Annotated in this window: 72 protein-coding genes, 29 pseudogenes and 1 riboswitch (2 of these 102 only partly in view); of the genes and pseudogenes, 61 read left to right on the top strand and 40 right to left on the bottom strand. The window is 59.3% G+C overall.

The annotated features are described in order from the left end of the window. Nucleotides 1-470, top strand: the final stretch of a protein-coding gene (locus tag AC0NIH_RS31875) for a DUF418 domain-containing protein (RefSeq protein WP_473467614.1). The gene continues 643 nt to the left of window position 1, outside the view; 470 of the gene's 1113 nt are visible here — the last part of the coding sequence; the start codon falls outside the window, past its left edge; the stop codon is at nucleotides 468-470. Between the two features lie 826 nt (nucleotides 471-1296). On the opposite strand, the gene AC0NIH_RS31870 is transcribed toward AC0NIH_RS31875, so the two are convergent. Continuing rightward, entirely contained in the window at nucleotides 1297-2514 is a 1218-nt protein-coding gene (locus tag AC0NIH_RS31870; protein ID WP_473467615.1) for an MFS transporter, read from the bottom strand. A 629-nt stretch (nucleotides 2515-3143) separates the two neighbouring features. Between AC0NIH_RS31870 and nifH the strand changes: the two genes are divergently transcribed. From nifH to AC0NIH_RS31820, 10 genes are all read left to right on the top strand, one after another. Further along, nucleotides 3144-4037, top strand: coding sequence for a nitrogenase iron protein (gene nifH / locus AC0NIH_RS31865; RefSeq protein WP_404926324.1), 894 nt, complete (start codon nucleotides 3144-3146; stop codon nucleotides 4035-4037). A 90-nt stretch (nucleotides 4038-4127) separates the two neighbouring features. After that, complete coding sequence (gene nifD, locus AC0NIH_RS31860) at nucleotides 4128-5630, top strand: nitrogenase molybdenum-iron protein alpha chain (protein ID WP_473467618.1); 1503 nt, start codon at nucleotides 4128-4130, stop codon at nucleotides 5628-5630. A gap of 131 nt (nucleotides 5631-5761) precedes the next feature. After that, the gene (nifK, locus tag AC0NIH_RS31855; protein ID WP_473467620.1) at nucleotides 5762-7303 is read left to right on the top strand and encodes a nitrogenase molybdenum-iron protein subunit beta; all 1542 of its coding nucleotides are present in this window, start codon (nucleotides 5762-5764) and stop codon (nucleotides 7301-7303) included. 63 nt (nucleotides 7304-7366) lie between these two features. Further along, nucleotides 7367-8869, top strand: coding sequence for a nitrogenase iron-molybdenum cofactor biosynthesis protein NifE (nifE, locus tag AC0NIH_RS31850; protein WP_473467623.1), 1503 nt, complete (start codon nucleotides 7367-7369; stop codon nucleotides 8867-8869). Next, a complete protein-coding gene (gene nifN / locus AC0NIH_RS31845) occupies nucleotides 8866-10272 on the top strand; it encodes a nitrogenase iron-molybdenum cofactor biosynthesis protein NifN (protein WP_473467624.1) in 1407 nt (468 codons plus the stop codon). Before nifE ends, nifN begins: the two co-directional genes overlap by 4 nt. Next, the gene (gene nifX / locus AC0NIH_RS31840; protein WP_473467626.1) at nucleotides 10214-10711 is read left to right on the top strand and encodes a nitrogen fixation protein NifX; all 498 of its coding nucleotides are present in this window, start codon (nucleotides 10214-10216) and stop codon (nucleotides 10709-10711) included. Before nifN ends, nifX begins: the two co-directional genes overlap by 59 nt. Before the next feature lie 14 nt (nucleotides 10712-10725). After that, on the top strand, nucleotides 10726-11205 hold the full coding sequence (locus AC0NIH_RS31835; protein WP_473467628.1) for a NifX-associated nitrogen fixation protein: 480 nt from the start codon (nucleotides 10726-10728) through the stop codon (nucleotides 11203-11205). 104 nt (nucleotides 11206-11309) lie between these two features. Continuing rightward, nucleotides 11310-12014, top strand: a complete 705-nt coding sequence (locus AC0NIH_RS31830) for a response regulator transcription factor (RefSeq protein WP_473467630.1) — start codon at nucleotides 11310-11312, stop codon at nucleotides 12012-12014. 96 nt (nucleotides 12015-12110) lie between these two features. Next, nucleotides 12111-12998 carry a universal stress protein gene (locus AC0NIH_RS31825; RefSeq protein WP_473467633.1) on the top strand — a complete coding sequence of 296 codons (888 nt, stop codon included), beginning with the start codon at nucleotides 12111-12113 and terminating at the stop codon, nucleotides 12996-12998. 537 nt (nucleotides 12999-13535) lie between these two features. Continuing rightward, complete coding sequence (locus tag AC0NIH_RS31820; protein ID WP_473467635.1) at nucleotides 13536-14378, top strand: radical SAM/SPASM domain-containing protein; 843 nt, start codon at nucleotides 13536-13538, stop codon at nucleotides 14376-14378. Between the two features lie 423 nt (nucleotides 14379-14801). Here AC0NIH_RS31820 and AC0NIH_RS31815 read toward each other — a convergent pair. Continuing rightward, nucleotides 14802-15019: pseudogene (locus AC0NIH_RS31815) on the bottom strand (transposase); the annotation flags it as partial. Nucleotides 15020-15281: 262 nt separating this feature from the next. On the opposite strand from AC0NIH_RS31815, the pseudogene AC0NIH_RS31810 reads away from it, so the two are divergent. The 6 genes and pseudogenes from AC0NIH_RS31810 to AC0NIH_RS31785 all read left to right on the top strand — a co-directional run bounded on the left by AC0NIH_RS31810 (nucleotide 15282) and on the right by AC0NIH_RS31785 (nucleotide 22253). Further along, a pseudogene (locus AC0NIH_RS31810) lies at nucleotides 15282-16494 on the top strand (IS110 family RNA-guided transposase). Nucleotides 16495-17202: 708 nt separating this feature from the next. Next, nucleotides 17203-17793 (top strand): hypothetical protein, encoded by a 591-nt coding sequence (locus AC0NIH_RS31805; RefSeq protein ID WP_473467668.1) that lies wholly within the window; start codon nucleotides 17203-17205, stop codon nucleotides 17791-17793. A gap of 2 nt (nucleotides 17794-17795) precedes the next feature. Further along, on the top strand, nucleotides 17796-18812 hold the full coding sequence (locus AC0NIH_RS31800) for a S8/S53 family peptidase (RefSeq protein WP_473467637.1): 1017 nt from the start codon (nucleotides 17796-17798) through the stop codon (nucleotides 18810-18812). A gap of 220 nt (nucleotides 18813-19032) precedes the next feature. Further along, nucleotides 19033-19992, top strand: a complete 960-nt coding sequence (locus tag AC0NIH_RS31795; RefSeq protein ID WP_473467639.1) for a S8/S53 family peptidase — start codon at nucleotides 19033-19035, stop codon at nucleotides 19990-19992. A gap of 327 nt (nucleotides 19993-20319) precedes the next feature. Continuing rightward, entirely contained in the window at nucleotides 20320-21333 is a 1014-nt protein-coding gene (locus AC0NIH_RS31790) for a 1-aminocyclopropane-1-carboxylate deaminase (protein WP_473467641.1), read from the top strand. Between the two features lie 632 nt (nucleotides 21334-21965). Then, nucleotides 21966-22253, top strand: coding sequence for a hypothetical protein (locus AC0NIH_RS31785; RefSeq protein WP_473467643.1), 288 nt, complete (start codon nucleotides 21966-21968; stop codon nucleotides 22251-22253). On the opposite strand, the gene AC0NIH_RS31780 is transcribed toward AC0NIH_RS31785, so the two are convergent. Next, nucleotides 22232-22510, bottom strand: a complete 279-nt coding sequence (locus AC0NIH_RS31780; RefSeq protein WP_474025123.1) for a GDP-mannose 4,6-dehydratase — start codon at nucleotides 22508-22510, stop codon at nucleotides 22232-22234. The two genes, AC0NIH_RS31785 and AC0NIH_RS31780, sit on opposite strands and share 22 nt — an antisense overlap. 579 nt (nucleotides 22511-23089) lie before the next feature. Between AC0NIH_RS31780 and AC0NIH_RS31775 the strand changes: the two genes are divergently transcribed. From AC0NIH_RS31775 to AC0NIH_RS31710, 14 genes and pseudogenes are all read left to right on the top strand, one after another. After that, a complete protein-coding gene (locus tag AC0NIH_RS31775) occupies nucleotides 23090-24391 on the top strand; it encodes a lysine N(6)-hydroxylase/L-ornithine N(5)-oxygenase family protein (RefSeq protein WP_473467670.1) in 1302 nt (433 codons plus the stop codon). Between the two features lie 526 nt (nucleotides 24392-24917). Further along, a complete protein-coding gene (locus AC0NIH_RS31770) occupies nucleotides 24918-25697 on the top strand; it encodes a phytanoyl-CoA dioxygenase family protein (RefSeq protein WP_473467646.1) in 780 nt (259 codons plus the stop codon). 325 nt (nucleotides 25698-26022) lie between these two features. Next, the gene (locus AC0NIH_RS31765) at nucleotides 26023-28005 is read left to right on the top strand and encodes a class I tRNA ligase family protein (protein ID WP_473467648.1); all 1983 of its coding nucleotides are present in this window, start codon (nucleotides 26023-26025) and stop codon (nucleotides 28003-28005) included. Between the two features lie 706 nt (nucleotides 28006-28711). After that, nucleotides 28712-29866 carry a TlpA disulfide reductase family protein gene (locus AC0NIH_RS31760; protein WP_473467650.1) on the top strand — a complete coding sequence of 385 codons (1155 nt, stop codon included), beginning with the start codon at nucleotides 28712-28714 and terminating at the stop codon, nucleotides 29864-29866. 672 nt (nucleotides 29867-30538) lie between these two features. Continuing rightward, nucleotides 30539-30844 (top strand): CCE_0567 family metalloprotein, encoded by a 306-nt coding sequence (locus AC0NIH_RS31755; RefSeq protein ID WP_473467652.1) that lies wholly within the window; start codon nucleotides 30539-30541, stop codon nucleotides 30842-30844. Next, nucleotides 30841-31158, top strand: coding sequence for a ferredoxin III, nif-specific (fdxB, locus tag AC0NIH_RS31750; protein ID WP_473467654.1), 318 nt, complete (start codon nucleotides 30841-30843; stop codon nucleotides 31156-31158). Before AC0NIH_RS31755 ends, fdxB begins: the two co-directional genes overlap by 4 nt. Nucleotides 31159-31205: 47 nt before the next feature. Then, entirely contained in the window at nucleotides 31206-31517 is a 312-nt protein-coding gene (locus tag AC0NIH_RS31745; protein ID WP_473467672.1) for an exopolysaccharide production repressor protein, read from the top strand. Between the two features lie 93 nt (nucleotides 31518-31610). Continuing rightward, a pseudogene (locus tag AC0NIH_RS31740) lies at nucleotides 31611-31724 on the top strand (1-aminocyclopropane-1-carboxylate deaminase); the annotation flags it as partial. 369 nt (nucleotides 31725-32093) lie between these two features. Continuing rightward, nucleotides 32094-33680: an ABC transporter substrate-binding protein gene (locus AC0NIH_RS31735; RefSeq protein WP_473467656.1), complete on the top strand. Its 1587-nt coding sequence runs from the start codon at nucleotides 32094-32096 to the stop codon at nucleotides 33678-33680. A 25-nt stretch (nucleotides 33681-33705) separates the two neighbouring features. Beyond that, nucleotides 33706-34653: an ABC transporter permease gene (locus tag AC0NIH_RS31730; RefSeq protein WP_474025280.1), complete on the top strand. Its 948-nt coding sequence runs from the start codon at nucleotides 33706-33708 to the stop codon at nucleotides 34651-34653. A gap of 51 nt (nucleotides 34654-34704) precedes the next feature. After that, nucleotides 34705-35307, top strand: a pseudogene (locus AC0NIH_RS31725) (ATP-binding cassette domain-containing protein); the annotation flags it as partial. Between the two features lie 15 nt (nucleotides 35308-35322). Next, entirely contained in the window at nucleotides 35323-35976 is a 654-nt protein-coding gene (locus AC0NIH_RS31720; protein ID WP_473469641.1) for an aspartate/glutamate racemase family protein, read from the top strand. 199 nt (nucleotides 35977-36175) lie between these two features. Continuing rightward, nucleotides 36176-36376, top strand: a complete 201-nt coding sequence (locus tag AC0NIH_RS31715; protein WP_473469637.1) for a hypothetical protein — start codon at nucleotides 36176-36178, stop codon at nucleotides 36374-36376. Further along, on the top strand, nucleotides 36369-37049 hold the full coding sequence (locus tag AC0NIH_RS31710) for a M24 family metallopeptidase (RefSeq protein ID WP_473469635.1): 681 nt from the start codon (nucleotides 36369-36371) through the stop codon (nucleotides 37047-37049). The genes AC0NIH_RS31715 and AC0NIH_RS31710 overlap by 8 nt, the downstream gene beginning before the upstream one ends. 143 nt (nucleotides 37050-37192) lie before the next feature. On the opposite strand, the gene AC0NIH_RS31705 is transcribed toward AC0NIH_RS31710, so the two are convergent. Continuing rightward, the gene (locus AC0NIH_RS31705; protein WP_473469633.1) at nucleotides 37193-37438 is read right to left on the bottom strand and encodes a hypothetical protein; all 246 of its coding nucleotides are present in this window, start codon (nucleotides 37436-37438) and stop codon (nucleotides 37193-37195) included. 676 nt (nucleotides 37439-38114) lie between these two features. Between AC0NIH_RS31705 and AC0NIH_RS31700 the strand changes: the two genes are divergently transcribed. The 7 genes from AC0NIH_RS31700 to AC0NIH_RS31670 all read left to right on the top strand — a co-directional run bounded on the left by AC0NIH_RS31700 (nucleotide 38115) and on the right by AC0NIH_RS31670 (nucleotide 46516). Then, on the top strand, nucleotides 38115-39782 hold the full coding sequence (locus AC0NIH_RS31700; protein ID WP_473469631.1) for a hydantoinase/oxoprolinase family protein: 1668 nt from the start codon (nucleotides 38115-38117) through the stop codon (nucleotides 39780-39782). After that, the gene (locus AC0NIH_RS31695) at nucleotides 39671-40159 is read left to right on the top strand and encodes a hypothetical protein (protein ID WP_473469629.1); all 489 of its coding nucleotides are present in this window, start codon (nucleotides 39671-39673) and stop codon (nucleotides 40157-40159) included. Before AC0NIH_RS31700 ends, AC0NIH_RS31695 begins: the two co-directional genes overlap by 112 nt. Then, a complete protein-coding gene (locus AC0NIH_RS31690) occupies nucleotides 40159-42135 on the top strand; it encodes a hydantoinase B/oxoprolinase family protein (protein WP_473469627.1) in 1977 nt (658 codons plus the stop codon). Before AC0NIH_RS31695 ends, AC0NIH_RS31690 begins: the two co-directional genes overlap by 1 nt. Nucleotides 42136-42372: 237 nt before the next feature. Beyond that, nucleotides 42373-42717: a cupin domain-containing protein gene (locus tag AC0NIH_RS31685; RefSeq protein WP_473469625.1), complete on the top strand. Its 345-nt coding sequence runs from the start codon at nucleotides 42373-42375 to the stop codon at nucleotides 42715-42717. Further along, the gene (locus AC0NIH_RS31680) at nucleotides 42701-43090 is read left to right on the top strand and encodes a cupin domain-containing protein (RefSeq protein WP_473469623.1); all 390 of its coding nucleotides are present in this window, start codon (nucleotides 42701-42703) and stop codon (nucleotides 43088-43090) included. Before AC0NIH_RS31685 ends, AC0NIH_RS31680 begins: the two co-directional genes overlap by 17 nt. Before the next feature lie 94 nt (nucleotides 43091-43184). Next, nucleotides 43185-44495: an NAD(P)/FAD-dependent oxidoreductase gene (locus AC0NIH_RS31675; RefSeq protein WP_473469621.1), complete on the top strand. Its 1311-nt coding sequence runs from the start codon at nucleotides 43185-43187 to the stop codon at nucleotides 44493-44495. A gap of 584 nt (nucleotides 44496-45079) precedes the next feature. Then, nucleotides 45080-46516, top strand: coding sequence for an IS701 family transposase (locus tag AC0NIH_RS31670; protein WP_473469619.1), 1437 nt, complete (start codon nucleotides 45080-45082; stop codon nucleotides 46514-46516). 18 nt (nucleotides 46517-46534) lie between these two features. Here the strand turns inward: AC0NIH_RS31670 and AC0NIH_RS31665 are convergent. From AC0NIH_RS31665 to AC0NIH_RS31625, 9 genes and pseudogenes are all read right to left on the bottom strand, one after another. Continuing rightward, nucleotides 46535-47023 (bottom strand): annotated as a pseudogene (locus tag AC0NIH_RS31665) (IS630 family transposase); the annotation flags it as partial. Between the two features lie 80 nt (nucleotides 47024-47103). Beyond that, nucleotides 47104-48370 (bottom strand): annotated as a pseudogene (gene ltrA, locus AC0NIH_RS31660) (group II intron reverse transcriptase/maturase). A 369-nt stretch (nucleotides 48371-48739) separates the two neighbouring features. Further along, a pseudogene (locus AC0NIH_RS31655) lies at nucleotides 48740-49206 on the bottom strand (helix-turn-helix domain-containing protein); the annotation flags it as partial. A 172-nt stretch (nucleotides 49207-49378) separates the two neighbouring features. Continuing rightward, a pseudogene (locus tag AC0NIH_RS31650) lies at nucleotides 49379-50032 on the bottom strand (IS110 family transposase); the annotation flags it as partial. 82 nt (nucleotides 50033-50114) lie between these two features. Further along, nucleotides 50115-50589 (bottom strand): annotated as a pseudogene (locus AC0NIH_RS31645) (ISNCY family transposase); the annotation flags it as partial. A gap of 219 nt (nucleotides 50590-50808) precedes the next feature. Then, nucleotides 50809-51210, bottom strand: coding sequence for a transposase (locus AC0NIH_RS31640; protein WP_473562756.1), 402 nt, complete (start codon nucleotides 51208-51210; stop codon nucleotides 50809-50811). A gap of 134 nt (nucleotides 51211-51344) precedes the next feature. Further along, nucleotides 51345-51976: pseudogene (locus AC0NIH_RS31635) on the bottom strand (transposase); the annotation flags it as partial. A gap of 90 nt (nucleotides 51977-52066) precedes the next feature. Next, nucleotides 52067-52234, bottom strand: a pseudogene (locus tag AC0NIH_RS31630) (ISNCY family transposase); the annotation flags it as partial. A gap of 237 nt (nucleotides 52235-52471) precedes the next feature. Then, entirely contained in the window at nucleotides 52472-53704 is a 1233-nt protein-coding gene (locus tag AC0NIH_RS31625) for an ATP-grasp domain-containing protein (protein WP_473469547.1), read from the bottom strand. A 393-nt stretch (nucleotides 53705-54097) separates the two neighbouring features. On the opposite strand from AC0NIH_RS31625, the pseudogene AC0NIH_RS31620 reads away from it, so the two are divergent. From AC0NIH_RS31620 to AC0NIH_RS31610, 3 genes and pseudogenes are all read left to right on the top strand, one after another. Then, a pseudogene (locus AC0NIH_RS31620) lies at nucleotides 54098-54296 on the top strand (helix-turn-helix transcriptional regulator); the annotation flags it as partial. A gap of 849 nt (nucleotides 54297-55145) precedes the next feature. Beyond that, nucleotides 55146-55256, top strand: a pseudogene (gene purU, locus AC0NIH_RS31615) (formyltetrahydrofolate deformylase); the annotation flags it as partial. Between the two features lie 245 nt (nucleotides 55257-55501). After that, a complete protein-coding gene (locus AC0NIH_RS31610; RefSeq protein ID WP_473469549.1) occupies nucleotides 55502-56230 on the top strand; it encodes a LuxR family transcriptional regulator in 729 nt (242 codons plus the stop codon). Nucleotides 56231-56533: 303 nt separating this feature from the next. Here AC0NIH_RS31610 and AC0NIH_RS31605 read toward each other — a convergent pair whose 3' ends face one another. Continuing rightward, nucleotides 56534-56815, bottom strand: coding sequence for a DNA -binding domain-containing protein (locus tag AC0NIH_RS31605; protein WP_473469559.1), 282 nt, complete (start codon nucleotides 56813-56815; stop codon nucleotides 56534-56536). Between the two features lie 117 nt (nucleotides 56816-56932). Here AC0NIH_RS31605 and AC0NIH_RS31600 point away from each other — a divergent pair, with 117 nt between their 5' ends. Further along, complete coding sequence (locus AC0NIH_RS31600) at nucleotides 56933-57166, top strand: helix-turn-helix domain-containing protein (protein WP_473469551.1); 234 nt, start codon at nucleotides 56933-56935, stop codon at nucleotides 57164-57166. A gap of 562 nt (nucleotides 57167-57728) precedes the next feature. On the opposite strand, the gene AC0NIH_RS31595 is transcribed toward AC0NIH_RS31600, so the two are convergent. Both AC0NIH_RS31595 and AC0NIH_RS31590 read right to left on the bottom strand, forming a co-directional pair. Next, the gene (locus AC0NIH_RS31595) at nucleotides 57729-58367 is read right to left on the bottom strand and encodes an OmpW/AlkL family protein (protein WP_473469561.1); all 639 of its coding nucleotides are present in this window, start codon (nucleotides 58365-58367) and stop codon (nucleotides 57729-57731) included. A gap of 196 nt (nucleotides 58368-58563) precedes the next feature. Next, the gene (locus AC0NIH_RS31590) at nucleotides 58564-60654 is read right to left on the bottom strand and encodes a prolyl oligopeptidase family serine peptidase (RefSeq protein WP_473469553.1); all 2091 of its coding nucleotides are present in this window, start codon (nucleotides 60652-60654) and stop codon (nucleotides 58564-58566) included. A gap of 1047 nt (nucleotides 60655-61701) precedes the next feature. On the opposite strand from AC0NIH_RS31590, the gene AC0NIH_RS31585 reads away from it, so the two are divergent. Then, nucleotides 61702-62193, top strand: a complete 492-nt coding sequence (locus tag AC0NIH_RS31585) for a transcriptional regulator domain-containing protein (RefSeq protein WP_473562754.1) — start codon at nucleotides 61702-61704, stop codon at nucleotides 62191-62193. Beyond that, nucleotides 62150-62512 (top strand): DUF2285 domain-containing protein, encoded by a 363-nt coding sequence (locus tag AC0NIH_RS31580; RefSeq protein ID WP_473469555.1) that lies wholly within the window; start codon nucleotides 62150-62152, stop codon nucleotides 62510-62512. The genes AC0NIH_RS31585 and AC0NIH_RS31580 overlap by 44 nt, the downstream gene beginning before the upstream one ends. 1394 nt (nucleotides 62513-63906) lie before the next feature. Here AC0NIH_RS31580 and AC0NIH_RS31575 read toward each other — a convergent pair. Further along, nucleotides 63907-64680, bottom strand: coding sequence for an HAD-IIA family hydrolase (locus AC0NIH_RS31575; RefSeq protein ID WP_473469557.1), 774 nt, complete (start codon nucleotides 64678-64680; stop codon nucleotides 63907-63909). A 346-nt stretch (nucleotides 64681-65026) separates the two neighbouring features. Here AC0NIH_RS31575 and AC0NIH_RS31570 point away from each other — a divergent pair. Continuing rightward, nucleotides 65027-66118 (top strand): annotated as a pseudogene (locus AC0NIH_RS31570) (IS3 family transposase). A 254-nt stretch (nucleotides 66119-66372) separates the two neighbouring features. On the opposite strand, the gene AC0NIH_RS31565 reads toward AC0NIH_RS31570, so the two are convergent. The 3 genes from AC0NIH_RS31565 to AC0NIH_RS31555 form a co-directional block, all read right to left on the bottom strand. Beyond that, a complete protein-coding gene (locus tag AC0NIH_RS31565; protein ID WP_473469543.1) occupies nucleotides 66373-67830 on the bottom strand; it encodes an NAD-dependent succinate-semialdehyde dehydrogenase in 1458 nt (485 codons plus the stop codon). Nucleotides 67831-68809: 979 nt separating this feature from the next. Continuing rightward, entirely contained in the window at nucleotides 68810-70195 is a 1386-nt protein-coding gene (locus tag AC0NIH_RS31560) for a M16 family metallopeptidase (RefSeq protein WP_473469542.1), read from the bottom strand. 4 nt (nucleotides 70196-70199) lie between these two features. Next, on the bottom strand, nucleotides 70200-71588 hold the full coding sequence (locus AC0NIH_RS31555) for a M16 family metallopeptidase (RefSeq protein ID WP_473469545.1): 1389 nt from the start codon (nucleotides 71586-71588) through the stop codon (nucleotides 70200-70202). Nucleotides 71589-72272: 684 nt separating this feature from the next. Between AC0NIH_RS31555 and AC0NIH_RS31550 the strand changes: the two genes are divergently transcribed. Further along, the gene (locus tag AC0NIH_RS31550) at nucleotides 72273-72485 is read left to right on the top strand and encodes a cold-shock protein (RefSeq protein WP_008874821.1); all 213 of its coding nucleotides are present in this window, start codon (nucleotides 72273-72275) and stop codon (nucleotides 72483-72485) included. 277 nt (nucleotides 72486-72762) lie between these two features. On the opposite strand, the gene AC0NIH_RS31545 is transcribed toward AC0NIH_RS31550, so the two are convergent. After that, nucleotides 72763-73146: a hypothetical protein gene (locus AC0NIH_RS31545; RefSeq protein ID WP_473469540.1), complete on the bottom strand. Its 384-nt coding sequence runs from the start codon at nucleotides 73144-73146 to the stop codon at nucleotides 72763-72765. A gap of 66 nt (nucleotides 73147-73212) precedes the next feature. Between AC0NIH_RS31545 and AC0NIH_RS31540 the strand changes: the two are divergent. Both AC0NIH_RS31540 and AC0NIH_RS31535 read left to right on the top strand, forming a co-directional pair. Beyond that, nucleotides 73213-73701: pseudogene (locus AC0NIH_RS31540) on the top strand (prephenate dehydratase domain-containing protein); the annotation flags it as partial. Nucleotides 73702-73846: 145 nt separating this feature from the next. Further along, a protein-coding gene (locus tag AC0NIH_RS31535) for an IS630 family transposase (protein WP_473469538.1) occupies nucleotides 73847-74916 on the top strand; the annotation gives its coding sequence in 2 pieces (ribosomal slippage) (nucleotides 73847-74333 and nucleotides 74333-74916; 1071 coding nt in all). A gap of 344 nt (nucleotides 74917-75260) precedes the next feature. On the opposite strand, the gene AC0NIH_RS31530 is transcribed toward AC0NIH_RS31535, so the two are convergent. From AC0NIH_RS31530 to AC0NIH_RS31515, 4 genes and pseudogenes are all read right to left on the bottom strand, one after another. Further along, entirely contained in the window at nucleotides 75261-75476 is a 216-nt protein-coding gene (locus AC0NIH_RS31530; protein ID WP_473469536.1) for a hypothetical protein, read from the bottom strand. A 63-nt stretch (nucleotides 75477-75539) separates the two neighbouring features. Further along, nucleotides 75540-77875 (bottom strand): annotated as a pseudogene (locus AC0NIH_RS31525) (S9 family peptidase). 1090 nt (nucleotides 77876-78965) lie between these two features. After that, nucleotides 78966-80242 (bottom strand): annotated as a pseudogene (locus AC0NIH_RS31520) (radical SAM protein); the annotation flags it as partial. A gap of 199 nt (nucleotides 80243-80441) precedes the next feature. Continuing rightward, nucleotides 80442-80909 (bottom strand): Ros/MucR family transcriptional regulator, encoded by a 468-nt coding sequence (locus AC0NIH_RS31515; RefSeq protein ID WP_473469534.1) that lies wholly within the window; start codon nucleotides 80907-80909, stop codon nucleotides 80442-80444. Between the two features lie 522 nt (nucleotides 80910-81431). Here AC0NIH_RS31515 and AC0NIH_RS31510 point away from each other — a divergent pair. Next, the gene (locus AC0NIH_RS31510; RefSeq protein WP_473469532.1) at nucleotides 81432-82469 is read left to right on the top strand and encodes a cytochrome-c peroxidase; all 1038 of its coding nucleotides are present in this window, start codon (nucleotides 81432-81434) and stop codon (nucleotides 82467-82469) included. A 216-nt stretch (nucleotides 82470-82685) separates the two neighbouring features. Here AC0NIH_RS31510 and tdh read toward each other — a convergent pair whose 3' ends face one another. The 4 genes and pseudogenes from tdh to AC0NIH_RS31490 form a co-directional block, all read right to left on the bottom strand. Next, nucleotides 82686-83720 (bottom strand): L-threonine 3-dehydrogenase, encoded by a 1035-nt coding sequence (tdh, locus tag AC0NIH_RS31505; protein ID WP_474025120.1) that lies wholly within the window; start codon nucleotides 83718-83720, stop codon nucleotides 82686-82688. Nucleotides 83721-84233: 513 nt separating this feature from the next. Beyond that, nucleotides 84234-86389 (bottom strand): annotated as a pseudogene (locus tag AC0NIH_RS31500) (peptidase domain-containing ABC transporter). A 24-nt stretch (nucleotides 86390-86413) separates the two neighbouring features. Next, the gene (locus tag AC0NIH_RS31495) at nucleotides 86414-87502 is read right to left on the bottom strand and encodes an HlyD family secretion protein (protein ID WP_473469456.1); all 1089 of its coding nucleotides are present in this window, start codon (nucleotides 87500-87502) and stop codon (nucleotides 86414-86416) included. Between the two features lie 1498 nt (nucleotides 87503-89000). Then, nucleotides 89001-89204: pseudogene (locus AC0NIH_RS31490) on the bottom strand (DUF6650 family protein); the annotation flags it as partial. 851 nt (nucleotides 89205-90055) lie between these two features. On the opposite strand from AC0NIH_RS31490, the gene AC0NIH_RS31485 reads away from it, so the two are divergent. Continuing rightward, complete coding sequence (locus AC0NIH_RS31485; RefSeq protein WP_473469439.1) at nucleotides 90056-91915, top strand: ABC transporter ATP-binding protein; 1860 nt, start codon at nucleotides 90056-90058, stop codon at nucleotides 91913-91915. A gap of 876 nt (nucleotides 91916-92791) precedes the next feature. On the opposite strand, the pseudogene AC0NIH_RS31480 reads toward AC0NIH_RS31485, so the two are convergent. Next, a pseudogene (locus AC0NIH_RS31480) lies at nucleotides 92792-93574 on the bottom strand (DUF4158 domain-containing protein); the annotation flags it as partial. A 221-nt stretch (nucleotides 93575-93795) separates the two neighbouring features. On the opposite strand from AC0NIH_RS31480, the gene AC0NIH_RS31475 reads away from it, so the two are divergent. From AC0NIH_RS31475 to AC0NIH_RS31465, 3 genes are all read left to right on the top strand, one after another. Then, nucleotides 93796-94227, top strand: a complete 432-nt coding sequence (locus AC0NIH_RS31475) for an antitoxin Xre-like helix-turn-helix domain-containing protein (protein ID WP_292425998.1) — start codon at nucleotides 93796-93798, stop codon at nucleotides 94225-94227. After that, entirely contained in the window at nucleotides 94224-94706 is a 483-nt protein-coding gene (locus AC0NIH_RS31470; RefSeq protein WP_473469441.1) for an RES family NAD+ phosphorylase, read from the top strand. Before AC0NIH_RS31475 ends, AC0NIH_RS31470 begins: the two co-directional genes overlap by 4 nt. A gap of 173 nt (nucleotides 94707-94879) precedes the next feature. Beyond that, nucleotides 94880-96334 carry a hypothetical protein gene (locus AC0NIH_RS31465; protein WP_473469443.1) on the top strand — a complete coding sequence of 485 codons (1455 nt, stop codon included), beginning with the start codon at nucleotides 94880-94882 and terminating at the stop codon, nucleotides 96332-96334. A gap of 369 nt (nucleotides 96335-96703) precedes the next feature. Here the strand turns inward: AC0NIH_RS31465 and AC0NIH_RS31460 are convergent, their stop codons facing one another. Then, nucleotides 96704-96916 (bottom strand): hypothetical protein, encoded by a 213-nt coding sequence (locus AC0NIH_RS31460; protein WP_473469445.1) that lies wholly within the window; start codon nucleotides 96914-96916, stop codon nucleotides 96704-96706. A gap of 296 nt (nucleotides 96917-97212) precedes the next feature. Between AC0NIH_RS31460 and istA the strand changes: the two genes are divergently transcribed. Further along, on the top strand, nucleotides 97213-98763 hold the full coding sequence (istA, locus tag AC0NIH_RS31455) for an IS21 family transposase (protein WP_473469447.1): 1551 nt from the start codon (nucleotides 97213-97215) through the stop codon (nucleotides 98761-98763). A 16-nt stretch (nucleotides 98764-98779) separates the two neighbouring features. Continuing rightward, nucleotides 98780-99121 carry an ATP-binding protein gene (locus AC0NIH_RS31450; RefSeq protein ID WP_473469449.1) on the top strand — a complete coding sequence of 114 codons (342 nt, stop codon included), beginning with the start codon at nucleotides 98780-98782 and terminating at the stop codon, nucleotides 99119-99121. Nucleotides 99122-99261: 140 nt separating this feature from the next. On the opposite strand, the pseudogene AC0NIH_RS31445 reads toward AC0NIH_RS31450, so the two are convergent. Beyond that, nucleotides 99262-101187 (bottom strand): annotated as a pseudogene (locus AC0NIH_RS31445) (recombinase family protein); the annotation flags it as partial. A 472-nt stretch (nucleotides 101188-101659) separates the two neighbouring features. On the opposite strand from AC0NIH_RS31445, the pseudogene AC0NIH_RS31440 reads away from it, so the two are divergent. After that, a pseudogene (locus tag AC0NIH_RS31440) lies at nucleotides 101660-102112 on the top strand (ATP-binding protein); the annotation flags it as partial. 501 nt (nucleotides 102113-102613) lie between these two features. Here the strand turns inward: AC0NIH_RS31440 and AC0NIH_RS31435 are convergent. Continuing rightward, a pseudogene (locus tag AC0NIH_RS31435) lies at nucleotides 102614-102797 on the bottom strand (IS110 family transposase); the annotation flags it as partial. Between the two features lie 18 nt (nucleotides 102798-102815). Here AC0NIH_RS31435 and AC0NIH_RS31430 point away from each other — a divergent pair. The 3 genes and pseudogenes from AC0NIH_RS31430 to AC0NIH_RS31420 all read left to right on the top strand — a co-directional run. Beyond that, complete coding sequence (locus tag AC0NIH_RS31430) at nucleotides 102816-102965, top strand: hypothetical protein (RefSeq protein ID WP_473469460.1); 150 nt, start codon at nucleotides 102816-102818, stop codon at nucleotides 102963-102965. After that, nucleotides 102966-103191: pseudogene (locus AC0NIH_RS31425) on the top strand (IS110 family RNA-guided transposase); the annotation flags it as partial. A gap of 343 nt (nucleotides 103192-103534) precedes the next feature. Continuing rightward, a pseudogene (locus AC0NIH_RS31420) lies at nucleotides 103535-103865 on the top strand (type 2 periplasmic-binding domain-containing protein); the annotation flags it as partial. Between the two features lie 14 nt (nucleotides 103866-103879). On the opposite strand, the gene AC0NIH_RS31415 reads toward AC0NIH_RS31420, so the two are convergent. Beyond that, on the bottom strand, nucleotides 103880-104692 hold the full coding sequence (locus AC0NIH_RS31415; protein WP_473469451.1) for a TIM barrel protein: 813 nt from the start codon (nucleotides 104690-104692) through the stop codon (nucleotides 103880-103882). A gap of 109 nt (nucleotides 104693-104801) precedes the next feature. On the opposite strand from AC0NIH_RS31415, the gene AC0NIH_RS31410 reads away from it, so the two are divergent. Next, entirely contained in the window at nucleotides 104802-105728 is a 927-nt protein-coding gene (locus AC0NIH_RS31410; RefSeq protein ID WP_473469452.1) for a LysR family transcriptional regulator, read from the top strand. A gap of 695 nt (nucleotides 105729-106423) precedes the next feature. Here the strand turns inward: AC0NIH_RS31410 and AC0NIH_RS31405 are convergent. The 4 genes and pseudogenes from AC0NIH_RS31405 to AC0NIH_RS31390 all read right to left on the bottom strand — a co-directional run. Then, a pseudogene (locus tag AC0NIH_RS31405) lies at nucleotides 106424-107308 on the bottom strand (ATP-binding cassette domain-containing protein); the annotation flags it as partial. A gap of 573 nt (nucleotides 107309-107881) precedes the next feature. After that, complete coding sequence (locus AC0NIH_RS31400; protein ID WP_473469454.1) at nucleotides 107882-108850, bottom strand: IS66 family transposase; 969 nt, start codon at nucleotides 108848-108850, stop codon at nucleotides 107882-107884. An 82-nt stretch (nucleotides 108851-108932) separates the two neighbouring features. Continuing rightward, nucleotides 108933-109234, bottom strand: a pseudogene (tnpB, locus tag AC0NIH_RS31395) (IS66 family insertion sequence element accessory protein TnpB). Nucleotides 109235-109284: 50 nt separating this feature from the next. Beyond that, nucleotides 109285-109791, bottom strand: coding sequence for a transposase (locus AC0NIH_RS31390; protein ID WP_473469904.1), 507 nt, complete (start codon nucleotides 109789-109791; stop codon nucleotides 109285-109287). Between the two features lie 340 nt (nucleotides 109792-110131). Between AC0NIH_RS31390 and AC0NIH_RS31385 the strand changes: the two genes are divergently transcribed. After that, nucleotides 110132-111319 (top strand): IS481 family transposase, encoded by a 1188-nt coding sequence (locus AC0NIH_RS31385; RefSeq protein ID WP_474025119.1) that lies wholly within the window; start codon nucleotides 110132-110134, stop codon nucleotides 111317-111319. A gap of 106 nt (nucleotides 111320-111425) precedes the next feature. Here AC0NIH_RS31385 and metE read toward each other — a convergent pair. Together metE and AC0NIH_RS31375 are read right to left on the bottom strand one after the other, a co-directional pair. Further along, a pseudogene (metE, locus tag AC0NIH_RS31380) lies at nucleotides 111426-113796 on the bottom strand (5-methyltetrahydropteroyltriglutamate--homocysteine S-methyltransferase). 90 nt (nucleotides 113797-113886) lie between these two features. Next, a riboswitch (cobalamin riboswitch) is annotated at nucleotides 113887-114085 on the bottom strand. 385 nt (nucleotides 114086-114470) lie between these two features. Beyond that, nucleotides 114471-115343: pseudogene (locus AC0NIH_RS31375) on the bottom strand (adenosine kinase) (it continues 119 nt past the right edge of the window).

The following is a 115343-nucleotide window of genomic DNA, read 5'->3' as shown; positions in this document are numbered from 1 at the left end:
GGGTGGCCGTGTTGGGCTTTGGGGGATCCTCGCTCGCGCTGAATTTGATGCCAGGCGTAAGCGCGGAGTTGGCTAACCTAACTCCCGAGTTCTGGTGGTCGCTGGATTTGGATCTCACAGCGAATTGGCTATGGCTTGCCTCACCTCATACCGAGACGACGTTCTGGATCTTTGGCAGCGCCGGTTGCGCAATGATCGTCGTGGCAGCTTGCTCGCTTGCCATGGATGCGCTTCCGCTTGTGCGAAAGCTGGTCTCGCCAATAATATCGGTGGGCTCGATGCCTTTGACGGCCTATCTTCTGCACATTCAGGGAATATATATGCTTGGTGAACCTCACTCGCTGTCCGCGCTGTTTGGCTTTATCGTGGTTGTAAGCGTTTTCGCGGTGCTTTGGCTGCGCTTCTTCCAGCGAGGACCGGTGGAAGCGCTGATGGGTTGGATCGCAGATCGGCAACGCGACGTCCGCTAACATCACATCGCCCCGACTTTCGGATCGACGGTGATGCGCTCGTCAAACAAAACGAACCTGATCGATGGGCCGGACATAGCTGACAACTAAAATATTGCGCCTGCTCGGTACATCGTGGGGCAACGCCGAGCCCTGCAACCATTGCCCTGGGCGAGGCTTTGACGAGACGAAATTCGAGTATGCTGGCGCTTGTGCGCGATGCGCTTGATGCATCTGCGCAAAGTCCGTAATTTCGGACCTAAGGAGCCCTGTCGATTTGCACGGAGGTTGTTAAACCAGCGAATAGGCCCGTTCCGGCGCTGAGGACGAACTCGCATTGCGATCAGGCGCGCCATGCGCGCAAGTGCTTGCCAAAGCTGTCGCCGTCGGTTGATCATACCGTGTCGTTGGCTTGGCGGGGCTTGCTGATGGGCGACCGATGAACCATACATCGCTTTCGCTTGCCTTCGACAGCAGGCTTGTCAGGTCGCTCTCAAAGAGAGGTGGTGCAACGAGCCGACAGTAAGTTGACGCTCCCTGTCTCGTTCCAGCGAGCGCCGCGCATCCTGCGTGCGCCTTTCTCTTTGGCCGGCACTCGCGCATCCCATCGTGGGTTGGAATCGACTTTCGGATCATGCATGCGTGCTGTCGGGAATACCGCTCTCGCAGCGATCGTTGCGCACGATGAAGCGGGGCGCAACAGTTGAGCTACGGGCCGGCCTGGCGTTTCCTGCGGCGGATTTCCTTGGCGAGACCAGGCCTGACAGACAACTGGTCGTGGGCGGTATCGCGCCGGGCGGCTGGTGCGGCTGCATCGCAAGCGCGGCTGAAGGTCTCGCCCGTCAGACTAGGTTGCGCGTTTCGGGCCGAATAGGAACACTGTGAGGGCAGCGAGGAAAGTGGCAACCGCGCTGTAGGCGAACACACTGGCGACGCCCGCATTATTCACAAGCACTCCGCCGAAGATCGCGCCGGCCGCGATGGCAATTTGGAACGTTGAGGTCATCAGCACACCGGCGCTTTCGGCCTGCTCGGGAACGGCGCGCAGCACCATCCAAGTCTGTACCCCCACCGGCACCGCACCGAAGCCAAAGCTCCATACAGCAACCGCAATGGCCGAGGCGGAGGCCGATGCTCCAGGCATCAGCAACGAGACAGCGGCTATCGCCATGAGCAGCGGCGGCAGCGCCGCGACTGCCTTGAGGCTGTGTTTGGCCAGGTATGCGCCGGCTAAATTGCCGAAGAATCCGCATACCCCCGAAACGAGCAACAGCAGCGAGATCGTCTCGATATCGAGCGCGGGAATCTTCTCGAGATAAGCCCGGACATAGGTGAAGCTGGCGAAGTGCCCAGAAGCGACCAGCAGCACCACCAAAAGCGCGACCTTGATGGTTGGCTTCTTGACCACATTCAGCAGACCGCGGAATCCAGCCATTTCGACAGGCGGCAACGTCGGAATGGCTACGAGTTGCACCAGCAACGTAACGGCATTGACGGCTGCGGCGATCATGAAGGTGGCTCGCCATCCCCAGATATCGCCGACATAGGCGCCGATCGGAGGCGCGCAAACGATCGCGACCGAAACGCCGGTGAGGATAATGGATAGCGCCCGCGGCAGAAGGTGATTTGGAACCAGCCGCATCGCCAGCGACGCCGAAATTGACCAGAAGCCTCCAAGCGCAATGCCGAGCACGACGCGCGCCGCCAGGAAAACCGGCAGCGACCAGGCCACCCCCGCCAGAACGTTGGACAGGATCTGAAGCAGCATCATCGCCCACAGGACGACTCTGCGGTCCAGACGCTTTGTTATGAAAGCGATGGTCGGCGCCGAAATCGCCGCGGCAATCGCCGTCGCTGTCATCGTCTGTCCAGCCGCACCCTCTGTGATATACAGATCATGCGCGAGCGGCGTCAGCACGCTGGCAGGCAAAAGCTCTGCCGCCACAAGCCCGAAGGTGCCCAGGCCAAGCGATATGACCGCGCCCCACGCGGGACGAGACCGTCGATCCGGCTTTTCTGGGCCGTGCAGAAAAGTCTCCATGAAGCCTGTCGCGGATTGGGTCATGAATAAGCTCGCCAGCTTGCGTGCAACTGCAACATGGGTTGGCTGCATTGACCCATTCATGCCAGAAGCACGCCGTTGCCGGGGCGTCGCACGAAGGGAATGTTCATCGCTGCCCGACATGTTGTGACAGCGCCTGCAATATCAGTGCCGGTTCTCCGAGCCGGACGAGGATGCGATCGTTGGAAAGCGCCGCATCACGCAGGTTCCCTGCCGACTTCGCGGGTCAGTCTCGAACCAGCCATGCGCAACCAGCGACCTGCACGCACGTCGGATGTCCCGCGACGGGCGGCACGGAAAGCCGGTCGATTTGCCGCCGCCTGTAGGCGTGCCAAAACTCGGGTCTTAGCTCGAAGACCCAGCCTTTCCGCGAGTGGTCTCGAAGGTGACGTCTTGTGTCGGGCATTGTCGGGTCCGCTACATGGCTCGTTCCGACAATCAACTTGCTTGGCAGCAAACACTTGTTGGAGATCAGGCTAACTCGCGAGGCACAAAAGAAAAATCCCTGTTGGTTATAACCCAGTCTACTTGGCACGAGTCTTGAGACCCTTTCGGTGTGAGGCTGCAAAAGCTGCCCATCGGTATTCATATTGCGGGCAGCCGCGACGGATGAAAAAGGAAGGAAATCTATAATGTCAGGTCTGCGTCAGATCGCCTTTTACGGAAAGGGCGGCATCGGCAAGTCCACCACCTCCCAAAACACGCTCGCCGCCCTGGTCGACCTCGGCCAGAGAATCCTCATCGTCGGCTGCGACCCCAAAGCCGACTCCACCCGCCTGATCCTGAACTCGAAGGCTCAGGATACTGTCCTGCATCTGGCGGCACAGGAAGGTTCGGTGGAAGATCTCGAGCTGCAGGACGTGCTCAAGATCGGCTACAGAGGCATCAAGTGCGTGGAGTCCGGCGGCCCGGAGCCGGGTGTTGGCTGCGCCGGCCGAGGCGTCATCACATCAATCAACTTCCTCGAGGAGAACGGCGCCTATGACGATGTCGACTATGTCTCCTACGACGTGCTCGGAGATGTGGTTTGCGGCGGTTTCGCGATGCCAATCCGCGAGGGCAAGGCGCAGGAAATCTACATCGTCATGTCCGGGGAGATGATGGCGCTCTATGCCGCCAACAACATCGCCAAGGGCATCCTGAAATACGCCCATTCGGGGGGCGTGCGGCTCGGAGGCCTGATCTGCAACGAACGTCAGACCGACCGTGAGCTCGACCTCGCTGAAGCCCTGGCTTCCAGGCTCAATTCCAAGCTCATCCATTTCGTGCCGCGCGACAACATCGTTCAGCACGCCGAGCTCAGGAAGATGTCAGTTATCCAGTATGCGCCAGATTCCAAGCAGGCCGGGGAGTACCGCGCGCTGGCCGAGAAGATCCATGCCAATTCTGGCCAGGGCACCATCCCGACGCCGATCACCATGGAGGAACTCGAGGACATGCTGCTCGACTTCGGCATCATGAAAACCGACGAGCAGATGCTTGCCGAGCTTCAGGCCAAGGAAGCGGCCAAAACGGCCGCCCAGTAACGACCGGTTGGTCGCCTCTCGAGTTGGGGCGTCCTGCCAAGAACGGCGCCTCGTCGGTGAGGCGTTATCAGACACCTTGAAAGGGGTCCCATGAGCCTGGAATACGAGAATGATGGTGCTCTCCATGCAAAGCTCATCGAGGAGGTGCTATCGCAATATCCCGATAAAGCGGCGAAGCGCCGCAAAAAACACCTGAACATCGCAAAGAGCGGGGATGAGGCTAGCGGGGAAAGTGAGATCCTTTCCGAATGCGACGTCAAATCGAACATCAAGTCCATCCCCGGGGTGATGACAATCCGTGGCTGCGCCTATGCCGGCTCAAAGGGCGTGGTCTGGGGTCCAGTCAAGGATATGGTTCATATCTCGCACGGACCCGTCGGCTGTGGCCAATATTCCTGGTCACAGCGCCGCAATTACTATGTGGGCACAACGGGCATCGACACGTTCGGGACGATGCAGTTCACCTCCGATTTCCAGGAGAAAGACATTGTCTTCGGCGGTGACAAGAAACTTGAACAGATCATCGACGAGATCGAGGTGCTGTTTCCGTTGAACAACGGCATCACCGTGCAATCCGAATGCCCGATCGGTCTCATTGGTGATGACACCGAGGCAGTTTCTCGCAAGAAGGCCAAGGAGCACGAAAAGACCATCGTGCCGGTCCGCTGCGAGGGCTTCCGCGGCGTTTCGCAATCACTCGGACACCACATCGCCAATGACGCGATCCGCGACTGGGTCTTCGACAAGAAGGACATCGACTTCGAGGCCGGTGCTTATGATGTCAACGTGATCGGCGACTACAATATTGGCGGCGATGCCTGGGCCTCGCGCATCTTGCTTGAGGAGATAGGATTGCGCGTGGTCGGCAACTGGTCGGGCGACGCAACACTGGCCGAGATCGAACGCGCGCCAAAGGCCAAGCTCAATCTCATCCACTGCTACCGCTCGATGAACTACATCTGCCGGCATATGGAGGAAAGGTATGGCGTTGCCTGGATGGAGTACAATTTCTTCGGACCGTCCCAGATCGAAACCTCCCTGCGCAACGTAGCCAAGCATTTCGGGCCGGAAATCGAGGAAAAAACCGAGAAGGTGATCGCCAAGTACAGACCGCTTGTCGACGCCGTCCTCTCCAAGTACCGGCCGCGCCTCGAAGGCAATACCGTCATGCTCTACGTCGGTGGCCTGCGCCCCCGCCACGTAATCACCGCCTACGAGGACCTCGGCATGGTCATCGTCGGCACCGGCTACGAGTTCGGCCACAACGATGATTACCAGCGCACCGGTCATTACGTAAAGAACGGCACGCTGATCTATGACGACGTTACCGGCTACGAGTTGGAGAAGTTCATCGAGGGAGTTCGCCCCAACCTCGTGGGCTCTGGCATCAAGGAAAAATACCCGGTGCAGAAGATGGGCATTCCGTTCCGTCAGATGCACTCCTGGGACTATTCGGGGCCTTATCACGGCTATGACGGCTTTGCCATTTTCGCACGTGACGTGGATCTTGCCATCAACAATCCCGTCTGGGACCTCTACCACGCGCCTTGGAAAGAACGCCCGCGCAGTGGGCAGGCGATAGCTGCCGAATAGACGCCTTGTCCTGGCCGGGTCTCCCCAGAGAGACCGTGAACCCCGCGGTCTGTGAGCCTCGGGATTATCGGAAACGTTTCGACTATCTGAGCTGCCGAATGGCCGGGGCCAGATTAAAAAGAGGAATACCAATGCCGCAGTCGGCCGAAAAGATTCTCGACCACGCTCCCCTGTTCCGCGAGCCGGAATACAGGCAAATGCTCGCCGAGAAGAAGCTGAATTTCGAATGTCCGCACCCGGATCAGATCGTTACCGATCAAGGCGAATTTACCAAGACCTGGGAATACCGCGACAAGAACCTCGCCCGGGAAGCGCTTGTGATCAATCCCGCCAAGGCCTGCCAGCCGCTTGGTGCCGTGTTCGCGGCCGCGGGCTTCGAGCGGACCATGTCCTTCGTCCACGGCAGCCAGGGCTGCGTGGCCTATTACCGCTCGCACCTGTCACGCCATTTCAAGGAACCTGCTTCGGCGGTTTCCTCCTCGATGACCGAGGACGCGGCAGTGTTCGGCGGCCTGAAGAACCTGATCGATGGGCTTGCCAACACATACCAGCTTTACGACCCGAAGATGATCGCAGTGTCGACGACATGTATGGCCGAGGTCATAGGCGACGACCTGCACAGCTTCATCCAGAACGCCAAAGACGAAAACTCGGTCCCGCCGGACTTTGACGTGCCCTTTGCCCACACGCCAGCCTTCGTCGGTAGCCATGTCGATGGCTATGACGGCATGCTCAAAGGTATCCTGGAGCACTTCTGGAAAGGCCAGCGGCGAACGGTGGCCAGGGGGAGCATCAACTTCATTCCCGGCTTCGACGGTTTCTGCGTTGGCAACAACCGGGAGCTCAAACGTCTGCTTGATGTGATGGGTGTGTCCTACACCTTCATCCAGGACGCGTCTGACCAGTTCGACACGCCGTCGGACGGGGAATACCGCATGTACGATGGGGGCACGAAGATCGAAGAGGTGAGGGGGGCACTCGACGCCGAGGCGACGCTTTCGTTGCAACACTACAACACCCGGAAAACGCTGGACTATTGCGGGCAGGTTGGGCAGGCCACGGCTTCCTTCCATTATCCGCTCGGCGTCCAGGCGACTGACGAATTGCTGATGAAGGTCTCGGCGCTTTCCGGCAAGGAAATCCCCGAGGCAATCCGGCTGGAGCGCGGCCGACTGGTTGATGCCATGGCGGACAGCCAGTCTTGGCTGCACGGCAAGAAATACGCGATCTATGGCGATCCGGACTTCGTGTACGCCATGGCCCGCTTCGTCATGGAAACGGGCGGCGAGCCGACCCATTGCCTGGCCACCAACGGCTCCTCGGCCTGGCAAGCCGAGTTGCAGGAACTGCTTGCATCCTCGCCCTTCGGCAAGGATGCTCAGGTCTGGGCGGGCAAGGACCTTTGGGCGATGCGGTCGCTGCTCTTCACCGAGCCGGTCGACCTGCTGATCGGCAATTCCTATGGCAAGTATCTGGAGCGCGACACCGGCACGCCGCTGATCCGGCTGGCGTTTCCGATCTTCGACCGGCACCACCACCATCGCTTTGCGCTCATGGGCTATCAGGGCGGATTGCGCGTTCTGACCACGATCCTCGACAAGATCTTCGACAAGCTCGATCGCGAGACGAGCCAGACGGGCGTGACGGACTATTCCTATGACCTCACGCGCTAGAAGACACCGACCGGCTTTTCGCCCCAGGCGGTTCATTGCGGTATTGGCTTGGGGACTGACGTGATGAGCTCGCTCAGTACCAAGATCCAGGACGTTTTCGACGAGCCCGCCTGTGACAAGAACGGTGGCAAGGATGCCAAGGCGCGCAAGCAGGGCTGCACAAGGCCGCTGACGCCAGGAGCGGCAGCGGGCGGCTGCGCCTTTGATGGGGCCAAGATCGTCCTGCAGCCGATCACCGACGTTGCGCATTTGGTTCATGCGCCGCTCGCCTGCGAGGGCAATTCCTGGGACAACCGCGGTGCAGCTTCGTCCGGGCCAAGCTTGTGGCGCACCAGCTTCACGACCGACCTTACCGAACTCGAGGTGGTGATGGGGCAGGGCGAGCGGAAGCTCTTCAAGGCGATCCGAGAAATCAAGGAAGCGTATGCGCCACCGGCAGTCTTTGTCTATTCGACCTGCGTGACGGCAATCATCGGCGACGATATCGAAGCTGTCTGCAAACGCGCCGCCGAAAAATTCGGCTTGGCCGTGGTTCCGATCAATGCGCCGGGCCTGGCCGGCTCCAAGAACCTCGGCAACAAGCTCGCCGCCGAGGCGCTGCTCGACCATGTCATCGGCACGGTGGAACCCGATGACGCCGGGCCGTATGACATCAACGTCCTTGGCGAATTCAACCTCTCCGGCGAATTCTGGCTGATAAAGCCGCTCCTCGATCGGCTCGGAATCCGGGTTCGCGCCTGCATTCCGGGCGACGCGCGCTATCTCGACATCGCTTCCGCGCACTGCGCCCGCGCGGCCATGGTCGTGTGTTCGACGGCCCTCATCAATCTAGCCCGCAAGATGGACGAGCGCTGGGACATCCCTTTCTTCGAAGGCTCCTTCTACGGGATTTCGGACACTTCGGAAGCACTCCGCAAAATCGCTGAGCTGCTGGTGAGGAAGGGGGCCGATCCGGAGATCCTGGACCGCACAGAGACGCTGATTGCCGAGCAGGAGGCGATTGCATGGAAGAAGCTCGAGACCTACCGAGCCCGCCTTCAAGGCAAGCGCGTGCTGCTCAACACGGGTGGTGTCAAGTCCTGGTCGGTGGTCCACGCGCTGGTGGAGATCGGGATCGAGATCGTCGGCACCTCGGTCAAGAAATCGACTGTCGAAGACAAGGAGCGCATCAAGCAGCTCCTCAAGGACGACAAGCACACATTCGAGCAGATGCCAGCGCGCGACCTTTACGCCATGCTCTCTGCAGGCAAGGCCGATATCATGCTGTCGGGCGGACGCACGCAGTTCGTCGCGCTCAAGGCCAAGATGCCCTGGCTCGACATCAACCAGGAGCGCCAGCACCCTTATGCCGGTTATGACGGCATGGTGGAGCTCGTACGGCAGATCGACCTCGCCATCCACAACCCGATCTGGCCGCAGGTGCGCGAGCCCGCTCCGTGGGATTGCCCACCCTACGTGAAGGACGAACCGCCGGGCACAAGCAACGACACCGAGAGCCTGCACGCCGTCCGGGAATCCGCCGGCAAGGCGCCTCCGAATTGGGTGGACCTTGAGGAGATGCGATGACCCGTATCCTTCCCCAGACCAAATCAGCCGCGGTCAACCCGCTGAAATCGTCACAGCCGCTGGGTGCAGCCTTGGCCTTTCTCGGCATCGACGGCGCAGTGCCGCTGTTCCACGGCGCCCAGGGCTGCACCAGCTTCGCCCTCGTGCTGCTTGTGCGGCATTTCAAGGAAACGATCCCCCTACAGACCACCGCGCTGGATGAAGTAACAACCATCCTCGGCGGGTCGGACAATCTGGAAGAGGCGATCCTCAATCTCAAGACCCGCACGAAGCCAAAGCTGATCGGGGTCTGCACCACGGCCCTGGTGGAAACCCGTGGCGAAGATTGCGCAGGCGACCTCGCCGACATCCGGCTGAAACGGGCGGGTGAACTCGCGGGTACGGAGATCGTCCTGGCCAACACGCCGGATCTCGCCGGCGCCTTCGAAGAGGGCTGGGCCAAGGCTGTTGGCGCGATGATCGAAGGCATTACGCGACCTGGCGAACGGGCGCGCCAGTCAAAGAAGATCGCAATCCTGCCCGGCTGGAACCTCACCGTGGCTGACATCGAGCACTTGCGCGAGATGATCGAAAGCTTTGGGCTGCGGCCGGTGATTTTGCCAGACCTCTCAAGCTCGCTCGACGGTACCGTGCCAGACCACTGGGTCTCCACCACCTATGGCGGTACGAGGATCGAGGATATCCGCGAGCTCGGCACGGCTGGGCACTGCATCGCCATCGGCGAGCATATGCGCCGCCCGGCCGAGGTTCTGTATAGGGCGACCGGCGTGCCTTACGTGCTGTTTCAGTCGCTGACCGGATTGAAGGGCGCCGATCAGCTCGTTTCCCTGCTGTCCTCTATTTCTGGCCAGCCTGCACCGGCAAGTGTCCGCCGCCGGCGGGCGCAATTGCAGGATGCGTTGCTCGACGGACATTTCCATTTCGGAGGCAAGAAAATTGCGATCGCTGCTGAACCAGACCAACTCTACCAATTGGCAACCTTCTTCGTCGACCTGGGCTCGGATATCACGGCGGCGGTCACGACGACCGATATGTCGCAAATTCTGGAAAATGTACCGGCGGAGTCGATTCAGGTCGGCGATCTCGGTGATCTGGAAGCGCATGCTGGCGGCGCTGATCTTCTGGTCACCCATTCGCATGGACGCCAGGCATCACAACGCCTTGGCATTCCGCTCATGCGCATCGGCTTCCCCGTCTTCGACCGGCTCGGCAGCCAGCACAAACTCTCGATCCTCTATCGAGGGACGCGTGATCTGGTTTTCGAGGTCGCCAACATTTTCCAAGCCGACCAGCACGCGCCGACGCCTGAGGAGCTTGGTCCATTCCGCAAGCGGGAAACGCCAGGTGCGCTCAATTCGTCGCCTCTCACTCGTCACCGACGAGGTTCACGGTCCGATGGGTAAACGACAAGCAGGCGCCTTGCGGGTGGCAATCGCTACTCAGGACGTCAAGCATCTCAATGCCCATTTCGGGTCGGCCAAGCGCTTTGTCATCTACGATATCACGCGCGAGGAGTGGGAGCTCGTGGAAGTCATCGAGTTCGACGACGTCTCCGACGAAAAAGGGAGACATCGGGCCGAGAGGGACGACCGCATCACACCGAAGGTAGAGGCGCTGAAGGGTTGCCACCTCCTGTTTTGCCTAGCGATCGGCGGACCTTCGGCAGCCAAACTTGTTTCGGCAAAAATCCATCCGATCAAGGTTCGGCAGCCTCAAAGCATTCAAGAGGTGCTGTTTCGGACGCAGACCATGCTCAGGACCTGCCCTCCACCTTGGCTGCGCAAGGTCCTGGCTGAAGCCGGCGTCGCGAAACGGAAACCGTCCTTTGAGGACGACGACTGAAATAAGGAGGCGAAATGTCCGACCCTTCGGTTACCCCTGCTGTCGCCGGCGACGAGGTGGCGCTTGCCAGCCCGTTTCTCAAATGCCTCGTGCGGCTAATCCGTGCTCAGGACTCCCACGGGTCATGGGACGGCAAAGCGGACGCTGAGTTGCTGGCCGACTTCATCGTCAGCAAGGAGCAGCGCCGTACGATTCCAATAATTGGCAATCCCGATCCCGACGTGCTGTGGAGACTCGACAAGTTCTACACTGCCGTCGCCCTTGCAATCGAGGAGCGCTGCGGCCTGATGGCATCGCCTATGATCGAAATGAGCCATGAGGGCTTCGGGCGCGTGCTTTTCACCGCCGGGCGGCTGGTCGTTTTGTCCAAGACCCTGCGTGACGTCCATCGGTTCGGCTCCGAGACGTTTTGCAAACTCGCCGCAGCCGGTACGAAACTGGTCGACGAGGCAATCGCGGCCATCGACACCTATCCCGAGGTGGCGCGTGCGTAATGGAAACGGGTTTTGAGCAAAGGGCTCATGACAGGTCTTGAGCGGCGCGAAGGCCTCTACTCAGCCGCTACGGTCCTGGCCGATGGGCTCTTGAGGCAGCGACGATGAAGCCACTCGTCCTGATCTGTTCGCAAGATGCCGAGCTCTATATGTTCCTTAGCCACATACTGGAGGCGGACGGCTTCGACAGTGAGCCGGCAGGCGGCGCAAAGGAAGCGCTTGCACTGGCGGACGAACGGGAATTTCAGGCCGTGGTGCTGGACTGCGGGCCAGCGAGCATATCCGGCTCCCCAATTTGCTCCCGGCTCAAACAGCAACCCCGGACCGGCGGGCTGCCCGTTATCGCCCTGATCGCGCCCGGCGCCGAGAACCAGCACCTCAGCCTCCTCAAGGCCGGCATCGACGAGAGCTTTGTGCGGCCGATCGCGCCGGCCAAGCTGCTGGACTGTCTGCGGGCGAAGCTGGCGCTGCCGCTACGGGGCGAAAATGGTCTTGAAAACGGCGGCTGGCTCTCCTGTGGCGGCCTCGAGATGAAGCTCGACGCCCACCGGGTTCGCGGCAACGGCCACGACATTCATCTCGGACCCATCGAGTTCAACGTGCTGCGGCTCTTGATCAAAGCCCCCGGGAAGGTCTTCAGCCGGGACGAACTTATCCGGGCGGCCTGGCCGCCCAACATCCATGTCGGTGCACGCACCGTCGATGTCCATATCAGCCGGATCAGAAAAGCCCTTCAAGCGGCTTCGCCCGGCAGCGTCATTCGAACCGTCAGGTCGGCCGGCTACTCGCTCGATAATCCGGACGGCTAAATTACCTGCCAGGTCTGGTCCCACAGCCCTTTCCTCGCTGTGAGTCGGTTCGCGGCTTGAACACCCCTAAACGAATACTCGGGAAGAAGCAGGCAAATGGGTTTCAAAAGCGTACTCTGTGTGACCGGCGCAGACGGTTCCGATCAGGACGTCAGAACTGCCGCCGGCTTGTGTGCCGAAGTCGGTGCGCACCTTTCCGTGCTGATCCTACCGCCTCCGATGCTCCTCATGTCGTATTATCCGTCGATCGGAGATGGTGTCCCCGAGTGGCCTGTGGGACGTGGACTGGCAATTGCCCGATTGAACGATCGTTTTCGGGAAATCGACCGATTTAGTCACGACATGGCGAGACTGGAAAGACGCTCCAAAGATCTCCAGAAGCTGCTGGGATCCATGTCGCTCTCATTTGACCTCGACACCGACTACTGCGATCCGGCTAGCCTGGGTGAATTGGTACGACAGCGGGCGCGCTGTTCCGACCTCACGATCATCGGACCGGGGCTTCTCAACGACGAGACTCTCGGACCTCCTGTAGTCAACGGCTGCTTGTTCGATACGGGAAAGCCTGTGCTCGTTGTGCCGAAGGGGGCTGAGGCGACCCTGTGGCCACGGTGTGTCCTGGTCGGTTGGGATTCGCGCCTCGAGGCTTCCCGTGCGGTTCGGGAAGCGCTGGGTCTCCTCTGCGTTGCTGAGGACGTTCGTGTCGCCCTGGTTGATCCGGCGAACTACAACGGGACGGGCGCTGAGCCTGGAGCCGACATCGCTGCCTATCTCACTCGACATGGTGTTCGGGTGTCGCTTGACGTATTGCCAAGTGCCGGCAAATCGGCTGCCACGGTGCTTGCGCAGCACGCAATCGACACGTCTGCCGAAATGATCGTCATGGGCGCTTATGGCAGCCGTGGATTACGTGAGCGGCTCTTTGGCGGTGTGACGCGATGGATATTCGAGAAGCCGACATTGCCGCTGTTTTTGGCGCGCTGACTGGTTTCGGAAGTTCCCGTCTCGGACCGAACGAGTCCAATGCTGCGGCAATCTGTTTGAAGACCCGCAGAATTTCCGCCGGGACTGCGGATCCCACCGGCCTGGCCGGGGAATATTCATATCGGTGTATGCACCGAGCTTCGTGAAATTGTGACGGTGGCCGCGACCCGCCGGCTACTCGCAGGAGCTGCAAGGCGGCTGAATTTGCGGCGCTATTCGCCATCCGGCTGGTACGGAACGTTTCGTGCGTCGGCTGCGGCGGCATGTTCAAATCGCGTCCGCTGTGACGAACTTAAACATGATGTGGAAAACCATCTTTAATTAATAATATTGTCCTTGTCACTTAACCGACGAATTTTAACAATAATGTTATGCATAGCTGACCCTCGAGATGCTAAGATTTGTAGAAATGTTGTAATGTTTTAGGGAAGCGGCTGCTGAGGCCGCCACTTTCCGTCAGTGAGTCAACAGGCGATCTCACGAAAGGCAATCACACAACTGTGGGCGTTTCGTTGGACGTAAGAAGGGTCATTACCGATGATTTTGCCGGAACTTCGCTCAGCAATCCCAGCCGGCCGGGTCTTGGAGATCACGACCACCACGGGATGCGTCGTGGGATGTTCATATTGTCCGCAGGACAAGTTCGCGGACCGGCAAACAAAAATATCTCATGCGAAACACCTCAGTCTTGAAAACTTCAAGCGGTGCCTGGCGCGCGTACCAACCTCTGTCGACATTGGTTTTGCGGGGTACTCCGAGCCTTGGCTCAATCCGGACTGTACCGAAATGGTGGAGCACGCTTTCGCCAAAGGCCACGGCATCAGGATTTTTACCACCTTAGTGGGAATGAACAGGCACGATCTGCAACGGCTGCAAGCGTTGCGCTTGGGCGTATTCGTGGTCCATGTTTTCGATGACGGCACCTACATGAACAGCCGCCTTGTCGGAGACAAGTATCGCGATCTGGTTCGGCAACTCGTCCACGCGGGCATTCCTTCGATCCGATTCGTGGTTTTGGGCGAGCCCCATCCAGATGTAGCCGAGATTATTCCTGCCGAACTACTCATTCGCGCGCGACCCGTGAGCAGCAGGGGTGGAAGCGTCGACCCCAAGATCGTTGAACCACGGCAGCCAATCGTCGGAGCGCTGACCTGCGTGGACCAACGACAGTATCGGAATGTTCTTCTTCCAAACGGCGACGTTACCCTCTGCTCCATGGATTTTGAGCGACGTCACGCATTGGGGAACCTTCTATCGGGTGGTTACTCGGACCTATTTGAGAGCCCAGCTTTTTGCGAAATCGTCGATCGCATGAATGGAGCGGCTGGTTTTCTGCTTTGCAGGATGTGTGAATTTGCCGATCCAAACGACAGGACCTGACCGATGGCGGCTGAGCGCGGCGGGGCGTGAAATGCGGACGGCCCTGGAACGGCAAAATGCACATGCCCCCGAAGTCATCATGTTTTCACAATCACGCTGACACAGCCCCGATGCGCGGCAGCAATCCTCGACCGTTTCCGAGACGAACTCATCGAAGCGGTCTTGGGCGTCCAACGGAGTTTGTAGGCTGTAGTTTGTAGGCTGTCTTGGAGGCGTCGCCGATCAGCAGGTCAACCTCGGGCGCTCGGAAATAGCGTTGTCAATCCGGATCAGCGGGCTTGATTACTCATCTGTTCACGCCCCAACTCGTCAACGCCTTCGCCCTCCCAGACGATCCCCTCTTCGACCTCCTGAGATCGTGCCCCAGGGAGTGGTGTAACTGACGGCTTGGTCGCCGTGCTCTCCGGCATGGGGCCGGGCTGATCAGCGTGCCACTGCTGGCAGGCTGATGAGCGGATCATCGCTCATCTGGCGGATCGTTTCCAGAGTCATATATCTGGCCCGCTGCACTGCCCATTCATCGTTCTGTTCGAGCAGGATTGCGTCGAGACCAGACGCACGATCGCATCGTCGTTCGGGAAGATTCCGACGACCTCGGTGCGCCGCTTGATCTCGCCGTTGAGACGCTCGATCGGATTGGTAACCGGTATGATCATGACGGTGCCATCCGATCCCCGCTGGAGATGATCGATTTTCGGCGTATGGTGCGACCATCCGGGACAGGGGCACCGGGAGCACGCCAAGTGCGGGCAGGCCGATGTATTCGATGAGCTGTGAGCTCGCGTTAGTAGCTGGCCGCCCCTGCGACCTGCCCGGTTGCGCCGAGAGCGCGGATCCGTAGGTGTCGCGTCGCCCGCCGGCTCCCGACTGTTTGAGGAGGAGCCGATGAGACGCGTGATTGGAATGGACATCCACCGCACCTTTGCGGAGGTGGTGGTTTGGGAAGGTGGCCAACTGCGCCATCACGGACGGGTCGAGATGACCCGGTCGGGACTGGAAGGGTTCGGCCGCAGTTTGCGAAGGACGGATGAGATTGTCGTCGAGCTACGGGCAACGCCATGGCGGGTGGTGCGGGTTCTGTCGCCCTATGTCGGCCGGGTGATTGTCGCCAACCCGATGCAGGTGAAGGCGATCGCCCATGCCAGGATCAAGACCGACAAGATCGATGCCGGGGTTCTGGCGCAGCTCCATGCCAGCGGCTTTCTGCCGGAGGTCTGGGTTCCGATGAGCGGACTGAGTGGCTTCGCCGCCTCGTCGCGCGGCGCAACCAGGTCGTGCGGCATCGCACGCGCGTGAAGAACGAGGTGCATGGCATCCTGCAGGCGCATCTCGTGCCGAAGTGCCCGCATGCCGATCTGTTCAACCGTCGGGGTCGCGCCTGGCTCGAGCGGCAGGTGCTTCCCGACGACGAGCGGGCCGCTATCGCTCGCCACATCCGCGTCGACCGCCTGGCCGAGGATCTGGCTGACCTCGATCGGGAGATCGCCCGGGAAGCGGTTGATGATGTGCAAGTCCGGCGGCTTCAGACGATCGCCGGCGTGAACGCCATCGTCGCGAGTGGTATCATCGCCGCCGTCGGCGACATCCGGCGTTCCGCGAACCGCAGAAGCTGGTGAGCTACTTCGGCCTCAATCCTCGTGTGCGTCAATCCGGTCTTGGCTTGGCGCAATATGGCCGGATCAGCAAACATGGGCGTTCCCGTGCCCGCGCCATGCTGGTCGAGGCCGCCTGGGCGGCGGCGAAGGCGCCCGGACCGCTCAGGGCTTTCTTCCTGCGCATCCGCAACAAGCGCGGCCATCAGGTCGCAGCCGTGGCGCTCGCCCGCAAGCTCGCCGTGTTGATCTGGCATCTGCTGACAAAGGAGCAGGACTACTTCTGGGCTCGCCCGGCGCTGGTGGCGGCAAAGCAGAGGCAGCTCGCTCTCAAGGCTGGCGCGCCAGGCGAGCGCGGTGTCGGTCGCCGCGGTTCGGCTTACGCCTACAACGTGAAGGAGTTGCGAAACAGCGAGAAAGCCGCGGCCGAGAACGCCGAACGTGCCTACGAGCTGATGGTTCGGCATTGGCGGTCACGAGGGCCGAAGCGGCGCACGTACGCCACAAACGAGGAACGACTATAACGGCTGCGTGGCGGCACTCTCATCCTCTCGCACCACTCTTTGCCACGTGGTCGTCCGTGCCGGACAAATATAGCACAAGGAAATGTGGCGGCACGACCGACGCCTCGGTCCGCTCCAGCATGGCGCCGTGCTCGACACCGTCAAGGCGTGGCCTGGAAACCTCGCAGCCGGCCGTGGCGCCAATCGCACCGGCCAGCCTTTTTTTCAGGCGACTCGCGTTCAGAACTTCAAAATGGGCGGCGCAATCCCCGCCTGAAGAGGATTGCGTTGAATAGGAATGGAGGCCGTTTCGAGGGTTCTCCGATGTAATGGCCGGAGCGCGAAGGGAGTGTTCCTGTGCCCATGCGGGTGGGTCCACGCTCAGGGTGTTCGTCGACATCCGTCAAATTGTGTCGGCTTTGTCGGTTTGAGGACATAGCCTTGGTTGGCCGGCATCTTGGGCGCGTTTATATAAGCCATTGAAACCAAAATACAATTGCCTTCTCCTGCACCGATATCTAGATTGGCATGAATTTTGCTAAATTTCGCAGATGGGGCGGGCGCAGCTTGCCAGCGAAGAGCGAAGAGAGGGCTCGACAAAATTGAAGGACGGGGGATCACAGATTTGTTGCGAATGAATACGTTGCCCGCTGGCGGCCCTGCGTCTCGGCTAAAGCCTCCGTGCGGTTTGAAGATGCGGCGTGGGGCTGCAATGCGCGTGTCAATTACATGATTTGCTGGCGGGACCGGGCGCTGCAGATGTGCATACGGTTTGCGAGCTACGTCCTGTTCGTGATGACATTCTTCGTCAGCGCTATGACAGCGAACGGACAGGAGACCAGCCTTGTTGGCATTTACCAGGGTTCGGAGCTAACCGCGGCCGCCAACCATCTGGGACAAGGCGGATACGAGCTGTCGGGTGGTGCCAAAGTGTCTTTCGACAAGTGGTACCACAGCAAATGGATCGACATGCGATTTGAAATGTTGACGCAGCTGTCGGAGGACTTCGGTCTCCTGTGGGGCGCGAGCACCGGTCAACGCGCCGAAAAGGTTCGAATCGACCCAAGTGTGAAACTCGGCTTCATTCTGCAAAAGCGACCGACGCCGTCCACGACGCTTTCTTTCACCGTCAGTTCGATTTTGGGCGGGAACCTGACGGAACGACCTTGCACGGCTGACTATGGCGCCGTCGGCGGCTTTCACGCAGTGAATTGCCGTCTGGCCGCCTCGCAACTGCGGCCCTCGGACACGTTGAAACACATGATAAACCTCGAGCCAAGCCGATGGAAACTCGACCTACGGTTCAGGGGTGAATTTTAGCGATGGTGAAAGGCAAAGCCGTAAATTTCGTTGATGAAGAACAATCAGACAGGAAGTTGATTATGCACAAAACACAGTTGTTCCCGGCAGGTTTCGTTGTCGGTCTTATAGCGTGCCTATTGGGTGCACCCGGTTTCGCGGATGATCTTGATGCCGGTGTCAACGGCAAAGGAACGACCGGTACTCCAGCCGCGGAAAGCAGTAGCTCGGGCTGTCCACAAAATGCCGACGGCACATTCTGCTGGATGAGCGGGGATATTGGTGAAGCATGGACATCAGGCTTTATCGGTTCCGGCGTATCGATAAATGTCATAGATGACTTCAAGGAACAGCCATTTGATGCAGACCTCGGTCGCGGTACGCAGAGGCAGCGACATGGAGACTGGGTCGCTGAAATTGCCGGCATGGTCGCCCCTGGCGCAAACATATTCAAGTATGACTATCTCGAGGGGTCTTCGATCAGGCTGCAGGACGGCCTCAATATCATCAATGCGAGCTATCGCATCATAGAGCCACTGAGCCAGCATCCGCGCGAGCAGGCGATTGTCAATGCCGCCTGGGCGGGCACTGCCATCGTCACAAAGAGTGCCGACAACCGCAGCAAAGAGGTAGGTTTGCCGCACGAAGGGGATTTCGATGAGCTAACCTTCGGGCTGATCGGGGCGCCATCGGCAATCTTCGTGGGTGCGCTCGACCATAATGGCACTCCCGGGAACGAGACGCGGCTGGCCCGATACTCGAATTATCCCGGCTCAAACCTCGAGGTGCGGAACCAGTTCCTGGCCGTGGGTGTCGAGGGTGACAAGACTGGCCTATACGGCACGTCTCATGCGGCACCTGTGGTTGCAGGCTATGCCGCCATCCTGGGCAGCAAGTTCACGTCCGCAACGCCGACACAGATTACCAATCAGCTGCTGGATACAGCCAGGACCGATACGCTCGTCAACTACAATCCGGCGACTTACGGCCGCGGCGAAGCCAGCCTTTCGAGGGCGCTGGCACCCGTTTCGATTCACTAGACTGCCATCCTACCGTCATGCGTCCGAACGTGGGTGGATCGCGGCGCCCAGGCTGTGAATTGCCGTCTGTGGCGTCGCTGCTCCGGCTGGCGGACACGTTGAAATACTGGCAAAAGCTCATCTGAATCCGCTGAACATCGGTCTCTGGTTCAGAGGTCCTTCTAGCCAGGGTGAAATGCTTCGTCTTGTTGATGAAGAACAGGTCAAACAGGAGAGTTGAATGCAGATAAAGCGATTATTGCCGGTGACGTACCTTGCCAGTCTTGTCCTATGGACGTCGGCACCACCCGGTTTCGCCGATGACCTCCAATCCAGGCTCGCCGGCGATGGAGTGGCTGCAAGGCCAGCCATGGAGGGCAGCAGCTCGCGTTGCCCACAAAATGCCGATGGCACCTATTGCTGGATGAGCCCGGACGTCGGCGCAGCATGGGCTTCGGGCTATAATGGGTCTGGCGTGTCGGTAACTGTCATAGATGACTTCACAAGTAACATGGGACAGGAGGGGGATCTCGGCCATGGCTCCCAATGGCGGCAACATGGGCAGTGGGTCGCTCAAGCAGCCGGCATGGTGGCGCCTGGCGCAAACATAATCGAGCTTGACTATTCGCAACAAGTTCCACTCACGCTGAAGCAGGGCCTCAATGTCATTAATCTGAGCTATGGCCTTGAGGAACCAGTGAGCGGGTACCGGCTTGAGCAGTCGATTGTCGATGCGGCTCGGGCGGGTGCTGCGGTCTTCACAAAGGCAGCCGGCAACGGGTCCGTAGCGGTAGATACCCTTGCCGATGGGGATATTGATTTCCTTGCTCTCGACCTGATTGGGAAGCAATCGGCAATCTTTGTGGGTGCGCTAGAGCGCAATGGCACTCCCGAAAACAAGGCAAAGCTCGCCTCCTATTCGAATTACGCCGGTTCAGATTCGGAGGTGCAGAACCACTTCCTGACGGTGGGGGTCGAGAGGGACAAGACTCGCCTATCCGGAACGTCAATCGCGGCATCTGTGGTTGCAGGCTATGCCGCTATCCTTGGCAGCAAGTTCACGTCCGCAACACCGACGCAGATTAGCAATCAGCTGCTGGATACAGCCAGGACCGATACGCTCGTCAACTACGATGCGGTGACTTATGGTCACGGGGAGGCTAGTCTTTCGAGGGCACTGGCACCCGTTTCGATCAGGTAGACGTGCATGCGATTGAGCAGCTAAACTTTCTGTGAGGCGTCAGAGCCACAAAATCGCTTCACAGAATTCGCCCCAGAAACCACGCGGTCCAATCGCAAGCCCGACAAAACGCAGATGTCGATCGGGTGCGTCGTACGTTTCCGAGGCGATGGTCGCCTCATCGCAGCATGCCGACATGTGGATCGCTTCGTCTCAATCGCAAGGAAAGCGCTGGAAATCCCCAAGGCTCTGACAGGTGGTCGGAGAGCGCGGCCGACCAATTCAAGCAGCGCTTATGGAACGAGTATTGCGTGGCTAACTCAGCTGAATGACATCGCGGGAGAGAGTATGCTGGAAAAATTCGAGCGTTACCCGCTCACCTTCGGACCCACCCCTGTCGAGAAGCTCGACCGGCTCGGCCAGCATCTGGGCGGCAAGGTGGAAATCTACGCCAAGCGCGAGGACTGCAACTCTGGTCTCGCATTCGGCGGAAACAAGCTGCGTAAGCTTGAATACATCATCCCCGATGCCATCGCGTCAGATGCCGACACGCTCGTCACCGTCGGCGGCGTGCAGTCCAACCACACCCGCATGGTAGCAGCCGTCGCCGCCAAAGTCGGCATGAAATGTTTTCTGGTTCAGGAGAGCTGGGTCCCGCATGACGATGCCGTCTACGACCGGGTCGGCAATATTCTCTTGAGCCGCATCATGGGGGCAGAGGTGCGCCTGGTCGACGAGGGCTTTGACATCGGCATCCGCCAAAGTTGGGAAAAAGCTCTCTCTGATGTCAAGGCAAGGGGCGGCAGACCTTATGCGATACCAGCCGGGGCTTCTGTCCACAAATACGGCGGCCTCGGCTATGTCGGGTTCGCCGAGGAGGTGCGCGCACAGGAGAAACAGCTTGGGTTTGCCTTCGACTACATTGTCGTTTGCACGGTTACCGGTTCAACGCATGCCGGCATGCTCGTGGGATTCGCCGCGGACGGTCGACAGCGCAACGTGATTGGTATCGATGCCTCCGCCACTCCCGCCAAGACAAAGGCGCAGGTGCTTGGCATTGCGCAGCATACAGCGCAGCTTGTCGGGCTCGGAACGGAAATCGTCGAAGATGACGTGGTGTTACTCGAGGAGTACGCGTATCCGCGTTATGGCATTCCATCCGATAGAACCAAGGAGGCGATCCGCCTGTGTGCGCGGCTTGAAGGCATGATCACCGATCCCGTCTATGAGGGCAAATCGATGCAAGGGATGATCGACCTCATCCAGAGAGGCTTCTTTCCGGCCGGATCAAGGGTGCTGTACGCGCATCTCGGCGGCGCCCCGGCGATCAACGCCTATGGCTGCATGTTTCGAGATGGCTGATGCAAGACAGAGCGATGCGCCGTTGCGGCATGCGCTCGCTTTGTGAAGCGACGGCTCGGAAATTAGCGGGCGCCCGACTGCTTAGGCACCAAGGTAGATGGCCAGCGGGGTCCGACATATGGTGTCAAGAGAGCCAAAGCACACCACGCCGCCGCTTGCAGGAGGAAGAAAGGGCGGAGTCATGACTTCGCGGGAACGTCGCTCAGCACTCCCTGCCGGCAGGATATTCGAGGATAGCGACGACCACGAATGCACGTTGGATATTCATATTGTCCGCAGGACAAGTTTGCGGATCGGCAAAGACAAGTATCTCATGCATGCATCTCAGCCTTGAGCCGAGCCTTGGCTCAACTCGGACTGCACCGAAATGGTGGAACAGCCGCCTTGTCGCAGATCGGCATCGCGGTTTGCTTACGCGGACGTCCTTCGCTCCTGTTCGTGGTCTTGGGCGAGCCGCACCCGGATGTGGCTGACAGCATCGCTGCCGAAAGGCTCATTCACGCGCGGCCCGCGAGCAGCAGGGGTGGAAGCGTGGACCCTGACAGCGTGCACTACGCCGGCCGGTGGTTGGAGCGCTGACCTGCGTGGATCAACGACAATATCGGAGTTCTCTGCCAAACGGCGACGTTACCATGTGCTCCGTGGATTTTGAACGCCGCCACGTCCTGGGCAACCTTCTACGCGATGGCTACGCCGACCTGTTAGAAAAGCCGGCTTTTCGCGAAATCGTTGACCGCATGAATGAGTCGATGGCTTTCTGCTTTGCAGGAGGTGTGAGTTTGCGGATCCAATCGACCGCGCCTGATCGGGCCGGCCGATCGCTTGAAAGGGCGTGCCTGCGAGTGCGGGTCGCATGCTGCGAGATGGACATGCCCCGCGAAGTCATCCGCATTTCACGTCACGAAAGCATGATCCCGTAGGCGCGGACCACGACCATTTCCGAAACAATCTCGTTGAAAGTGGTCTTCGGCTTCCAGCCGAGCTTGTCGGCTGCCTTGGAAACCCCACTCAGCAGGTCAACCTCGGTTGGACGGAAGTAGCTTTTATCGAGGCGGATCAGCGCTTGGCTGCTCATCCGTTCACGGTCCACCTCGTCCACGCATTCGCCCTCCCAGACGATCTCCTTTTCGATGCGCCTGAAGGCAGCCTCGACAATTCCTCGACCAGCACAATCCATCTTGGAAGCACCCGGCTGGGACTCGATGAGGTATAAGTACGACCACGTGCAAAATCCGGTGCAAAGTTTCGGACAAAGTGTCGAATGCCCGACAGGCCGCAAAGCTGCTGCCCGGTGCATTGCTGCTGTTTACTCTGGCACGTTCGATGCGGGGGACCTCCCAAACACAGCAGCGGATCTTGCAATGATGACATCCACCGAAAAATGCTGTCGCCCAATTCATGACCGCCGCCTCGCAGGTCGTCAGGCGGATCGAAGGGCGGCTCACCGAACCGGGCGGGCCACCGCCCCCAATTGCAAGAGGGATAGGCCGCGAAACTGCCTCGCTAGCCACACCGGGGTCGTCGAGGCGGGTGGATCCTCCACGCCAGCTACGTGCCACATGGCGCTGGCATGAGTGCCGACTTCACCGCAGAGCCGCGGTCAGCGTGGATCACACCTGACAACACAAACGGGCGGACAAACTGTTGCAGATCGGGCGGCGCCGACCAACCCTGCGGGACGGATAAGACCAACGGCCATGGGCGATATTCGCGGCGCGCAGCGTCCGATCAGGAAACCTCACTAGGAGCAGGACCACTGGAGCTCTCCTGCATTGGCATCGGTGCCGGCCCGTCCAATCTGAGCCTGGCGTGTCAGATACACGAGCAAATCGGGCACGGGGCACTATTCCTGGATCGGCAAGTCGACTTCCGCTGGCACCCAGGCAGCGCATTCGAGTCCTCGGAACTCCAGGTAAGCCACTTCAAGGATCTGGTCACGCTGGTGGATCCACGGTCCGCCTACACGTTCATAAACTATCTGCACGAGAACGGACGTCTCTATCACTTCCTGAATGCACAGTTCGACTCTGTGCTCAGGGCTGAGTTCGAACACTATTTCCACTGGGCCTTCCGCAGGAACCCACTCGTCCGCGGCGGTGAGACCGTTCGTGAAATAAGCTATGATGGCGAATTTCGAGTGCGGACAGACAACGCTGATTTCAGTGGCAAAGACCTGGTAATCGGCATCGGCAAGCAGGCGCACATTCCATCTCAATTTCAGGGTTGGATCGGACGAAACCTGTTCCATTCATCCGATTTGCTGCACATCCATCCCGAGGTGCAGCAAAAGCACGTATGCGTCGTGGGTGGAGGCCAGTCGGGAGCCGAGGTGCTGTTGCACCTTCTTAGTGCCCCGAGAGAACGGCGGCCCGTCTCGATCACCTGGGTTTCGCAGCGAGAGAATTACCTGCCCATCGACAACAGCCCGTTCACAAACGAGTTGTTCATGCCCTGCTTTTCGGATCGTTTCGCGGCAATGAGCGAGACGCAGCGCAAGCTGTTCCTCAAGCGTTTCGTGCTTGCCTCCGACGGCATTTCCGACCGCACTGTGCGCGCCGTCTATCAGGCGCTGTATCGCCACGAATTTCTCGAGCTGGACCTGTGTAACATCGCCTTGCGCCCCGGGTGCAACGTTTCGCGTTGCAATAACGCCGGCGCGGGCCACAGGCTGACCCTACAGCGCGGTTTGGGCGATGTCGAAGAAGTCACGGCCGACATCGTCATCCTGGCCACCGGTTACGAGAACGCGGTACCAGCATTCCTGGAACCGATGGCGGACCGGCTGGAAAAGATCGACAATGAACTGGCCATTGGCGACGATTTTTCGGTGAACTGGGACGGACCGTCTGACAGACGCATCTTCGTACAAAACGCGAGCCTCGGGCAGCGCGGGCTGGCTGATCCGAATCTAAGCCTACTGGCCTGGCGAGCGCGTCGCATCCTCGACAGCCTTCTGGGGCGCGCGCCGCGCGCCGCAAGTGAGCATCCCGGCTTCATCAGCCCTACCTCCGTCGACAGCTGGTTCGACCCCGTTGCAGAAATGGGCGGCGGGATATGACCCGCCGACTGCGGGTCATCGGCGGTGGCATCCAAGGAACGATGTCGGCCTTCGCCGTAGCGAAAGCCGGAGCCTTCTCCGAAATCATCGCAACTGAAATGGTTGGACTCAGCGGCCCATCACATTACTCCGCGGGCGAGCATTTCCCCTTCGGCCGCAAAGACTCTAGCAGGTCTGCCGGCCCTGATCGCCCAGCCTCAATGGGACCGTGTCGCAGAAATTCGTGCGGGGCACGGCTTGCGCTGGGTCAGACCACACGAAAGGTCGCCTACCGAACAGCCGCGTCATCAATAGCATGGTCGGCCGTCTACCGTTCAGACGTACCGCTCGCAGACGTTTACAAGCCTCGACGATCTCCAGTGAGGAGGGACAATAAGCCCCGCAACATACCCGGAGCGGAACGTGCTTCGCACCGCAGTCCCAGATGCCGTGGAGTACCGTCTGCGTCGATGCACAGCCTGATCGCCCGCCCGACTGCCACAACCGGGATGTTAGACCCCCGTCCTACCAACAGGAGGCTTTCCGCATGTTGACTGATGCACAAAGAGAAAAGTGGCAGAAGGACGGCTATGTCAGGCTCGAAGGGTTCTTCGATCCAACGGCTGTGGAACGCATTTCCAGCTTTGTTGAAGACGTATCATGCTGGGAGGTCAGCGATGATAAATGGCTCATGTGGTTCGAAAAGACGACGGATAATCGAAAGATCACCTCTAAAGCCGAGAATATTCTCGAGTTCCATGATCCATTGCGTCATCTACTCCTCGACGATCAGCGCATAGAGTCTGCGGTCGAGGAACTGCTCGATGAACGGTCGCGCAGGCTCAAGGAGTTGCTGATTTTCCACTATCCCGACAGCGGCGGCTATCGCCCGCATCAGGACATCTATCACATTCCACACGGACTGCCCGACCGGATGGTGCATGCGGTCGTTGCGATAGGCATCGACGACTCCGACCCGGGCAACGGCGGGCTTTTCTTCAGCCCCGGCAACCACAAGAAGGGGATATTTCCCATGGATGCCGGTGGGGTGATTAATCCTGAGGTCGCCGAAACGTTCTCCTGGGAACCCGTAATATGGAAGGCTGGCGACATCTTCATCTTCGACGACTACGCACCGCATTACTCGCAACCGAACAAAAGCAACCGTTCGCGGCGGACGCTCTATTTGGTCTTCCAGCGTGCTTCAACCGGTGGACCGACTCGCGCCGAATATAATGTGCTTAAGCGCGCCGTTAATCCGCCAGAGGGCAAAGTGGCCGATCTAGACAATCTCAAGCCGCCAAACGGCATTTTCTATCGCGATTGAACTCAAGCAGCTAGGCGAGGCATGCACAGGAAACTGATCGGCTGCTCAAATGCGGAGAGCATTGCGTTTTCGATTGTGGACTGCTGGAGCCGCGCCGCAGCCGTCACGAGGCTTTGGCATGACGATTGTGGGGTGGTCGCCGGGCTGTCTTCCGTGATGTCTAAAGCCGTACTGGCGTGCCCGCCTTGGCCCGCCTCGGGGCTAGAGTTGGATTATTCTGGCGGGAGCGCCAACGGGTCCGGGCTGCCGCCTCTCTTCGCGACTTTCGGCAGAGGCTTTGCGTTGGCGGGCGAAGATACCACTGCTTGATTAGCTGAGGTTCGTTGTGCGCAAATCCACGTTTTCTCGAACGGAACTGTCGCGGGCGTTCGGTATTGACGTGGCCACGCTTGGAACGGGAAGCGCGGGCACCGGATTTTCATTTGGCAAGGTGGCACCGGGCGTCACATCCGAGCCCCATCGGCACGACGAAATCGAGGCTTTCGTGGTCCTGTCTGGCGCGGGCAAGGTCAGGACCGACCTTGGGGAAATCTCGATCAAAGCCGGCGATGTCGTTCTGTTTCACCCTTTTGAAGCGCATGTACTGTGCAACGATGGGGACGAAGATCTAGAATTCGTCGATGTCTACTGGCGTGACGGCAAGGCCGCCCTCGATGCCGCTGCACAGGTCGCGGCTCCCCGCCGGCCGATCTTCGTCTTCTCCGCGCCGCCGACGCCTAATGGCGATCTGCATCTGGGGCATCTTTCTGGTCCTTATTTTGGTGCCGATGTCTACACGCGTTTCCTGCGCATGAAAGGGGCCGAAGCCTACCACCTGACTGGGAGCGACGATTACCAGAGCTACGTTGCGACGCGCGCCGATGCCGACCAATCGACGCCCGCAAGGGTGGCTCGCCACTACGCGCACGAGATTCGCACCACGCTTGGTCTTCTTGACTGCGAGATCCACAGCTTCCTACACACGATGGGTGATGCCGCTTATGGCGAATTTCAAGCCGCGTGTTTCCGTGGTCTTCTGAGCAGCACGGCCGTAGATCTGAGCGAGAGCCCTGCGCTGTTTGACGCCGTGACAGGCGATTACCTTTACGAACCGGATGTTAGCGGCCTCTGTCCGGATTGCGGCGCCTCCGCCGGTGGCAACATCTGCGAGGAATGCGGTGCACCGAACCTATGCCACGACCTGGGTGCAGTCCGGTCGCGGCTCTCGGCCGAGGCGCCGCTGGTCGGCTTCGTGCGCCGCCCCGAACTTGCTCTGGAACGGTGCTACGTCAATATAGACCGGCATTTAAGGGCGTCGGGCGCCCCCGTTCGGATCCTGGACCTGTTCGCGCGTCTACGCCAACGCGCCGACCTTTCCGTGCCCATTACCCACCCCTCGAACTGGGGCCTGCGGGCCGAGGGGCTCCCTGGGCAGGTGATCTGGGCTTGGCCGGAGATGGCTTTCGGATTTCTTTACAACATCCAGGCTCTAGCTCGCATGCTTGGGCGCGACTGGAATGCGTCGATGCCCAGCAACGACTGGCAGATTGTCCATTTCTTCGGTTTCGACAATTCCTTCTACCACGCGCTACTCTACCCCGCTGTTTATGCCGAGGTGTTCTCCCACTGGACGCCGCGGGTCCGGTATCACGTGAATGAGTTCTACCTGCTCGATGGCCAGAAGTTCTCGACCAGCCGTCGCCATGCGGTCTGGGGCAGGGAGGTTCTGGGACCAAAGACAGTCGACGTCGTGCGTCTTCATTTAGGCCTGACACGCCCGGAAGGTGAGCAGACGAACTTCACGCTGGACGCGCTACGCCGCACCGACAATGAGGTGTTTCAGGGGATCTGGCTGAATTGGCTTGCCATGCTGCACCGGGAAATCAAGGAAGACTTTGGCGGCTGTGTGCCCGACGCAGGCGACTGGGCTCCCACAGATCGCGCTTTCTTTGCTCGGATAGAGATGCATTGCGCGGGGATGGAACGCGCCTATTCGGACGATGGCTTCTCGGTCCGTCGCGCGGCTGTGCAGGCCTGCGATTTCGTGCGCGATTGCGTAATCTATCGTCAGGCGCAAGACTATGCAGTGGCGCGACGTCTCTATCCCGCCCGCACCCGGACTTCCCTCGCGCTTCAGACAACAGCCGCTGCTATCCTTGCGCATACGCTCGCACCGCTGATGCCCCGATTTGCCAGCACGCTAGCGCGAGGCATCGATGGCGTCTCAACCGAAACATGGCCCACGTCCGTGCGGCGACTTGCGCCAGGGACGATCTTTGATCTCGGACCCGTGCTAGCGTTCTATGCCAAGTCAGAAAATCCTAAATGACCAGCGAGCACATGAGCTACCCGAACCTCGACCGGAGGTGCGTGGCAATCAAAGCCGATGAAGACCAATGTCTTTACTCGCTGCCGCTGGCGCCCGAAGGCCGCTACCAAACTCTTGAGACCAGATTGGCCACCTCAACCAGCGAATCGTTGACGCCGACCTTCCAGTCCTTACTGCTGCAACGGCGTGGGCTCTGCGCTAAGCAACCGCTCCGGCATGCGGGGATTGCCGTCCGAGCGCCGGTCAAATCCGCATGGGTCGAGGCACTGGAATCTGCAACGCTGCCGAACCTCTGTCATGAAAAAAATGGAAGGTGCATGCGGCATCCGCCGTCTAGCGAAACAGCATACGCACTATCCGGCAGCTCGCACCCGATATGCCCGGCCTCATCGACCCGGCGCTGTTCGCTGTTCTAAGCGATTTACGCACCAGAGATGCGTGTCCAAAACCTGACAGCCGGCAGAAAACATGTCGGGATGGAAACAACCGTCCTCTTGGCTCTGTTCGACTTTTCGAAGCCAATAAAGCGTTTGCAGCGTGCCAAGCGCGCTGGCACGGCCTTTGCTCGTTGAGGGGCGGCGATGGTGGGTTGACCCGCATGAGACCACGCCACAGGTGTGATGGCCTCCCGTGTGTTCCGTTCCTGAGGGTAGAGCCAGATCGCTTACGGACGCCAACGAGGTCCGAGAAGCTTTTGGAGAACAAGATGGTGTTGCGTATCGAGTCCCCGGCTCCTCCGATCAAGGTCAGCAACTGGCTCCGTGGCAAGCCCCTCGCGAACTTTCAACCCGGCAAGGTGTACCTTGTTGAGTTTTGGGCGACTGGATGCGGACCTTGTGTGGCGGCGATGCCCCATCTGATGCAGCTACAGGACAAATTTAAAAATAGCGGATTTGAGGTGGTCGGAGTCGCAGCTAGCGAAGATGGCCCGACCGCGGAGGAGACGCGGACGAGCTTGGATGCTTGGCTGGTTCAGAGATACCCCAATTTAAATTATCGGATCGCCTTCGATTACACAGGCGAAATGAACAGACTTTGGATGAAGGCGAGTTCTTCTCTCGGGATCCCTGCCTCGTTCCTGGTGGACCGCGACGGCCGCATCGCATTCATCGGCCACCCATCGGAACTCGATGACGTTTTACCCAGAGTTATAGGAGGAAGCTGGCGCAGCAGCGACGAAGCGAAAGCCGCTGACAAAGGGCGGATCGATGGGAACCAGCGCACAGCGCGCGAACTGGCGCTGACCGAACCGGTTTACGCCAAACTCCAACCGGCGATGCAGGCGCAGGAATGGAAGGCGGCACTCTCGGCCGTCGAAGAAGGCCTCGCTTTGATGCCAGACAATTACGGGTTCCGGCATACTCATGTGAATATTCTGCTTCACAAGATGCGCGACATGGAGACCGGGTTGCCAGTTATGCGCCAACTAGTCGGAGACGCTATCGACAAGAAGTTTGAGGCCGTGTCCTGGATGGTTATGGCCCTGAAGCAACTCTTCGATCCCTCGACGAACAACTCCCATCTTCCCCCTGCTGAGCGCTTCGCGATGGGCAAAGAGCTGTCTGAACAAATCTTGGCCCTGAGTCCTCAAGAAAACGACGGCCCCCTTAAATTCGTTTGGTACGTTCCAGTCGCTGAGTACCATTATGAGTGTGGCAACAAGGTTCGCGCGATCGAGCTGATCGAGGTTGCGCTGAAATCGCTCGACCTTCCGGAGCCAATGCCGGACCACATCAAACAGTACTACCTTACCCCCTTGCTCCAAGCCTTGGCCAACTACACGGGTGAGAACGCCTCTTACGCGGATCTCTGCGTGGTTCCACAAACTAAGGCTCCGGAAACTCAAACCGCAGCCGCCTGATGAGCAAAGATCACAAAGGAATACGTGGAATTGAACCTGGTGGATTTTCTGCGGCGGCGCGCCGGCAGGAAGTATGCCCCAGGTAGTAGAGGCGGGGCGGTTTGATGCAAATAGAGGCGCAGACATTAGTGACCCAACAAGCGGACACTGCTCGGAAGAGAAGTTCGCGCCGAATTTGGGTCTTTGAAGGCATCACAGTCCAGGACGGGTCGAGATCGGCCGTGACGACCTCAATTGCCTGGAATCGGACCCTCCACGCCAGCAGCCGATTGCGCAGATGTGCCCGCACTCGGCGTACCCGAAAGCAGAAATCCTCCGTTGCGGACGAGGACTCGAATTTGAGGAAACGAAATCTCTCACGGCGCCTGTCCTGCTGTCAAAAAGGGGCAACTTGCCCCTGTTTAGCCAATGCCTCCTGCGGCTTATCCAATGCTCAGGGCTCCAGGGCTCATGCGAGGGAAATCTGCGACCGAGCTGCTGGGGCTGCTGTTCGGCTTCATCGTCCAAGGAACTGCGCCGGACGAACCGATCATTCGCGAACTGATGCGGATGTGGAGGCCCTGTGTTTTCACCGCAGCAGAGATAGGGATCGAGGTGAGCTCAAAGTTTCTGGGCCTCTGACTCGTTTTTTTCCCGGACGGCAGTTGTTCGTTCTGTCGAGGCGTCCGCGGGTTGGGCTTCGAGACTTTCCGGGAGGTCGCGGATTCCGGAACCAAACTGGTCGATGATGCGATGTCGTGCGGGCGTGAAAAGACCGATTTTCAGGGAAGGATAATGTCAAAGTTGGATGAGATGGTGAAGAAGGTCCGAAAGCTTCAACTGCGCGCAGCAATTGCTAAGACGAACCTGCGCGACCTTGCCGAGGGTCTTCCGGTGAAATGGACTGAGATAGAGGAAGTGGCCGAGAAAGCGCACGCCGTTTATGCGGAGTTGCATGGTGCCAGGAGAGAGCTTGCGAAAATGAAGACTTTACGATGAGCAGTGAATTCATCACCCGCGACGGGTCCGCATGGATGCCGAAATATCTGATCGCTATAGACGGCAAGATCTGCATCGGCTGCGGCCGCTGTTTCAAAGTCTGCTCGCGCGAGGTCATGCATCTTTACGGCGTCGACGACGCGGGTGAGATCCTCGGTGCCTGCGACGAGGGTGACGACGACTTCGATGGTGAGCTCAATCGCATGATCATGGTTGTCGACCATGGCGGCCGCTGCATTGGCTGCGGAGCCTGCGGCCGCGTCTGCCCAAAGAACTGCCAGACCCATGTCGCGGCCGATCAGATCTCAGCATGAGTTGCATGATTTGACGAGACAAAATCAGGAGAACGGCATTGCGGTTCATGATTTTTTGTCGGCTCCTCGGGCTGGTCCTGTGCGGCAACGCTGTGACGGTTTACTTCGCCTCGCATTCGTTCCGTCTAGCAATCGTCACGACGCTGGGCTGTTCGCTACTTCTTCAGCTGGGCTATTTCGCAAGTGTGCTCTTTCTGATTTGGCGATCCAGATGCGCTGGCAAAGCCGGGCAAGGGGCTGAGCTTGTCGATAGGTCCCAGGAAGTTCGGTACCAGTCGCGCGACGATGAGCATAGGAATGAAACCCAAGATGTGCCCCAGCGCAATCAAACGCTCGGCATTTCGCTGCTCCTTCCTTGAGGCGCCGTAACAAGATCAGTGGTCAGACCCGTCACTTTGTTGAGGTCATGGTCCCCTGGTATGGTTGAAGGCGACGGGCATTCTCATCGTAACGCCGGGGGCGGCAGACCTTATGCGATACCAGCCGGGGCGTCTGTTCACCAGAATGGCGGCTTCTGCTATGTAGGGTTCGCGGAGGAGGTGCGCGCTCAGGAGAAACAACTTGGGTTGCTTTTACCGGAGATACATCTGACAAGGATGAAGCAGTGGCCGTGGAGGCAATCCAGATCGGCGGTATGAGTGCTCAGGCGGCCTGATGCAGGCAACCACCGAAACGCATCGAGACTCATCGGCGAAAGACGCAGATGCCGATCAGGCACATTTGAAACAGGGTCTGCGCTAGGCAGCGCGACTTTGACGCCCTTCGCGCACTGGACGCCCTTTAGCATCGTTAAGTGAAGCCGGCTCCTGGAGGCGACCAGTATCTGATGGGAAAACGACTGGACAGCACTCAGCGGTGGCCAATAGGCGCGGCTGCTACCAACCGGTTTACCAACGTCGAAATAACCAGCCATGAGGCTGGAAAAAGGGAAAAAAATGAGCGATGCACTGTATTTTCGCACCGAACGCGTTGCCAAAGGCAAATTTTCTCGACGCGACTTTCTTGGCCGCACAGCCGCCCTTGGGCTGACCGCAATCGTTACCGATAGCCTCCTCGCTTCGGCGGCCAAAGCCGAAGGCCCCGTTAAGGGCGGCCTTCTCAAAGCGGGCCTCACAGGAGGCTCGGCAACCGACAGCCTTGATCCGGCGACGTGGGAAGGAATTGTTCCTCTGCATTTTGGACACCAATGGGGCGAGAAGCTTGTCCAAATAGCTGAAAAGGGTGAACTTAAGCCGGCGCTCGCGGAAGAATGGGGCCCCTCTAAAGGGGCGCAGGTATGGACCTTCAAGATCCGCAAAGGCGTCGAGTTCCATAACGGGAAGGACCTGACGCCGCAGGATGTGGTCGCCACTATTGAACGCCATTCCGACGCCAACTCCAAATCGGGTGTCCTTGGAAACCTCCAAGGAATCGACACGATCACGGTAGACCGTCAGAACGTGGTCTTCACGCTAAAAGGACCCAACGTCGACCTGCCGTTTCTGATGGACGATTGGCACTTGATGATCCAGCCGAATGGCGGAAAGGACAACCCTGCGGATGGAATTGGCACGGGCCCTTACAAAGTCACCGTCAATCAACCCGGAGTGCGTCATGGCGGCGAGAAGTTTGCCAATTATTGGCGTGATGACCGTGGCTTTGCTGACCAGATCGAAATCATCGTAATCAACGATGAGACCGCCCGAATGTCAGCGCTGCGGAGCAGCCAGGTCCATATCGTCAACCGCGTCGACCCGAAGGTCGTCAATCTCTTAAAGCGTTTGCCCGGCATTACGATCCGCAACCTGGCCGGCAAGAACCACTATATGTTCGCCGCTCAATGCACAACGGCGCCGTTCGATAGCAACGACCTGCGCCTGGCTCTGAAATACGCTATCGATCGCGAGGAAATGGTTCAGAAAATCCTGATGGGCTACGGCTCCGTTGGCAACGATTTTCCGATCAATAAAGCGTATACGCTCTTTAGCCAGATTGAGCAGCGCACGTTTCACCCGGACAAGGCGGCCTTCCACTACAAAAAGTCGGGCCATTCGGGGCCGTTGCAACTGCACACTTCCGAGGTCGCCTTCCCCGGCGCCGTCGACGCGGCTCAGCTTTACCAGCAGAGCGCGGCCAAGGCGGGCATTACCATCGAAGTCAAACGTGAGCCCGGAGATGGTTACTGGTCCGAAGTTTGGAACAAGCAGCCCTTCACAGCTTCCCCCTGGGCCGGCCGTGGGACCCAAGACCAAATGTATTCCACCGTCTATTATTCCAAGGCCGCATGGAATGAAACCCGCTTCGTCGACGAGAAGTTCGACCAGATTTTGTTCCAGGCACGCGGCGAGCTCGATGCTGAAAAGCGCAAGAAGCTTTATGCCGATATGGGAGAGATCGTCCGCGATGAAGGCGGCGCCATAATTCCGATGTTCAACGATTTGCTCGACGCTACCGGACCCAATGTCGGCGGATGGGTAGCAGATTATGGCAATCTCGAATTGATGGGCTGCTATGCACTTTCCAAGTGCTGGCTCTCGGCATGATTGTGTTGCGGCATTGCCTTAGCCAATACTTAGACTAATTGCCCAGCGCGTTGCGCTGGGCATCCTCCTTTTGTTGGCCATTTCGGTCCTGATCTTCGCCGGCACCCAAATCCTGCCCGGCGACGTCGCGCAAGCCATTCTCGGACAATCGGCGACACCGGAGTCGCTTGCCAATTTGCGTGAGCAGCTCGGGCTGAACGACCCGGCCTATGTCAGGTATTTCCACTGGCTCGGCGGCGTGCTGACCGGCGACCTGGGCACCGCCATGTCGAGCGGCCAGGATATCGCGACCTCGATCAAGGGCCGGCTGTGGAACACGCTGTTCCTCGCCTTCTGGGCGGCGGTCGTCGCGGTGCCGCTGGCGATCATCCTCGGCCTGATCGCGGTGCGCTACCGCAATGGCTGGGTCGACAAGCTGATCTCAGGACTGGCGCTGGCCTCTACCTCCTTTCCCGAGTTCTTCATCGGCTATCTCCTGGTCTATTTCTTCGCCGTGAAATGGCAGATCTTCCCCGCCATCTCGACCGTCTATGACGGCATGCCCTTTGGCGAACGCATGCAGGCCATCGCGCTGCCGGCAACGGCACTGACGCTGGTCGTGCTCGCCCACATGATGCGCATGACGCGCGCGGCGATCCTCAACGTCATGCAGTCGGCCTATGTCGAGACCGCGGAGCTCAAGGGGCTTTCAGCCTTCGCGGTCATCCGCAGACACGCCTTTCCGAATGCCATCGCGCCGATCATCAATGTCGTCATGCTCAACCTCGCCTATCTCATCGTCGGCGTCGTCGTGGTCGAGGTGATCTTCGTCTATCCGGGCATGGGACAGTATCTGGTCGACCACGTCACCAAGCGAGACGTGCCGGTGGTGCAGGCGGTCGGCCTGATCTTCGCCGCCGTCTATATCAGCCTGAACATCATTGCGGATATAGCGGCGATCATCGCCAATCCGCGTCTCCGACATCCGAAATAGGCTGATATGCTCGATATCAAACGCATCCCCAGCCCTGCGCTGATCGGACTGATCATGGTGCTGCGTCATGAAAGGCTGGTCGAATGGGGCGGCACGCGCCAGATCATCAAGGAACCGCGGCAGGAATACACCAACGCGCTTGTCTCGGTGCATGAGATCGAACACGCTGAGCAGAAACCTGGCACGACGCCGTTCCTGTCGGCGAAGAACGTCACCGCCGCCTATGGCCGCAGCCACATCAAGGTGCTGAAGAACGTCTAGGTGGACATCTATCCCGGCCAGACGTTGGCCGTGGTGGGTGAGTCCGGCTCCGGCAAATCGACGCTGGCGCGCGCCATCACCGGGCTTTTGCCGCCCGAAGAAGGCACCGTCACCTTCGACGGACGCCCGCTGGCCAACTGGCTGGCCGACCGACCAAAGGAAGACCTGCGCCAGTTGCAGATGATCTATCAGATGGCCGACGTGGCGATGAACCCGCGCCAGACCGTAGGTACCATCATCGGCAGGCCGCTCGAATTCTATTTCGGCATACGCGGCCGCGACAAGCGCTTTTCCGAACTGCTTGACAAGATTGAGATGGGCAAGGGATTTGTCGATCGCTACCCGGCCGAACTTTCAGGCGGACAGAAGCAGCGCGTCTGCATCGCCCGCTCGAGGCTTGGTGATCATATGCATCCCGATATTTCAGTGAGCATCATTCCAATGGGGCCTAGCATGCCGGACTGGGAAAGTGGTGATCTGGCGGCAATCCGCCAGCGACTGGCTATTTCGGCCTCCCGATTGAGCGCCGCTGGATGCGATTATTTCGTCTGCCCAGATAATACAGCCCATTTGGCTTTAGAGGCGAACCGTCCTGACCTTGCGTTGCCCGGCCTACATATTGCTGATGTTGTAGCAAGCGAGGCGAGCCGGCTCGGTTATCGGAAGCTCGGGATACTTGGTACGAAGTGGACAATGACAAAACCAATGTATTTCTCTGCCGCCAAGGCGAGGGGTATCGATGCAATTGCTTCTCGTGAAAAGGATAAAAAGTTCATTAACGAAACAATCTTCTCGGAATTGTGCAATGGCGTTTTCGCCGATAACACACGAGCTCACTACGCGGAAATCATCGAACGATTGAAATCGCAAGGCTGCGACGCAGTTGTCCTGGGATGCACCGAAATTCCAGCGCTTATTTCTCCTGAACAGTCGCCTCTGCCAACACTGGACCCGACGCGCCTGCTCGCTCAGCACGCTCTGGATTTAGCGCTCGGCGGGAAGGAGGACCCACTTGGCGAGGTGGAGCTTTCTTCGATGTTTCATTTTAGAGTTAATCCGTAAATTGAGCAGAAGTCCGCTAGCCGTCAATCGCAGAATAACGTATTCATGCCAGACAACAGATGCGTTGATCATCAACAGGGAATGACTGAGATGTCGTCGTTAGGAGCATGGATTCGAGAAAGCGGAATTTAAAAGCCGCGTAGCCCGCGCTAAAAGGCTTGTGGTTCAACGTAAAATTGATCGATTGTTGCTGTCAGCGATGGACAATGTACGTTATTTCTTAGGTGTAGGTTCAAGTTTTTGGGAAAGTTACACCCGTCCGTGGTCGGTGCTTATTCCTGCCCGGGCTGATCCGGTAGCGATCGTCCCTGAAATTAGTCGTAGCGGCACAGAGATCACTGATGCCTCCAATCTGATCTGGCAGTTGCGGGTGATCAAAAAGCTCTGCAGAAGTGAATAGAATCAAGCAATCTATCACTATTGCAGATATTGCGTTCACCCATGTTCCCGAGTTCGCCAACGTTGGAGATAGCAAACGCGAAATTCACCGAAAATTTTCGTTTCGTTTAACCGAAGCTGGCGCCGACGCGATACCGATGCGCTTGTGTAGGCCGGAGGAAGGAGGGATCAACGAAGTTACTGGCGGTCCCAGGAATCGCAGAATTGAGAACGGTGACCTGCTTTTTATTGACACGGGGACGGTTTTCGACGGCTACTTCTGCGATTGCGATTGCGATTGCAACTACCAAGTCGGCAATGCGCCGGACGCGTTGAGTTTGGCCTATGAAGAAGTTTGGGAGTCAAACGCGATCGGGATTGATGCCGCCAAGCCAGGGGCGACTGCAGGCTCAGTTTTTGCAGCTATGAATAGGCATCTGTCGTCTAGCCAGGGAGATACGAATAACAACGGGAGAATGGGCCATGGTCTCGGGCTGCGGGTCAGTGAGCCGCCATCCTTGCGCCTTGGCGACAACACAAAACTCGAACCTGGAATGGTGATTTGTGTGGAGCCGGCGTTGGAATACGAGCCAGGCAAAATGGTGTTGCACGAAGAGATTGTATTGATAATTGAGGATGCTGCAACAATCCTCACCCCACGCACGCCGAAAGAACTTCCGAGGCTACGCTTGTGAGAGCGCCGAGTGTGCTGGCCGGCCCAAAGCGAATCTTGGTCTGCTTGCGCGCCCGACGAAAGCGATTCTGGCACCGGAGGCTGTAGCCCAGGGACGTGGCCGCACAGATGTTATAGTGTTGCCGCCATCCTTCGAGAACGATCTCAACCTCCTTGAGGCTGTTTTGGCCCGCCAGCCGCAACCCGCTCGCTCAGGGTCTTCGCAACGAACTCCGGGCCGTTGTTGGGATCGAATTTGGCCCGGATGCCGCACAGAAATGAACAGGTCGGACGAGCCTCGATCACGTCGACGGCCGTCAGCTTTCGCCCCCCAGATGCATTTCCTTGTGACTCATCAATCACGTTCGGCATACGGAATTTCCCTGCATTGTGAATAAGATCTTCGATCAATGACCTTACTCGGTTGGGATACTCTGGCTACAGCCGGATGTATAGCGGTGGGCCACAGACCACGTTTTTGGTTGCTTCTGCGGAACTGTCGCCGGCAGATCTGTTCAGCCCGCTTAGCCCGGATGATGCGGCATCGCTGTGATGCGGCGATGGGGTGGACGGTGAGCCCGGTGATATCGGGGTCTGGCATGTGACATGCCGGCGCATTTGATCAAAGCTCGTTTGGGCTCGCGGTTTCAGCTAAAGTCGCTTTGTGCTCATACAACGAGCGGCCTAGGAACAGCCGTTCTTCAGTGAATATTGCCTAGCACATACCTTAAGGTGCGCGGCTAGCGGCATGACACGGCAATCGATTTTCCCCACGCAATCCGCCAGAATGGGGATCGGATCCCTGTCTCGGATCACTCAATGAAGTATTTCATCGTCGGTCCCTCCTTAAGGTTAAAGTCAACCAGAAATTTCCTCCCCGGCCGGTCTCGTCACATAGGCGCTATCCCGGACAAGCCGCCGATATGTTTCAGATACAGCCGATGGCGAGCATATTTGTTCCGAAATGGGGAGCATTTTGACCGAAAGTCTCCCTTCAACAATGCAATGTTCTGGCTGCTGGTTGATCGGTGCAAGCAGCAGGCCCGTTGACCAGTTTTCTGATGCTAGCAAGAGGTTTATCTAGGCAATGGGCTATCAGATTGGTGTCGATATCGGGGGGTCTTTCGCGGACTTCGCCGTCATTGACGACGAAACAGGCGAATTACGCGCTCTTAAGGTTTTCTCCAGGCCCGATGATCCTGGCGCAGAGGTAATCGAAGGCATCCGTCAGCTTGAGACCCGCTACCGAATTGCCCCCTCAGCGATTTCATACTTTACCCACGGCACGACCGTCGGCGTCAATTCAGTCATTCAACGAAACGGATTGAAACTCGGGCTTTTCGCTACCGAGGGTTTCAGTGATGTATTGGAGCTGGCACGGCTCAAATCAAGAAACATGTACGACCTGTTTTCGCGCCGTCCAGATCCGTTAATCACTCGCGACCGGGTCTTCTCTATTAAAGAGCGCATGGGGGCGGATGGTAAATGCCTTTTGCCCGTTGACCCCGCTAGCGTGGAGCGTGCAATTTTCGAAGCGCGTGCGGCAGGCTGTGACGGTGTGGTGGTTAGTTTCCTGCATAGTTATTGCAACCCTGAGCATGAGAGGACGGCGAAAGCTATCGCATTGTCACTCGCTCCAGATTTTCCTGTCTTCCTATCGAGTGAGGTTTGGCCGATTGTACGCGAGTATGAGCGTACAATCACGGCAACGATCAGCAGCTACGTTCAACCGCGCGTTGCCCACTATATCGGCTCCCTGCAGAAGGCGCTGAAGCAAGTAGGTGTCACGTGCCAGCCGTACATAACCAAGAGCAACGGCGGGGTGATGACGGCGGAGCAAGGCAAATCGCAGTGCATCCAGATGATACTATCTGGCACCGCTTCGGGCGTAATTGGAGCAGCCTATGTGGCCCGGACATCCGGCGTGCGGCAGGCCCTGAGCCTCGATATCGGCGGCACCAGCGCAGACCTTGCTCTAATTCTCGACGGGCAACCTCAGTACGGCGTTGGGGAAATAATCGGAGATTTCCAGATCTTTATTCCGTCTGTCTCAGTGGCGTCTATCGGCAGCGGAGGTGGTTCGATCGCGTCCGTCGACGAGTTCGGCGTGCTCAAGGTCGGCCCTGAGAGCGCCGGATCTACTCCTGGGCCCGCTTGTTACGGCCGTGGGGGTACACGCCCCACCATCACGGACTCGTTCGTGGCACGGAATATTATCGGTGGCGAAGGGCTAGGGTACGGTCACGTTCATGTCGACAGGGCGGCGTCGATCGCGGCACTTGCGCCACTATCGGAGCGGCTAGGAAGTACCGTCGAACAGACTGCTGAAGCCATCGAGAAGGTCGCTGTCTCGGGTATGTACAATGGCGTAAGCGCCCTGTTGTCACAGTTTGGTGTCGATCCTCGCGATTTCACGATGGTGGCCTTTGGGGGTGCCGGGGCAATGATCGCAGCGTCGCTAGCCGAATCTGTCGGCGTACCAGAGGTTCTTGTGCCTCTCACACCAGGTGTCCTTAGCGCCCTTGGCGGCCTGGTTGCCGACATCAAAAATGACTTTATTCTTTCCAGATTTGCGGACCTCGACGCATCTGCGGTCAATGATTTCCGTAATGGATGGGCCGAGTTGGAAGAGCGAGCGCGGGCATGGCTAAAGGAAGAGCAAGCGTATACCGGCGAGTGCAAATTATTTACTCCGCGGATATGCGCTACGCTGGGGAATCCTTCGAGATCGAGACCGTTTTCGATAAATCCGTGATTGATTCGGCTGATCATTTGCAAATGGCGGCAGCGTTTCATCAGCGCCATCATGAGATGTTTGCGCACTCCGATCCCCAAGCGACTGTCCAAGTAATCAACCTCAGGCTGGTCGTGCGGGTCCCGAAGCGGGAACCGCGGCTCGAACGGATCTCTCCAAGCAACGATCCGGCTCAGCCTCAGTCCACTCGTATCGCTTGGTTTTCAGGCGAGCCAATGAACACCGAGGTGTATCGTCGATCAGATTTACGTTCAGGGCAGAAGATAAAGGGGCCGGCAGTAGTAGCGCAGGATGACACTACAACTGTAGTGCCACCCAGGTGGCAAGGTCGCGTCGATGAGTTCGGGAATCTGCGCTTAACCAAAGAGGCACTTTAATGGACCGTATGACTCTTCAGATTTTCGCGGACTACTGCTCTGCGGCAGCCGAGGCTATGGCCTATACGCTTTTGCGTACAGCGCATTCCACTTTCGTTAAGGAAACTGAGGATTTCTCGTGTGGCCTTCTTACACCCGAAGGCGCGACATTTGCATCGCCTAAGTCTCTCGGGGCAACCTGGTTCCTTGGCCTGGACTATGGACCTGTAATTCGGCTTATAGATTCATATGAAGAGGGCGATATATGCATAACGAACGATCCGTATAGCGGATCGGTTGCCACTCACACACCCGACATACACATCTGGAAGCCGGTTTTCGTGGATGGGCAAATAGTATGCTTTGTCGCTGGACATATCCACAACACCGATGTTGGTGGCGCCGTCCCTGCAACCTTGTCCCGTAAGCTGACCGAAATACAACAGGAAGGCCTCCGAATACCGCCGACTAAACTAATCGAGCGCGGAATACTTAATCAAGTTCTAGTTGATGTCATGGAGAGAAATGTTCGGGTTCCTGCTCAGAACTGGGGGGATCTCAAAGCACAGATCGCGTCGGTTGGGGTTGGTGAACGTCGCGTAAAAGAGATTGTAGAACGCTTCGGTATTGACAGCTTTCGAAAAGGCATACACAGCCTACTAGATTACGGAACTGAGCAGGCAAAGCAGGTGGTACGCTCAATTGCGAACGGTGAATACTTTCATGCGGAGTATATCGACGAAGATTCTGACGGCGGCGTTCCGTGCCGTATCGCGCTTACGTTGAGGGTCGAGGATGAAAGTCTCATAATGGACTTTTCGGGAAGCGATCCGCAACTCCATTCGTCTCTCAACATACCCACTGGCGGACATGAGCGGCACGCACTTGCGATGATCGGGCTGTCCTACGTCCTATATACGTTGGACAACCGTCTGCTTCTGAACGCCGGCATTCTTCAAGTCGCGAAAGCCGTTCTTCCCGTTGGAACAGTCATGCATGCTGTGTCTCCTGCTGCTGTTGGTATGCGCAGCTTAACGTGCTGTATCGCGCAACAGGCGACGTTCGGTGCGTTCGCGAAGGCTATGCCGGATCGTATGCCAGCGGCCGGCGCCTACGGTTCGAGTATTATGAATGTTCGTACGATCGGTAAGAAGAATCTCTCAATCATGGCGTCCGTTGGACCGGTCCTCGGTGGCGCCGGGGGAATGCCATCCGGCGATGGCTCCGAAGGATCTGGCGGTCACAATGCTTACCTCCGCAACACGCCAGTGGAGATCAATGAAATCGAAGTGCCAATAATCTTCAGCAAGTATGGCCTTCAACCGGACACTTCTGGACCGGGCCGCTGGCGCGGTGGCTCTGCAATGGTAATGGAGTTTAAGGTTTCCGCTCCTGGAACAGTAGTTACGGCACGAAATCGTAATGCTTCAGTGATGTCGTCGTGGGGTATTGGTGGCGGACGCGCTGGCAGCACGTCATCGTTTACAAAAAATCCCGAATCTGCCGCAGAGGAACAGCTCGGAAACCGCGACATCGTCGAATGTAATCCAGGGGATGTTATCCGTGTCATTGGCCCAGGGGGCGGGGGATGGGGTAGCCCCCTTGAGCGCGATCCTCATCTCGTTGCCCTTGATGTCAAACGTGGCTTGATCTCCATCGCCGCCGCCGAACGAGACTATGGCGTCGTCATTGTCGATGGCCAGCCTGACCTTGTTGTGACCCAACACAAACGAGAATCCCTTAGGCGCTCTCCCTGTGAGCGGGGTGCCTTTGACTATGGTGAGGGCCGAAATGCTTTCGAGACTGTTTGGACCGAGGCTCGCTACCAAGCGTTAACCAGCGTGCTATCAGCCACTTCGATCCCTTGGCGTCATTGGGCTAAGCATTCGATCTTCAAGGCTGTAGAAAGTGGACAACATAAAGATCTCACGACAGAGGGTCAGATACAATCGATCTACGCTGGACTCATGGAACAGTTTCCCCAGATGTCAGATTGAGTGCTGTAGCGGCCAACTGGAATTTCTGATCTTCGCGTTAGTGAAACATTGGAGGGATGCGGTATGGGGGTCGTATCCCTTATCATTAAGTCGGCAGCAACGAGTCAGACTTGACGCAAAGAGCATGTGGCATCTTCTTCCGGCTCGTCAGTTAATACAGTGTACGAATCGTCTTGAAATCAACCGGAGTCGAGCGCGATGCGGACCGGCTTCCCAAATCGTCAAAGAGGACCGCCAATGACGAAGATGCTCAAAATCTCCGCCAAGGGCGAGATTTTTCGTGATGCGGAGTCGAAGGCCCCGACCGGTCTTGACAGTCCCCAGTGTGTCTATCTTCATGCGAGTGCGGATGATCGATGCTCCTTCGGGCTACTCCGCCAAACACCTTCCCCGAGGGACACCGATGCACTCAACGGGGACGAGTTGGTGCTTGTTCTGGGTGGCGAATTGGGCATTATCGGTGAAGGGGAATCGGAGGTCCTTTTGCGCTCGGGCGACTGCGCTGTCATTCCCGCCGGCCGTCGTTGCCGTATCGACCAATCTCGCCTCATATCTGGAAATCTTCATGCACTCCCGTTCTGATGGCGGCGGCAGTCCGGTCCGCGCGAAAGAGATTGTGCGATTTGACTTGAACCATAGCCTTACCCCGACGACCTTCTCTAAGGTCGATCTGCTCCTAGGACCCGTTCCTAGGACGTCCAACCACACTTGGTATTCTGAGGAGACTACAGGTTTCTCCGCGGGCGTCTGGTCTGCGGATGCCTACTCCCGCAAAATCGCACCCTTCACGTATACGGAGTTGATGCATTTCGTTGCTGGATCTGTAGTCCTAACCGACGAGGATGGAACTGCATTTTCTGTTGCCGCAGGAGATACGGTGCTAGTACCTGTTGGGACGAAATGCCTATGGCATAGCGATGAGCAGATTACCAAAATCTGGTGCGTACAGGAATGATCTAGGTCGTAACAGTTCGATATCTAACTAGCGACTTTGCCTCATCCAAAGCACGTTCTGTTGGCGTTAGACCGCGAAGCCTCATGCAAACCCGATGATCATCTCAATCGTAAAGTCCACACCGTACTGGTGGGAGGCTGCCCCGCTCCCTAGTTTGTCGGAACAGAGCCTGCCGACTGAGGTCGACGCGCTGATCGTCGGCGCGGGTTATTCAGGGTTGGGCGCGGCTATTACACTTGCAAGGGCCGGACGCTCGGTGCTCGTGCTTGACCGACAGCATCCTGGCGAAGGCGCGTCCACCCGCAATGGCGGTATGACCAGCGGCAACATTCGTCTTCCCTATGCTGAATTGGTCCGGAGGTTCGGCCACGAAAGGGCGCTTGCAATCCAGGCGGAGGGCAAGGAAGCGAGAGAGGATCTGCGCCGCTTCATCACGGAAGAAGGGATTGACTGTGACTATCATCTTTCGGGTTACTTTTCTGGTACGTTGACGCGCGCTGAGTATGATGCGTCGGCGCGGAGCGCCGAAACCTTGGCTAAAGCACTGGACATTGAATCTTATGCCGTGCCTCGCTCCGAGCAGCACCGATACATAGGCACCGACTTCTACCGAGGCGGCAAAGTGCGCATGGATATCGGGGGATTGCATCCCGCCAAGTTCCACGCCGGGATGCTCCGCGTAGCGCTCGAAGCCGGTGCCGTGGTGCAGGGCAACACGCCTGTCCTATCGATCGAGCGCGACGGCGCCGGCTGTGCGGTGTCCACGCCGCGCGGCAAGATCCGCGCCGGACAGGTTCTCGTTTGCACCAACGGGTACACAGATGCATCTGATAGCTGGTTGCGCCGCCGAATTGTTCCGGTCCGAAGTCGCATGATCGCAACCGAAATCTTGCCCCGTGAGCTCATCGCGCGGCTAATGCCCCCACGCATGATGTACAGCGACGGACGCCAGTTGAGTTACTACTACCGCCCTTCCCCGGATGGAGAACGGATTTTGTTCGGGGGGCGCGATGGGACCGTGTCCGGCGATCCCGCTTGGCCGACGGACCATCTACGGGTGGAGATGACGCGCATCTTCCCTGAACTGGTGAACGTGTCAATCTCGCATAGCTGGTTCGGCTATGTGGCGATGCATCGGGATATGATTCCGCGTGTTTTCAGGAAACATAACGTAATTTACGCGACGGGCTGTTGCGGATCCGGAGTCGTCTGGGCGCGTTGGTTGGGCATGAAGATCGCGCAACAGGTTTTGGGCGATCACGAAGCCGGGCGCACCGCGTTCGACTTTAGGCCTCCGAAATGGATACCTTTCTTCAACGGAACGCCGTGGTTTATGCCACTGGTTTACGCAAAGATGGGATTCGAGGACCGCCGCTTGATGCGAGGCCGAAGCAAAGAAGCTTGATGCCTCGGATGATTCAGTCCAGACGATGGCGGCGCGTTCTTTGCCTTCGCAAGGAGCTTCCACTAGCAGGTTCTTGGCCGGAAGAGGATTGCAGAGCGCCAGGCGCACGAGACTGCGTTAGGATCACCGGACGCGCCACTCGTTGCCTTCCACTTCATCGCATCAGCATTCCGCCCCTCCCAACTTGAAATCTGCGCGGCCCCCAGGGAAAACCGTCACAAAAAGGACGGTTTGACCCAATGATCGACCCTCGTCGGGTGGCCAAAGAATGAGCGCGTCGTCGCGAAATACGCGGCCACGCCCCGCCAGCGCGGCTTCACGGACATGAATAGGTCTCAGCCACGCCACTTGTTAATTTCTATTTCATTTGACGACGAAATTTGGTGCAAACGCGTCTCTTCAGAACGCTAGGATCCGGCAACGTCGTTGCCACATAAGTCCGGTGTACTCCGTGCTCAGATCCAGCGGCACCCTCCCATATCGCGGACAGCGCTCCCCTAATCTTACTGAAAGTCGCGGATGCGGGGGATTCGCGCTGGTTGCGGATTTGTTAGCGTGCTGATTCGTGATCAGGGAAGCGCGCCATGAGCAACTGGACAGCGGAGAGTGAAGCGGCGTTCGACGCCTATGTCGATGCCTTGATCGGGGTGATTGGCCACGCCGACCGAGCTGAGCCTCTGAAGGATTACTGCCTCGGACTTCTGATGCCGCTGGAGCGCAAGAGCGTGGAGCCGTTGGCGGCCGTCACGGCGCCGTCGCGGGTGGCGGCCAAGCATCAGTCTTTGCTGCATTTCGTGGGACAGGCGCCGTGGTCGAACGCGGCCTTGCTGGCGCGGGTTCGCGACTGGGTCCTTCCACGGATCGAGCAGGATGGACCGATCCGGGCGTGGATCGTCGACGACACGGGCTTTCCCAAGAAGGGCAAGCACTCGGTGGGCGTAGCGCGCCAGTATTGCGGCCAGTTGGGCAAGCAGGACAACTGTCAGATTGCGGTCAGCCTGTCGATCGCTAATGACACAGCCTCGCTTCCGATCGCCTACCAATTGTATCTCCCGCACAGCTGGGCGGAGGATCCGGAACAACGCAAGAAGGCCAAGATTCCGACAGGGATCACGTTCCAGACCAAGCCGCAGATCGCGCTCGAGCAGATCAGGACGGCCAAGGCCGAAGGCGTCGCGCCCGGCGTTGTTCTGGCCGACGCCGGATATGGCGCCGACGGTAGTTTCCGCGCCGGCCTGTCCGAGCTCGATCTGACCTATGTGGTGGGCGTTCAGCCCACCCTCAGCGTCTGGCGCCCAGGCGAGAGCCCGCTGCCGCCCAAACCTTGGAGCGGAAGAGGCCGGCCGCCGTCTCGGGTCGGCCGAACCGACAAACACAAGCCGATATCGGCCAAGGCCCTGGCCGAGGAGTTCGACGCCGAGACCTGGCGCACGATCGCCTGGCGTGAAGGAACCAACACCGAGCTCAATTCCCGCTTCGCCGCCGTGCGCTTGCGGCCGGCTTCCAGGGACTACAATCGGCCCGAGGCTCACGCCGAAGAGTGGCTCCTGATCGAGTGGCCTGAAGGCGAGATCGAGCCGAGCAAGTATTGGCTCTCCACCTTGCCGGCCAACGCTACGATCACCCAGCTGGTCGACACCGCCAAGCTGCGTTGGCGGATCGAGCGAGACTATCAGGAGCTCAAGCAGGAGATGGGACTGGGCCACTACGAAGGCCGAGGGTGGCGGGGCTTCCACCACCACGCCAGTCTCTGCATCGCCGCCTATGGCTTCCTGGTCGCTGTGAGGGAGACGATTCCCCCCTCGGCTCCAGCTCGCGCCCAGGGCCGCCAAACACCTGGTCTTCCCGACCGTTATCGACCCCGCAGATCCTCCGATCCGACCAGAGCGGCACGTCCCGACCTCGATCCCGACCGTCAGGCGACGCCTGACTGTGGCCCTGGCCAACCGTCTGCAACGATGTCCGTGCTGCATACGAGCAATGGACAGTCCGCGTCAGGCTCGCAATTTATGACGCAGTAAGACTAGAGCATGTCCTGTTTAATCCGGTTCATATCCTGCGGCTTTGAAGTAGTTGGCACATTCGGCTGGGGTGAAGAGGTCGACGACCGCGCCGACCGCGTCCCGCAGAGCCTTGATGGTTCTCTCGGCCTTTGCTCGCAGCAGCGCCTTGAGTTTGGCGAAGGCGTTCTCAATCGGATTAAAGTCGGGACTGTAGGGCGGCAGGTACAGCAGGCTCGCGCCTGCGGCCTCAATCGCGTCGCGCACGCCTGCCGCCTTGTGCGCCGGCAGGTTGTCCATCACGACGACGTCGCCCGGCGCCAGGGTCGGGACCAGGACCTGATCGACATAGGCAAGGAACACACTGCCGTTCATGGCACCGTCGTAGACGAATGGTGCGGTCATACCCGTCAACCTCAGCGCGCCGGTGAAGGTGGTCGTCTTCCTATGGCCGTGCGGCACGCCGGCCCGGCAGCGCTCACCGCATGGCGCACGTCCCCGCAGACGGGCCATCTTGGTCGACAGCCCGGGGTGAGTAGGCCGGAGGAATTTCACCTGCCGGCCTCTCGCAGAACGGTGCGTGAACCTCTCGATTCACACCGCTCCCATCAGGCGAACGTATTCGTTCCGAACACCTTCCAATGCACGAACAGTCCGGGATTTTCCCGTGCCAGCTTTCTCAAGAAGAGGCTGGCACGCGTCTTATGGGACTGAAAGCGCTTGAACTTGCGCATGATCCACGCCCTGAGCTTCCGGTTGACGTAATCAGCCAGAGTGGACAGGGCCGAACGGCTGAACCGGCCGTAATAGGCTATCCATCCCCGAAGGAGCGGATTGAGCTGTTGGGCGATTTCAGCCAGCGTCCCCGGCGTCTGCCGCGGTATGTTCAAGCTTTTAATCGTCGCTCGCATCGATTTCAGTGCCGTGGGGCTGGCCGCAGGCGTGTAGCCACAGAAGAACTCGTCTCGCTGTGTCTTCGCCACCCGTCGCGGCCGGAATTGATACCCGAGGAAGTCGAACACGACATTCGGGTATTTGCCCCTGCGCCTTTGGTCCTTGCAATAGACGATCTTGGTCTTTGTCGGATGCATTTGAAGCCCGCATGCCGCCAGTCGAGCACCAAGCTCCGCCTTGAGGGCTTCGGCTTGCTGTTCACTCCGGCAGTGCACAAGGCCATCGTCAGCATATCGACACCATGGAAGGTCAGGATGCGTCCGCGTCATCCACAGATCAAATGCATAGTGCATAAAGAGATTCGACAAGATCGGGCTGACAACGCCACCTTGCGGAGTACCGCATGTTCGCCCGACGACTTCTCCGTTCTTCTCCATCGGCGCTGCCAGCCATCTTTCGATGTACAGCAGAGCCCACTTGTACGTGACGTGCTTCCTGACCGCCTTCAGCAAGAGGTCGTGCGGAAGATTATCAAACAGCCCTTTGATGTCGAATTCCAGAACCCAGTCATGCTTCCAGCACCGCTGACGCGTCACGCCGACGGCATCCAGAGCCGATTTTCCCGGTCTCTAACCGTAGGAGTCCGGAAGAAAGAGGGAGTCCAGATCCGGCTCAATCATCTGCTTGATCACCATCTGTGCGATCCGATCGCTGACGGTGGGCACAGGGCACACCCAAAACCCTTTCGCCCCCACTCTTCTTCGGAATGGAGACAGCGCGAACCGGCGGTGGGAAGTACGTACCTGAGGACATCCGATTCCAGACTTTGTAGAGGTTTCCCGCAAGGTCCTTCTCGAACATCTCCAGGGTCTGCCCGTCCACCCCGGCTGCGCCCTGGTTGGCTTTGACCGCTTTGTAAGCTTCGTACACTTGACGTTTCTCAATTCGAAACGGCTTGTCTGTCGTACCTATCGAAGTCATCCTGTTTCCAGTTGTTCCAAACAATACGACCACCTGATCCGACCCCTTTGCTCCGACCCCATTACAGGGCCCTCAACGCTCATACGGGTCGGTCCGCCCCAGTCTCCTGCATCGGTACTCTCGCCTTGCGGTTTGCTCCGCTTGAGCTTCTCCCTTTGCATCAGGAGCCTGGTTCCTGCAGTTCCGCGTGAAAGCCTATGTCCGACTCACGCCCCCTCTACGCCGGTCGCCCTCACCACCACGGCTCTTTACCGCAGCAGCTCGGACTGGTTTGAGACCCGCTCCTGAAAGCCGATCCCGAAGGGCCGTCCCCCATCATTCACGCAGCTTTACGCAACGGTGTTAGTTCATTGCGAACTCCTTTCCGCTGCTCTGCAGCACACTCTCGTCAATGAAGACGAGCTTCGCCGGATCGAGATCGAGTTGGCCGTCGAACCAGGCGCGGCGGCGCTTCAGGATGTCGGGGCGGTCCTGCTCCAGTGCGTGTGCGGACTTTTTTTGAACGTCCACCCGTGGCCGCGAAGCCATGCGCTCAAGGCGCTGCGGCTGATCCGCACCGATCGCTCGCCTTCCAGCCGCTCTACCATCTCGTTCAACGTGATGTCCTTGCGCTCATCGATCAGCCCGACGATGAAGGCTTCATGCGCATCGAGGCTGGACGCGCGGCGGCGGCCTTGCGGCCGCGGCGCCAGTTCGCCGATCTTCGCCCGCGCGATCCAGCGGATCGCACTCGATATCCCGACCCCAAACCGCGCCGCAGCCTGCCGGGCCGACATGCCCGCGTCAGACGCCTTTAGGACCCGCAGCCGGAGATCCTCGCTCAGTGATCTTCCCATCATCCACCTCACCAAAGTGGATGTTGAATCATCTGCCAAGGCCGCCGTCACATCACAATCGATTCATCGATCACAGGACGTGCTCTAGCGTCTCCGCTACTCGCCACCGCCCACATTCTAGCGCGTTTACAGGCACCACGCTCGTCGAGAACCGATTGCAGGGGCATGGCTGCTTCAGATGGTCCGGCAGCGGACGCCCGTCGCCGGTCTTCAGCGCCTCAAGGCACCTGCGCCGATCGCGCCGCAAGGGCTCGTAGCCGGAGACACCCTGTGCAAACAGCAGGCCTTTGATGCGGTTGACATGGCGGGTCCGCTCGTTCGTCAAGGCCTTGCGCTCACGCGAGAGGCGGCGACGGTCCTCTTCCTCGGGGGTGGGCACCCGCAGCATGGCGCAGACGCGCGGCTCGCCCCTCTTATAGGCGAGCAGCGCGCGCACCAGCGCCTCGCCGTCGATCTTGTCGGTCTTTGCCCGACGCCGCCGGCGTGAGGTGGCAATCGAGGCCGGATCGACGACGTGGCTTTCGATTCCTTCGGCCTGCAGCACCCTGTGGATCCAAAAGCCGTCGAGCCCAGCCTCTTGGACGACGATGATCGGAAAGCATTTCCCGGTCCGCGCCTCGGCCTTCCGGTTGAGCTCGGCAAACCGCGCCAGCATGCCGGCCACGTCGCCGGCCGCCACTGCGTGTTTCGACATCTTCTCGCCAGCGCCCGGCGACAGCGAGGTGATCAGCCATTTCGAGCGGCTGAGTTCCAACGAGACGAAAATTGCGCCAAGATCGGTGCGGATGGCGGTCAACGCATCGGGTCGGTGTGCTGCAACGGGCATGCTCGGCCTCCAAGGTAGGGTGTCTAGGGTTTAGCAACCTCACCTTTGCCACAGCGCAGGTCGCTATCCACCCTCCTCATAGGATCTTGTGGCCGTATTCGGTATCGCGGCTGCCTTTGGCGATGATATCGGCATGCTCTTCGAACAGGCTGACCAACTTCTCGTCGGCGGGCGCCGGCCAACACCCGCCGCTCGCTCTGTCTGATGATCCGTTCGACCAGCGGCCGATAATGGCGAACCTGGATCTGCCACAGGGCTATGGAAGGTGTGCTCGCCACGGCCAAACGCTCGCTCGCCTGCTCCAGATAGGCCAAGGTCGCACGGGTGCTTGCGATCAGCCTGCGGTAGAGTTGGACCCGATCGGTTCGACCGCGCGTGAACTGGATCTTGCGGGCGCGTTTCTTGGCTGCGCGGCAATGATCGCGCCATTCCAGGCCGGCGCCGCCGACCAAGGTATCGATCCGCTTCAGAAGGCGCACCATGGTCCGCACGGCATCCCACAACAGGCTGCTGTCGCTCGGCTCACGCATGAGCGCCGAGGTCACGGTGCTGTCTAGCCCGGGTGTTTCACACTGTCTTCCGGCGTAGGTCTGAGTGCGGCATTTTTGCGAGCGCATGAGTTGCGCGCAAGGGCTGTCGCCGCGGCCGACGCGGTTCTTTTGGATCGGCGATATCCTTGTTGTTGACGGGAGGGGTGGATTGGGGCGCTCAGATGGCGGCTGCCGATAGTATGGCGTAGGTCAGGGCACACTCGCGCTGGAAGGGGCAGGCGGAGTTCATGGCAGTCTGATGCGGCCCACCGAGACGCTGACCAGGGCGCCTTTCTTGAACAGCTTGAGGCGGATGGTAGCACAGCTTGCCCTGGCGAGGCGGGTATTGGCCAGGCCGATGCGGCGCAGCGCGCAGACCAGCACATAGGCCATCGAGGCGAACCAGAGCCTGAACTGGTTGGCGCGCATGGTGGCGGCCGAGGTGCGGTCGGCAAACAGATCGAGCTGGCATTCCTTGATGCGGTTCTCCATCTCGCCACGGGCACAGTAGAGGTCTGCATGAGAGCTCTTTCCTGGCCAAGTCTCGGCGTCGAGCGAGGTGACGACGACGCGCGAGTTGGTCTCGCCTTGCGTCCACTCGGCCTTGGCAGACCCGGCGCCGCTCCAGCTCTTGCGCGTGGCCCACAGGAAGTCCTTGAAGCGGCGGGCCGGCCGGTGAGGCTGCTTTCTGCTCTGGCCTGTTCCAGTTCAGCCCCGATGTGCCGGACATTGCGAGCCAGGTCGAACAAGTAGTCGACGGCGTTCTGCTCGCACCAGGCCATCAGCTCCTGACGGGTGAAGCCGGAATCGATGCGCAGCACGATGCGCACCTTGGGCCCGCGCTGGCGCACCCGTGATAGCCATGGAAGAAGCGCCTCTCCTGATTGCCGTGCAGGGGATCGTCGGTGGCGTCCAGATCGAGCACGATCTCTTCGGGCGGGGCCGCATGCGCGCCAACGAACAATTCGACGAACAGCGCCTCGATCGCCGCTGGGTCAATGCTCTTGTGATAGCGCGAAGGCTTCGGCCGGCTCAGTTCCAGCCGGTTGAGCGTCGAATTGCCGGCGAGGGCGGCGCATTTCTTGTGACGCCGTGCCTGAAGCTTGCCGGCTAGCAGAGCCAGCACCGGATCACAACGCAGTTCGCCATGGTCGTTGAGATCCTCATACCCCAGCGCAAGCGCGAAGATCCGCTGCCCGACCAGCGTCTTCACCGCATGCCCGATCAAGCCTGGATTGCGGGCATCCACGAAGCAGCGGGCAAAGCGGTCGACCAGTCCGGTCGCCCGCTCCGTCAACCCCAGCAAAAGCGTGCCGGCATCCGAGGTGATCGTCCCGCCGTCAAAGCCGGCCACAACGACGCGCTTTTCAACAGGTGCAAAATCAAACTGTTCCGCGCTACACGCTGTTCGCATCGGGGAACACCTCTGCTTGGGGTAAGTCTTGGTAGCAGAAGCATTTTTCCTGATCGGAGCCCCGATGCACCTCAACTCTGTAAGATCCGCGCCGTCTTCGAGCTTCACCTGCCGAGCGCCCAAAAGCAGGGTCCGGTTGATCTGTTCCCAGATCTCGGGCCGGATTGCGCTGATCGTCTTTTGCAGCGCCGACTTCTGTGGGCTCCACGAGCATTGCAGTCGGGCAAAGGCGCGAAACGAGGCGGAGTCCTCAAGGTGGGGGCGATTGCCTTGGGGTCGTGCTCATTGGCGATGATGCCGGAAAAGCAATCGGACCGCGCTCGTCGTTACGGCCTTGAGTCTTGCTGCAGTAGACCTGGAGATATGTCTCTCCCATCGCTTCGTGGGAATTCAACAACCAGTCCTTGCTTCGGTACAGTCAGTGAAAGTGATATCCAATCTCTCCGTCTTGGCGTCCAACTGCGCTGGTGCGGGAGGCAAGGCCGCAGATTGTTCCTATTCGCCAAGGGTCGGAAATGGTGTGATCGACCAGCCGATTAAGTCCACGGCCTGCTGAAGTATAGCCTCGGTCCGAGCACTGCTGGGTGAAGCGGCGATGACATGTCCGATCCAGTCACGCTGATCGCCTTGCCTGACGATCGGCGTCTTTGGTCCGACATACAATTTGACCTCGGCGACACCTGATACACCAGCCGCCCGACTGTCGCCATCGATCCAATCGAGAGTGCCATCGCAATCGGGAATTAGGTACCGCGCGGCCGCAGTGTGCGAATGCTTTCTGCGCAAATCCCATTCTTCGCCGATGACCAGCTTAATGTGCTCGGTGACGAGATCGATACCGTAAGCCAGCTGAATCAGTTGTGGAGTGGGCGCGCCATGAAGCCGCGGATTTACTTCAATGACGACTGGGCCACGCATCGTCCACCGGAATTCAATGCCCCTTGGCCCCCAGCCAAGGCCGAGAGCTCGCAAACAGCTCAACGAAACATGGGCGATACGCTCATGCTCGTCATCAGTCAGCGGGGCCGGATAGGTGCACTCACGATAGACGAAATGCGGTGGAGGGCCGCAGTTAGCGATGCCAATTCCAATGAACTGATCTCCCATTATATCGGCCCAATAAAGGGGGCCTTGTGCGAATTCCTCGACCAGGATCCTCGGCGAAGACCGCCAAATGTGCTGCCCGCCCAACAGATAGGTCGTATGTTCGGCTAGCTCATCGACCGTGCGGCACAATCGGACACCGCTGCTGCCGCTGCCTACGGCCGGCTTAAGGATCACCGGCAGGCCGATCTCCGCGGCAGCGCTTTCTACGTCCGTCATATTCACTGCCAGGCGATAAGCCGGTATTGGAATGCCGGCCTCCGCGAGGACCTGACGTTGAGTGAATTTGTTGCAACATTGTTCGATGGATTCGGGGTTCGGTCCCGGTAGATCGAAATGCCGGCAGAGCTTGCCGACTGTCGCATAAAACGACTCCTTGGCGCTCGTAATGCCAGCGATGTCATAGGTCGAACGCAGCCGGGAACATTCGCAGATCAGCGCATCGAGATTGTCTGTATCGACAGAGATTACCTCATTTCCTCCCGCTGCAAGATAGTCGTAGTAGGCTGGATCAGCCAGGATAATTGGATGAAACCCAAGACGCTGGGCCGCTTGGACGAATAGCCATGTACCAGTACTCCTTCTTATATATCCTTCGACCAGGATGAGTGCTCTTCTTGCCATTCTTGTTACTCCCAACGTTGTGTGCCGTGTGGTCTTCTGAGCGTAATTGGTGACATCAGACTGGTGGGGGCTGTCATTAAACTTTCGTGGAACTTACCATTAACGGCGATTGGCGATCGCAATTATTATGTAAATTTAAGTTCAAGGATCTGTTGCAACGGTGTTGCATCATTCTCAAAGACGGCATTCGACCGATGAGTGAGGCGCTGCTACCCTGCCCAGTGGTTCCCGCCTAATATGAGAGTCCCGATTTGGGAGTCCCATTATCGAGCGCGCATGCGAGTCTGGCGCATTCGCACAGGACTCTCCTTCACCGTTTCACCGACCGATCGCCAGCGACTGATGGCGCTCATCAAAGACCGCAATGCGCTGCAGAAGCACGTCTGGCGCGCCGTCTCGCCAACGCCGTGCGAATACGAAAGCCTGCAGTGGGCAGCAAGAGGCAAATCCGAGTGGGAGATCGGCTTGCATCTTGGGGATCACGCGGCGCACGGCCGCGTTTCACCTGGGCAACGCTCGGCGGAAGCTTGCGGTGACGACCCCCAAACAGGCAATTGCCCGTCTAGCCGCTTCGGGTTTTTCGGTTCACTGACAAATCGGCTTCACCTGTGCAACTGCACACGCTGCCAATGGCCGGGAATTTCCCGGCGAGGAGGCCTTTGATGATCCAGCTCATTGCGCCCGATTATCTGTTGCTGCGCGGCTTCGACGGTCAAGTCGATGGTTGCGTGCGGCTCCTGCGCTCGACGGCTCGACAATGCTTCGCGACAGGTAATTGCTAGGCGCCCGCGCGCTTGAACGAGGCCGCGTTGACCGGGGGTCCTCGTCCTGGTCTGGTGGGAGCGGGGCAGCCCTCTCACAACGGCTTGCTCAAGTGTGGCCCACAATCGGCTGCCATGCGTCGGATGGTCATTCAATAAGGTTGACCTGAACGTTGCTGCGATTTCAAACACCTCCCCGCTGCTGGGCAATACGGCCGCCTCCTCGAACGATTCAGGTCGATTCGCCAGTGCAGGGCCAACGGTAAGAAGGGCGTACGAGGCGCCCTTCATTTCAGATCGGATGTCACCGCATTCGCCTTTCGGTATCAGAAGCGGTAGGGGACACCTGCGCCTATCAACCATGGATCGGGTGCAGCCTTCCCCGCCGAGCGCGCCCCTTCGCCGCCCACCGGCAGCGCGGCGTTATCACGAAGTCACGTATCGTTGCCATCGGTCTTGGGCCGGACCCTAGCATCGGGAAGACAATATCCGGTCACAGCGCGCAACGCAGAGGCTGGTGACGTTTCAAATCACACCGGTTTCTGCAGCCATATTTCAGCAGCCAACGCATTTTGGCGAAATTCTCGTGCCTAAATACTATAGTGCAAGTCTTAACTGACGACGCGCCTGTACGGCAAGGTTATAAACATGACGTTTCTTCTTGCCCCCTTGAAGGGCGCGCAAAGCCCTACCATCGGGCGTACGAACGCGGAGTGAAGCTTATCGGCGCGACCGCGCATTACGTGACGCCCGACCTCGATGACGACCCCATTCTAGATCAGGATCTGGACAGCAGAATGAGGGGTAAAATGAAAATCTCACGCACTACCATCAGCGGCAGTGTCGTCGTGGCCAGATTGGTGGGATCACGCTCACATCGGGCGCGGTCGCCCGATTGCCTGATTTTAAGAAATTGAGCAGCTACCGGTACGGGCAACGACGTCAGTCCATTGCAAAACAACCTCCAGTCCGTGTGAGGCACGCCCAGCGCTTCGCAGCCGTCGAACGGGGGTGAGTTTAAGCAGGGGTCAGATACGTGCAGGCTGTCTTTGAGAAATTTTTGGAACGGCTTTCAGAAAGCGTCGATGAGGCTGATCTCCGCGGCGCCTTGGCCGATGTCGCATCTGGACTCGATCTTCTCAGTTTTGCCTATCTCTCCTTGCCCCCGCGGCCTGATGGCAAACCCACGCTGATCTCGAACTACCCCGCGCCCTGGACAGCACGTTATCTTGAGAACCGATACGAGAGTGTTGACCCGGTCATTGTGCGTGCACGCGGTGGCGGATGTCCGTTTCGTTGGGGATCCGATCTGAGCGGCGAGGCGGCTGCAGGGGCTCAGGTTTTCGAAGAAGCGGCGCAGTTTGGCATCTGCTGCGGCATGACGATCCCGATTATTGACCGCCGAGGGAATTTTGCTGCGATAACCTTTGCCGCAGACAAGCCCGACACTGCATTTTTTCGCGCCACAGAACGCCACGAAGAAGGTCTCCCGTACATCGCGACCTGTTTCCATATGTTCGTTCGCCGCAAACTGTCCGCCGATCGAATGATCGATGGTGTCTTGCTGACGCCGCGCGAATACGAGTGCCTGCAGTGGGCAGTACAAGGCAAGTCTGATTGGGAGATCGGCTGCATCCTGGGGATCACGCAGCGAACGGCCGCCTTCCATCTGGGCAACGCTCGCCGGAAGCTTGGGGTGACGACCACCAAACAGGCAATCGGACGCTTGTCCGGTTCGGCTTTTTTCGGTTCACGGACAAGTTAGCTTCACGTGCGAAGGACTTGAAGCGTTGCCCGTGGATGCGAGTGCCTCTTGTGCTTACGGCGAATTGCCTGCCCGCACCGCCGAAAAGCGGGGATACAACGTCGTTCTTCGGGTATCAACGGGTCGATGCCGGACCTCCCGTCGAGAGATCGCTGAAGTGCTGACGGAGAAGTCGGGTCCACGCTGACTGGACGGATCCTGGCGATCACCTCCGCGATCGCATAGGGCGTCTCTGGCCGTGCGGCTCAGGAATGGGACTTTCGTGAGTTCCTTGACCTCAAAAGTGACAGTTCCAGCCGTGCCTCAGCCGCCGAACAGTTCCTTGTAGCCCGTCGTTACCATCCAGTTCGCCCGATCGATATGACTGAGAACAGCGTTGCGGGCGCGCACCGGTTCAAGGACGGGGTCGATACCGAGAATGAGTTCGGCCATTTCCTCGACGCTCGCATTGTCGGCGCAGGCGTCCAGGAGGCGCAGGTAAATGGTGGAATGTTGCCTGTCGTAGCTCGTGATGCTGTCTGACCATGGAACCTCATCGCGCAGTGTTGAGCTTTGAGTCCCGTTCGTTCCCGTTGATGGATTCATGTCTGCCGCGAACCCTCGCATGTTGATCGCTGGATTCAAGACAGAATATCCCAAAATGGGATTATCGGGAACCGGGATTAGTGGCTGAGCCGGTCTTTACCCGTCCGGTTCGCCTCGATGCCCAAATCTCTTCGATCTCCCCGCCACCAGAGATTTCTGGACCAGCTGAGATTACTGCGCAAGGCCAAAGGCCTGACCCAGGAGCAGCTGGCCGAGAAGCTTGGCCGTCCGCAATCCTTCGTTGCCAAGTACGAGGGTGGAGAGCGGCGTCTCGATGTCATAGAGTTTCTCGACGTAACTGCAGTGCTTGACACTGACCCGTGCGAGGTTCTGTTGAGCCTGCGAACGTAGCTGGGCCAGCGCGCCTTCCAGAGCCACAGGTTGACGGGCTACCAGCCCCGGCTATCTTCGCAACCTAGGCGTCTTAGCCATTCGCCTCTCGCCCCTGGCGCAGGTCGCAGGCGCGCGCAACTCTTCTTTTTGGCCCCCCAATGGCGCAGACAGGCGGCGCTCCCTTCTAGGCCCGCCGAGGCGTCTCGCAAGCTTTCTCTTCCCGGTCGTTCCGATGCAGGCCGTCTGGACGGCTGCTTTCCGGTCGCAATTCGCCGCCCGCTTCCATCCTGCTTCCGGGGAAACTGGGATCAGCGAGCCGGAACCGGTCCATGCAAGACAGAAGCGTACGTACAGAGCTGGAGCCCGATGTGCGCCATGGGGCAGGGCGAAGGGCGGCCTTGAGCTGCCGAAGTTCCCAGGCCAGCCACCGGGGCTGCAGTAGAGAACCGGCAGCTCTCGGTCCGCTGGAGGAGGCCGGACCCTCGACAACCGCTTCTTGAAAGCCGCCCTGGCAGGGACGACCGCACGAGGTGCCCTTTATTCGACTCGGCTGTGAGTAAGCCGCCTTCACCTTCCGTTGTCAGAAACGGTAGGTGACACCTGCGCCTATCAGCCATGGATCGAGCGCCGCTTTCCCGGTCAGCTTGGCGCCGGCCACGGTAACATCGAAGTCTGGCTTGAGAAAAAGCTTCTTCACGTCGAAGTTGACGCCCCAATGTTGGTCCACCATGTAGTCGAACCCGACCTGCAGCGCGGTGCCGAACGTGTTCTTCACCTTGAGAGCGTCGGCGCTGCCGGCGTCCTGGTTATAGAAGATCGTGTAATTCACGCCCGCGCCGACATAGGGCTTGAAGGCCCCGAAATCGGTAAAATGGTACTGCAATGTCAGTGTGGGCGGCAGCAGCCACACCTTGCCGATATTGCCCAGCCCACCGATCGAACCCTGGCCCGTGATATTGGCATAGGTGGTCCCGAGGATAAGCTCGGCGGCGACGTTGTCTGTGAAGAAGTACGAGATGTCGAGTTCCGGTGTCACGGTGTTCGAATAGGAAAGACCGGAACCGGGCACCGCATCAACGTAGCCCGAATTCTCAGTGATGACTCCCAAGGCGCGCAGGCGGATCTGCCAGGGGCTAGCCCATTCCGGCACCCAGGCACCCTCGTCGGGGTCGCACGGGACCTCTGGAACGTCAGCCGCGACCGCCTGCTGTCCCATCATGATTAGAGTGATCGCCGCTATTACGCCGCGCGCCACGTTGGCTAGCTTTGTCGCCATTATTCTCTCCTTGCTCGTCAGAAATCGTAAATTGTTGCGAGTATTGCCTCTGGTTAACAGTGGTGCTTGCACCTGCATCTTTGCACAGCCAAAAACCTATACTCATTGGTTTGGGTTGCTTTGTCGCGGGTCCCGGTCATCAATGAACGCTCTCCGCTCGCCAGCCGATGGCGCTGCGAAGGAAATTGTTGCTTAGGGCAATCAAAGCGGCTCGCTCGCGATTGTCTTTGCCGTAGCCGTGCCCACCGCCGCTGGGCTCGTAGAAGTAAGCGGAATAGCCAAGCGCTTGCAGCTTTGCGGCCATCTTACGTGCATGGCCCGGGTGGACGCGGTCGTCGCGTCTCATGGTGGCGAGCAGAATAGGCGGGTAGGGCTGTCCCGGCGACGCGGCGTGATAGGCCGAGATTTCCCTCAGGAAAGCCCAATCATCAGCCTTGTCGGGATCGCCATATTCGTCGATCCAACTCGCACCCGCCAGGAGCTTGGTGTAGCGGCGCATGTCGACAAGCGGAACCGTGCAGAACAGCGCGCCGAAATGCTCAGGATAGCGGGTAAGCATGTTGGCGATCAGCAGGCCGCCATTTGAGCCACCCTCGGCGGCAATCCGCCTCGGCAGCGTGATGCCCCTTCGCACGAGATCGGCGGCAACGGCGGCGAAATCGTCATGGGCGAGACGCTTGCCCTCCCTGCGGCCGGCATCGTGCCAGCGGGTGCCGAACTCGCCGCCGCCGCGGATGTTAGCCAACACACAGGTGCCGCCGCGCTCAAGCCACAGCTTGCCTAGCGGGGAGTTGTAGTAGGGCAGGAGCGATATGCCGAACCCGCCATAGGCGGAAAGGTGAACCGGGGCATCTCCGCTCCCATCAGCCGGACCAACCTGCGTATAGGGAATCATCTCACCATCGATCGAGACTGCCTCGTGGCGCGTGACCACCAATCCGGATGCGTCGAAATTCTCCGGGCTGCGCTTCATGATTACCGAAGCGCTGACAGGCGGCGCGGCATTGAGATCGAATAGGAAAAGCTGCGGCGGCGTGACCGGATCCTGAACGCAAACCAGGACCTCTCCATTGGTCTCGTGAACGGCTGCGTCGAGTGACCAGAGGTGAACAGTTCCTTCGGCTGGTACTGTGTCGAGGGCTCGGCTTGTCCATTCCTGCGGGCCCGGGATGAACATCTCGAATCTTGGAACCAGGTTCGCCAAGTAGGCGATAATGAGCTTCCCGTCATTCCAGAAGAATGACTGCAGACAGCGCCTCTCGGCTGGTTCAAACAGGGTCCTAAAACGGCGCTCGCCGGCCAGGAAAGAGGAAAGCGAAATGCCGATCAGGGCGTCGGCGCTATAGGTCGTCCCGGCAACCGTCCATGCTTTGCGCGGCTTTACCGCCAGCCAATCGCCGAAGTGATCCCACCTGGCGTCCTGAGGAAGGTCGATCTCAATCTTCGGCCCGCTTCTATCACCACTGCGGACTTTCTTCTTGAGCCAGCCCAACTGCTCGACGAACCACAGGCGCTCGCTCTCGGCGGTACGGTCAAGATGGCCAGACACACCCAAGGTTTCGGAACTGGTCTCGAAGATTACCGGCGCGATGAGGGGATCTGCGCCTCGCTTCCACAGCCGCACGGTGCGTGCATAGCCGCAGCGCGTCGCCATACCATCACCAAGCGCACTGGAAAGCAGAAGCGTGTTGGGGTCGAGCCAATCAATGTCGCCCTTGGCCTCGGGGAGATTGAAACCGTCGGCGACAAAGCTCAGAGAGCTGAGGTCGAATTCGCGATGCACGACTGCGTCGCCGCCGCCGCGAGATAGGCGCAGAAGGGCTCTTTCCCGTCCCTCCGGCTCGAACGACGCGCCGCCCCAGGCCCAGTCCTGTCCGTCGCTAGCCGCCAGGACGTCCAGATCGAGCAGCAGCTCCCATCGGGGAGCCGCCTCCATGTAGATAGAAAGGGTGGTCCGGCGCCACAGCCCGCGAGGATTCTTGGCATCCTGCCAGAAATTGTAGAGGTACTGACCGCGACGCGTGACCAGGGGAATCCGGTCGGAGCGGTCGGAAACCGCCGTCAGCGACGCTCGGTCTCGCTCAAACTGCGTTCCACCGAAGCACTTCAGGGTCCTTGCCGACTGGCCGTCCGTCCATGCAAGCGCCCGTTCCCCTTCTACATCTTCAAGCCAAAGATGGGGGTCATCGTCTGGTGCATTCACAGTTGGCCGGAAATCGAATTCGGTCATGTCCCGGCAACCGGACGAGTGAAAGCGCAATGGTTTCGGTCTGCTCGGGAATGCTCAGTGTTGGCCGGGGCACCCGCATCTTCGATAAGCGTTATCATCAAGAGGGTTCTTCTCAGTTGGGGGCGCCAGAGTGCTCTTGCGCACAGGGCTGCATCTGCCGTGCCAACTGTGAAATCGTTTCAAAACAATGCGATGACCTAGTAGCGCTGTGTCGCATGTCCGACATCGTCGAGGATCCGACAACGAGCGCACCCCGTAATTGCCAGATCAAGCTCCGGCGGCGAGTTCGGCGACACAGTGCAGAACTAAAGCAGTCAACCTCGCAATGACTTGGCCGGACCGCAACATCTTCGCGCTAGAACGCTTGAACGCTTCCGGATCCAATTGGCAGACGACACCACCAGTCGATGGCCGCTTGAGCGTCCGAGAGCGTCTGTGGGTCTAGACACCGGGACCGGCATGAGATCGGAAATCCGAGGGCTCCGTCTTGCCGACCTGATGGTTGTCACGCCGCTGCCACCGAGCGCATCCAGGCCGCCGCGCTCCACGTCCACGCCGCTCTCAGAAAACCCGCGTGAGCACCACCTTCAAGCAATTGCCCACTTCGCTGGTGTGCTTTTGCGGTCCGCTGAAACTTCGGCATACCTGTACACCTATACAGGCTGCCATAGCCTGAAACTTGGCCTCCAATGGCGGGAACTTCCCCAGGAGACCTCCCATGGCTAAGCTTATATCGCCGGCGCTACGACGACCTGCGCACAATCAACGTGAAACCCACCGCCGCGGGACGCGGTCTTCAAGGAACGTCAGGAATGCGGCGCAGGAAACGGCCACTGTCGGCGAGCCAACTCACTTGGCCTGCACGGGCCATGCTGGCTGCGCTGGTCCGATCATGTCGCCGCTATTTGCCGGCGTGTTCGGCCCCGAACGGTGCCGACCGCACACGGTTCGACGAAACGCATTCATCGAGGTCTGGTGGCCCCGGCGCCGGTGCTTTGCCAACCGGCATGATGTTTCGACCTGCCCGGGGGCGGGCAGGGGAGCACAATGATGGCTGCAGTCCTCCTGAAGGGCGCCGATGAGGCTGATTGGCGCGATGAAAGTTCATACGATTACACCTCAGCTCTGACGCCGCGGGAATGGGCCTGGGAGTTCTTGCGCCGCAATCCAGCATTCCAGGCTGATGTGACCGCTGCAAGCCAGCAGGCAAGTACTTTGTCCTTGATGCCTCTTCTCGATGTGGTCGTGGCGGCCAGCGACCTGTCACGCTGGGGTGTTCTGTTTCGCCGAGTATTGTGTGCGCAATTCGGTCGTATTCTGGTCTCCGCGATGGTGCGCTCATGTACTGCCGGTCCTTGCAGAGCAGCTGTCCGCGTGTTCGGCGACAGCGCCGTTCGAGCTCTCGGCATTGCCGTGCCGTGCGACAGTCCTGCTGGCGCCCGACAATGGCCAGCATGTTTTTCTTCGCAACGCGCAGCATACGCTCCAGCTCGCGGTGTCTGGCGGGGATATCTTGCACCCCGTTTGCCTCCGTACTGACGCCATCTGGCCCGCGACGCTTTCGAAGCACCGCCTGAGGGCGCTCGAGTGCCTCAATGCTCTGAATTTGGGTCAACAGCTCCCTGACCGCTTATTCCTGCCAGAAAAACGGGGTCCCCGTTTGACCTTCGTACTTCGTGCGCTGGACGGCTCACTTGCTGGGGCGTCACATCGCGAGCTCGCCGAAGCGCTGATTGGCCAACGGCGCGTCCATGCAGACTGGAGGGATCCTCGCGATCATCTGCGCGACCGCATTCGCCGCGCCGTCTCTCGTGGCCGCGCCCTCATGCATGGAGGGTACAAGGATTTCCTTCTTTGAGAAGGGACGGTCCGCCCTGTACATCAGCCGGCGAACAGTTCGGAGCTAACCGGTCACCGCCGGTTCGCCCGGTCGATTTGGCGGGGGGAACGGCCTTAATGGTGCTCTCTGGTTAGAGGCCTCAGTCGATGTTGAGAGGCACGTTCGACATTGTCGCATAGGTGACAATGTCGGGTACGCAACGGAGAATGAAGCTGTCGCCTCGGGCGTTTTAACGCTTTTTGCCTTGGCACGGTACATGCACGCTCAGCAAAACGTGCGGACTGAGTGGTTGCCCCCCCGCCACGAAGGTCGCCGACTTACGCCACCTCCCAAGGCGTACCCGGCCCGGCAGCGAAGTGCTCGCGTTCAGGACTTTAAACTTGAGACGCAGTGTTTTGCGTTCGGCTCTGCGGGCTGGTGCCGAAAGGCAGTCGAGGTGGCGGAACTTGCCGCAGCTTTGACATGACTACCTAAAAAAAGCGTAAGGCCTAATAAATTGTCAGACTTCGAGCGCGGTCGTTGTGGCTCCATGTTCACGGCAGCGACTGTTTCGGCCGTTGCCAACTCGAGATCCCGCCTTTGAAGTAAATGCAAAAGGCTCACTACGCAGCGTAGTCTTGGCACCTCATATCTGATCCCCGTCAGCACACGCGACGGAGCGTAGCGCGGCAGGCGGAACCTGTGGAGAAACAAGTTCCGCGGATCGCATCGGTCACACACCACGGGAGGGTCAAGGAGCGCGTATTTGGAACGCGCGATGCTTGAGTCCCAATGCTTGCGGCAGGCGCATTGCCAACTCCGTTCAAAGTTGTTTCGAAGCGGCTTCGATGCCGCTCGCTATACCCAGCCGCCGAGCCGCCTTTTTTGCGGCAACGACCAGTCCGCCGACGGCTGCGCTGGTTCAGCGGCCGCGCCGTCGCCCGTCCTTCTGTTCACCACAAAGCGAGGGTCAACCACTCCCCCCGGAGCAGATCAACTTCGACGAACTCGTCTCTCAGGTGACGCGTATACGACCAACAACCTGCGTGGCGTTCAGAGATAGGATCGCCTCTGGAGTGACGCGGCAATAAAATCGGTCAAAACTCCAGTGGTTGAACGACATCCGTCCCGTTGTCGAAGTCATGACAGAAATGATCGAGCGTGAGTGTCGCAGCAGCCAACGCATCTGGCTCGATCCAACCAGACCCATTCGCTGGACGAAGCCTACTTCGGCGCACGACGGTCTTCGGCCGAAGACTCCTACTGAATAGAGGCCAGGACCGGTATGCATTGGGCTACAGTGGACTCCGACTAAGTTGTCACACTTATCACTTTCTTTGCGGCCAGCTGTTCCTCCAGAAAATGCCCAGGCTGAACGGCCGCCATTCGGAATGTAGCGGGAGCGTTCAGCCTTCGTGTTGTGGCCGTTCGGCTTATTGTTTCGCTATGATCTGGCCCAGATCGGCAAGGCACTCGACCACGTAGTCCGGTCTGAATGGAAACCGCTCTATGTCAGCCCGTTTGGTCACTCCCGTAAGCACAAGGGCTGTTTTCAGGCCCGATTCCAGCCCGGCGAGCACGTCGGTGTCCATGCGGTCACCCACCATGATAGCATCGACAGCTCGCACTCCTAGCCGGTCGAGCGCGTTGCGCATCATGAACGGGTTCGGCTTCCCGACAAAATAGGGCTGATGGCCGGTGGCCTTCTCGATTAGTGCTGCGATTGCCCCGCACGCTGGATGGGAGCCCCGCTCGGTCGGGCCAGTCGCATCCGGATTGGTGGCGAGAAAACGCGCGCCCTTCGCCACAAGCTCGGCGCCAGTTGCGATCTGCTCGTAATGGTACGAAATTGTGTCTCCGAGGACCACGAATTCGGGGGCAAACTCCGTTATCCGGCAGCCTGCCTGCCGCAGAGCCTCGACCAGACCGTGGTCGCCGATGACATAGGCAGATGATCCATGCTTTTGCAGTTCCATGAACCGCGCTGTGGCGAGCGCCGATGTATAGATGTGCTCTGGCTGTACGGCGAAGCCAACCGCTCTTAGACGTTCGGCATGATCTTCGGGCGTGAAGCGCGAGTTATTGGTGAAGATCTGAAACGGCTCACCCTTGGCGATTAGCCCGGCGACATAGCCGACGGAACCAGCAATCGGTTGGCCGCCCCGGACCAGGACCCCGTCCATGTCGAGCAGATGCGCTGTAATCATTCGATCTCAACCCTCAATGTCTTCGTGCAAGCAGGGCCTGGGCACGTCTGGTGTCACTGAATCTTCTCCAGGCGAGAATGCCGGCGACTGTACCGATTGAGAGCGATGCGCGAAGGGCGCTCAGTTGGCGGTGCGGCAATAAGGAGACTGCGGCGTAAACGTGTCGGTGGCACTCGCTCACCGTTCAGACGCCCTGCATCGTCGGCTTGACGACCTTCGCTGCGTTAGCGCAGTTGATGGGCAATAGCGTCTCTAGTTCCAGTGAACCGCTAGCCTGGCGAGACGTGGCCTGCTGCCGGTTTCGTGGACACCGAGATAAGGTGTTTGACGGAACTGGAGAGTGGGAATGCAAAGAAGGAAGTTTAGCCGCGAGTTCAAGCTTGAGGCGGTGAGATTGATCAAGGATCGGGGCGTTGCGGTGGCCCAGGCTGCCCGCGACCTCGATCTCCACGAGAATGTGCTGCGCAAATGGGTGCGCGAGCTGTCGACCGATCCGCAGCATGCATTTCCCGGTCATGGGCAGATGAAGCCAGAGCAGCAGGAGATCGACCGGCTGCGCAAGGAAGTGGCGAAGCTGAAGGCGGAGCGCGACATCCTAAAAAAGGCCGCAGCCTACTTCGCGAGGGAAGTGACATGAGGTTCGCTTTCATCGCGAGGTACCGGAACGTCTGGCCGGTGGCATGGCTGTGCAGTGCGCTGGATGTGTCCCGCTCAGGCTTCCATGCCTGGCTCGACCGCAGCTTCAAGAGCAGCGACCGCACCTATGGTTCTCGTCGCGTATGGCATGACGTGCTGGCCGAGGGTCTTTCCTGCGGCCTGCATCGTGTCGAGCGGCTGATGCGGGAGAACGGGCTGCGTGCCCGGCCGCGGCGTCGTGGGCTGCCGAAGGACACCGGCGAGCGAGCGGCAGTGTCGGACAATCCTCGACCGCGCCTTCGAGTCCTCGGCCCCGAACCAGAAATGGATCGCCGACTTCACCTACATCTGGACCGCGGAAGGTTGGCTTTACGTTGCCGCCGTGATCGACCTGTTCTCCCGGCGGGTCGTCGGCTGGGCGATGAAGGCCGAGATGACGGCCCAGCTCGTCACCGACGCCCTCATCATGGCGATCTGGCGCCGAGGCAAGCCCGACAGCCTGCTGCATCATTCCGACCAGGGATCGCAATACACGAGCGAGCAGTTCCAGCGCCTGATGACCGACCACGGCATTACATGTTCGATGAGTCGGTCGGGCAATGTCTGGGACAATGCAGCAATGGAGAGCTTCTTCTCGTCGCTCAAGACCGAGCGCACGGCCCGCAAGGTCTACAGGACGAGGGGTGACGCCAGGGCAGATGTGTTCGATTACATCGAGCGCTTCTACAACCCCCGGCGACGGCACTCGACACTGGGCTATCTGAGCCCCGTGGAGTTTGAGGAACAAGCAATGTTAGCTTAACTTCGTGTCCGAAAAACCGGCAGCAGGCCAACGTGCCGCTTGGATAGGATGAGCAATCTACCGTCCGTCGGCCATCGACCCATTGCCTTGTGGCCGTGGAGCGGTTCAACGTAGCTGGGCGTCTAGATGCACACTAGGGCTTGAAGGCTGGGGGCACGGCAAACGACCCGAAGCCCATCCGCAACAAGCTATCCCAAGTGCTTCGATCATCCCTTCGGTTGGTTTTGCGCCGGAGATGTCCACCCCGACAGAGATCAGATGCCGCCCATACAGAGGTATTTCATTTCGAGGTAATCTTCGAGCCCGTGGTGAGAACCCTCCCGCCCGATGCCGGACTGCTTGATGCCGCCAAAGGGCGCCGCTTCCGAAGACATTCGCCCCGTGTTGATGCCAACCATGCCGTATTCCAATGCCTCGGCAACACGCCAGACACGCTTCAGGTTCGAGGCATAGAAATAGGCGGCGAGGCCGTAGATCGTGTCGTTGGCCTCACGAACAACCTGCTCGGCATCGTGGAAGCGAATGATCGGAGCCAGCGGCCCAAAAGTCTCCTCTTGGGCAACCGCCATGATGCTGGTGATTTCAGTGAGGACTGTGGGTTTGAAGAAAGTCCCCTCCTTGCCGATGCGTTCGGCCCCGCATCGAATTGCGCCACCCTTGGCAACGGCATCTGCGATGTGGGACTCGATCTTGGCTAAAGCATGCACGTCGATGAGCGGTCCGACGTCCACGGCCGGAGCGAAGCCGTCGCCAACCGACAACGCCCGGACTTTCTCCACGAATTTTTCGACGAACTCATCGTGAACGCGAGATTGGACGTAAAGACGGTTCGCTGAAACACAGGTCTGCCCGGCATTGCGGAACTTCGCCTGGATCGCACCGTCAACCGCAGCGTCGATATTGGCGTCGTCGAAGACGATAAACGGCGCATTGCCGCCGAGCTCGAGGCTGACCTTCTTGATCTGGTCCGAGCACTGGCGCATGAGCAGCCTGCCAACCTCGGTCGAGCCTGTAAAGCTGATCTTTCGGACTTTCGGGTTGGAGCAAAGTTCACGTCCGATGCCATCACCTTCAGACGCATAAATTAGGTTCACCACGCCGTCGGGAAAGCCGGCTTGGTGCGCGAGGGCGAACATTGCACCTGCCACGAGCGGCGTTTGTTCAGCAGGCTTAAGCACGATCGTGCAGCCCGCCGCCAGAGCCGGCGAGATCTTGCGCGCCACCATCGACGCCGGGAAATTCCAAGGCGTAATCGTGCCGACCACACCAATGGGCTGCTTGATCACCAGCATGCGACGGTCTGTCGACGGTGCGGGGATCGTCTCACCATAGATGCGATTAGCTTCTTCGGCATACCATTGCAGATACGCAGCCGCGTGCGAAACCTCCGACTTGGCTTCGGCAAACGGCTTGCCCATCTCTGCAGTGAGTATCGCGGCAAGATCATTGGCGTGCTCAATGATCAGCTCATGCCACCGCCACAGAACGTCACTGCGTTCTCGGGCGGTCAGCCCCGCCCATCCAGGCTGCGTTACATAGGCCTTGCCGATCGCAGCGCGTGTCTCCTCCATACCCATGTCGGGAAGCACCGCCAGGACTTCACCGCTCGACGGATTGAGGACCTCGAATGTCCGCTCGCTAATCGGCGTGCCGAGCGCCGGCAGGCGATCGATCGCGCCAAACAGGTCCGGGGATTTCAGGTGGCGGATCATCGGCAGGCACAGGGGCAATACCGGTTCCTCTCAAATGCGGCTGATTTTTATGTCGATAGGGCGTGAATGTGTACTGCCCTGCTGCGGCTTCATGATAGGGCCTCCGCCAGCCGGCTGGTAGACCATTGCACTCACCTTGAAGCGAGAATTTTGAACTGTTCTGGTCGACGACTTGTGGTTCTCACCAGGTGCAGCCTCAAGGATGGAGATCGGCTTCCCCACCGCGGCTGGTTCTGCCCATCACGACAGGACTCCTCCGCCAAAGCGACGGTGAGGCTGCATTTTGAAGATCACTCGACGAAACTGGGGCGGAAGGTTCCTGTCCAAAAAAGTTGCTTTTCTTCCGAGCTTCTTTTGGGGTATCTCTCAGCGCGTTTGAGGCTTTGTGTTGAAGCCGTGATCGTCCTCGAGCCTAAGTAAAGTCGCTGCTCGTTGCGGAATTTGGCGCCATCACGCTTGCGCGAGGAGAGCACTGCCTGCAGTCGCACATGACCTTGAACTCTGGTGAGACAAGCGGCATTGCCTAATCAATGACTCCATAAAATACTTAAAAGCTGGTTGCGGAGTATGTCGGATACGCTGGCAGGCTCAACCCAGCCGCAAGATGCGCTTCGGCCCCCGCAGCTGAGGATCCCTATTTGGAAAACAGCACTCCTCGTCGGGGCCGTGGATCTCGTGTCCCGCCTTCTGGTCTATACTGGCACTTCGGCGGCCGCCCTCTTGACCGATCTTGTCATCGCAGCCAGGCGCGCGTCCCGGCCCTTCGCCTCGGTGTAAGCGCTGACCCTCCTTGAGCTACTTTATTTTCCCTGCGAGGCGCATTTCGATCTCCCGACGGCTCCAAAGTGAACAGAGATCCTAACTTTCGCGTTTACGGGAAACTTGGAATCCGTCGCTTGCCAACTGTTGGGCGATCAGCATTTACGCAGCTCCGAAGACAATCAGCGCGGACCTTGGCAGAGCGCGAGACTGCTGGTCGTCACGGGACAGCGGCAAGGCCAGGGCCAACACCCATAATGGCGGGCTCGGCCGAAAGCAGCTTCTTCGCCGCCGCCCTGACCTGGTCGATCGTCACCTCCTCGATGAGGGCAGGAAGCTGCTGGATGTAGTCTATGCCGAGCTGGTCTTGCTGCATTCCGGCAAGGGTGGCTGAAATGGAGCTGGAGGAACCCAGATTGTCGATTGCATAGGCGCCGATCAGATACTTCTTGCTCGTTTCGAGCTCGGCCGCAGTTGGCCCTGTATCCACTAGCTCCTTGATTACTTGTCTGATCAACTCGAGCGTCTCGCCCGCCTTGTCGGCGCGCGTCGATGTGGCCACGACAAGCATGTTGGAATGCTGGTAGCCTTCCAAACTAGAGGACACGTCGTAGGAAAGGCCGCGCTTTTCGCGCACCGCCCCCCACAGTCGTGAGGTAAATGGCGAGCCTCCGAGTATATCGTTCATCAGCAACGCGGCATAGAGTTCCGGGTCGCTGCGTCCGATGCCCGGAAAAGCCAGCTGGAGCGAAGTCTGGGGCAGGTCGTATGAGACCAACGTCAACCCGCCGAGCTTCGGGGTGACATCAGGTACCTGCGCGAGCGCCTGTTTCTGGGGCAAATCGCCGAACAACTGGTCGAGTCTTGCACGGAGGGATTTGGCATCTATGTCGCCCACGACCGCCACGTGCAGCCCGTCGCGGGCGAAAGCGGCCTTGTGGAAGGCGCTTAGATCGGCGGGCGTTATGCGGGCCAGGCTTTCTTTGGTACCCTCGGGCGGCCTCGAATACGGGTGCATGCCGTAGATTTTGCGCCGCCATGCGAGCTCGGCGATGGTCTGAGGTTCGCGCTCCCTGGCCGTGATTTCGGAGAGAAGCTGCGCGTGGACGCGTTCGACTGGCTCCTGATCAAAGCGGGGCCTGTTCACAGCGAGCCTGATGAGTTCGAACGCAGCGTCCTGGCGCTCGGAAAGCAGGCGCATCGACGCGTGGATTCCGTCACGCTCTGCGTAGAACCTCATCTCAGCTCCGGCTCCATCGAGCTGCACCTGAAAGGTATCGCTGTCGTAATCGCCGGCGCCCTCGTCGAACAAGCGGGTCATCAAATTGGCAAGCCCCTCCTTACCGCCCGGGTCCTGGCTGGTGCCGCCGTCGAAGACCAAGTCGAGCGTGACCATCGGCCGGGATTGATCTTCCACCAGCCAGGCCGTGATCCCCTTTTCAGATTTCACCTCCTGGATGTTCACGGCAGCTCGCGCGGTGAGCGCCAGCAAGTGGAGGGAGAAAATAGCAAGGCAAAGGACAGCCAGCCAGCAGGCGAGGCGCCCCCCTTGTCCAAAAGGAGAGGGCAATACTTGTGAAATGGCGCGGCGGCGTGGGTTCGTCATCACATCAATTTTCCTTGGGCAGAAGATAGCCGGTGGTCGAATGGTCGGACACGAGGTAGCGGGCGGCAACGGCCTTAACCTGATCGGCGGTGACCTTGCGAATGCGGTCCGGCCATTCCTCGACGTCTCTCACATTGCCGCCCGTGGCAAGCGTGGCGCCATACATATTAGCCACGGAGTCCTGCTCGTCGTGGGCGAAGATGGCCGAGCGTATATAGCGGTCTTTCGTCTTCTCCAGTTCGTCGCTGGTGACGCCGTTCCTGGCGATGCGTGCTATCTCAACGTCGACTGCGGCCTCGATGTCCGCGAGCTTGACGTCACCGCGCGGCGAGCCGCGGATGCTGAAGTAGCTAGCATCCAGCATGGTGCCCTCGAAATCAGCGGAGGCCGCCGCGGCTATGCCCTGCTTGACAACGAGCTCTTGGTACAGCCGGCTGCGGTTGCCCCCGGCGAGAATCTGGGCCAGCAGGTCCAGAGCCTCGGCTTCGCCGGGCTCGGCGGTGCGATAGGACGGCACCACCCAATATCTGGAGAAGATGGGGACCGAAACGCGGCCATCGCTTAACGTCAATGTGCGCCTGGTGTTCTGCACCGGCTCAGACGGGCGTTCGCGTGGCGGCAGATCTGGTCCACGCGGGACCTTGCCATAGGTCTTCTCAGCCAGCACCTTCACGGCCTCGGGCTCGACGTCCCCTGCCACCACCAGCACTGCGTTGTTCGGCTGGTAGTAATTATCATAGAAAGCCAAGGCGTCGTTGCGGTTCAGCTTCTCGATCTCGTGCATCCAGCCGATCACCGGGATTCGGTAGGGTTGGCTCTGCCAAAGCGTCGTGACGACCTCCTCATCGAGAACCGGCTCCGGATCGTTGTCGACGCTCAAGCGCCGCTCCTCAAGGACCACGTCCCGCTCGGTGTTGATAGCGTCATCCGTGAGGATGAGATTGCGCATGCGATCAGCCTCGAAGCTCATCATCTGCTCCAATGCCGAGGGCGCAACTCTTTCGTAGAAAGCAGTGTAATCGTAAGAGGTGAAGGCGTTGAGCGAGCCGCCGATCTCAGCCACCGCGCGGTCCAACTCGCTGGCGCCGTGATTGGCCGTCCCTTTGAACATCAAATGCTCGAAGAAATGCGCGATGCCGGATTTGCCCGGAGGCTCATCGGCGCTGCCGGCCTTGTACCACACCATATGGGTGACGATGGGCGCGCGGTGATCGGGTATGACGACCACCTCCATGCCGTTGTCGAGCAGGAAATTCGCTGCCTTGATGTCATTGGCGGCCGCCGGAGTCGGCGCGGTCGTCAGAAATGCCAGCGCGGTCGCAAAAAGTGCGCCCCGCAGCCCGGCAGACGGCGGCTTCGGTTGTGGTGACCGGGCGATGGACAAGATTCGCATGGAAGCGAGTTGTCCCTCAATGTGAAGGTGCTGAGCCCCAGTCGCCCCCATTTGGAGAAGGTGGATTGGTGGGCAGCGCCGCTCCAGACGAGCCCTCACGATGCTGCCAGGCCCGGCTCGCATGTCAGTTTTGAGTAGGTCGCCGAAAGCTGGGGCGGCATTTTTCTGTGTGGGGATCATGGGACGTCTCTCCTGCGCATTTGCATGGCCGCGCAGGAACCGTGCCAGATGAGAAAGCCGTTTCGACGATGCGTTTCAATGAACTCCGTGTTGCGTACCTCCGACATTGTCCGACATCCGACACTGCCGAATGGGGAGCGCTTGCCGCTTAAACAGGTGACTACGTGAAAATACCCTTAGGACAGCGGCGAACATGGTGGCGTTAGCACGCGCCCGTAGTTGCTGGTCGTTAGGGTACTCTTGCTCACATCGGCCGATTGTAGATCCATGACAGGACTCCAAACCAGCGATAGCGCGGTTCTGGAATTTAAGATGCGTCGCAGACTATCGTAACGCCAGCGCGAGAGACGCGGCCGCGACGGCGGTCACGATGGAGCTTGCGAGCCGATTTGCGATTTGACCGGGGCTTTTGCTATTTTCGCTTTTGCTGCCCCTGAAATCTCGGATATGAAGCGGACCTGGCTTATAGTCAGCCTACATTGAATGGTTACAAAGGAACACGCCATGGCGACAGGAACGGTGAAGTGGTTCAACAGCACCAAGGGATTCGGCTTTATCCAGCCTGACAACGGAGGTCAGGACGTTTTCGTCCACATTTCCGCTGTCGAACGAGCGGGCCTTTCGACCCTCAATGAGGGGCAAAAGATCAACTACGAGGTCGAACAAGACCGCCGTACCGGCAAATCCTCCGCAGGCAGTCTCAGCAAAGCTGGCTGACCTTTTTCTGCTTTTGCCCGGCAAGAGCCGGGCAGAAGTGCCACTGACCGCGCCAAGGAGCCGGCAAGAACACGGATCTCCCGCTGACCGCGCGATTGCGGGAAGCTGCTAAGTTCTACCAAAGCAAGATGTTTGCAAGTGAAGGGGGCGGGTCGCAGCCCTCTTACTTTCTGCAGCAGATGCGTATCTGGCAGCTGCGCGCGTCAGAACGAATTTCAAAGCTGCGACCTGCTCGCGATCCAGCCGCTATGCAGTATCAATGCTGGCTCGCGGAACCTTAGCGTTCCGATCTGATGGACTTCGTCATCACCCACGAATAGCCGACCACCTCGACGGTGGTGATACTTCCGCCGATGAGGTCTGAACGACTGGGCATTTCACGGAATGCGAGCCAAGTCCACAATGGCGCGAGTGGCGGTTCCAGTGTCAAAATCAGAGAGAGCTGGCAAGCTGGAAGTCGACGCGTGCCGGCCAGCAAGAAAACAGCAGGAATCGCGAGTTGCACAGGACCGAATGTAGCAAGCAGGCCCAGATCTCCGAGACCAAAAAAGGGTCCGCAAAACCAAACGCTCACCAAGGGAGCAAAGCATCGACCATACAGATAAAGCCAGGGGAGGTCACGGCCGAGCCTCGAATCTGCAACCGGAAATATTTCGGTCATGAACCCCGTGCGTGTGATTTTCATAAATGAGAGTCTGACGTATTATCGATCGAGCTTGGCGGGGAAATGAACGAGCAATTCAGCCAGCCTCCTGTCATCGACACCTCCGGGATCAAGAGGGCAGGGTACATTGGCCCTGAGGGGACCTGGACCCATCAAGTCTCGCTGGACCTCTTTGGTGACAAAGTTGAACTCGTTCCGTTAAGCGACGGATTGTTCGAAGCATATGAGAATGGCTGCGTCGACGTTGCATGCGTCCCAGTTACGACCTCTCTGGTCGAAACCACTCCCTACCTCGACCAAGTCCTGCGCTTAAGGTCTCCAAGGATCATCGCCGAGTACCCGAAGGTCCTGAGCTACAGCCTTATTGCCAGAAAGGATGCGAGTTTCTCGAAGATCACTAAGGTGGTAGGCCACCCCGTGGCCCTGCAGGAGGTGGCCGGGTGGCTCGACGAGAACATGCCCAACGTCGAGCGAGAGAGCCGCAGGGGATCGACATGTTTCGTGGCTGAGCAAAAGTCTCCCTCGATAGCGGCATTCGGTCCTGCTCTTGGTCCCAAGCTCTACAATCTGCAGATATTGCGAACAGGAATTGAAGAAGGGCTGCATAACGTTATACCAACGGTCTTGGCTGCTGACTCTTTTGTGATTTTGGCCGATATGCGCGCCGTGATTCCCTATTGCCGAAGGAGATTCGGCGATGGGATCAGCGGTGAAGTTGCGGACGGACTTTTCGGCGGGGGAGCTTCGCCGTCTTGCCCGGAACTCAAAGGATGTGCGCCAGAGCAGCCGGCTATTGTCGATCGCGGCGGTTCTGGACGGCATGAGCCGGGCCGATGCGGCCCGGATCGGCGGGATGGATCGCCAGACGCTGCGCGATTGGGTGCATCGGTTCAACACGGCCGGCCCCGATGGTCTTGTGGACCAGTGGGCGCCGGGACCAGCGTCCCGGCTGTCGCATGAGCAGCGGGCCGAACTGGTCGCGCTTGTGGAAAAGGGCCCGGATCGTGCCGTCGATGGCGTCGTGCGTTGGCGGCGGATCGACCTGAAGAAAGCCATCAAGGACCGCTTCGGCATTGATTATGACGCGCGTTATGTCGGGAAGCTGCTGCACAAGCTCGGCTTCTCCCACATGAGTGTGCGGCCGCGGCATCCGGCGCAAGATGCCCATATCATCGAGGAATTCAAAAAAACTGGCCTCGCACGCTGAAGGCGCATCTTTGCGACTTGCCGCCGCGCACGAAGGTGGAGATCTGGTTCCAGGACGAAGCAAGGATCGGCCAGAAGAACGGGATTGTACGGCAGTGGGCCAGACGCGGCACGCGGCCGCGACAGCCGGCCGACCAGCGCTACAAGAGCGCCTACCTATTCGGCGCCATCTGCCCAGCACGTGGTACCGGGGCGGCTCTCGCACTGCCTTTTGCCGATACCGAGGCCATGCAACTCCATATCAACGAGATCAGCCGCCACGTCGAAAAGGGCGCCCATGCCGTACTCGTAATGGATCGTGCCGGATGGCACACCACCGCAAACCTCAGCATACCGGACAACATCACCCCGATCTTCCTGCCGTCACGCGCGCCGGAGCTGAACCCAGTCGAGAACGTCTGGCAGTACATGCGCCAGAACTGGCTCTCCAACCGTGTCTTCGACAGCTATGACGATATCATCGATGCGGCCTGCGACGCCTGGCAGAAACTCCTCGCAGCTTCCGAGACCATCACATCAATCGGAATGCGCCAATGGGCCCATGTCGGTCAAACCCCATGACTCTTGGTATTACGCGGTGGTGGGTGCTCGGGCGCAGGACCCCTGCGCCGACAGGATTTGACCGGACAACACTTCACCTCCGCGTTTCAGAGCAAAATCTCAGTTGTGTCCTGAACGGGTTCTCGAAGGACGATTTAGCCGCTCTCAGTGTCTATCAGCGTCCGACATGCGAGCGGCTGGACACCCATCAATACGTCATCGATGTCGCTGGACACGTTTTGACTCACCCGGCGCTGGGCGCGTTGGCGGAGATTGATGGCCTGAGAATTCTGGGGTCCTACCCACGTCGCTATTAGCTATGGCCAGGCTAGTTCCGTCAATAACTCCAAAACTGTAGATCCTCATCACGATGAACTAGGGGCTGCCGCATCGAACTTGATGCGATGTACACATAATGCCGCGGCCATGGACGAGATCATCGCGCCGGCGATCTTGTCGTTCCCGCCCAGTTTCTTGCCTGCGAAACGGTAGTATTCATAGGCACAGATGTGACGGCCGGGCATCTTGCAAACAAGTCGTCGCTGTATGACTGTAACGCGTTTGGCGGCATGCTCGTCCATTCGGGAAGTTCAAACACTTCAATCCGCGCAGGGGCGCCGTGACCGGGCCTGCGGCGGGCATCCTCAGGTTTTTTCCTTCTGGAGCTGGGTCGGAGTGGTGTTCCAGTTGGGCGGGGTCTGCCCGAGAATGTTGCGAACGAAAAAGTTCAGGAGTTTGCGTTCGGTGTAGGTGCCCAGCGCGCCATGATTGGCACCGGGCACGTAGACCATGTCGAAATCTTTTGCCGCCTTGATCAACCGGTCGGCAAGCTGCAACGAGGCGGACGGGTCGACATTGTCGTCCATTTCGGGCACCACGATCATCAGCTTGCCCTGCAGCCTATGAGCATTGTCGATGGCGGAAGACTGCGAATATTCAACGCCGACCGGCCACCCCATCCACAGTTCGTTCCACCAGATCTGGCCTATCCGGTTGTCATAAACGCCGCTGTTGGCGACCGCAGCCTTGTAAAATTCGGGATGAAAGAGCAGAGCGCTCACCGCGTTTTGGCCGCCTGCGGACCCGCCGAAAATGCCAACATTGGAGATATCGTACCACGGATAGCTCGCGGCAGCCGCCTTGTGCCATAGGATGCGATCGGGAAACCCTGCGTCCTTCAGATTTTTCCAGGCAACATCATGAAAGGCGCGCGAGCGGTTGTTGGTACCCATGCCATCGATCTGCACAACGACGAAGCCCATCTGCGTGAGCGGCTCTGTCCACCTTGAGAAGGATTTTGGGACGAAGGAGCCCTGGGGCCCGGCATAGATATTCTCCACCACAGGGTAGGTCTTCTTCGGATCGAAATTGGCGGGCAGGTGGATCACCCCCCAGATATCAGTCTTGCCGTCGCGCCCCTTGGCATGGAAGCTGAGTGGCGGCTGCCAGCCGGCGGCAACGAGCTCGGAGACGTCGGCGGTCTCCACCTGCGTGAGCTTGGCATTGTCGCTGGCGCGGTAGAGTATCAGCTGGGGCGGCACATCGATGCGTGACCAGAGATCGACATAATAGCGGCCGTCGGGGGAGAACTCGACATGGTGGTTGCCCGGCTCAAGCGTGAGCTCAGTCAGCCCCTCACCATCGAAGCCGATGCGGTACGCATGGACGAAATAGGGGTCCTCCCCCGGGTTCCTCCCGCTCGCCTCGAACCAGATCTGGCGCTTGACCGGATCGACATGGTTGACCGCCCGAACCACCCACTCACCGCTGGTGATTTGGTTCTTGAGCGCGCCCGTCTGGCCGTCGAACAGATACAGGTGCTCGTGCCCATCGCGCTCGGACGCCCAGATGATCTCCTTCCCGTCGTCGACATCGTAACGAAAGATTTTCCCGGTATGCTCCTGATCCATCGCCAGAGGATGGTAATCGACAAATGTCTTGCTGGTCTCGTCGATGATCGAGCGCGCACGGGCCGTGGCAGCCTCTACCTCGATCAGCCGATAGAGCTGATGCCCGCGCTGGTTATATTCGAAAGTAAAGCTGCGACCGTCCGCCCGCCATAGGAGAGGGGAAAGTTCGAAGGATTTGAGAACAGGGCGTCGTCAATCGCGACTTGGCGCTGGCTGGCGATCTCGAACAGGACCGGCTGGGGTAGTGGAAGGACATCACCCGGCTTGGGATAGACCAGTGTCGAATCTTTGCGCTGCAACTGGTCGGTCGACGAATCGAGGTAGTGAAGCTCCCGCTTGTAGCCGGGGCGAACACGGTAAGCAGCGAGGTGGCGCGAATCCGGCGACCAACTCAGCGTGGAAAAGACGTAGCTGTTGTTTTCGGATCCGTCCCGGCTCAGCGGGACATCCTGCGATCCGTCCTTGCTGCGCAGGAAAACATTGTGGTTCTTTATATAGACGATCCATTTGCCGTCCGGCGAGACGCTCCTCTGGTCGGGGTTATTCTCAGCCGGTGGCGTGTAGTAGTGGCTGAGCTGCCAATTGTCCGGGTCGTCCGCATCCCATGTGGTGCTGTCACACTCATAGCTTGCAAGATCGCAGCGCCATCGGGTGTGTTCAATCTGGAACTCAAGCCTGCGACCATCCTCGGTCAGTTCGAAACGCTCGAAGGGAAGATAGCCGGCCTGATACTGTATGTGGCTCGCCCTGCTCAGTCCCGCTGCCAGAGAGTCATGATCGAAAGCCGGGCGCTTCACACCAGTGGCAGCATCGACCAGCATGAACTGATGCTTGCCGTGGCTGGTTCGGCGGTAGGCGAACGCGTCGGCATCGCTAAGCCAAAACGGCACTTCGGGGACAGTGACAGTCAGCTTGTCATAACGGCCGTTGATCGTTAGTGCCCGCTCGAAATCGGCCGGCACTAGCTGCGGATGTACGCCATCTGAACCGTTGCCCGGTGCCTGACCGATCGGCGCTCCCGATACGCCCTGAATTAAAAGCGCGAGCGTCAAAGCTCCGATCGTATGCATATATGGTTCACCCTTTTCGGCTCGGAATACGTGCTGTGGATTGGTTCGATCGCGCTGCAGCGGCGCCGAGCGTCTCCTTTGCAGGAAGCGCGCGCCGATGCAGCCACTGTCCAGGAACTGGTCGAGTGAGAATTATAACGTTGGCTTACGCGCTGATAACCACAAAGAAAAAGTCGCCAACGGCGTCCTGACTGGAACTACTCCTGGGCGAGCACGGCCGCTTTCTTTTATGCATCTGCAGTCTCCTTCTGGCAGCACGGCCTGATGTCGCTCCACCGAAATCAAGGTGCCAACACTTCGACATCTTCCGCGCGACCTCGCTGGTTCGTGGCGGGTTTACGGATGACCGACGCAATATGCGTGCCAAAAAAAGGGGCTTAAATACAGGCAGATCGAACCGGCTGTGTCGCATTTCTAACGTTTGTGTCGCATTTCTAACGTTGTCGTAAATGAGGGCCGAGGTAGCGCTGAGTTGTCGGACCCGAATGAGACTCTCCCGAGAATGGTGTGACGATGACTTCTTGATCGGCAACAGCCGTGGTTCAAGAGTTCTGGCCACACCAGATTGGGATGCTGCGGTGGCTACAATGAAAAGCTGGGATTTGGCTCCAATCTTTGGCACCCCTGCTAGGTTCGAGCCATGATCGAGACCTGTCGCGCCGCTGGGGGTGGCGTACGCGGCTCATTGGTCTTCGAGGAGCGGTGCACACATGGCCGCCTCCTTCTCTATTGGACCCATCGGCCGCAACATCCAGAACAGATTGGGCGGTGCTTGCGTCATTTAACGCGTCGCTGCTGGCATCGAGAAACGCGGACGTTCGCCAGGGCTTTTCCAAGTGAAATATGCAACAGGATACATGGTCCTGGGCAGAATTAGAGAAATCCTTGGCCGGCGGGTATGGATACCGCCGATTGTGACGCGCTCATAGGCCACAACGGTCGTCCATTTGGAAATGCAGCCACTTCCTCAGCCGCAAGACGCCGTCACCGGCACTTGCCGTGATTTACCGAAGCACAACATGGGACGAGAGGTCATCCCTTTGGCTTTCCTTGACGCTGTTTGGCTGTCCTTACGAGCCAACCTGGTCCAGGCAGCAACAGCGCGAATTACGAAGCGATGCTCCTGCCGCACCCGGATGAGTCCATTTTCGATGTCCACTATCGTCAGCCAGCTTCGTCAGGCGTTCAGCAGCCGAATCGAGAAGGCGAGTTCCATGGGCCGCACAAATTGCCGGAACTCGGCCTGCAAATCGCACATGAGCCGCTCGATGATTGCGGCTCGCACGCGGTCTTCATCTGTAAGTCGGCAGCCTTTTGACGTTGCCAGGCGGCCAGCTGCTATGCGCAGGCTGTAGGTCGCGTGTCACCTCGTTCTGGATGTAACCCTCACCGACCCGCCCGACAGAGGACGCCCCGAAACCGATCAGGATTTTGCAGGTGTCGGCCGAGTAACCCAGCGAATTACGCCGCAGCCGACCGCTAGTTTGCGCCAGCGTAAGTTCGTCGTCCGGCAAGGCGAAATGGTCGAGGCCGATCTCACGGTAGCCGCCGAAACCAGCGTCTCTGCCACGGCGGCAGCCTGTTCGGCGCGGGCGACGCTGTCAGGCAGGGCAGTGTTCTCGATCAGGCGCTATCACCGATGGAATGTGCGCGTAGGCGAACACGGCAAGCCGGTTGGGACGCAGGGCGACAGTCGCCGCCGCATTTCTCGACGCAGGACTCTACCGTCTGGTTCGGGAGACCGAAAATTATCGACGTTAATCCCGCTGACGCCATACCGGCGCAGCTCTTCGACGGCAGCGGCGCGTCTGCGCCTCGCTCTGGACGCGGTTGATCGCTTTTTGAACAATTGGATCAAAGCTCTGCACCCCGAGACTGGCGCGGCTCACATTGGCTGCTCCCAACGCTTCGGAGATTTCGGCCGTGAAGGTGCGCGGGTCAATTTCCACAGCGATTGTAGCGGGTTTCGTGAAGGCGAAGCGGTGGCGCAGGAGTTCGATCATTGCCAAGAACTCCGCTGCCCCGATCAGGGTCGGGGTTCCACCGCCGAAATGCACGTAATTTACGACGAGCCCCTTTCTGCACTTGCTGCGAGACCAACCGATCTCGTCACGCAGAACGGCCAGATAGTTGAGGATCGGCCCCTGATCGCGGGCGATCCTGGTCGGGAAGCCGCAATACCAGCAAATCGATCGGCAGAACGGAATGTGGAGATAGAGCGACACCGGATCGTCAGCTGGCAGACCTTTTAGCCATTCCTCATAGCTTTCGGCCCCTACGCTGGCGGTGAACTCCGGCACGGTCGGATAGATGAGTGGACCAAGGCAGGAGAGCCTCGCGATATTCTTTCAGGATAGAGGTCTGCAACGGTTTCTGTCCCAAGCTGAAAAGTGGGTCTTTTTACCGCGGCGGTCTCCTGTGTTCTGCGCTATGTCAATTCCAGTCCGCTTCGCGCGTGTAATGACGCCGTGTAAGGAAAAGGCGGGATTTGATCCCGCCTTTCGATGTTTCGCTCGCATCATGCTGATCGAGCTTCCAGCCCCTCAACGCGTCTGGATGGAGGAAGTCACGCTGGTACCTTCTTTCTAGGCCGCTTCTCGGGCACCGAGACCTCAGGCTCTTTCGGTTTGCGGCCCAGTCCCATCGTCTTGGCCAACGCAGAGCGCGCAGCCGCGTAGTTCGGCGCCACCATGGGGTAATCAGCCGGCAAGCCCCATTTGGCGCGATATTCATCGGGGGTCAGACCGTAGTGGGTCGACAGATGGCGCTTTAGCGATTTGAATTTCTTGCCGTCCTCAAGGGAGACAATGTAATCCGGCGTCACCGATTTTCTGATCGGGACAGCCGGCGTCAACACCGTCGGCTCTTGTGCCGAGAGGCGACCGGATGCCGTGCGTTTCAAAGCTTCGTGCACCTGGCCGATCAGGGCAGACAGTTCGCCCACCGGAACCGGATTGTTGGAAACATAGGCTGAGACAACATCCGCGGTAAGGTCGATGAGGTTGTTGGCGTTTTCAAAGTCTTCTTCTGGCATGAAACTCTCCGGTGGATTGGTCTGCGGAGCGGTCGCTTCTAGGGGTGATTTCCGATGAAAGCAACAAATCTCGCGACAGCATTGTTCGTTGATCGTCCAACAGTGAGGTCTATAGCGCCCACTTCACGCAGTCGTGACACTGATCTGCGCGGTAATCGCTGTCCATAAATGCGCCCGTATCCGCCGTTCAGTCCCGATCTCGTCCGTCTGAATCGCAGAGGAAGGCGTACAAAGCTTGTAGACCATGAGCCGTGTACTCGATGGGCAGCTTGGGCGCAGGGGTTGGCCGTTGCGGCAGCATGTGGCGAGAGCCCACGGAACCGACCAAACCCTCAGCGAACAAACAGCGATTGCGCGCGCCCACCATTGGAACGCGCAGTCAGGCGACGAATTGCAGCCACTGTTCCGCCGCTCGATCGGCTTGGTCGGAGGCACGATTCCCTCGATCCGCTGATCTAGCGCAGGGCGTTCCCGGGCCGCATGTGGAGAATGGATTCCGTGCACCTCCTAAGGACTCCACCTATGAAAATCCTATCCCCTGCGATAGCTGTTGCGCTTGTCGCAGCCACAGCTTTTGCTGAGCAGTCCATGCCGCCAGACCTCAGAGGAACGGCACTGGCCATCTTCAAGCCCTTGCCGTCTATGCCGGGGGGCACCAACAGCCCGAGCACGCCGGAGAAGATTGCCCTCGGCAAGGCCCTGTTCTTCGATCCACGCCTCTCGTCCTCAGGCGCTTTCTCCTGCAACTCGTGTCATAACCTGGCCACCGGAGGCGACGACAATCGTGAAACTTCGATTGGCCATGGTTGGCAGAAGGGACAGCGCAACGCGCCGACGGTGTTTAACTCTGTCTTCAACAAATCACAGTTTTGGGACGGTCGCGCTGAAGACCTGAAAGCTCAGGCCAAAGGGCCGATACAGGCCGGTGCCGAGATGGCCAACACATCGCAGCAAGTAGTCGACACGTTCAAATCGATGCCGCAATATGTGGAGTGGTTCCATTCAGCTTTCCCGGGGGAGGCCGAACCCATCACCTTCGATAACCTAGCCAACGCACTCGCAGATTACGAGGCGACACTGGTCACGCCGGCCCCCTTCGACGCCTTCCTCAATGGCGATGACACCGCCATTGGCCCCGAAGCGAAACAGGGCCTGGCCCTTTTTATGGAAAAGGGCTGCTCGTCCTGCCATTCCGGTGTCAATGTTGGTGGGGAAGGCTATTATACATTCGGCCTCGTTGAGAAGCCTACCGCCGAAATTCTGCCGGAAAATGACAAGGGACGATTTGCCGTCACCAATGTACCAGAGGACTCCTATGTCTTCCGCGTGCCGTCGCTGCGCAATGTAGCAGTCACCGCGCCATACTTTCATTCGGGCAAGGTCTGGGACCTGGGAGAGGCGGTCGCTATCATGGGAACCACTCAGCTTGGCCAAGAGCTAACGCATATCGAAATCGATCGGATCGTTGCCTACCTTAATTCGCTGACCGGAAAGCGACCGGAGATCACATATCCCATCTTGCCGCCCGAAACACCCAAAACACCTCGGCCTCGATCCTAGGCATTGGAACCAGACGATGTGCCTGTGAGCATTCCATGACCGATCTGGGCGAATTGCTACGTCGTCCGATTGGGCCGCGATACGTTGGTCGATTGAGCGGCGCACGTTGGAGAGGAGCCATTGCTTTGCACCAGCCATGCTCCTCGGCGCGGAGATCGCCTGCAGGCCAGGGTGCTGTCCCGTCAGCACGTCTGTGAGTTACGCAGTCCAGTCGCCTCACCAGTCCATCACCACCTTGCCGGAACTGCCGCTGCGCATTGCATCGAACCCAGCCTGAAAATCGTCGATGCCGATGCGGTGGGTGATCAGGCCGGAGACGTCGAGGGGACCTTGCACCAGGGCGATCATCTTGTACCAGGTCTCGAACATCTCGCGGCCGTAGATGCCCTTGAGATGCAGCATCTTGAAGATGACCTTGTTCCAGTCGATCTCGAAGCCGGTCGGCGCGATGCCCAGGATGGCGATCTTGCCGCCATTGTTCATGGTGTCGATCATGTCGCGGAAGGCGGGCGCGGCGCCCGACATTTCGAGGCCGACGTCAAACCCCTCGGTCATGCCGAGCGCCGGCATGACATCACGCAGCTTTTCCTTCGACGCATCGACGACATGCTGGACGCCGAGCTTTTTGGCCAGCGCCAGCCGCACCGGATTGATGTCGGTGATCACCACCTTGCGCGCGCCGACGCATTGGGCGACGAGCGCGCCCATGATGCCGATCGGCCCGGCGCCGGTGACCAGAACATCTTCACCGACGAGGTCGAAAGACAGAGCGGTGTGCACCGCATTGCCCAGGGGATCGAAGATTGCGGCGACCTCGTCGGGAACGTCGTCGGGGATCGGCACCACATTATGCTGCGGGATCGCCAGATACTCGCCGAAGGCGCCTGGACGGTTGACGCCGACGCCAAGCGTGTTGCGGCACAGATGGCCCCTGCCCGCCCGGCAGTTGCGGCAATGACCGCAGACGATGTGGCCCTCGCCCGACACGCGCTGGCCGACCTTGTATTCGGTGACCGCAGCGCCGAAATCGGCGACGGTGCCGACGAATTCATGGCCGGTCACCATCGGCACGGGCACCGTCTGCTGCGCCCACTGGTCCCAATTGTAGATGTGGACGTCGGTGCCGCAGATCGCGGTTTTCCTGATCTTGATCAGCACGTCGTTGGGGCCGATCTCCGGTACCGGCACCTCTTCCATCCAGATGCCTGGTTCCGCCTTGGCCTTCACCAGCGCCTTCATCATATTCGACATCAGAATCTCCTTACACCTGGGTGATTGCGCTTATCGCGATCCCTCCGATAGCCTGCACAACGGAAGTGGTAGCTACCCCACGCTGCAGTTCGACTGCGACGGTACTGTTGTGCCCGGACTGAAGGCGTTCGTGAGGCTCTGCAGACCAGCAATTCCTGGGCGGTGCTCAACTGCCTTTCCCACCCGGATGCAACGCTGGCGACCGCAGCCCATCGAGCTGCTCAAATCCGTCCAACTCGACCTCGTGCTCGAAGCTGCGAGGCGACATGGTGAGCAGGGAGCGTGAGCGGGCCACTTCCTCCCGCAGACCTGGCAGGCGCCTTCCCAGCTGGTGAAGCTACCGGCAGGGCAGGAGGTTCACCGCTTCTACACAGCCAAGCGGGAGCCGATCTTCTTTGGCTGCTCAGCGACGGGCGGTTCAACGCTCCCGATGCTCCTATGGCGTTCTGATGAGCCCACCAGCGCGAAGCCATGCTTGGTCTTGGGATGCTGCAATGTCCTCACCTGAAGCTGTTAGCTGGTTTCGGTTTGCACTCGCCACAAGCGAGCGTAAGCGCCTTCAGTAGCCACCAAATCAGCATGCCTTCCCTCCGCAACAACCCGCCCCTTGTCCAAGACCACTATTTTGTCGGCGCAACGGATGGTGCTCAGTCGATGAGAGATGATGACGATGGTCTTGCCGTCCCGACGCAGATCCTCCACCAGTCGCAGGACAAACGCCTCGGCGACCGAGTCGAGAGAGGAGGTTGCTTCGTCGAGGATCAGGATCTCCGGATCCCGGTACAGAGCCCGAGCCAACGAAAGGCGCTGCTTCTCGCCCCCGGAGAGGCGTACGCCGTTTTCGCCTAGATAGGCCTGGAAGCCATCGGGCCAGCGCTCGATCACCTCCCGCAGCCCTATTTGATCGCAGATATGGAGGATCTTTTCGATGTCCGGCTCGAACTCGCCAAGGGCGATGTTGTCGATCACCGAGCCCGAGAACACGTCGATCGATTGCGGCACCGCAGCGACAACCTTGCGCAGGGATACGGTCGACAGGTCCTGGAGGGCATAACGGCCGATCCGGATGTGTCCACCCTCAAGCGGGTAGACATTCTGCAGCAGCGCCGCAAGGGTGCTCTTGCCCGAGCCGCTTTCCCCACCACCGCTGTCATTTCCCCCCGGCGGAAGGTGACGCTAAGATCCTCGAAAAGCTCGAGCTGGCTACCATAGCGGAACGTGACCTTCTCCAGGTGGATGTCGCCAATGTCGGATTTGGCGGCATCGATGCCGCCACCGCTTTCCGGCTCCAGGTCGAAGATCTCGAACAGGCGATCCGCCGCGATAAAAGCATCCTGAACGATCCGGTTGGTCTGGATCAGACTGGCAATCGGCCGGGTAACATAGCCCAGCAAGGTATAGCAGGAGAGTAATTCGCCAGGCGTGACGGTTTGATCGAGGGCAAGTGACGTTCCGAACCACATCAGCACGATGGTGAATAAAGTTGCGAGGAAGGTCGAGGTGCTGTGTCCAAAGATAGAGATCAGGCCGGAGCTGTAGACGGAGTGCAGCATCTTGATGAAGCGGGTCTCCACCTTGAAGTTGGCGAAGCTCTCCATGCCGGAGGTCTTGATTGTGGAGACAGCTCCGAGTGATTCCACCAGTTGTGTCTCTAATTCGGCAGCGTTCTCCATAACGGCGCGCTGACGATTCCTATTCAGCCGGTTGATGATCCAATAGACCGAAAGGTACAAGGGGATGGAGGCCGCCACGACCAAGGCGATCTTCCACGAGTAGATGAACATCAGCCCTAACGAGAACAGTATCGTCAGCAAGTCAACGAACATGTTGATCGAGACGTCGTTCAGGAAGCTCCTGATCTTCACCGCGTCATTCAAGCGGGAAATGATTTCGCCCATGCGCATGCTGTCGAAGAACTTCTGAGGCAGGCTTAGGATGTGATTGTAGTAGCCGAGGATCAGGTGGACGTCGATCTTCTGCCCCGTTTGCAGGACGAGCCGGTTTCTGAGGAGATCGATTAGGATCTGCACAACCAAGATCAAGAGCATGGCGACGCTCATCAGGTTGAGCAGATTGCGGTTGCCCGCTGTAATCACATGGTCGACGATCTTCTGGACATAAATGGCAGTCGAGAGGCCAAGGATCGTCGTCACCAGCGCCCCCGCGAGAGCCTGCGCCATCCCCGCCTTGTGTGGCGCAAGCAGATGCGCGAATCGAAGTAGGGTTGAGGTGGTCTCGTCGCGGCGCTTGAAGGTGTCTGCCGGAACCAGGAGCACCAGGGCGCCAGTCCATTGTTTTTTGAATTCCTCGTGCGTCAGCTTGCGAATTTCACCATAGGCTGGGTCCATGATAATGACCCACCTGGCGTTGATCGCCTGAATTACGACGAAGTGGTGCAGGACCTCGTTGACGATTAAGTGCGCGATGGCGGGCTTGGGGATCTTGTATAGGCTGTCGAAGCTACCCTTCACCCCCTTGGCAATAAAGCCCAGCTTCCGGGCAGCTTCCATCAGGCCCAGCACAGTCGTACCGGAGCGGCCGGTCGAGGCATACTGCCGGACCCGCGACAATGGCAGCTTGTATCCATAGAAGGCGGCCACAGAAGCAAGGCTGGTGGCCCCGCAGTCCGTGATGTCGCGCTGCTTGAACTTGATGACTTTGCTCGACATGGCGGCTCGCTGGCTGTTTGGAAATCAAGGGCTGGCCGCTAGCAGCGGATTGAGCCAATCATCGATGTGATTGTAGAGGAGTTGCAGGAGAGTGCGCTCGCCCAGGAGGAAGCGGGCCCGCACGGTCATCCCTTTCTTCAGGTGACCGATCGCTCCGCGCTTGAGGGCGAGATGGCGGCGAGACAGGGCGCAGCGGACCTTGAAGATCGGGCTCCCGTCGTGGAGAGTAAAGTCCTCCGCCACGTCCAGCGCTGTCGCGTCAATGACACCCCATTGATTGGGGTTGAAGGCATCCACTTGGACCCGCACCGACTGACCCGGGCGCACGAAGCCGATGTCCTTGGGCGAAACGTAGATCTCCGCCACCAGTTCGCCATCTGGCGAAACCCAAGCGACGATTTGGCCGGCCTGGACATAGCTGCTGGGAGTGAAACCGGAGAACTGCTGCAGAGCGCCTGCCACGGGGGCTCGGATGCGTGTGAGATCCCGTTCCTTCTCCAGTTGATGCAAGTCGGCCGCGAGCTCCTTGCGCCGTAGATTGACATCAAAAAGCTGCTGGTTCCATTCGGCGGATTTGCGCCGCGCGAGGCTCTCGCCCTGAACCTCAAGCGCCTGAAGGGCGAAAGCCTTTTCCTCAACAGCCTTTGGGGGCGCTACAGCAGCGAAGAGCAGTCGCTTCGCACGCTCAAGTTCCGCGGCGGCATTACTGCGGGCGTATCTGTTCTCCCGTAGCAGGTTGAGGAAATGTGCGTGCTCGGCTGTGGCGGACGCGGTCAAGAGGCGGATCGGGTCGTCGGCCTGCGTGCCGGAGGAGATCAGTGTTTCGAGATCATGGGCAAGATCACTCTTTGCGTGAAGATCGCCTGTAAGCGCCTTGAGCTTTTCCTGAATAACCTCATCATCGAGGGCGAGGATCTCTTGCCCCTGAGCAACCGGATCGTTTTCAACTGCAAGGATGCGGGAGATGCGTCCGGAGACGGGTGCGACAAGGGGCGTCTTCTCGATGGTGGGTCGAATAATACCGGCACTTTGGAAAGACACTGTTACTGTGATGAAAGGTAGTGATCCCAGGGCCGCAGCCACGGAGAGAACAATAAGCTTGTAGATGATCAAAGACCTCTCGGATCCTCGAGACAGGATGCTTTCTGCCGTGCAGTTGGAAAGCTCAGGGATCAGCGGGATATTGGCCACAGTCTTGCTACAATGATTTTGATCTATGGTGTTGCCCATCATCCACCAGGTCTCGGGTACCTAATACACCGACCAATCCTACAGCAGAAACTGAGGCTGAAAGCTCGGAAGTTGATGATCCCGCTTCTCGGGTTAACGCGGTCAAGGCGGATACTGTCGGTATTCACTGCGTTCCTTTTTCAAAAATATTCAATCGTGAATGTCGATAATAGTCTGCCGCTTGGCAGCATTCCCCGTACCTAAGCGGACAATACCGATGCCGACCACGCAAAAAGAGGCTAAAAAGGCGTTCTATTCCCAACGCACCTAAGAGTGCGTCGATCGAACATCACGTGTCAAACGTGACTAACCAACGTGCCTGGAGATGACCATGGCCAACTCCAGGAATTCGCTAATATTCTGGATCTCGTTTAACGGTGCTTAAAATACATCACTGCGTATGTTACAGCTAATCCTAACGAAACAATTCCGCTGATTATTGCCGTCAGAAACAACCACCCTCCGGAGGTTGTACATGCTTCTTCGTGCGTTAACTCGATCACACCGTAGGCTTGCATATCGGTTTTCATTTTTTCTCCTTTCCTAGAGCTTGAAATCACGGGAGCAATAATGCGGCAGCTTGTGCCGCCGCACAAGGAGACCAGCAAGGGTCGTGCCAACTGTCCAGGAAACCCCAAACAGCGCTTATGCATGTTCGTCGAGGCTTGGTTGCGAACGCGGCCACACACCGGGCCGAACATCACCATGTCGCGAATTCGACAAACCCGACAACCCGACAACAGCCTACCAAAGTTCGTTCTGATCGTCTGGACAGGATGCTCTCTCCAGTGTAGCTGGATAGGTCAGGGGAAGTAAGATATTGTTCGCTAGCCCAGCTAGTGACCAGTAAGGCGCTCTGGCGCTGTCTTCGCTATGCTAGCGACTATGGTAATAACTGCAATGTATAACCAGAGAAGCCACCCGCCAGAAGTTGAGGATGCCTCTTCCCGAGTTAGCTCACTCACCCCATACACAGACATATCGGTATTCATCGTTTCCTCCTTATAGAACAGCCAGACCAGTCAAGGTCGACTGTCGGACGGCAGATCGCCGCCGTGCAATGAGAACATCATCAAGACTCGTGCCAACTGCGCAGGAAAATCCAGAAAAAGCCATTTCGTCCAGCGGCTAAGGTGATCGTGAGGAGATGGCCGGCGGCCATCACCCTGGCGGACGCAACGGCTTTGTATACCCCTGATCGTTGGGAAAAAATGCGCTCTGCGTTGTCGCAGGCTTTCAGGAGGAAGCAAGAAGTTCCTTATGTCGAAGCCGGTAGTGCTCGCGCTGATCATCGTGGAACTGGCGTCCAGGCTCTCGGATCGCGCGGATGGGCGTGACTGCGAGAGCATCGGCTGACAGGGGTTTGGATGTTTATTTGGGTGCATTCCTCGCGTATCCGGTGGATCGAAGGCTCCACTTCAGCCTCGGTCTCCATATCGAACGGATTGTAGAGGACGCGGCGATCTTCGAGGAATACGAGGAACCGGCGCACGGATCTCACCTTCGGCGGGCCGGCGTCTGACCATTGGAGGCCACCTAGCGGCGCGCTGATACCAGTAATGTGCCGCGCGGTTTCGGTCGTCACTTCGCCGCTTCTCTTAATCAGCTTGGCACTCGTCCCTCCTATTCGAGTTCGCTATCGAGCACCTGCGTGACGCTCAAACCTTCTGACATTGCTTGATCAGTCATGCTTTTGATCCGATCGTAGTTTTCAAGGAAGACGACGTAATGCCGATTCGACCGAAATGCCCGATGCAAACATCAGTCCGTGAATGTCGCTTCCCCGCAGATAATCGGCAACCGGTCGCTCAATCGCGCGACGCGCGGGATCAGTTCTTCCGTGAACCAGCAGGTCGATCTCCGAAGTAAAGAGATTGCGGTGGCTATCGCGAACCCATGGCTGGCGCAGCAAGCATGAGCGCGCGCTCTTCAGCAATCACCCTTGTCGGGATCCGGTGAGGATCGAATTCGGCTCGGGTGCGACGATTACATGCGTGTTCCATTTGCTCTCCCCGAGCGTGTCTATAGCTGACCTTCTTGTGTCCGAAACTGAATAAGAATCGGAGCCCCACCGGCAGGCCATCACAGCCAGGCACCGGCGGGCGAGCAAGCGGTGAATCGCAAACGGAGCGCAATCCGGCATGCAAATTGCTTTGATGAACTTCGTAAGCGAGACGCTGACAGGGCGTCGCGGAGGACCGGGTAATCAACCAGGAGCGTGCTCGATGCCCGCAATGAGACGGCCAGAACAGGACGATGAACCCAGCCACACTTCGGGAGCTGGACCGCTAAAGCCAGCCGCGGCGCTTCCTCGTAGATCACGCCTCCTCTGGCAAGCCGGCGGGCGTCCACAGCTTGGCCGTTCAGGTGGCGCGAGCGCGGTCGCACTCCTCCGATGCGCCGCACCATTCCTCCAATCAGCCGGTTTGACCCGTCATGTCGCCTTTGCAGTGCATCTATCGCTACTTTGAGACGCTTATCCGCCCACTGGATATCCCCTACGCGCCGTTGCCGGCAACAGGTCCGTTTGCGCTGCTTTTGCATTTCGCACGCATGTTCCGCGGCGTGCTGGGGACCATCGCTGTCTTCATGATGGCGGTCGAGGGAATTAACCTCGCGGTAATCTGGGGCATGTCTATCATTGTGGATGGGGTGAGCACGAACGGTGCGGCGGTTTTCCTTGAGGAAGCTTGGCCTACGCTTACGTGCCTCGGGCTGCTGATGTTCCCCGTGCAACCGCTGCTGAGGTTCTTCGCCAAAACGTTGGATTCCCAGGCAGTGTCCGTATGCATGCCCGCGGCTATGCAATGGCAGGGCTACAAGGCGGTCGAACGTCAGGACCTTGCCTTCTTCCACGATCTCTTCGCCGGCCAGGTGGCGTCGCGCATTTCGCAACTCGCCTCCGCGGTGCAGCAGCAGATCGTCGTAGCGTCTTACAGCATACCGTATTTTCTCGTGCAGTTTCTCGGTTCGCTTTCGCTGCTTGCCATGCTGTCCTGGCCGCTGGCGCTTCCGGTCCTGTTTTGGATCGTGGCGAACGTCGCTGTCGCGGTTGCGGCAGTGCCTCATTTTTCCCTCCGGTCCCGCCACTCTGCCCGCGCGCACAGCCTCGTCATCGGCGCCCGGACCGACCTCTATAGTAACATCCATCTGGTCAAGCTGTTTGCGGCCGAAGACAGCGAGGCGGGCGCAATGCGCACCATCATGGGAGATGCCATTGAGACGCAGCACCTTGAACGCCGCATTCACCTAACAACCGACACCAGCGTCTTCTTGCTGAACGTTGTTCTTTCGCTCACCAACATCGCCGTGGGTCTGTGGGGACTCGTGGGCGGTTTTGTCACCACCGGCCAGTTTGTTGCTTCAATAGCAATCATTCAGCGGCTCAGCGCCAACTCCCTGGCCTTTCTCCAGCTAGGGCAGCAGATATTCCAGGCTGTGGGCACGATACGCGACGCGATGCCGGTCATCACCACGCCTCCAACGGTAATCGACGCCCCCGGAGCCAGGCCGCTGGCCGTAGTCGGCGGCACGGTCGAGTTCAGGGATGTCAGGTTCGAATACCGTCAAGGAAAAGGGGTAATCGAGAATCTATCGCTCAGGGTCCGCGCCGGCGAGAAGGTCGGGCTCGTGGGCATGTCGGGGGCTGGCAAGTCGACTCTAATCAGCCTGCTTTTGCGGTTCTTCGATGTAAACGATGGCGCAATCGTCGTCGACGGCCAGGATATCCGCTCCGTAACGCAGGCAAGCCTGCGTGAGAATATCGGGGTCGTTGCCCAGGATGTCTCGTTGCTCCATCGCTCTGTCGGGGACAATATCCGTTACGGTCGGCCGGATGCCTCGCCGGAGGAGGTCGAACGCGCCGCAATGCTGGCCGATGCGGACGGCTTCGTGGCAGATCTCAAGGACAGCGAAAACCGCACCGGCTACGATGCCTTCGTCGGCGACCGCGGGGTGAAGCTTTCCGGCGGCCAGCGTCAGCGGGTCGCCATCGCTCGGGTCCTGCTTAAGGACGCGCCAATCCTCCTTCTGGACGAGGCGACTTCCGCCCTGGACAGTGAAGCCGAGGCGGCGGTCCAAGGAAAACTCGAGCTTCTCATGGGGGGCAAGACGGTGATCGCGATTGCCCACCGCCTGTCGACGATTGCCAGCATGGACAGGATTGTCGTGCTCGACAAAGGGCGCATCGTCGAGGAGGGCTCCCCCTCGGAGCTACTCAAAAGCGACGGCCTTTATGCCCGCCTGTGGCGGCGGCAGGCCGGCGGCCACATTGCCGACACTTCCGAGGAGAGATAAGCCGACTGGAGCGTCGTTCGTCACGGCTCCGCGCGGCTCGCAATGCTTGGCTGTTGTCGTAGAGAGCGGGCATGTTCGCGTGTAGACAAATCTCGGCTTTCGCCGCCTTCGTCGCGAATGTGTGGGAGTGGGCGACGAGATGCCACAAGAGCTCTTCGGTTCTATCGCGAGAAGCTGACCGTCCGCCGCCGTGCCGATGGTGGTGCCGCCGAGTCTTAAGCAGTGGTAATCGCTCGACTTCGTCTCCGACGTTCCACATCCTCACTGTCGTCGACGATTGGGCGCGGGACACAAGCGCGCTGCTGAGGCGGTGCCCGAACGTGCAGGGACACAGAAGCTTACGATACGAGGGGTGAGCCGAGTCGAAAAACGCATTGGAAACTCCGTCTGGCGCAACCCGGACCGGGTCACAAGGCGTGATACAAAGAGTTGGGTGGCGCAATACCGCTGGTTAATTGCGCCGGTGCTATCGCGGCCTCTGGTCCGCAACGGCGCAGGCAACGCGCCGAGGAGCAGGGGTGCATGGCAGACTGCCCCTCGGCTCGACGTCGCCATGCTCGAACGGGTACGCGTAAGCGCCGTGACTGTGCGCCATTTTGCGGACATCCAGGAAGCCATCGAATTTGAGCGAACGTGGAGTTGGCAATCATGCGAAGACAACCTTCGCAACAGTCCCCTGCGAAAGCTTGACCTGAATATTCCTTGGCGAGGATGGCCTCTTAGTTCTGCTGCGTTCTGCTGCCTGTGGTACATTCCTCCGGATGATGACCAGACGCAGGAATCTGCATAGTGAGCTTAGCTGACATTCGATATCTCCGCGCGAGTTCGTGACACTTCTGCGAAGGACTGCCGCAATATGCGTGCCAAAAAAAATCCTGCTGGCGTGGCATTGCCTTCGCGGATCATCTGATCCCGACGTCCCGACGAAATGTGGATCTGTAGTGCGGGGTCGATCTCCAGCGTCCGCAGAAACGTGATCCGCTCGGTCAGTCCGAGCAGGTTCGACGGCAGGCGCTTCTGGCGCTGATCTCAACCAATGAAAGCGCGTTTGACCGATCGTCGGGTCAACCTCCAACAGCCCGTCCAGTGATGCAAGCCGATCAGCTGGTATCGCTTCAATCAGCGCCCTCTCTGCCCGTCGCCGGGAAATGGCCAGCGCCGCGATCCCCATCCGCTCAATGATGTTGGCTGCCGGGAGTAGCGAATTTGGATTGCGGAACTCCGCTACAATGGCGCCAGCCTCGAAACACCCGCGTCTGTTGTTGAGGCCATCTCGATTGCCGACAGCAATGCGGCACGCCGATCTTCGGCTGTTGCGTTTCGCTTCTGCAGATAACCAGGAGGTGAGCAATGTGATTGCTGCGGGTTTCTTCACGACGGGCATACAACCTGAATGCGGTCGAGCTTGCACCTATTTGCCCGGCAACATAGTCGAGCATCGCTTTCGGTGGAACCTCGTTAGGCAACAGTGGCCGGCCGGGGTAGCGCATCAGGCAAAGTTGGATCGCAAAGCCGAGCTGATGTGTTCAAGGCGCCGTCGCTGGATTACCAGCAAATCGGCCGGCGAAGAGAATAGTGGCGGATCAGACTGTCTTCATCGACCGGAATGTCGAATAGCGTCTTTCGCTCGTGTTCTTTGAGAAGCGCTCGTCGGGCCACTTTCCACTCCACTCCAGAACGGTCGTGGCAAAGCCTCGTCCAAAGCGGCCTAACGGTACAGGAGGCAAATGGCGTATCCACAGCGAACATCCGGGCGTTCACTCTCCGTTCGACCTTAGCGCAAGTTTCTGAGCAGCTCTTGTTCTGCCCCCCTGATGCGGGAGGCTTGTATGGCGCACCATGTGAGGCTATATTTTGTCTCAAATGGATTGGAGAGTGAAATGCCAGCGTTCGGAAATGTCGCCGACGTGTTGGGGCTGCCCGTCAAAGAGGTGGCGGCGCGGTCGCCCTTCGGGCTGATCTCCCGGATCGAGGATGGACTTCCCATCGGGGCGCTCGAGCGCGTTGCGCATCTTTTAGCGCCTGGCGATGCTCAGTTCAAATACCGGCTGATCCCCAAGGCAACCTATGAGCGACGCAAGACGGCACATCGTCTCTCGTCGGACGAGGGCACACGATTGGCCCGCGTGGCGCGCGTCTGGGGTCTTGCTGTCGATGTCTGGCAGAACGAAGAGGAAGCGCGCGATTTCTTGTTCCGGCCGCACCCGATGATTGAGGACAAGCGACCTATCGACCTCGTTATCCTGAGCGAGTTCGGCGCCGAAATGGTGGTCGATATCCTCGCAGGTCTGAAATACGGCAGTGCTGCGTGACGGCGCAGCCTCTCGATCGCACGCTATCATCCTTTCGCATCGGTGATCCCGCCGGCACCTACCCGATCTTCGACGCGACTGGCTCGACAATCGCGCCAGGGCGATGGAACACGCCCGGAAGTCCCGTCATCTATAGCAGCGAGCACTATTCGACGGCCCTGTTGGAAAAGCTGGTGCATGGCAGCGGCCGACTGCCGCCCAACCAGCACTACATCGAAATCACAATCCCGCGTGGACTGAGCTACGAGGTCTTTTCCCAGCCGTCACTGCCAGGCTGGGACACGATGCCGGCGACGGTGAGCAAGGGATTTGGCGAAACCTGGTGTTTAGAACGGCGCAGCGTCATCCTGCTGGTGCCGAGTGTCGTGGCGCGTCTCGATTGCAATGTGCTGATCAATCCGGCGCATCCGGAGTTTTCAAGGATCGAGACAAGTCTGCACCAGCCCGTCTACTGGGACCGGCGGCTGTTTGGCGCGTAACGGGGAGGCCGGGGCTTTCTGTTGCTATCAGCGTGTGCCTGCCGACAAGCAACAGCTGGCGGATTTCGTCACCGCCGATGCTGATTGCGGCGCTGCGGGCGCAAAGCCGATCAAACAAGGACAGGGTGAGGGTTCTCGGTTAGCATCGACGCGTATGTTTGCGGAGGAAAAATATGACCAGTGTGGCGCGGGACAGCTTCGAGGCATGGAGCAGGCTTTGCGAAGCGGGCGGGCTTGAGCTCGACGATCGCGATGCCGATTTTGGCGAGAACCTGCGCATGGCGCTTTCCCCATCAGCGGCCACATTGGAGGAGGCGTTGCGCTCCAGTTCCACCAATCATCTCGTCAGAGCTGTCTTTGACTTGGCGGAGCCCTTCGTAGCCATGTTCCGAGCTATCCTAAGCTTCTTCCAGGCTGCGGGAGCGCAGCAGGGCCGCTCCCAATGGGATATCCATATCGAGGAGGAACACATCGAACTGAAGCATTTCGAGAAGTTTCTCGAGACCTGGAACGCGCTCGATTGCGAAGTCGATGTCCCAGCTGTCGATTCCGACGGCGCTTCGGCAATCTTGCGCCCGGGTGATGGCCTGATCGATGCAGAATGGCGCGCGAAGACTGGGGTCCCAGATGTCGATCACCGGCAGCAAATGTATCATGATGGGGGACTTTATCTTCCTTTCCCTCGCTCGCTCCACACCGATCGAGTCCAATCTGGGTTTCGGGATGCGATCTCGATCGCCACTGTTCTGGTCGAAAGCGCTCGCCGTGCTTGGCCAGATCACGAGACAATGATGCGAGACTATCGGGAACGCAGGCTCGGGTTCCAGAGCGGTGACGGCTTCAACTTAGGAACTATCGCGCAGCACGAGACTGACTTTCAACTTGGCTTTATAGTGGCGCAGCTCGGGCGGTATGTGTCATTGGATGAGGCAAGCCAACGCATGGTCGGGCAACGGCTCGCTATTGCATTAGGCCACTACCCGAGACGCAAGATTGGCATTCGGGCGGAGCTGCCGGAATTGGAGCGCATTCTATCTCTGCCTATTTGGCAGCGTCGCCACGAGCTCTATGCCGTTTGGATCGCGACCGAGATCGTCAACGCTCTCGACGACCACGATTGCGCGCTCCATCACGAGAAAGGCCGTGTCACCTTCGCGTTTCGAGAGTCTGTCATTGCGACAGTGCGTTCGAGCCACCCGAAGGTGAGGTTGTTCGCCGAGCGGCGCAGCTCTCTCATCGCGCCAATTGGGCATGGCCGCACGGGCCACGTCCAAACCGATTACAGCCTGTGGCGCCGCTTCGGGGATCGGAAAGAGTGCGGTCTTGTGATCGAGGTGAAGGATTACAAGCGCGGGTCTCGCGGTCGATGTATCAGCATCGATGTCGGCTGCGATCGACGCGCCAGACTTCGCCGGGCTTTTATCCTCGATTGCGGAAGGGCGCCCAGCAGCCGTAGCCCTCGTCGATTCCGAGATTCAAAGTGTCGGGCAGCTCGACCTCTCACTGACGACATTAGACGCTCCCGTCGCGGCCACACAAGCCTGCACGATCCCATCACCAGCCTACTCGAAGATCATGAACGTGTCGTCTTGGTAACCGATAGGGACGGCATTGCTGAATCTCGTTGAATTCAAGACCAAACATTTGGGCTCCCGGCACGCTGGCGGGAGAAGCGTCGAGGTCATCGAGATTGAACGATGACTGCTCGGCGCCGTTGAGTGAATTCCATAGAACCAAGAGCATCTCACGCATCTACCAATCTGGCCAGGCAAGAATCCGGACCGCTCGACCGAGCGTCCGTTCGGCGTCGTTATAGTGATTCGAGGCCTGATGCACGATGCACGGAGTGGTGCTGAGACTGCTGCATGGCTTCCGGCAGCGGAACGCCGCGGCGTGTGGTTTCGGTGAGATAGCCCGCAGGCCATGGGCGGAAAAAAGCGTCGGATCGGAGTCCAGCCTCGGCGAGGCGGGGCTATCAGGTTGACCGCCTGCGGCCGTCAGCGCGCGTGTTCGAGATTGCCCCAACGGTCTGCCGCGAAACACCGCGCCTCAGTGACGCCGGCGCGCTCGAGCCAGTCCTTTAAGACCAGCACCCGACGGCCGACGAGCAGCACGAAAGCATCGCTATCTTGTGTCGTCTTGGTTCGGCCAAGCCGGATCGACAGGCAAGCCAGCTTTTCGCCGTCGGGATTATTCAGATCGGCCGGCACCGGCACTTCCTCGACCAGTTGTTCGACGCGGAGAGCAGAAATTTCGCTGCGGCGGCGGCCGCCGGATGCGAAGGCGGTGATCAGAAGGGCTCGGTCGCGGACGTCGATCAGGCGATCGCCTGCGTGTTTCGGTAAGTCCCGGACGCCGATTTCACTAAGTCCCGGACAGTGATTTCAGTAAGTCGCGGACGGCATTTCCGCTAAGTCCCGGACAGTTTTCGGGGCGGATTTGACGGTCGGTTCTCGGCTGCGCCGTTCTGGCATTTTGACCTCTCACGATGACGTTGAGAGGGGCCATGCCAAGACGGAAGCAAACGAGACAGACGACGGTGAAGGACATCCGAGCGATCTTGCGCCTGACGCATGAGCATGGCCTTTCGGTGCGTGCGGTATCGGAACGGCTGAAGATCAGCAAGACGACGGTTTCGACCTATCTGTTACGCGCGAGCGAGGCGGGGCTTTCGCGTTGGCCGTTGCCGCCCGGCTACGACGACGATGCGGCGCTCGAGCGGCTTCTGTTCCGCCGGATGGGCCGGCCGCCACAGGATCTGAGTGAGCCCGACTGGGCGCTGATCGTCCGGGAGCTGAAGCGCAAGGGCGTGACGCTGACGCTGTTGTGGCAGGAGTATCGCGCTGCCCATCCCGACGGTTACGGCTACACCTGGTTCTGCGAGCACTTCGCCGCTTTCGAGCGTCGGACGAGCGCGACGTTCCGCAATCGGCATGCGGCGGGCGCGGTGATGCAAACCGACTATGCCGGGCAGACGGTGCCGATCATCGATCCTGCTACCGGCGTCATCCACGCCGCCCAGATCTTTGTCGCGGTGCTGGGCGCATCCAATCTGACCTTCGCCTTTGCCAGCTCCAGTCAAAAGCTGCCGGACTGGATCGAGGGCCAGGTACGAGCGCTCGCCTTCTTCGGCGGCGTCACCAGAGCGATCGTGTGCGACAACCTGAAGGCCGGTGTCGTCAAGGCGCTGTGGTTCGAGCCGACGCTCAACGCGACCTTTGCCGCCATGGCCGAGCACTACGACACCACCATCCTGCCGACCCGCAGCCGCAAGCCGCGCGACAAGGCCAAGGTCGAGGGCGCGGTGCTGATCGTCGAGCGCTGGATTCTGGCACGGCTGAGGAATCGATCCTTCTTCTCGATCGCCGAGCTCAACGCGGCGATTGCCGAACTGCTCGAGGAGTTGAACAACCGGCCGATGCGCCATATCGGCCAAAGCCGCCGCGAACTGTTCGAGGAGATCGAGCGGGCTGCCTTGAAGCCGCTGCCGGCGGCACCGTTCGAATACGCCGAGTGGAAGTCGGCGAAGGTCCATCCTGACTACCACGTCGAGGTCGACAAGACCTTCTACTCGGTGCCGCACCGGCTGATCGGGCGCACCGTCGAGGTGCGGCTCACTCATCGAGTGGTCGAGATCTTCCACGATCACCAGCGTGTCGCCAGCCATGTGCGTCGCTCGCAGCGTTCCGGCCATGTCACCGTCAACGAACACATGCCCAAGGCGCACCAGCGCTATGCCAACACCACGCCGGCCAGCCTGATCAGCCGGGCGGCCACGATCGGCCCCAACGCCGCCGTCCTGGTCGAGCGCATGATGCACGACCGGCCACATCCGGAGCAGGGATACCGCTCGGCCATGGGCATCCTGTCGCTGGCGCCGCGCTATGGGCCGGAGCGTCTCGATGCCGCCTGCGAGCGGGCGCTGCTGATCAACGCGATCGCCTACTCCTCCGTCACCGCCATCCTCAAAGCCGGCCTCGACCGAGCCAGCTCCGCAGAACCGGCAAAGCCGACACCCCAGCACGCCAACATCCGCGGCTCCACCTATTACCAGTGAAGGAAAGGAAGAAAGAATGCTGACGAACCCCACCCTCGACCAGATGCAGGCCCTCGGTCTGGCCGGCATGGCTGCCGCCTGGCGCGAACTGGCCGAACGGAACAACGCCAACGAGCTCAGCCGTGACGAGTGGCTCGGCCTAATGCTCGACCGCGAGGTCGCCATGCGGGCCGACAAGCGCGTCCGGAACCGGCTCGCCTCAGCCAGGCTGCGCTTTCCCGAAGCCTGCATCGAGGACATCGACTTTGCCGCGCCGCGCGGGCTCGACCGGCGCGGCACCATGGCGCTCGCCCAGGGCGAATGGCTGAAGGCGCATGAGAACCTGATCGTCACCGGCCAGACCGATCCCACGACATAATGCACAAGCTGGATCTGCTGATCCTGTGATTGTGATAATGGACTGTGTCCGCTCCTGCCGGGATGGTGCTGGATATCGAGTTGCTCGATATCTTCATGACGGATGATCCAGGGTGTACCCTTGCAATACTGCTCGGCCTTCAGATCGCCGGCGCGGATCATGCGTAGCACGGTCATTGGCCGCAGCCCGAGCTTCGCAGCCGTTTCCTGCAATGTATACTCGCCGCGCTCCGACCGTTCGTCCTTTTTGTAGACGGCGATGTCGTGCTGGTTGCGGAAAGTGCAGACACGGGACTGCGTCCATCCGTTCTGACGACCCGTGGTTTTGCCGAGCCGGTTGAGAAGCGATGCGATCGCTCTATCCGGCAATTGGCGTGCCAGGGCACGGATCAGTTCCTCGATGTCCGGCGGGGCGCCCCAACGGTGATGGCCTGCCTTGTTCTTCCTGACCGAAAGCGCGGTATGGTCGCCGCCCTGCCAATGCACCAGCATTTTGATGTGGTCGTCTTCGATGGCGACGACAATCTCGCGGATCACAGCACGGATGATCCGCTTGCGCGTGGTGGCGGTGGCGTTGGCATGATGCCATGCCAGTTCGAGATCGGCGCCCATGCGCAGCAGGCTCCGCCGTTCCTCTTCTCCCAGAGCCTCAGGCTTGTGGCGGTCGAGCGCGTCAAGCTCGTCCTGACGCTCGCGGACGGCTACGAGCGCGGCATTCCAGCGTCGCTCCAGTTCGCCTGCCACAAGCCGGTTGTCCGGGTCGACGGCGTCATACTGGCGGCGTGCATGGGCGGCTTCATAACGTGCTTGCTCGAGTGCGAGCTCCACATGGCGCCGCTTCTCTCCAGCCTGCACGGTGGAGGTCTCGATGGCCTTGATCGCCGCTTCGATGCCGAGCGGTTGAAGGCGTTGAAGAACCTCCGCGCTGACCGCCTGATCGACCCGCAACGATCCGAAGCCAATGCACGGGTCGGTTCCGTGGTTGACCTGCGCTCCGCGGCAATGATAGCGCCCCGTATTGCCGTTGCTGCCGGAATAGGAGACATGCAGCTTGCGGCCGCAATGGCCGCAGCGCAAGAGACCGCCGAGCAGCAACTCGCCCCGGCGAAGAGCACCGCGCGGCACCAAGCCTTTGCTTGTGGCATTGTCCGTGATCAGGCGCTGGTTCCTCTCAAAATCGTGCCAGCTCAGGTAACCTTCGTGATGGTCGATGAGCAAGACCTCCCAGTCGGCGCGATCGCGCCTGATCCCACGCAAAATTCGTTTGCGTCCGGCCTCTATGGTGACTTTGCTGCAGGTTCGCCCGAACGCATAGGCGCCGGCGTAGATCGGGTTGGTGAGAATGTGGTGCACCGTATTGTAGACGGGCAGCTTCCAGACGATCGCCCTGTCCGCCGCGCGCGTGTAATTTACGGCAGGGAGCATAATGCCCTCGCTGCGCAGCCACAGATGCACCTGCCGGATGCTCTGCAGTTCGTCGAAACGCCGGAATACAAGATCGATCGCCTCGCGGATCCGCAGGTCCGGGTCTTTCTCGATCCGGTTCCGGCCCGACTTGACGTAACCGATCGCCACCGTCAGGAAGAGTTCGCCCCGTCGTGCCTTCTGCTTCAGGGCTTCGATCGAGCGGGCCCGCAGGATCGAAAGCTCCAGTTCGCTCATCGTGCACTTCATGCCGAGCAGCAACCTGTCGTTGGGATGACGCGGTTCGTAGATGCCGTCCTCATCGATGATGAGCGTTCCGACAAGGCCGCAAAACTCGATGAGCGTATGCCAGTCCCGGCCATTGCGGGCCAGCCGGGAGGCTTCAATGGCGAGGACCGCACCAACCCGACCTTCGCAGATCGCCGCCAGAAGCTTCTCAAAGCCCGGACGACTGATGCCAGACCCTGAACGACCGAGATCTTCATCGATGACGATGGCGTCTTTCCAGCCAAGGGACCGCGCTCGCTCGGCAAGGCCATATTGGCGTCGCCGGCTCTCGGGATTGTTGACGAGTTGATCGGCCGTCGACTGCCGGACATAGACATAGGCGCCGCGCGCGAGATGTTCAGCGGTGATCTTCATGATCTGCCTCCCGTCCCGTCTGGCTCACCACCGCTTCCCTCAGCAAGGTCTCGATCAGCGGGAGGGTGCGTTCCCGGACTTCGCCTGGAAGACTCGATGGCGGAGCCTTCGTGGAAAACAGATCTGGTTGGTCGGTTCGGCATTGCCTGCGCTGCATGGTCGTCTCCTGGCTGGTGTGAGTCGCTCTGCAGAAAACGTAGACATGCATCCACCTCGCGGCGCAGGTCGCGCAGGCATGAAAGGGGAAAACGGGGCGCCTCGCGAACCGCCATCGTCAGGGCAATCTCTTCCGTCATCCAGATCGGAATCAGCGCCAGGCTGCCATCCAGTTGTCGCCCGACATAGGCCGGCTCACCGCAATAACGCTGACGGCCTGTGACGAAAATCTCCCCGCCCGAACGCGGATGAAAGGCGTAACGGACAATCTTCTTTGCTTCGCCATCCTGATAACGGGCATTATGAGCCCAGTCCGACCGGAACTGGCAAGTCGTGGCTGGCCTGCGCCTTCGGCCGGCAAGCGGCACGGCTCGATCATTCCGTGCTCTATGTGCGCGTGCCGCGCCTGTTCGAGGATTTGGCGCTCGCCCGTCTCGATGGCCGCTTCCCACGCCTCATCGACAAGCTCACCCGCGCGCAACTGCTCATCCTCGACGACTTCGGGACCCACTCCCTCACCGACCAGCAGCGCTTCCATCTGTTCGAAATCGTCGAGGAACGCTATCGGCGCAAATCCACCCTGATCACCGCCCAGGCCCCCGTGGCCAAATGGCATGACCTGATTGCCGACCCCACCGTCGCCGACGCCATTCTCGACAGGATCGTCCACAACGCCCACCGCATCGTGCTCCAGGGCGACAGCATGCGAAAGCAAAAAGCCGCGCCCCTCTTGACCGGCGCCGAAAACGGCGAAATCAATCATCCATGAACGCAACAAGGCACCCGAGAACCGACACCGCCAAACTGTCCGCGACTCAATGAAACAGCTGTCCGCGACTTAGCGGAATCACTGTCCGCCTTTTGCGAAATGCGCAATCGCCGGTGCAGGCCTTCAAAAGGGCGACCAAAATATCGCCGGTCACCGCCTTCTGGCTTTTGCGGCCACGTGGCCGGGCGCTGGCGCACACAGCAAGCTTGATCGCGCTCTGCAGCTCCGGCGCATTGAATTTCCCCCTAAGACCGCGCGATTTGGTCAGCGTCGACCAGTTCGACAGCCGCCGCCGCACGGTGTTGGGGCGATGAAAACAGATTGTCGTCAATCGGACTCGGACAAAATGCTGTGACCAGCTTTGGCACCGGCTGACGCCAGAGTCCTCGGTTGAGAGTTGCGCGTCTGAGGGCGGATTGGGCAACGGGCGATCGCCGGGGCCGGTCGAGTTGCGCAGCCGTGTGTTGCTGTCAGTGTGGCGGCATAGGGCCGCAGGTGTGAGCCCGCCTCGTAGCAGAGGTGGATCCGATCGAACTTGGCGGCGATCCGTTGGATAACGCGGCGCATGCTTGTGTCCGACGCATCGACCTCACCGAAGTAGCGAACCTCTCCTTCCCGGCCGGCTTCCGCCATCGCCACGGGCATTCCTCTGCTTCGCAACATCGATTCCGACTGTGATGCGGATCGGCTCGGCCCGCCCGAGATGGGTATTCGGCTTGAGCCTTATCTTCGGGCGATGATGCATGGTGATAGGTTGAAGGTGCTGCGCTTCGAGTTGATGGTCAAGCGTGGTCTGCATGCCCGCAGCCACAAGCATCAGAAGGAGAAGCGCAGCATGAAACATTATGTCTGATTGGACGTCGCGGTAGAAGAGACCCCGGTTTTGCATCGTCGGCGAAACCGGCAAGATCTACCTGGGATGAAAGTGGAGACCCATTCCGAGGATCTTGTGCGGGTGCTCTGGGATGCTGCCTGGTGCTTTGATCGGGCTTGAGGCCGGGCCATTGTCGCAATGGCTGTTCAGCGGCCTAGCCGAGGCCGGCCTGCCGGCGGTGTGCATCGAAACCCGCCACACCAAGCCTTCCTGGAGGCGTAAGCAAACCCGGTTCGCGCTTCGTTCGTTCTTAACGCACGATTCTGCACAGCTCTTGTTCTGACCCCAACTTCAAATGACGTAACTCGGTGCAGTCGCCCCCGATGCGCCCGAAGATCGCAATTTCATCTTTTGGTTGCGTGTTTCGCAAACTCTGGACAGTGATTCCGCCAAATTGCGGATGGCTGTTTCGCTAAGTCCACGCACAGCTTGCGGCGCCTGTCCTCGGGAGAGCTGATGGAAGCGCCACGGGCGACGACCCAATAGAAGTGGTTCACCCGTTCGACCAGCGAAGTGAAGTTCGTTAATCGCACTACTCAAGGTCCGAGCTGAAGCTATCCATCGAGGAGCGGTTTTTCTTGAGCATGGGGCTCAAGAGAGGTATCGAAGTTATCGTGCCCTTCAGCATGATCCGCCGATGGTCTCAGGCACTGATCCTATAGCGACCACGCCCTTCCGGCTGGTTGAGCATTCAAGACAACCTTCCCGCTGCGGATCCTCGTACTTCCGCTGCCGCTTCCCGCATTTACCGGGGCCGTCCAATGGCCCGCCCTTCACAACAGTGATCCGGCAAGCATCTGGATGCGAGAAGTATTGTTACAGGAGACGTCTCGAATGACTTCTCCGCGGGACTCCAAAAGCCGTCTCAGCCGCCCCTAATTTACTCCCGTGTCTCACGCCGCCATTCGCGTCAGTAGCCCTTGCCGGACTAGATCGATGCTCGCGGCAAGTGCGCCTGCCAGATCGTCCAGCGGGTGGGCTGCGTCGACAAACGGTGCGAAAGAGAAGGGACCCCCATAACCGCCATCAAGCAGCGCCCGGATCTGGCTGCCATTGTCGGAACCGACTAGGACGCGATCTGGGTAAATCCAGTGGATAGGATCGTTGACTCTTGAAATGTGCACGAGACCGGTCAGGTCGCAGGAGAAGAACGGCTCCCCGGCGAGCGTGTGGTGGAACGTGTCGTGCACGAGGCGGAAGACGGACTGGCCATCAATAGCGGCAATGGCCCTAGCCGCTTCGTTCTTCGATCGAAGCGAGCAGGTCCGGAAGCCCAGCGGCTCGATGAGACCGATCAGACCGCGCGACTGGAGGATCGGCTTGAGCGCCTTCAAGGCGACGCGGAGCTCGCCCCGGCGCTCCCCATTGGCGGGCCAGGAGCCGTCGTTGACCGGCATCAGCATGAGCGTCTTGGCTCCGCAGGCCGCCGCATAATCGGCGAGCTTGCTCGCCTCGGTCTTGCGGGCGGGTGTCCACTCGTTGAAGCGCTGCAAGGCATTGATGGAAATAATCCCAACGCCTGCTTCGGCGGCGGCAGACCGGACGTCCGCCGCCGGCGTGCCGCGTGCAACAGCATTGCTGTGCTGTTGGCTGTGGATCCGGACATCGGTCAGGCCCTGGTCACGGGCAAAGGCGAAAAGTGCCCTGACGTTAAGTCCTGGTGTCGCCATATGATCGAGTGCAAAGCGGGGCGACGCTTGGCGCATGGGTTGGCGTTCCTTCAATGTTCATGGAAATTTTTTTGACGCTATTACGGCACTTGACTTAAGACAAACGATTAGATCAGATGTTTTTCATCTGAAAAGGAGATGGCTGATGAACAGCGCCGACCTCAGGTTTTTCCAGGCGGTTGTGAGAGCAAACAGCATCGGAGGGGCTGCCGGTGTACTCAACACGGTGCAATCCAACGTCACCGCGAGAATAAAATCGCTTGAGGAGGAAATCGGTGCTCCGCTTTTTCATCGCTCCAGGCGAGGGGTTACACTGACAGCCACCGGCATTCAGCTCGTGCCCTATGCCGAGCGCGTCGGAGAGCTTCTGGATGAAGCCAAGCGCGTCGTCACAGACCGCGGTACGCCGTGCGGTTTACTCAGGATCGGCTCGATGGAGACCACTGCAGCGCTTCGCCTTCCGCCGATCCTGATCCGCTATGCGGCAGAATATCCTGAGGTCGACGTACTGGTGGAGGCTGCCCCGACGGAAAAGCTCGTCAGCGAGGTCGTTGCACGCAAACTGGATGGCGCGTTCGTCTCCGGCCCCATCGCTCATCCCGAACTGAAAAGCCTATCGATCGTCGAAGAGGAGCTCGTTGTGATCTCCTCGCCGCGGTTTCGCGAGCTTTCGGATCTGAAGGCCTTGGCCGCATCACCGGCTCTGAAGGTCCTCGCCTTTCGATCGGGATGTTCCTACCGCCGGCGCATGGACATGTTCCTGGCGGCGTGTGGGGTAACGCATGTCCGCTGGATGGAACTTGGAACAATGGACGGGATCATCGGCTGCGTCGCCGCCGGGGTGGGGATGGCCATGCTACCTCGGGGGGTCGTTCAGGATGCGGCAGCCGACGGACAGCTCATTATACACCTGCTACCTGACGACATGCGGTCGGCGCCGACTGTTTTTGTGACGCGGAGCGACGAGTATCTCTCTGCGGCACTTCAGGCTTTCATGACGGTGGCGTCTGAGGCGCATTCACGGCCTCAGCCGGCAAGACCTGAGCCGGTGCGACAACTGCAGCGGGCTTAGGAAAGGTGGAGCAAAAACAAGGGGTCAGTCAGACGCAATCGTCGGCGGATCTTGTTGGCAGCTCGTAGGGTTCGTTTGCCCAGAGATCGCCTACGATGCTGGAAAGGCGCTGCATGCTGCTGCAAAACTAATGAATGAGCACGGATTGGAGCACAACGGCTGGCCAGGGTGCTCCGCTTGCGCGTGGCCAACCGCTTCGAGATCAGTAAGTGTGACTGAAGTCGACGGTGACCCGCAGCAGCCGAGTGCCCCATCTTTGGGATGCCTGGCGAGAACCCGAGTACGATATCGGTCTTTGCACTTGATCTCTGTGGATGGCCCTAGCCAAGGCTGACGTATGTGCCGCTCAGTTTGTCATCGTTCCATCGAGTGTCGTGATGGAGTCGGGCGATGCGCAGACGGAAGCTTCTCAAAGATCAGGATCGGAATAGACTTTCCAGTGTGCCGACGACAGCGAATAGAGTCGGATGAGGCTGTCCTCATCGGCGCAGGGCGCAGCAAGATCGGGCGTCAGCTGACTGGGGTTGCGCAGCCCGATCGGGGGCGATCCAGTAGATCTCCCTCGGCTTTAGCTTTGAGGGCTGCGTGGCCCTCTTCGAGCTAAAAGCCGGCTTCCGTCGTCGGTTGAGCCTTTCGGTCGATTGGAAACTCGTCCAACGCTGCGAGGACATCCGCAATACGATGCCTATCGCTGTCTAACTCGTCGACGGATCGGACCGCGGCACGCGAGCGTAAGCGCCTTCAGTAGCCACCAAATCAGCATGCCTTCCCTCCGCAACAACCCGCCCCTTGTCCAAGACCACTATTTTGTCGGCGCAACGGATGGTGCTCAGTCGATGAGAGATGATGACGATGGTCTTGCCGTCCCGACGCAGATCCTCCACCAGTCGCAGGACAAACGCCTCGGCGACCGAGTCGAGAGAGGAGGTTGCTTCGTCGAGGATCAGGATCTCCGGATCCCGGTACAGAGCCCGAGCCAACGAAAGGCGCTGCTTCTCGCCCCCGGAGAGGCGTACGCCGTTTTCGCCTAGATAGGCCTGGAAGCCATCGGGCCAGCGCTCGATCACCTCCCGCAGCCCTATTTGATCGCAGATATGGAGGATCTTTTCGATGTCCGGCTCGAACTCGCCAAGGGCGATGTTGTCGATCACCGAGCCCGAGAACACGTCGATCGATTGCGGCACCGCAGCGACAACCTTGCGCAGGGATACGGTCGACAGGTCCTGGAGGGCATAACGGCCGATCCGGATGTGTCCACCCTCAAGCGGGTAGACATTCTGCAGCAGCGCCGCAAGGGTGCTCTTGCCCGAGCCGCTTTCCCCCACCACCGCTGTCATTTCCCCCCGGCGGAAGGTGACGCTAAGATCCTCGAAAAGCTCGAGCTGGCTACCATAGCGGAACGTGACCTTCTCCAGGTGGATGTCGCCAATGTCGGATTTGGCGGCATCGATGCCGCCACCGCTTTCCGGCTCCAGGTCGAAGATCTCGAACAGGCGATCCGCCGCGATAAAAGCATCCTGAACGATCCGGTTGGTCTGGATCAGACTGGCAATCGGCCGGGTAACATAGCCCAGCAAGGTGCCTGGAGATGACCAAGGCCAACTCCAGGAATCCGCGAATATCCTGGATCTCATTTAATGGCGATTAAAATACATCACTGCGGATGCTATAGCTAACCCTACCGAGAATTCCGCAAACTATTGCCGTCAGCAAGAACCACCCTCCGGAGGTTGAACATGCTTCTACGCGCGTTAACTCGGTCACACCGTAGGCTTGCATATCGGTCTTCATTTTTTCTCCTTTCCTAGAGCTTGAAATCACGGGAGCAGTAATGCGGCAGCGTGTGCCGCCGCACAAGGAGATCAGCAAAGGTCGTGCCAACTGTCCAGGAAGCCCCAAACAGCGCTTATGCATGTTCTTTAGAGGCTTCGTTGCGAGCGCGGCCGCACTCCGGGGCGAACAACACAGTGTCGCTAACTCGACAAAACCGACAGTAGGGGCCAATACAACGTGCGTCGGGAGAGGATGCGCCCGGCGGTGTAGCAGGCTGTTTGAAAACATAAACCGCTGAGCAGAGTACGCATACGACGGGGGCCGCGGAATGTGTTCGTGCGCGTGAGGACGTGCGGCTCTATGATTGTCGCGCGTGAGGTTCAGGCAGCTTGCTGATCAGCGGGCTTTTCGGCTTCTCGCAGGTGCTTCCATTCCCAGGGCAGCAGTTCGTGCAGACGCGAGGCGGGCAGATTGGCGATTCGAGCAAGGACGTCGGCGAGCCAGGCCTTCGGATCAACGTCGTTGAGGCGACAGGTCATGATTATCGTCAGCATGACGGCGGTACGGTCGGCGCCACGCTGGCTACCTGCAAAGGTCCATGCACGGCGGCCAAGGGCAACACCTCTCAATCCGCGCTCGGCGGCATTGTTGGACAGGCAGATCCTGCCATCGTCGAAGCGGGCGAAGTCGGCCCAGCGGGAGAGCATGTAGTTCATCGGCTTCAGGACATCGGAAGACCGAGAGAGGGGTTCGCGCTCGTGCAGCAACCACGCGTGCATGTCGTCGAAGAGGGGCTTGCTTTTTTCCTGGCGCACGGCGCGCCGCTCGTCGGCGGTCTTGCCGTTGATCTCGCGTTCGATCTCAAACAGTGCGTCGAGCCGCCTGGCCAACCGCGATCCCCCGCAGCAACCGCAGGCGGTGGGAGGGTCGATGACGACGCGCTCGCGCTCGATGTCATCGGGCCAAGGCTTGCGCACTGGCCGCTTGCGCTCAAAGGAGCGTACGTTCTGCGTCTTCGCCGCCGCGGCGGCCGCTTCAAGCTCGTCCTCGGTCGCCGAGGTCACGAGGTCCTCGAGCTCCAGTTCCAGTTGCTCGAGCAGTCGCCGGGTACGCTCGGAGCGCCGCCCGTACAGTTCGCGCCTCAGTTTCTTGAGAAGCAGATCAAGCTCAGCAATCCGCGCCTCGGTATCCGACAGCTTCGCCTGCGCGCTCGCGGCCTCTGCTTGCGCGGAGGTCGCTTCGGCCTGCCAGGTGATGGCTTCGGCCTGCGCCCTGGTGACTTCGACCTGCGCGTTGACGGCGACATCGCGCTCAGCCTGCAGCGCCTCATGCGCCGCCAGCAGCGCCATGTAGGCACTAGCAAGGTCCGCAGGGAGATCAACAGGCTTCGATGTCACGAAGCTATTGAATCAGATCTCCATGTAAATTCAATCAAGAAATGCCTCCGACACGAGATGAACGCCATGTTTCTTGAGGATTGCGCCAGTGTATGCCAACCAAGAGGTAGCTTAGCTGCGCCGAAGATATTTTTACCGCTCCGCCTTCAATTGTCGGCCATATGTAGCGGCCGCGCTCCAACCTTTTTGTGACAGGCAGGATCCTTGGCCGTCATGCCAAATACATTTCAAAAGTGAACCGCAGCGGCCCCGAAAGACGAAGAGATTGCCTTCAAGTGGGTTCATTTTGAGCACTTCCTGCACCCGCAGCGCAAGCGATGGGAACCCGCACCGCATGTCTGTATAGCCCGTCGCCAGCCACACGCGCACGCCTTCCATGGGAACCATCACAGCTTTTCCAGCCCCTGCACGATCCGCATCAGAACGCCTACGTCGACGGTCCGGTCAACGATCACGCGCCGGCCATTGGCCCCGACAATCTCCATCCGGCCACCAGCAGGCATCGGCTGGCCAGCGGCGGCCCGGACTTCACAGCGTGGTCGCACAGTTGCGCGGGCTTCCAGCTCTCCATCCTGCTTACCGGGACTGATCACGCCCAGGTCGATGAAGGCGTTCGGCGCAGTCGCGATCGGCAGCCGGTTGGATCGGTCAATCAATCTCCCTTCACGCGCTCGCCTCATTAGGGCGAACAAGTGGTTCTCATTCATGTCGTGACACCGCGCCACAATCGCCACCGGATCACCGGTCGCCTGCACCTCACGCACAATCGCCAGCTTCTGCTCGATCGTCCACCTGCGGCGACCCCACTTGCGGTTCCCGCTCGCCGCCAGCGGCGGAGCTGCGGTCTTATCAACTTCTGCCGTCGATGGCGTCTCAATGGCCAGGTATTTCATGCTTAAGCGTCCACTAAGTTTAAGCGGACACTATTGATCCTAAATACCCATTAATAGGCGGCCGCCAGCGTACGGATACTGAGCAGAGGCTCGGTTTTGACTTGTGTCTTTGCTGATCACCCAACGGGATGCCGTTCTTTGTATCACGCACAACGATGTACGTAAGCGCGCCAATGCCTGCCATAAGGAGTATACTTGCAATGGTGTGATTATCATTGGAGCACAAGTCCCCCGACGTTAGGCACGGAAGGTGCGTCGGTCTCTGCCCTTCCCGAGAGATGGGTGACAGTTCATTCCGGATAGATGGGTTACACTTTCGGCCCTTTGCAAGGAGAGCAAGGTGCCTTGGAAGGAGTGTAACGTCATGGAAGAGCGGCTGAAGTTCGTCGCCCGGTTGCTGGACGGCGAGAAGATGGCGGTGCTTTGCCGGGAGTTCGATATCTCGCGCAAGACCGGCTACAAGATCCTCACGCGCTACAATGACAGCGGCCTTGAAGGGCTGACGGATCGATCGCGCCGGCCCTATCGCCACGCCAATCAGCTTCCGTTTCAAATCGAGAAGCTGATTGTGCGCCTGAAGCAAGATAAGCCGACATGGGGGGCGCCGAAGATACGCGAGCGGCTGGCCCGGCTGTATCCCGATGTGCACCGGCCCGCGATCTCGACAGTGCATGCGGTGCTCGACCGGCACGGCATGGTCGAGCACCGCAAGCGAAGGCGCAACAGGGCGACGGGGACACCGCTTTCAAACGGCTATCGACCCAACGATCTTTGGTGTGCCGACTACAAGGGCGAGTTCATGCTCGCCGACCGACGTTATTGCTATCCCCTGACCATCACCGACTTCGCCAGCCGCTATCTCATCGCCTGCGAGGCGCTGTCGACCACCAAGGAAGCCTTTGCCTTCACCGTGTTCGAAAGCGTTTTCAAAGAGTTCGGCCTGCCCAGCGCGATCAGGACCGACAATGGCGTTCCCTTCGCCAGCCCCAACGCGCTGTTCAACCTCAGCAAGCTGTCGGTCTGGTGGCTGCGCCTGGGCATCGACATCGAGCGCATCAAGCCGGGCTGCCCGCAGCAGAACGGGCGCCATGAACGCATGCACCTCACCCTGAAGAGGGAAGCCACCAAACCGGCAGGCGCCAATTTCCTTCAGCAGCAGGCCAGGTTCGATGACTTCATCGACGAGTTCAACTCAGAACGCCCGCATCAGGCACTCGGCATGGACCGTCCGGCAGAGCGCTACACGCCCTCAACGCGCCCCTACACCGGCCTGCCGGACCTCGACTATCCGTTTCACGACAAGGCTGTCACCGTCACCACCTGCGGCCGCATCTGCTACAATCGCAAGAAGATCAATCTCAGTCTCGTCTTCGCCGGCCAGACCGTCGGCATCAAACAGGTCGAGGACCATATCTGGCTGGCTACCTTCATGGACTATGATTTGGGATATTTCGACGATGAGACATGCAGGCTCGAACCACTCCAAAACCCTTTCGGGCCAAAAGTGTTACCCATGTCTCCGGTATAAACCGTAACCTATGTGTCCGGAACGGACCCTCCTTAAGTTGGCGCTGAGATCCGGGTTCGTACGTCGGCCGCGACCGGGACATCCATTGTGCAACCGAAGCTACCGGTCACAGAAGCCCAGCGGCCTGCACCTGCACTTTCTCCCGCAGCGCGCATGCTGCAGCGACCATGTTGATGAGGGCAGGGCGGACCTCTTCCCATTTCCTTGTTTTGAGGCCGCAGTCCGGATTCACCCACAGTTGGCGGTCCGACAGTCGCTCGCGAGCAAGTTGGGCGAGATGCAAAATCTCGCCGATCTCCGGGACACGTGGTGAGTGAATATCGTAGACGCCGGGACCGATTTCGTTCGGATATTTGGACTTGGTGAAGGCGTCCAGCAGTTCCATTTTGGAGCGCGACGTCTCGATTGAAATCACGTCCGCATCCAGTTCAGCGATCGAGTCGATGATCTCATTGAACTCCGAATAGCACATGTGGGTATGAATTTGGGTCGCGTCCTCTACACCCGTCGAAGCGAGCCGGAAGCATTCGACAGCCCAGCCGAGATAATGTTTCCAATCGGACTTCCGAAGGGGCAAACCTTCGCGAAACGCGGCCTCATCGGTCTGGATCACCCTGGCGCCAGCTCTTTCGAGGTCGGCCACTTCATCACGGATCGCGAGTGCGATCTGCCGGCAGACCTCGGCGCGGGGTAAGTCGTCGCGCACAAAAGACCAGTTAAGAATCGTCACTGGACCAGTGAGCATGCCCTTCACCGGCTTTTTCGTCAGCGACTGGGCAAATTGCCACCAGAAGACCGTCGTCGGATTGGGCCGCGATACGTCGCCGAAGATGATGGGAGGGCGCACGAGCCGCGACCCATAACTTTGCACCCAGCCATGCTGGGTGAAGGCGAGGCCGGACAACTGCTCGCCGAAATGCTGCACCATGTCGTTGCGTTCGAACTCGCCATGTACCAGCACGTCCAGCCCGATCTCTTCCTGCCAACGGACCGCCGCCTCGGTCTCCTTCCTCAGAAAGGCCTGGTAGTCGATATAGCTCAGTCGGCCATTAGCATGAGCGGAGCGTGCCCTGCGCACCTCGGGCGTCTGCGGGAAGGACCCGATGGTGGTCGTCGGGAACGGCGGCAAGCCGAGTGCGTCAGCCTGGACTCTCGAGCGCTTGGCAAATGCGCTCTTTCGTTGCTTCATGGCGCCGTCAATGCTGCTAACGCCCCCGTGGACGAGCGGATCATGGACCTTTGTCGACATTGCGCGCGCGGCGGCCCGCCTCGGCAGAAGCTTTCAGGGCGCCTGCTACGGCCTCCCTGCCTTCGGACAAAGCTTGGGCCAGCACGAGCAGCTCTTCAGTCTTCTGGGCGGCGAATGCCAGCCACGAACGGACGTCTACATCGAGCGCGGTCTCCATTCGCAGGTCCATCGGCACATGAAGCATTGAGCAGGAAGGCGCAATTTCGACGCGGTCCAGCGGCCAGCCGGCAATGACCGGCTTGATCCGGTCGAGAATGGCAGTCAGGTTCGCACGCCAGACATTGCGGCCGTCGATCAAGCCAAGTGAGAGCACCAGATCCTTTGGTGCGAGCCGACCAACCGTCTCCAACTGCTCGGGAGCGCGCACGAGGTCGAGATGTAGGCCCGCCAGGCGCAGTGAAAGCGCGGTCTCGAGATTGTCTCCCAGCGGCCCGAAATAGGTAGCCAGCATAATTTTTAACTTGGGCGCGGCTTTAGACAGCTGCCCGTAGGTGAATTTGAAGGCAGCTCGTTCGTTCGGGTTGAGATCGAGCACAAGCGCCGGCTCATCAATCTGCACCCAGTCGGCCCCCGAGAGCTCCAGCCTCTGCAGGAGTTGCTCGTAGACCGGCAGCAGGCGCGGTAGCAGCGCTATGGGATTAAAGCCCTGGTCGGGAGACTTCGCCAGCTTCAGGAAGGTCACCGGTCCAAGGATGACCGGGCGTGTATGGATGCCGAGCTCTTTTGCCTCCAGAAAGTGATCGACTGGTTTGGTCGACGAGAGGGCGAATGTCTGATCGTCCGCCAGTTCCGGCACGATGTAGTGGTAGTTCGTGTCGAACCATTTGGTCATTTCCATTGCGGTCACGCGCTGCCCCTGAACTGCATGCCCGTGACTGGCGTGTCCGCAACCCGCGCTATCGCCTTGCGTGCCGCGCGCCATCGCGAAGTAGTTGTCAAGCGGGACCTCGCCGCCCGTCCAGCCGTAACGAGCTGGCACGGCGCCGACCATTGCTGCCGTGTCGAGCACATGGTCATACAGTGAGAAATCGTTCGACGGGATTTTTGACACGCCGCGGTCGTGCTGCTCGTTCCAGCTGGCTGCACGGAGCGCCTTTGCCGTCGCCAGAAGGCTGGTAGCAGAAGATTTTCCGGACCAGTAGCTTTCGAGCGCGAATTTCAGTTCTCGCCGGCGACCGATACGCGGCACGCCAAGCGTTGCTGTGGGAACTTGCTGGGAGACATTCATTCCATACCCCGATGGTTGGGGCGGGGACAAGGAAGGCGCTGACAGTCCGGCCTCAACGCCGAGCTGCCGCGGCCACCAGACACCCCGCCCGTGGACGTTGTTACCGTGGCAGGTCTCCTGGCTCGCGGGTCACAGCCTCTGCCCGTCTTCCCGGGGCAGTTCGCCCCAGTGACATTGGTGGGTTGGCTCGCCGCTTACAGTTGCGGGGGCAGCGCCGGCATTGCACCGGCTTCCCTCTTAGTTCCGCAGGGGCAACGCCTTGCGAAGAACCACGACACGCCGACAATCGCAGCCGCTCGCATTGTTGTCAATGACGCATAAAGAAATGTTTATGTGCTTATGTGAATTGTTCGCCTGCGGCGTGTTTCCAAGTTCCATGTCGCCGTCCAGCTGAGCCTCTGCGCGAACTCTCGCGTGTGCAGACTTTGGCTCCCGAATCTGCGTTTTGTACGATCCCGTCTCAAAACGACTTCGTCAAAAAATGGCGCGTGTGGGCCATTCATGATCGGACGGCAGTACTGGCCCGAAGTGCGACAGTGTTCCTGAGCCTCAACAATCAGAAATTTAGAGAAAACCGGCCTCCTTCTCGGACTGGTACGCGTTCGATTTACACGCGCTCGTCTGGACAGCCTGCACAGGGGGAGGGGTGGGCAATATGTGGCCGAAATATTGCCCTACAACAGCCCCGCCTGTTCAGCCTCGCGGCGCAAATTCTGCCGGGGCCTGGGGCCGATCTGCTGGATCACCAATCCGGCCGCCAGTGAGCCAAGGTCGCCGCAGGTCTTGAGGTCGCGGCCTTGCGTGTAGCCATGCAGGAAGCCGGCGGCGTAGAGGTCGCCGGCGCCGGTCGTGTCGACCAGCTCCTTGATGGCGGGGCCTTGATGACCACGGTCTCGTCGCCGCGCACGATGACGGAGCCTTTCTCGGACCGCGTCACGGCGGCGATCCGGCAATCCTTGCGGATCTGCGCCAGCGCCTCGTCGAACGACGATGTCTGGTAGAGCGACTTGATCTCGTGGCTGTTGGCAAAGACGATATCGACCGTGCCCGAGCGCATCAACTCGAGGAATTCGTCGGGGTAGCGGTCGACGCAGAACGAATCCGAAAGTGTCATCGACACTTCGCGGTTTGCCGCGTGCGCCAGCCTGGCCGTCTGCCGGATCGCTTCCTTGGCGCGCGGCGGATCCCACAGATAGCCCTCGAAATAGGTGACCTTGGCGCCAGACGCCTTGTCGGCCTCGACGTCCTCCGGCCCGAGCTCGACGCAGGCGCCGAGATAGGTGTTCATCGAGCGCTCGCCGTCGGGGGTGACGAAGATCATCGAGCGGGCCGTCGGCGGCTCGCCCTTGAGCGGTTTGGTGTCGAAGGCGACGCCCTGCGCATGGATGTCATGCGCGTAGATTTCGCCCAGCGCATCGTTGGAAACCTTGCCGAAGAAGGCGGCACGGCCGCCGAAGGAGGCGACGCCGGCCGCCGTGTTGCCGGCGCTGCCGCCGGAGGCTTCGATCGCCGGACCCATGCGGCTGTAGAGCAGTTCGGCGCGGTGG

The sequence above is a fragment of the Mesorhizobium sp. WSM1386 genome, from assembly GCF_055901595.1.
The sequence above is the reverse complement of the archived record's forward strand: the minus strand, read 5'-3'. Positions and strand labels throughout refer to the sequence as shown.

Coding starts and splice junctions, on each gene's coding strand:
- AC0NIH_RS31870 (WP_473467615.1), bottom strand. CDS start 2,514: ATGACCCAATCCGCGACAGGCTTCATGGAGACTTTTCTGCACGGCCCA.
- nifH (WP_404926324.1), top strand. CDS start 3,144: ATGTCAGGTCTGCGTCAGATCGCCTTTTACGGAAAGGGCGGCATCGGC.
- nifD (WP_473467618.1), top strand. CDS start 4,128: ATGAGCCTGGAATACGAGAATGATGGTGCTCTCCATGCAAAGCTCATC.
- nifK (WP_473467620.1), top strand. CDS start 5,762: ATGCCGCAGTCGGCCGAAAAGATTCTCGACCACGCTCCCCTGTTCCGC.
- nifE (WP_473467623.1), top strand. CDS start 7,367: ATGAGCTCGCTCAGTACCAAGATCCAGGACGTTTTCGACGAGCCCGCC.
- nifN (WP_473467624.1), top strand. CDS start 8,866: ATGACCCGTATCCTTCCCCAGACCAAATCAGCCGCGGTCAACCCGCTG.
- AC0NIH_RS31835 (WP_473467628.1), top strand. CDS start 10,726: ATGTCCGACCCTTCGGTTACCCCTGCTGTCGCCGGCGACGAGGTGGCG.
- AC0NIH_RS31830 (WP_473467630.1), top strand. CDS start 11,310: ATGAAGCCACTCGTCCTGATCTGTTCGCAAGATGCCGAGCTCTATATG.
- AC0NIH_RS31825 (WP_473467633.1), top strand. CDS start 12,111: ATGGGTTTCAAAAGCGTACTCTGTGTGACCGGCGCAGACGGTTCCGAT.
- AC0NIH_RS31820 (WP_473467635.1), top strand. CDS start 13,536: ATGATTTTGCCGGAACTTCGCTCAGCAATCCCAGCCGGCCGGGTCTTG.
- AC0NIH_RS31805 (WP_473467668.1), top strand. CDS start 17,203: ATGATTTGCTGGCGGGACCGGGCGCTGCAGATGTGCATACGGTTTGCG.
- AC0NIH_RS31800 (WP_473467637.1), top strand. CDS start 17,796: ATGGTGAAAGGCAAAGCCGTAAATTTCGTTGATGAAGAACAATCAGAC.
- AC0NIH_RS31795 (WP_473467639.1), top strand. CDS start 19,033: ATGCAGATAAAGCGATTATTGCCGGTGACGTACCTTGCCAGTCTTGTC.
- AC0NIH_RS31790 (WP_473467641.1), top strand. CDS start 20,320: ATGCTGGAAAAATTCGAGCGTTACCCGCTCACCTTCGGACCCACCCCT.
- AC0NIH_RS31785 (WP_473467643.1), top strand. CDS start 21,966: ATGTGCTCCGTGGATTTTGAACGCCGCCACGTCCTGGGCAACCTTCTA.
- AC0NIH_RS31780 (WP_474025123.1), bottom strand. CDS start 22,510: ATGGATTGTGCTGGTCGAGGAATTGTCGAGGCTGCCTTCAGGCGCATC.
- AC0NIH_RS31770 (WP_473467646.1), top strand. CDS start 24,918: ATGTTGACTGATGCACAAAGAGAAAAGTGGCAGAAGGACGGCTATGTC.
- AC0NIH_RS31760 (WP_473467650.1), top strand. CDS start 28,712: ATGGTGTTGCGTATCGAGTCCCCGGCTCCTCCGATCAAGGTCAGCAAC.
- fdxB (WP_473467654.1), top strand. CDS start 30,841: ATGAGCAGTGAATTCATCACCCGCGACGGGTCCGCATGGATGCCGAAA.
- AC0NIH_RS31745 (WP_473467672.1), top strand. CDS start 31,206: ATGATTTTTTGTCGGCTCCTCGGGCTGGTCCTGTGCGGCAACGCTGTG.
- AC0NIH_RS31735 (WP_473467656.1), top strand. CDS start 32,094: ATGAGCGATGCACTGTATTTTCGCACCGAACGCGTTGCCAAAGGCAAA.
- AC0NIH_RS31720 (WP_473469641.1), top strand. CDS start 35,323: ATGCATCCCGATATTTCAGTGAGCATCATTCCAATGGGGCCTAGCATG.
- AC0NIH_RS31715 (WP_473469637.1), top strand. CDS start 36,176: ATGGACAATGTACGTTATTTCTTAGGTGTAGGTTCAAGTTTTTGGGAA.
- AC0NIH_RS31700 (WP_473469631.1), top strand. CDS start 38,115: ATGGGCTATCAGATTGGTGTCGATATCGGGGGGTCTTTCGCGGACTTC.
- AC0NIH_RS31695 (WP_473469629.1), top strand. CDS start 39,671: ATGGCTAAAGGAAGAGCAAGCGTATACCGGCGAGTGCAAATTATTTAC.
- AC0NIH_RS31690 (WP_473469627.1), top strand. CDS start 40,159: ATGGACCGTATGACTCTTCAGATTTTCGCGGACTACTGCTCTGCGGCA.
- AC0NIH_RS31685 (WP_473469625.1), top strand. CDS start 42,373: ATGACGAAGATGCTCAAAATCTCCGCCAAGGGCGAGATTTTTCGTGAT.
- AC0NIH_RS31680 (WP_473469623.1), top strand. CDS start 42,701: ATGCACTCCCGTTCTGATGGCGGCGGCAGTCCGGTCCGCGCGAAAGAG.
- AC0NIH_RS31675 (WP_473469621.1), top strand. CDS start 43,185: ATGATCATCTCAATCGTAAAGTCCACACCGTACTGGTGGGAGGCTGCC.
- AC0NIH_RS31670 (WP_473469619.1), top strand. CDS start 45,080: ATGAGCAACTGGACAGCGGAGAGTGAAGCGGCGTTCGACGCCTATGTC.
- AC0NIH_RS31625 (WP_473469547.1), bottom strand. CDS start 53,704: ATGGCAAGAAGAGCACTCATCCTGGTCGAAGGATATATAAGAAGGAGT.
- AC0NIH_RS31605 (WP_473469559.1), bottom strand. CDS start 56,815: ATGAATCCATCAACGGGAACGAACGGGACTCAAAGCTCAACACTGCGC.
- AC0NIH_RS31600 (WP_473469551.1), top strand. CDS start 56,933: ATGCCCAAATCTCTTCGATCTCCCCGCCACCAGAGATTTCTGGACCAG.
- AC0NIH_RS31595 (WP_473469561.1), bottom strand. CDS start 58,367: ATGATGGGACAGCAGGCGGTCGCGGCTGACGTTCCAGAGGTCCCGTGC.
- AC0NIH_RS31590 (WP_473469553.1), bottom strand. CDS start 60,654: ATGACCGAATTCGATTTCCGGCCAACTGTGAATGCACCAGACGATGAC.
- AC0NIH_RS31585 (WP_473562754.1), top strand. CDS start 61,702: ATGATGGCTGCAGTCCTCCTGAAGGGCGCCGATGAGGCTGATTGGCGC.
- AC0NIH_RS31575 (WP_473469557.1), bottom strand. CDS start 64,680: ATGATTACAGCGCATCTGCTCGACATGGACGGGGTCCTGGTCCGGGGC.
- AC0NIH_RS31565 (WP_473469543.1), bottom strand. CDS start 67,830: ATGATCCGCCACCTGAAATCCCCGGACCTGTTTGGCGCGATCGATCGC.
- AC0NIH_RS31560 (WP_473469542.1), bottom strand. CDS start 70,195: ATGACGAACCCACGCCGCCGCGCCATTTCACAAGTATTGCCCTCTCCT.
- AC0NIH_RS31555 (WP_473469545.1), bottom strand. CDS start 71,588: ATGCGAATCTTGTCCATCGCCCGGTCACCACAACCGAAGCCGCCGTCT.
- AC0NIH_RS31550 (WP_008874821.1), top strand. CDS start 72,273: ATGGCGACAGGAACGGTGAAGTGGTTCAACAGCACCAAGGGATTCGGC.
- AC0NIH_RS31545 (WP_473469540.1), bottom strand. CDS start 73,146: ATGACCGAAATATTTCCGGTTGCAGATTCGAGGCTCGGCCGTGACCTC.
- AC0NIH_RS31530 (WP_473469536.1), bottom strand. CDS start 75,476: ATGGACGAGCATGCCGCCAAACGCGTTACAGTCATACAGCGACGACTT.
- AC0NIH_RS31515 (WP_473469534.1), bottom strand. CDS start 80,909: ATGCCAGAAGAAGACTTTGAAAACGCCAACAACCTCATCGACCTTACC.
- AC0NIH_RS31510 (WP_473469532.1), top strand. CDS start 81,432: ATGAAAATCCTATCCCCTGCGATAGCTGTTGCGCTTGTCGCAGCCACA.
- tdh (WP_474025120.1), bottom strand. CDS start 83,720: ATGTCGAATATGATGAAGGCGCTGGTGAAGGCCAAGGCGGAACCAGGC.
- AC0NIH_RS31485 (WP_473469439.1), top strand. CDS start 90,056: ATGTCGCCTTTGCAGTGCATCTATCGCTACTTTGAGACGCTTATCCGC.
- AC0NIH_RS31475 (WP_292425998.1), top strand. CDS start 93,796: ATGCCAGCGTTCGGAAATGTCGCCGACGTGTTGGGGCTGCCCGTCAAA.
- AC0NIH_RS31465 (WP_473469443.1), top strand. CDS start 94,880: ATGACCAGTGTGGCGCGGGACAGCTTCGAGGCATGGAGCAGGCTTTGC.
- istA (WP_473469447.1), top strand. CDS start 97,213: ATGCCAAGACGGAAGCAAACGAGACAGACGACGGTGAAGGACATCCGA.
- AC0NIH_RS31450 (WP_473469449.1), top strand. CDS start 98,780: ATGCTGACGAACCCCACCCTCGACCAGATGCAGGCCCTCGGTCTGGCC.
- AC0NIH_RS31430 (WP_473469460.1), top strand. CDS start 102,816: ATGGGTATTCGGCTTGAGCCTTATCTTCGGGCGATGATGCATGGTGAT.
- AC0NIH_RS31415 (WP_473469451.1), bottom strand. CDS start 104,692: ATGCGCCAAGCGTCGCCCCGCTTTGCACTCGATCATATGGCGACACCA.
- AC0NIH_RS31410 (WP_473469452.1), top strand. CDS start 104,802: ATGAACAGCGCCGACCTCAGGTTTTTCCAGGCGGTTGTGAGAGCAAAC.
- AC0NIH_RS31400 (WP_473469454.1), bottom strand. CDS start 108,850: ATGGCGCTGCTGGCGGCGCATGAGGCGCTGCAGGCTGAGCGCGATGTC.
- AC0NIH_RS31390 (WP_473469904.1), bottom strand. CDS start 109,791: ATGAAATACCTGGCCATTGAGACGCCATCGACGGCAGAAGTTGATAAG.